Source organism: Mesorhizobium sp. LEGMi-168a (assembly GCF_058312955.1).
The window spans coordinates 55,713-153,461 of record NZ_JBZEGV010000016.1 but is presented as its reverse complement, the minus strand read 5'-3'; the positions used below and the strand labels follow the sequence as shown (position 1 = coordinate 153,461).

Annotated in this window: 103 protein-coding genes and 1 pseudogene (1 of these 104 cut by a window edge); 54 read left to right on the top strand and 50 right to left on the bottom strand. The window is 63.7% G+C overall.

The window, feature by feature from the left end:
• Positions 1 to 215 precede the first annotated feature (215 nt).
• The 7 genes and pseudogenes from AC4FWB_RS21090 to AC4FWB_RS21060 form a co-directional block, all read right to left on the bottom strand.
• The gene (locus AC4FWB_RS21090) at positions 216 to 1,316 is read right to left on the bottom strand and encodes a hypothetical protein (protein ID WP_491028182.1); all 1,101 of its coding nucleotides are present in this window, start codon (positions 1,314 to 1,316) and stop codon (positions 216 to 218) included.
• 471 nt (positions 1,317 to 1,787) lie between these two features.
• Positions 1,788 to 2,220 (bottom strand): annotated as a pseudogene (locus AC4FWB_RS21085) (cupin domain-containing protein).
• 238 nt (positions 2,221 to 2,458) lie between these two features.
• Positions 2,459 to 3,022, bottom strand: a complete 564-nt coding sequence (locus AC4FWB_RS21080) for a DUF4142 domain-containing protein (RefSeq protein ID WP_491028181.1) — start codon at positions 3,020 to 3,022, stop codon at positions 2,459 to 2,461.
• Between the two features lie 91 nt (positions 3,023 to 3,113).
• Positions 3,114 to 3,869 carry a DUF899 family protein gene (locus tag AC4FWB_RS21075; RefSeq protein ID WP_491028180.1) on the bottom strand — a complete coding sequence of 252 codons (756 nt, stop codon included), beginning with the start codon at positions 3,867 to 3,869 and terminating at the stop codon, positions 3,114 to 3,116.
• A gap of 224 nt (positions 3,870 to 4,093) precedes the next feature.
• On the bottom strand, positions 4,094 to 4,918 hold the full coding sequence (locus tag AC4FWB_RS21070) for a carbohydrate ABC transporter permease (protein WP_491028179.1): 825 nt from the start codon (positions 4,916 to 4,918) through the stop codon (positions 4,094 to 4,096).
• The gene (locus tag AC4FWB_RS21065) at positions 4,918 to 5,832 is read right to left on the bottom strand and encodes a carbohydrate ABC transporter permease (protein WP_491028189.1); all 915 of its coding nucleotides are present in this window, start codon (positions 5,830 to 5,832) and stop codon (positions 4,918 to 4,920) included. The genes AC4FWB_RS21070 and AC4FWB_RS21065 overlap by 1 nt, the downstream gene beginning before the upstream one ends.
• A gap of 95 nt (positions 5,833 to 5,927) precedes the next feature.
• Entirely contained in the window at positions 5,928 to 7,196 is a 1,269-nt protein-coding gene (locus tag AC4FWB_RS21060; protein WP_491028178.1) for an ABC transporter substrate-binding protein, read from the bottom strand.
• On the opposite strand from AC4FWB_RS21060, the gene AC4FWB_RS21055 reads away from it, so the two are divergent.
• Positions 7,195 to 7,335, top strand: a complete 141-nt coding sequence (locus tag AC4FWB_RS21055; protein ID WP_491028177.1) for a hypothetical protein — start codon at positions 7,195 to 7,197, stop codon at positions 7,333 to 7,335. The genes AC4FWB_RS21060 and AC4FWB_RS21055 overlap by 2 nt on opposite strands.
• A gap of 268 nt (positions 7,336 to 7,603) precedes the next feature.
• Here AC4FWB_RS21055 and AC4FWB_RS21050 read toward each other — a convergent pair whose 3' ends face one another.
• Both AC4FWB_RS21050 and AC4FWB_RS21045 read right to left on the bottom strand, forming a co-directional pair.
• Positions 7,604 to 8,101, bottom strand: a complete 498-nt coding sequence (locus AC4FWB_RS21050; protein WP_491028176.1) for a GNAT family N-acetyltransferase — start codon at positions 8,099 to 8,101, stop codon at positions 7,604 to 7,606.
• Positions 8,102 to 8,155: 54 nt separating this feature from the next.
• Positions 8,156 to 9,136, bottom strand: a complete 981-nt coding sequence (locus AC4FWB_RS21045) for a transglycosylase SLT domain-containing protein (protein ID WP_491028175.1) — start codon at positions 9,134 to 9,136, stop codon at positions 8,156 to 8,158.
• 176 nt (positions 9,137 to 9,312) lie between these two features.
• Here AC4FWB_RS21045 and AC4FWB_RS21040 point away from each other — a divergent pair, with 176 nt between their 5' ends.
• Positions 9,313 to 9,882, top strand: a complete 570-nt coding sequence (locus AC4FWB_RS21040; RefSeq protein WP_491028174.1) for a methylated-DNA--[protein]-cysteine S-methyltransferase — start codon at positions 9,313 to 9,315, stop codon at positions 9,880 to 9,882.
• Positions 9,883 to 9,906: 24 nt separating this feature from the next.
• Here the strand turns inward: AC4FWB_RS21040 and AC4FWB_RS21035 are convergent, their stop codons facing one another.
• On the bottom strand, positions 9,907 to 10,236 hold the full coding sequence (locus AC4FWB_RS21035; protein WP_491028173.1) for a hypothetical protein: 330 nt from the start codon (positions 10,234 to 10,236) through the stop codon (positions 9,907 to 9,909).
• Between AC4FWB_RS21035 and AC4FWB_RS21030 the strand changes: the two genes are divergently transcribed.
• Positions 10,235 to 10,492: a hypothetical protein gene (locus tag AC4FWB_RS21030; protein WP_491028172.1), complete on the top strand. Its 258-nt coding sequence runs from the start codon at positions 10,235 to 10,237 to the stop codon at positions 10,490 to 10,492. The genes AC4FWB_RS21035 and AC4FWB_RS21030 overlap by 2 nt on opposite strands.
• Positions 10,493 to 10,504: 12 nt before the next feature.
• Positions 10,505 to 10,717 carry a cold-shock protein gene (locus AC4FWB_RS21025; RefSeq protein WP_140821395.1) on the top strand — a complete coding sequence of 71 codons (213 nt, stop codon included), beginning with the start codon at positions 10,505 to 10,507 and terminating at the stop codon, positions 10,715 to 10,717.
• Positions 10,718 to 11,172: 455 nt separating this feature from the next.
• On the opposite strand, the gene AC4FWB_RS21020 is transcribed toward AC4FWB_RS21025, so the two are convergent.
• The 3 genes from AC4FWB_RS21020 to AC4FWB_RS21010 all read right to left on the bottom strand — a co-directional run bounded on the left by AC4FWB_RS21020 (position 11,173) and on the right by AC4FWB_RS21010 (position 13,629).
• Positions 11,173 to 11,781 (bottom strand): glutathione S-transferase family protein, encoded by a 609-nt coding sequence (locus AC4FWB_RS21020; RefSeq protein ID WP_491028171.1) that lies wholly within the window; start codon positions 11,779 to 11,781, stop codon positions 11,173 to 11,175.
• A gap of 88 nt (positions 11,782 to 11,869) precedes the next feature.
• Positions 11,870 to 12,730, bottom strand: coding sequence for an EAL domain-containing protein (locus AC4FWB_RS21015; RefSeq protein ID WP_491028170.1), 861 nt, complete (start codon positions 12,728 to 12,730; stop codon positions 11,870 to 11,872).
• Positions 12,727 to 13,629 (bottom strand): EAL domain-containing protein, encoded by a 903-nt coding sequence (locus tag AC4FWB_RS21010; RefSeq protein WP_491028169.1) that lies wholly within the window; start codon positions 13,627 to 13,629, stop codon positions 12,727 to 12,729. Before AC4FWB_RS21010 ends, AC4FWB_RS21015 begins: the two co-directional genes overlap by 4 nt.
• 205 nt (positions 13,630 to 13,834) lie before the next feature.
• Between AC4FWB_RS21010 and AC4FWB_RS21005 the strand changes: the two genes are divergently transcribed.
• Positions 13,835 to 15,037, top strand: a complete 1,203-nt coding sequence (locus AC4FWB_RS21005) for a pyridoxal phosphate-dependent aminotransferase (protein ID WP_491028168.1) — start codon at positions 13,835 to 13,837, stop codon at positions 15,035 to 15,037.
• A 64-nt stretch (positions 15,038 to 15,101) separates the two neighbouring features.
• On the opposite strand, the gene AC4FWB_RS21000 is transcribed toward AC4FWB_RS21005, so the two are convergent.
• Positions 15,102 to 15,497, bottom strand: coding sequence for a (R)-mandelonitrile lyase (locus tag AC4FWB_RS21000; RefSeq protein WP_491028167.1), 396 nt, complete (start codon positions 15,495 to 15,497; stop codon positions 15,102 to 15,104).
• Between the two features lie 306 nt (positions 15,498 to 15,803).
• On the opposite strand from AC4FWB_RS21000, the gene AC4FWB_RS20995 reads away from it, so the two are divergent.
• The 3 genes from AC4FWB_RS20995 to AC4FWB_RS20985 all read left to right on the top strand — a co-directional run bounded on the left by AC4FWB_RS20995 (position 15,804) and on the right by AC4FWB_RS20985 (position 20,733).
• Positions 15,804 to 17,333 (top strand): putative bifunctional diguanylate cyclase/phosphodiesterase, encoded by a 1,530-nt coding sequence (locus AC4FWB_RS20995; RefSeq protein ID WP_491028166.1) that lies wholly within the window; start codon positions 15,804 to 15,806, stop codon positions 17,331 to 17,333.
• A 184-nt stretch (positions 17,334 to 17,517) separates the two neighbouring features.
• Positions 17,518 to 19,569, top strand: a complete 2,052-nt coding sequence (locus tag AC4FWB_RS20990; protein WP_491028165.1) for an elongation factor G — start codon at positions 17,518 to 17,520, stop codon at positions 19,567 to 19,569.
• A 666-nt stretch (positions 19,570 to 20,235) separates the two neighbouring features.
• A complete protein-coding gene (locus AC4FWB_RS20985) occupies positions 20,236 to 20,733 on the top strand; it encodes a methyltransferase family protein (protein WP_491028164.1) in 498 nt (165 codons plus the stop codon).
• A gap of 18 nt (positions 20,734 to 20,751) precedes the next feature.
• Here the strand turns inward: AC4FWB_RS20985 and AC4FWB_RS20980 are convergent, their stop codons facing one another.
• Together AC4FWB_RS20980 and trxB are read right to left on the bottom strand one after the other, a co-directional pair.
• On the bottom strand, positions 20,752 to 21,648 hold the full coding sequence (locus AC4FWB_RS20980) for a LysR family transcriptional regulator (RefSeq protein ID WP_192256131.1): 897 nt from the start codon (positions 21,646 to 21,648) through the stop codon (positions 20,752 to 20,754).
• Positions 21,649 to 21,720: 72 nt separating this feature from the next.
• Positions 21,721 to 22,695, bottom strand: a complete 975-nt coding sequence (gene trxB, locus AC4FWB_RS20975; RefSeq protein WP_491028163.1) for a thioredoxin-disulfide reductase — start codon at positions 22,693 to 22,695, stop codon at positions 21,721 to 21,723.
• A 222-nt stretch (positions 22,696 to 22,917) separates the two neighbouring features.
• On the opposite strand from trxB, the gene AC4FWB_RS20970 reads away from it, so the two are divergent.
• Complete coding sequence (locus tag AC4FWB_RS20970) at positions 22,918 to 23,394, top strand: Lrp/AsnC family transcriptional regulator (protein WP_126088098.1); 477 nt, start codon at positions 22,918 to 22,920, stop codon at positions 23,392 to 23,394.
• Positions 23,395 to 23,462: 68 nt separating this feature from the next.
• Here the strand turns inward: AC4FWB_RS20970 and AC4FWB_RS20965 are convergent, their stop codons facing one another.
• The 4 genes from AC4FWB_RS20965 to AC4FWB_RS20950 form a co-directional block, all read right to left on the bottom strand.
• The gene (locus AC4FWB_RS20965; protein ID WP_491028162.1) at positions 23,463 to 24,095 is read right to left on the bottom strand and encodes a D-glycero-alpha-D-manno-heptose-1,7-bisphosphate 7-phosphatase; all 633 of its coding nucleotides are present in this window, start codon (positions 24,093 to 24,095) and stop codon (positions 23,463 to 23,465) included.
• The gene (locus tag AC4FWB_RS20960) at positions 24,088 to 24,660 is read right to left on the bottom strand and encodes a D-sedoheptulose-7-phosphate isomerase (protein ID WP_491028161.1); all 573 of its coding nucleotides are present in this window, start codon (positions 24,658 to 24,660) and stop codon (positions 24,088 to 24,090) included. Before AC4FWB_RS20960 ends, AC4FWB_RS20965 begins: the two co-directional genes overlap by 8 nt.
• Before the next feature lie 7 nt (positions 24,661 to 24,667).
• The gene (gene rfaE1, locus AC4FWB_RS20955; RefSeq protein ID WP_491028160.1) at positions 24,668 to 26,155 is read right to left on the bottom strand and encodes a D-glycero-beta-D-manno-heptose-7-phosphate kinase; all 1,488 of its coding nucleotides are present in this window, start codon (positions 26,153 to 26,155) and stop codon (positions 24,668 to 24,670) included.
• Between the two features lie 152 nt (positions 26,156 to 26,307).
• On the bottom strand, positions 26,308 to 26,940 hold the full coding sequence (locus AC4FWB_RS20950; RefSeq protein WP_491028159.1) for a LysE family translocator: 633 nt from the start codon (positions 26,938 to 26,940) through the stop codon (positions 26,308 to 26,310).
• A gap of 191 nt (positions 26,941 to 27,131) precedes the next feature.
• Here AC4FWB_RS20950 and rfaD point away from each other — a divergent pair, with 191 nt between their 5' ends.
• The 3 genes from rfaD to waaC are packed head-to-tail and all read left to right on the top strand — an operon-like array spanning position 27,132 to position 30,033.
• Positions 27,132 to 28,082: an ADP-glyceromanno-heptose 6-epimerase gene (rfaD, locus tag AC4FWB_RS20945; RefSeq protein WP_491028158.1), complete on the top strand. Its 951-nt coding sequence runs from the start codon at positions 27,132 to 27,134 to the stop codon at positions 28,080 to 28,082.
• Positions 28,055 to 29,062: a lipopolysaccharide heptosyltransferase II gene (gene waaF, locus AC4FWB_RS20940; RefSeq protein ID WP_491028157.1), complete on the top strand. Its 1,008-nt coding sequence runs from the start codon at positions 28,055 to 28,057 to the stop codon at positions 29,060 to 29,062. Before rfaD ends, waaF begins: the two co-directional genes overlap by 28 nt.
• Positions 29,059 to 30,033, top strand: coding sequence for a lipopolysaccharide heptosyltransferase I (gene waaC / locus AC4FWB_RS20935; RefSeq protein WP_491028156.1), 975 nt, complete (start codon positions 29,059 to 29,061; stop codon positions 30,031 to 30,033). The genes waaF and waaC overlap by 4 nt, the downstream gene beginning before the upstream one ends.
• Positions 30,034 to 30,138: 105 nt before the next feature.
• Here waaC and greA read toward each other — a convergent pair whose 3' ends face one another.
• Together greA and AC4FWB_RS20925 are read right to left on the bottom strand one after the other, a co-directional pair.
• Positions 30,139 to 30,612, bottom strand: a complete 474-nt coding sequence (gene greA, locus AC4FWB_RS20930; protein WP_491028155.1) for a transcription elongation factor GreA — start codon at positions 30,610 to 30,612, stop codon at positions 30,139 to 30,141.
• A gap of 272 nt (positions 30,613 to 30,884) precedes the next feature.
• Positions 30,885 to 31,439, bottom strand: a complete 555-nt coding sequence (locus AC4FWB_RS20925; RefSeq protein WP_491028154.1) for a tetratricopeptide repeat protein — start codon at positions 31,437 to 31,439, stop codon at positions 30,885 to 30,887.
• 181 nt (positions 31,440 to 31,620) lie between these two features.
• Here AC4FWB_RS20925 and AC4FWB_RS20920 point away from each other — a divergent pair, with 181 nt between their 5' ends.
• The 4 genes from AC4FWB_RS20920 (at position 31,621) to AC4FWB_RS20905 (ending at position 35,035) form a co-directional block, all read left to right on the top strand.
• A complete protein-coding gene (locus AC4FWB_RS20920; protein WP_491028153.1) occupies positions 31,621 to 32,046 on the top strand; it encodes a DUF3775 domain-containing protein in 426 nt (141 codons plus the stop codon).
• A 193-nt stretch (positions 32,047 to 32,239) separates the two neighbouring features.
• Positions 32,240 to 33,262, top strand: a complete 1,023-nt coding sequence (locus tag AC4FWB_RS20915; RefSeq protein WP_491028188.1) for an extensin-like domain-containing protein — start codon at positions 32,240 to 32,242, stop codon at positions 33,260 to 33,262.
• A 168-nt stretch (positions 33,263 to 33,430) separates the two neighbouring features.
• Positions 33,431 to 34,255, top strand: a complete 825-nt coding sequence (locus AC4FWB_RS20910) for an extensin-like domain-containing protein (protein ID WP_491028152.1) — start codon at positions 33,431 to 33,433, stop codon at positions 34,253 to 34,255.
• A 72-nt stretch (positions 34,256 to 34,327) separates the two neighbouring features.
• A complete protein-coding gene (locus AC4FWB_RS20905; RefSeq protein ID WP_491028151.1) occupies positions 34,328 to 35,035 on the top strand; it encodes an LssY C-terminal domain-containing protein in 708 nt (235 codons plus the stop codon).
• 21 nt (positions 35,036 to 35,056) lie between these two features.
• Here AC4FWB_RS20905 and AC4FWB_RS20900 read toward each other — a convergent pair whose 3' ends face one another.
• Positions 35,057 to 36,079, bottom strand: a complete 1,023-nt coding sequence (locus AC4FWB_RS20900) for a zinc-dependent alcohol dehydrogenase family protein (protein WP_491028150.1) — start codon at positions 36,077 to 36,079, stop codon at positions 35,057 to 35,059.
• A gap of 122 nt (positions 36,080 to 36,201) precedes the next feature.
• On the opposite strand from AC4FWB_RS20900, the gene AC4FWB_RS20895 reads away from it, so the two are divergent.
• The gene (locus AC4FWB_RS20895) at positions 36,202 to 37,116 is read left to right on the top strand and encodes a LysR family transcriptional regulator (protein ID WP_491028149.1); all 915 of its coding nucleotides are present in this window, start codon (positions 36,202 to 36,204) and stop codon (positions 37,114 to 37,116) included.
• A 90-nt stretch (positions 37,117 to 37,206) separates the two neighbouring features.
• Positions 37,207 to 38,520: a hemolysin family protein gene (locus AC4FWB_RS20890; protein WP_491028148.1), complete on the top strand. Its 1,314-nt coding sequence runs from the start codon at positions 37,207 to 37,209 to the stop codon at positions 38,518 to 38,520.
• 6 nt (positions 38,521 to 38,526) lie between these two features.
• Here AC4FWB_RS20890 and AC4FWB_RS20885 read toward each other — a convergent pair whose 3' ends face one another.
• Positions 38,527 to 39,507, bottom strand: coding sequence for a quinone oxidoreductase family protein (locus AC4FWB_RS20885; protein ID WP_491028147.1), 981 nt, complete (start codon positions 39,505 to 39,507; stop codon positions 38,527 to 38,529).
• Between the two features lie 97 nt (positions 39,508 to 39,604).
• Between AC4FWB_RS20885 and AC4FWB_RS20880 the strand changes: the two genes are divergently transcribed.
• Positions 39,605 to 39,997: a winged helix-turn-helix transcriptional regulator gene (locus AC4FWB_RS20880; protein WP_491028146.1), complete on the top strand. Its 393-nt coding sequence runs from the start codon at positions 39,605 to 39,607 to the stop codon at positions 39,995 to 39,997.
• 65 nt (positions 39,998 to 40,062) lie between these two features.
• Here the strand turns inward: AC4FWB_RS20880 and AC4FWB_RS20875 are convergent, their stop codons facing one another.
• Entirely contained in the window at positions 40,063 to 40,668 is a 606-nt protein-coding gene (locus AC4FWB_RS20875; RefSeq protein ID WP_059186859.1) for an NADPH-dependent FMN reductase, read from the bottom strand.
• 90 nt (positions 40,669 to 40,758) lie between these two features.
• Here AC4FWB_RS20875 and AC4FWB_RS20870 point away from each other — a divergent pair, with 90 nt between their 5' ends.
• Complete coding sequence (locus AC4FWB_RS20870) at positions 40,759 to 41,127, top strand: winged helix-turn-helix transcriptional regulator (protein WP_491028145.1); 369 nt, start codon at positions 40,759 to 40,761, stop codon at positions 41,125 to 41,127.
• A gap of 221 nt (positions 41,128 to 41,348) precedes the next feature.
• Here the strand turns inward: AC4FWB_RS20870 and AC4FWB_RS20865 are convergent, their stop codons facing one another.
• From AC4FWB_RS20865 to AC4FWB_RS20855, 3 genes are all read right to left on the bottom strand, one after another.
• Positions 41,349 to 41,498: a hypothetical protein gene (locus tag AC4FWB_RS20865; RefSeq protein ID WP_491028144.1), complete on the bottom strand. Its 150-nt coding sequence runs from the start codon at positions 41,496 to 41,498 to the stop codon at positions 41,349 to 41,351.
• Positions 41,499 to 41,613: 115 nt separating this feature from the next.
• Positions 41,614 to 42,009, bottom strand: a complete 396-nt coding sequence (locus AC4FWB_RS20860; protein ID WP_491028143.1) for an acyl-CoA thioesterase — start codon at positions 42,007 to 42,009, stop codon at positions 41,614 to 41,616.
• Positions 42,010 to 42,120: 111 nt separating this feature from the next.
• A complete protein-coding gene (locus tag AC4FWB_RS20855) occupies positions 42,121 to 43,062 on the bottom strand; it encodes a phosphoribosylaminoimidazolesuccinocarboxamide synthase (RefSeq protein ID WP_491028142.1) in 942 nt (313 codons plus the stop codon).
• A gap of 203 nt (positions 43,063 to 43,265) precedes the next feature.
• On the opposite strand from AC4FWB_RS20855, the gene AC4FWB_RS20850 reads away from it, so the two are divergent.
• From AC4FWB_RS20850 to AC4FWB_RS20840, 3 genes are read left to right on the top strand one after another with little or no spacing between them, the layout of a single operon-like run.
• Positions 43,266 to 44,882 carry a GMC family oxidoreductase gene (locus tag AC4FWB_RS20850; protein ID WP_491028141.1) on the top strand — a complete coding sequence of 539 codons (1,617 nt, stop codon included), beginning with the start codon at positions 43,266 to 43,268 and terminating at the stop codon, positions 44,880 to 44,882.
• Entirely contained in the window at positions 44,879 to 46,093 is a 1,215-nt protein-coding gene (locus AC4FWB_RS20845; RefSeq protein WP_491028140.1) for a mandelate racemase/muconate lactonizing enzyme family protein, read from the top strand. Before AC4FWB_RS20850 ends, AC4FWB_RS20845 begins: the two co-directional genes overlap by 4 nt.
• Positions 46,090 to 47,013 carry an NAD(P)-dependent oxidoreductase gene (locus AC4FWB_RS20840; RefSeq protein ID WP_491028139.1) on the top strand — a complete coding sequence of 308 codons (924 nt, stop codon included), beginning with the start codon at positions 46,090 to 46,092 and terminating at the stop codon, positions 47,011 to 47,013. The genes AC4FWB_RS20845 and AC4FWB_RS20840 overlap by 4 nt, the downstream gene beginning before the upstream one ends.
• Before the next feature lie 70 nt (positions 47,014 to 47,083).
• On the opposite strand, the gene AC4FWB_RS20835 is transcribed toward AC4FWB_RS20840, so the two are convergent.
• Entirely contained in the window at positions 47,084 to 48,022 is a 939-nt protein-coding gene (locus AC4FWB_RS20835; RefSeq protein ID WP_491028138.1) for a diacylglycerol/lipid kinase family protein, read from the bottom strand.
• 855 nt (positions 48,023 to 48,877) lie between these two features.
• Between AC4FWB_RS20835 and AC4FWB_RS20830 the strand changes: the two genes are divergently transcribed.
• Positions 48,878 to 49,399 (top strand): hypothetical protein, encoded by a 522-nt coding sequence (locus AC4FWB_RS20830; RefSeq protein ID WP_491028137.1) that lies wholly within the window; start codon positions 48,878 to 48,880, stop codon positions 49,397 to 49,399.
• Between the two features lie 213 nt (positions 49,400 to 49,612).
• On the opposite strand, the gene AC4FWB_RS20825 is transcribed toward AC4FWB_RS20830, so the two are convergent.
• A complete protein-coding gene (locus tag AC4FWB_RS20825; RefSeq protein WP_491028136.1) occupies positions 49,613 to 50,233 on the bottom strand; it encodes a hypothetical protein in 621 nt (206 codons plus the stop codon).
• A 178-nt stretch (positions 50,234 to 50,411) separates the two neighbouring features.
• Here AC4FWB_RS20825 and AC4FWB_RS20820 point away from each other — a divergent pair, with 178 nt between their 5' ends.
• Positions 50,412 to 50,903, top strand: a complete 492-nt coding sequence (locus AC4FWB_RS20820) for a YegJ family protein (protein WP_491028135.1) — start codon at positions 50,412 to 50,414, stop codon at positions 50,901 to 50,903.
• 3 nt (positions 50,904 to 50,906) lie between these two features.
• Here AC4FWB_RS20820 and AC4FWB_RS20815 read toward each other — a convergent pair whose 3' ends face one another.
• Together AC4FWB_RS20815 and AC4FWB_RS20810 are read right to left on the bottom strand one after the other, a co-directional pair.
• A complete protein-coding gene (locus AC4FWB_RS20815) occupies positions 50,907 to 51,878 on the bottom strand; it encodes a hypothetical protein (protein ID WP_491028134.1) in 972 nt (323 codons plus the stop codon).
• Positions 51,879 to 51,959: 81 nt separating this feature from the next.
• On the bottom strand, positions 51,960 to 53,003 hold the full coding sequence (locus tag AC4FWB_RS20810; RefSeq protein WP_491028133.1) for a CapA family protein: 1,044 nt from the start codon (positions 53,001 to 53,003) through the stop codon (positions 51,960 to 51,962).
• Between the two features lie 168 nt (positions 53,004 to 53,171).
• On the opposite strand from AC4FWB_RS20810, the gene AC4FWB_RS20805 reads away from it, so the two are divergent.
• Positions 53,172 to 54,425 carry a hypothetical protein gene (locus AC4FWB_RS20805; RefSeq protein WP_491028132.1) on the top strand — a complete coding sequence of 418 codons (1,254 nt, stop codon included), beginning with the start codon at positions 53,172 to 53,174 and terminating at the stop codon, positions 54,423 to 54,425.
• A 9-nt stretch (positions 54,426 to 54,434) separates the two neighbouring features.
• On the opposite strand, the gene AC4FWB_RS20800 is transcribed toward AC4FWB_RS20805, so the two are convergent.
• The gene (locus tag AC4FWB_RS20800; protein ID WP_491028131.1) at positions 54,435 to 55,658 is read right to left on the bottom strand and encodes a clavaminate synthase family protein; all 1,224 of its coding nucleotides are present in this window, start codon (positions 55,656 to 55,658) and stop codon (positions 54,435 to 54,437) included.
• A 101-nt stretch (positions 55,659 to 55,759) separates the two neighbouring features.
• Between AC4FWB_RS20800 and AC4FWB_RS20795 the strand changes: the two genes are divergently transcribed.
• The 6 genes from AC4FWB_RS20795 (at position 55,760) to AC4FWB_RS20770 (ending at position 63,349) form a co-directional block, all read left to right on the top strand.
• Positions 55,760 to 56,689, top strand: a complete 930-nt coding sequence (locus tag AC4FWB_RS20795; protein WP_491028130.1) for a LysR substrate-binding domain-containing protein — start codon at positions 55,760 to 55,762, stop codon at positions 56,687 to 56,689.
• Between the two features lie 113 nt (positions 56,690 to 56,802).
• The gene (uvrB, locus tag AC4FWB_RS20790; RefSeq protein ID WP_491028129.1) at positions 56,803 to 59,985 is read left to right on the top strand and encodes an excinuclease ABC subunit UvrB; all 3,183 of its coding nucleotides are present in this window, start codon (positions 56,803 to 56,805) and stop codon (positions 59,983 to 59,985) included.
• A 392-nt stretch (positions 59,986 to 60,377) separates the two neighbouring features.
• The gene (locus AC4FWB_RS20785; protein WP_491028128.1) at positions 60,378 to 61,904 is read left to right on the top strand and encodes an ABC-F family ATP-binding cassette domain-containing protein; all 1,527 of its coding nucleotides are present in this window, start codon (positions 60,378 to 60,380) and stop codon (positions 61,902 to 61,904) included.
• 140 nt (positions 61,905 to 62,044) lie between these two features.
• Positions 62,045 to 62,227 carry a hypothetical protein gene (locus AC4FWB_RS20780; protein WP_491028127.1) on the top strand — a complete coding sequence of 61 codons (183 nt, stop codon included), beginning with the start codon at positions 62,045 to 62,047 and terminating at the stop codon, positions 62,225 to 62,227.
• 158 nt (positions 62,228 to 62,385) lie between these two features.
• Positions 62,386 to 62,802: a VOC family protein gene (locus tag AC4FWB_RS20775; protein ID WP_491028126.1), complete on the top strand. Its 417-nt coding sequence runs from the start codon at positions 62,386 to 62,388 to the stop codon at positions 62,800 to 62,802.
• A 193-nt stretch (positions 62,803 to 62,995) separates the two neighbouring features.
• On the top strand, positions 62,996 to 63,349 hold the full coding sequence (locus tag AC4FWB_RS20770) for a DUF1428 domain-containing protein (RefSeq protein WP_491028125.1): 354 nt from the start codon (positions 62,996 to 62,998) through the stop codon (positions 63,347 to 63,349).
• A gap of 13 nt (positions 63,350 to 63,362) precedes the next feature.
• On the opposite strand, the gene AC4FWB_RS20765 is transcribed toward AC4FWB_RS20770, so the two are convergent.
• Positions 63,363 to 64,997: a tetratricopeptide repeat-containing sulfotransferase family protein gene (locus tag AC4FWB_RS20765; RefSeq protein ID WP_491028124.1), complete on the bottom strand. Its 1,635-nt coding sequence runs from the start codon at positions 64,995 to 64,997 to the stop codon at positions 63,363 to 63,365.
• Between the two features lie 188 nt (positions 64,998 to 65,185).
• A complete protein-coding gene (locus AC4FWB_RS20760) occupies positions 65,186 to 65,593 on the bottom strand; it encodes a Kazal-type serine protease inhibitor domain-containing protein (protein WP_491028122.1) in 408 nt (135 codons plus the stop codon).
• A 534-nt stretch (positions 65,594 to 66,127) separates the two neighbouring features.
• Here AC4FWB_RS20760 and AC4FWB_RS20755 point away from each other — a divergent pair.
• The 3 genes from AC4FWB_RS20755 to AC4FWB_RS20745 all read left to right on the top strand — a co-directional run bounded on the left by AC4FWB_RS20755 (position 66,128) and on the right by AC4FWB_RS20745 (position 67,395).
• Positions 66,128 to 66,340 carry a cold-shock protein gene (locus tag AC4FWB_RS20755; protein ID WP_006202520.1) on the top strand — a complete coding sequence of 71 codons (213 nt, stop codon included), beginning with the start codon at positions 66,128 to 66,130 and terminating at the stop codon, positions 66,338 to 66,340.
• Between the two features lie 238 nt (positions 66,341 to 66,578).
• Positions 66,579 to 66,791 carry a cold-shock protein gene (locus tag AC4FWB_RS20750; RefSeq protein WP_006202521.1) on the top strand — a complete coding sequence of 71 codons (213 nt, stop codon included), beginning with the start codon at positions 66,579 to 66,581 and terminating at the stop codon, positions 66,789 to 66,791.
• Between the two features lie 193 nt (positions 66,792 to 66,984).
• On the top strand, positions 66,985 to 67,395 hold the full coding sequence (locus AC4FWB_RS20745) for a BA14K family protein (RefSeq protein ID WP_491028121.1): 411 nt from the start codon (positions 66,985 to 66,987) through the stop codon (positions 67,393 to 67,395).
• Positions 67,396 to 67,463: 68 nt separating this feature from the next.
• Here AC4FWB_RS20745 and AC4FWB_RS20740 read toward each other — a convergent pair whose 3' ends face one another.
• The 3 genes from AC4FWB_RS20740 to AC4FWB_RS20730 all read right to left on the bottom strand — a co-directional run bounded on the left by AC4FWB_RS20740 (position 67,464) and on the right by AC4FWB_RS20730 (position 69,638).
• Positions 67,464 to 68,105, bottom strand: a complete 642-nt coding sequence (locus AC4FWB_RS20740; RefSeq protein ID WP_491028120.1) for an MBL fold metallo-hydrolase — start codon at positions 68,103 to 68,105, stop codon at positions 67,464 to 67,466.
• A 175-nt stretch (positions 68,106 to 68,280) separates the two neighbouring features.
• Positions 68,281 to 68,598 carry a hypothetical protein gene (locus AC4FWB_RS20735; RefSeq protein WP_491028119.1) on the bottom strand — a complete coding sequence of 106 codons (318 nt, stop codon included), beginning with the start codon at positions 68,596 to 68,598 and terminating at the stop codon, positions 68,281 to 68,283.
• Between the two features lie 146 nt (positions 68,599 to 68,744).
• Complete coding sequence (locus tag AC4FWB_RS20730) at positions 68,745 to 69,638, bottom strand: branched-chain amino acid aminotransferase (RefSeq protein ID WP_491028118.1); 894 nt, start codon at positions 69,636 to 69,638, stop codon at positions 68,745 to 68,747.
• Positions 69,639 to 69,899: 261 nt separating this feature from the next.
• Here AC4FWB_RS20730 and AC4FWB_RS20725 point away from each other — a divergent pair, with 261 nt between their 5' ends.
• Genes AC4FWB_RS20725 through AC4FWB_RS20715 form a run of 3 tightly spaced genes read left to right on the top strand, consistent with a single transcriptional unit; the run spans position 69,900 to position 72,606 of the window.
• Positions 69,900 to 70,433 (top strand): MarR family winged helix-turn-helix transcriptional regulator, encoded by a 534-nt coding sequence (locus AC4FWB_RS20725; protein ID WP_491028117.1) that lies wholly within the window; start codon positions 69,900 to 69,902, stop codon positions 70,431 to 70,433.
• Positions 70,420 to 71,139, top strand: coding sequence for a response regulator (locus tag AC4FWB_RS20720; RefSeq protein ID WP_059188911.1), 720 nt, complete (start codon positions 70,420 to 70,422; stop codon positions 71,137 to 71,139). The genes AC4FWB_RS20725 and AC4FWB_RS20720 overlap by 14 nt, the downstream gene beginning before the upstream one ends.
• 51 nt (positions 71,140 to 71,190) lie before the next feature.
• Positions 71,191 to 72,606: an ATP-binding protein gene (locus AC4FWB_RS20715; RefSeq protein WP_491028116.1), complete on the top strand. Its 1,416-nt coding sequence runs from the start codon at positions 71,191 to 71,193 to the stop codon at positions 72,604 to 72,606.
• Positions 72,607 to 72,644: 38 nt separating this feature from the next.
• On the opposite strand, the gene AC4FWB_RS20710 is transcribed toward AC4FWB_RS20715, so the two are convergent.
• Positions 72,645 to 73,103: an Lrp/AsnC family transcriptional regulator gene (locus AC4FWB_RS20710; RefSeq protein ID WP_491028115.1), complete on the bottom strand. Its 459-nt coding sequence runs from the start codon at positions 73,101 to 73,103 to the stop codon at positions 72,645 to 72,647.
• Positions 73,104 to 73,289: 186 nt separating this feature from the next.
• On the opposite strand from AC4FWB_RS20710, the gene AC4FWB_RS20705 reads away from it, so the two are divergent.
• From AC4FWB_RS20705 to AC4FWB_RS20685, 5 genes are all read left to right on the top strand, one after another.
• Positions 73,290 to 74,147, top strand: a complete 858-nt coding sequence (locus AC4FWB_RS20705; protein ID WP_491028114.1) for a DMT family transporter — start codon at positions 73,290 to 73,292, stop codon at positions 74,145 to 74,147.
• The gene (locus tag AC4FWB_RS20700; protein ID WP_491028113.1) at positions 74,147 to 75,361 is read left to right on the top strand and encodes an amino acid aminotransferase; all 1,215 of its coding nucleotides are present in this window, start codon (positions 74,147 to 74,149) and stop codon (positions 75,359 to 75,361) included. Before AC4FWB_RS20705 ends, AC4FWB_RS20700 begins: the two co-directional genes overlap by 1 nt.
• 197 nt (positions 75,362 to 75,558) lie before the next feature.
• Entirely contained in the window at positions 75,559 to 75,723 is a 165-nt protein-coding gene (locus AC4FWB_RS20695) for a hypothetical protein (RefSeq protein WP_491028112.1), read from the top strand.
• Entirely contained in the window at positions 75,711 to 76,733 is a 1,023-nt protein-coding gene (locus AC4FWB_RS20690; protein ID WP_491028111.1) for a glycosyltransferase family 4 protein, read from the top strand. Before AC4FWB_RS20695 ends, AC4FWB_RS20690 begins: the two co-directional genes overlap by 13 nt.
• Positions 76,734 to 76,930: 197 nt before the next feature.
• Positions 76,931 to 77,863 (top strand): hypothetical protein, encoded by a 933-nt coding sequence (locus AC4FWB_RS20685; RefSeq protein WP_491028110.1) that lies wholly within the window; start codon positions 76,931 to 76,933, stop codon positions 77,861 to 77,863.
• Positions 77,864 to 78,018: 155 nt separating this feature from the next.
• On the opposite strand, the gene AC4FWB_RS20680 is transcribed toward AC4FWB_RS20685, so the two are convergent.
• From AC4FWB_RS20680 to AC4FWB_RS20670, 3 genes are all read right to left on the bottom strand, one after another.
• Positions 78,019 to 78,378, bottom strand: coding sequence for a tRNA-binding protein (locus AC4FWB_RS20680; protein ID WP_491028109.1), 360 nt, complete (start codon positions 78,376 to 78,378; stop codon positions 78,019 to 78,021).
• An 18-nt stretch (positions 78,379 to 78,396) separates the two neighbouring features.
• Positions 78,397 to 78,897: a type III secretion system chaperone family protein gene (locus tag AC4FWB_RS20675; RefSeq protein ID WP_040989643.1), complete on the bottom strand. Its 501-nt coding sequence runs from the start codon at positions 78,895 to 78,897 to the stop codon at positions 78,397 to 78,399.
• A gap of 315 nt (positions 78,898 to 79,212) precedes the next feature.
• On the bottom strand, positions 79,213 to 79,515 hold the full coding sequence (locus AC4FWB_RS20670) for an accessory factor UbiK family protein (RefSeq protein WP_491028108.1): 303 nt from the start codon (positions 79,513 to 79,515) through the stop codon (positions 79,213 to 79,215).
• Between the two features lie 133 nt (positions 79,516 to 79,648).
• On the opposite strand from AC4FWB_RS20670, the gene lgt reads away from it, so the two are divergent.
• The 6 genes from lgt (at position 79,649) to AC4FWB_RS20640 (ending at position 85,397) form a co-directional block, all read left to right on the top strand.
• Entirely contained in the window at positions 79,649 to 80,503 is an 855-nt protein-coding gene (gene lgt, locus AC4FWB_RS20665) for a prolipoprotein diacylglyceryl transferase (protein WP_491028107.1), read from the top strand.
• Positions 80,500 to 81,567, top strand: a complete 1,068-nt coding sequence (locus tag AC4FWB_RS20660; protein ID WP_491028106.1) for a class I SAM-dependent methyltransferase — start codon at positions 80,500 to 80,502, stop codon at positions 81,565 to 81,567. The genes lgt and AC4FWB_RS20660 overlap by 4 nt, the downstream gene beginning before the upstream one ends.
• Before the next feature lie 126 nt (positions 81,568 to 81,693).
• Complete coding sequence (pgeF, locus tag AC4FWB_RS20655; RefSeq protein ID WP_491028105.1) at positions 81,694 to 82,482, top strand: peptidoglycan editing factor PgeF; 789 nt, start codon at positions 81,694 to 81,696, stop codon at positions 82,480 to 82,482.
• The gene (locus tag AC4FWB_RS20650; RefSeq protein ID WP_491028104.1) at positions 82,482 to 83,633 is read left to right on the top strand and encodes a M24 family metallopeptidase; all 1,152 of its coding nucleotides are present in this window, start codon (positions 82,482 to 82,484) and stop codon (positions 83,631 to 83,633) included. The genes pgeF and AC4FWB_RS20650 overlap by 1 nt, the downstream gene beginning before the upstream one ends.
• Before the next feature lie 54 nt (positions 83,634 to 83,687).
• A complete protein-coding gene (locus AC4FWB_RS20645; RefSeq protein ID WP_491028103.1) occupies positions 83,688 to 84,296 on the top strand; it encodes a hypothetical protein in 609 nt (202 codons plus the stop codon).
• 165 nt (positions 84,297 to 84,461) lie between these two features.
• Positions 84,462 to 85,397, top strand: a complete 936-nt coding sequence (locus AC4FWB_RS20640) for a ribose-phosphate pyrophosphokinase (RefSeq protein WP_059188918.1) — start codon at positions 84,462 to 84,464, stop codon at positions 85,395 to 85,397.
• Here the strand turns inward: AC4FWB_RS20640 and AC4FWB_RS20635 are convergent.
• Complete coding sequence (locus tag AC4FWB_RS20635; protein WP_491028102.1) at positions 85,394 to 86,278, bottom strand: AraC family transcriptional regulator; 885 nt, start codon at positions 86,276 to 86,278, stop codon at positions 85,394 to 85,396. The two genes, AC4FWB_RS20640 and AC4FWB_RS20635, sit on opposite strands and share 4 nt — an antisense overlap.
• A gap of 113 nt (positions 86,279 to 86,391) precedes the next feature.
• Between AC4FWB_RS20635 and AC4FWB_RS20630 the strand changes: the two genes are divergently transcribed.
• On the top strand, positions 86,392 to 87,621 hold the full coding sequence (locus AC4FWB_RS20630) for an MFS transporter (RefSeq protein ID WP_491028101.1): 1,230 nt from the start codon (positions 86,392 to 86,394) through the stop codon (positions 87,619 to 87,621).
• A gap of 79 nt (positions 87,622 to 87,700) precedes the next feature.
• Here the strand turns inward: AC4FWB_RS20630 and AC4FWB_RS20625 are convergent, their stop codons facing one another.
• Positions 87,701 to 88,558, bottom strand: coding sequence for an alpha/beta fold hydrolase (locus AC4FWB_RS20625; RefSeq protein WP_491028100.1), 858 nt, complete (start codon positions 88,556 to 88,558; stop codon positions 87,701 to 87,703).
• A gap of 148 nt (positions 88,559 to 88,706) precedes the next feature.
• Between AC4FWB_RS20625 and AC4FWB_RS20620 the strand changes: the two genes are divergently transcribed.
• Positions 88,707 to 89,150, top strand: coding sequence for a MarR family winged helix-turn-helix transcriptional regulator (locus AC4FWB_RS20620; RefSeq protein ID WP_491028099.1), 444 nt, complete (start codon positions 88,707 to 88,709; stop codon positions 89,148 to 89,150).
• 16 nt (positions 89,151 to 89,166) lie between these two features.
• Here AC4FWB_RS20620 and AC4FWB_RS20615 read toward each other — a convergent pair whose 3' ends face one another.
• The 6 genes from AC4FWB_RS20615 to AC4FWB_RS20590 form a co-directional block, all read right to left on the bottom strand.
• Positions 89,167 to 89,928 (bottom strand): ABC transporter ATP-binding protein, encoded by a 762-nt coding sequence (locus AC4FWB_RS20615; protein WP_491028098.1) that lies wholly within the window; start codon positions 89,926 to 89,928, stop codon positions 89,167 to 89,169.
• A gap of 17 nt (positions 89,929 to 89,945) precedes the next feature.
• Positions 89,946 to 90,944 (bottom strand): ABC transporter substrate-binding protein, encoded by a 999-nt coding sequence (locus AC4FWB_RS20610; protein WP_491028097.1) that lies wholly within the window; start codon positions 90,942 to 90,944, stop codon positions 89,946 to 89,948.
• A 48-nt stretch (positions 90,945 to 90,992) separates the two neighbouring features.
• Entirely contained in the window at positions 90,993 to 91,841 is an 849-nt protein-coding gene (locus tag AC4FWB_RS20605; RefSeq protein WP_491028096.1) for an ABC transporter permease, read from the bottom strand.
• A 24-nt stretch (positions 91,842 to 91,865) separates the two neighbouring features.
• Entirely contained in the window at positions 91,866 to 93,230 is a 1,365-nt protein-coding gene (locus AC4FWB_RS20600; RefSeq protein WP_491028095.1) for an LLM class flavin-dependent oxidoreductase, read from the bottom strand.
• Positions 93,231 to 93,265: 35 nt separating this feature from the next.
• A complete protein-coding gene (gene msuE / locus AC4FWB_RS20595) occupies positions 93,266 to 93,823 on the bottom strand; it encodes an FMN reductase (RefSeq protein ID WP_491028094.1) in 558 nt (185 codons plus the stop codon).
• A gap of 253 nt (positions 93,824 to 94,076) precedes the next feature.
• Positions 94,077 to 94,730 (bottom strand): glutathione S-transferase family protein, encoded by a 654-nt coding sequence (locus AC4FWB_RS20590; RefSeq protein ID WP_491028093.1) that lies wholly within the window; start codon positions 94,728 to 94,730, stop codon positions 94,077 to 94,079.
• Between the two features lie 233 nt (positions 94,731 to 94,963).
• Here AC4FWB_RS20590 and AC4FWB_RS20585 point away from each other — a divergent pair, with 233 nt between their 5' ends.
• The 3 genes in view from AC4FWB_RS20585 to AC4FWB_RS20575 are tightly spaced (at most 13 nt apart) and all read left to right on the top strand, a layout consistent with a single transcriptional unit that may run on beyond the window.
• Entirely contained in the window at positions 94,964 to 96,130 is a 1,167-nt protein-coding gene (locus AC4FWB_RS20585; RefSeq protein WP_491028092.1) for an acetyl-CoA acetyltransferase, read from the top strand.
• 6 nt (positions 96,131 to 96,136) lie between these two features.
• Positions 96,137 to 97,714, top strand: coding sequence for an AMP-binding protein (locus AC4FWB_RS20580; protein ID WP_491028091.1), 1,578 nt, complete (start codon positions 96,137 to 96,139; stop codon positions 97,712 to 97,714).
• A gap of 13 nt (positions 97,715 to 97,727) precedes the next feature.
• Positions 97,728 to 97,749 carry the 5' portion of a VOC family protein gene (locus tag AC4FWB_RS20575; RefSeq protein ID WP_491028090.1) on the top strand. The gene runs 362 nt beyond the window's last position, so the window shows 22 of its 384 coding nt (coding positions 1-22); its start codon is at positions 97,728 to 97,730; the stop codon falls past the right edge of the window.

Here is a 97,749-nt window from a genome sequence, read left to right as displayed (position 1 = left end):
ACCCGGATGGCGGCAAGTGGCGAGGCTGGTTCTGCTGTCATGGCAATCCCCTTCAGAGTGGTTGGTAGCAAACCGACTCTGATCTCACACAAGCCGCTGTCCACTACTCATCATGGGATCTTGTGGGAGAAGGTGGATCGGCGCGCAGCGCCGAGACGGATGAGGGGTGTTCCAGCTTGGTGCCAACTCTTCGCAGAAATGCAACCACGTTTATTTTATTTCGTACCGGTCTTCGACATCAATTTCGGATTGTCAATTTCACGATTTTTGGCTGCCCATTCTATACAATAAATCAAGCACAGGCGCGCTAATTGTTCGGCGCGTGCAGAATTGTTGCTCCAATCTGTTCCAATTCTGTCATTGTTACCGTGAATCGTACGGCTTCGTCCGTAGCCATAGATAGCCGACACTGCGTTCTTTAATGTTGTTCCGTCTGAAAAAACACGAGCGTCACCTTTTAAGCCAAGGCGAGCCTCGAACAAGCTCAGAATTCCATTCTCCCTATCGCCACACGCAAGGGCGTCCATCGTCGCCGCAAATTTTACAATAGCGATGAGCGGCGAGCGATCTCGACAACCTTCATGAAACCAAACGAACGCATGGAAAAGGGAGCGCATGAGATTTGGCCGCAACACATCTGCGAGCGACAGACTGTAGTTTATTAGTTCTTCAATAACCGAAAAATAGTTCCTATTTTTATCTATCAGCGCATCCCATTTTTCTCGATTGAAATCACCATCGACCGTCAAGTGAAGCTTCGTTCGGCTCGTAAGGATATTTTTTTCATGGAACGCCACCGCAACTTGGGAATGAACCGCCCGATCGTAGCATAAGTTAAAGCCATCGAGTCTTTTCGAGGGCGTCTGCCACAGCAGCGCGATTGACGTGAGGGCCAGTCGGGCAGCAATAAGTGCCTTCTCACGCCCTAACCCCAAGCTGTATCCATCCGTTGTCACACTGCAGACGTACGGGCAATCGCCGATAGCATCGAGGATATCCTGTTCGCCCATACTCTCGAAGCTAGGTTTTCGAGCTCTTAGCTTAACTCCAGACCAAACCTTTTCGACGCGCCGATGAGTAATAAGGCTCACATTGCCTTCGGCCGTCTTTCTCCTTAGCCATTCTGCGCGCGCCTCGAAACGCACGGAGCCCACCACGAAAACCGGAACAGACAACCTGCTGAACAGTGTGCAACCAAAGCAGTGCTCTTGGCGCAATTGTTCACTATTGATGGACTGTTCGATGAAATCTCTAACGCTAGAGAGCGTTATATTCGCGTTTTCAGAAACATCGTGGTCCAGATCTATTGCCGCCAAGGCCGGTCCGAACAATCGAGCGTAGCTCAGAGTTTCCCACACGCTTGCTTAATTCGCGATCACTCGTATGTATTTGAAGCGACACTAAATCGATTAGATTATCTATCTTTTTCGAAACGTAGAGCGTCCGTTCTCCATCTACGGCAATCATTCGCGGAAACGGAAAATCATCATCCTCCCTCCAAGGAGGCAGAGCTGCGCTCTGAAGTCGTGTCAACTCTACAATGATATCGGAAATCAGCTGTCTTAGTTTCATGACACCCCCGCTAGTGATTCCAATGCGACGCACGTTCAGCTTAGTTGCAAAGCGTTATGCTCGTCCGACGGAAAGTGGTCGAGCGAAGCGAGTTCGGAATGGTGTTGGAAGAAATGAGGCGTTGGCGATCCGTCCAACACTCCCTCATCCGTCGCCTTCGGCGACACCTTCTCCCACAAGGGGAGAAGGGGGAGCTTTCTTCACCCCTGCCCCGCTTACGCCGTCCCATTCTTGTGCAAAAACCGCCCATCTGAACTCGGGCTCATCATGTCGATGTCGGAGCAGGTGATGACATCGTTCGGGTTGCGCGAGCCGACCTCAAGGTAGCGCGCCGTCACCGATGAGCGGTTGATCATGTGCAGTTGCCGCTGTTCTTGGCGAAGGTCGCGCAGTCGCTGAGCAGCGTTTCGCCGCCGTCCTCGATCAGCGTCAGCTCGCCCTCCAGCACAGCTCGTCCTCATGGCTGTGCCAGTGGCGCTGGCTCGACCAGCCGCCCGGCGGGAGCGTCATCAGGTTGGCGCCGAAATCCTTCAGCCCGCCGGCGTCGCCAAGGCGGCGACGGGTGCGCTCGGCGCAGGGCCGGTCGAAGGGCGCGGGTTAGCCGGAGCCTTTGCGGAGGAGGACGGATGATAGGTCGATTTTGGGCATGAGTGCTGCTCGTTTGTTCGTGGGCCGGTGCGCTCCCCCTTCTCCCCTTGTGGGAGAAGGTGGCCGAGCGAAGCTCGGTCGGATGAGGGGTGTTCCAGCTTGGCGATGCGCCTGTTTACAACCGTCCCATAAATGCGGAGAAGACGCACAATCGCAGTTGTCTCATTTCTTCCAACACCCCTCATCCGTCGCCTTCGGCGACACCTTCTCCCACAAGGGGAGAAGGGGGAGCTTCACCTCACCCCTGATGCGCCACCGCCAGCTCCTTCACATGCTTCTCGTGCATCTTCAGCGTGGGCAGCGTCTTCTTGGCGAATTCCTTCATCGCCGGGTCGTCGCCCGACTTGGCATAGGTGCTGAACAGCGCGACCGCGTCCTTGTGCGCGTCCAGTTGCATCCGGATGTATTTCTGGTCGAAATCCTTGCCGCTCGCGCTCTTCAATTCGCCGATCAAATGCTGCTCCTTCGGCTGCAGCGTGAGGCCGGCGGGCTTGATCGAGGCGGTCGTCTGGCCCTGGCTCATCGCCGCCTTCAAATCCTCTCCGGCCTTGGTGTGGTCAGCGATTATTTGGGCGGCGAAGGCCTTGACGTCGTCCGACGATGATTTCTCCTCCGCCAGCTTGCTCGACTGGATCTCGAACGCGTTGGCGTTGGGCACGGTGGTGACGAAGGTCTGGGTGTCGACCTTGTTCTCGGTCACCATGGGGCCGACCGCATCCGGGTTGGCATCGTCCGACTGGGCAAGGGCGGCCGGCGCGCCGGCAAGCAGCGCGACGGCGGCCAGGGGCAGAAGCGTTCTCATCTGAAGTCTCCGATCCGGAACAGCCCCTCGGACATCCAACGCGGCACCGGCGTCGGGGTTGCGTCGGCTCGCCGGTGCCGTCCGCCTGCCCTCAGTGGCAGGATGCTTCCGCGGCGCGTCCGGAATATTGCAGCTGCTCGTGCCAGTCCGGGCGGCCTTCCGGGGTGAAGTCCATCAGGTTCCACAGGATCTCGCAGGTGCCGATGGCGCGCGGATCCTGGCCGGGCTCCGGCGGCGCGAAGCCAAGCTCCGACGACCAGAAATGGCGGATACCGTCATCATCGCGGCGGAACACCGAAAGCAGCGGTATCTGCGCGCCGTCGGCGGTTTCGGAATTGTAGTCGCGCTTGAAGCTGTTGCCGGCCGACGAGACCAGCCGCATGTTCTTCCAGCCGCGGTCGCGGCCGAGCGCCGTCAGATTGTCGAGCGCGGTCTTGGCCACCACGGCGAAGTTGAAGCCCGCCGCCTCCAGATGGCCGACGGCGCCGTCGAACTGGTCGAGCAGCGCGGTGCAGGACGGGCATGGCTGGTCCTGCCTGGCGAGCCTCGCGGTCTCGCCGCTCGTCGCCACCTCGCGCGTTTCCTGCGGATGGCGCGGGAACATCATCTGGTAGAGGATCAGCGAGTCCTTGCCCGGCTGAAACAGGTCCGAGAGGCTGACCCGCGTCACCCTCCCCTCGCCGTCCAGCCCGTCGAAGACATAGTCGCGCGGCACCAGCCCGCCCGGCGGCAGGCTGCGCCTGGCCACGGCCACGGCTTCCATGGCGCGGCGCAGCTCGATTTCCTTCTGCAGCAGTTTTTCGCGGGCGGCGCGATATTTGGCGGATTCGTTGGGAAAGGTGATCATGGCTTTCTCCTTGGCCGTCGCGCCGGCGTCCCGGCGCGGGTTGCACTACGACCGAAGGACGTATCGTCCCGGCTGCTTCCGACATTTTTGCGCGTGCCGCCGCCGCTTTCTTTCTGTCGCGTCTAGAACGGTTCACCGTTTCACAGAAACGGCAAACCGCTCTATCTCTTTGTTTTGACGCAATTCCGGACGGAAAACCGTTTCACACTTTTCCTGGAATTGCTCTAGCCTTTGACGCCGCCGGCCGTCAGCCCGGAAACGATCTTGCGCTGGAAGATCAGCACCAGCACCACCAGCGGCACGGTGACGATCACCGACGCGGCCATGATGTTGCCCCAGGGGATCTCGAACTGCGAGGTGCCGGAAAGCAGCGCGATCGCCACCGGCACGGTGCGCTGCGCATTGTTGGAGGTGAAGGTCAGCGCAAACAGGAACTCGTTCCACGCGCCGATGAAGGCGAGCATTCCCGTCGTCGCCAGCGCCGGCCACATCAGCGGCAGGAAGACGCGGGTGATGATGATCCACGGCGTCGCGCCATCGAGGATCGCCGCTTCCTCGATCTCGACCGGCAGGTCGCGCACGAAAGTGGTGAGCACCCAGACGGTGAACGGCAGCGTGAAGATCATGTAGGAGAAGATCAGCGCGATGAGCGAATTGTAGAGGCCGGCCCAGCGGATCATCTCGAACAGGCCGGCCAGCACCGCCACCTGCGGGAACATCGACACCGACAGGATGCCAAGCATCAGCGCCGAGCGGCCGCGAAAACGGATGCGCGCCAGCGAATAGGCGGCGGTGACGCCAAGCAGCAGCGAGATCAAAACGACGGCGCCCGAGACGACCAGCGAGTTCACGAGGTTGCGCAGGAAGGTGCCTTCGGTGAGCACGGTCCGGTAGTTGGCGAGGCTGATCGTCCGCGGCCAGAGGCTGGCCTCGAAGAGCTCTGTCCCCGATTTCAGGCTGGTGACGATGGCGTAGTAAAACGGGAAGACCGCGATGAAGACGATTCCCGCCACCAGCAGATAGAGGGCCGCGCGTTTCAGCATTGCCATCAGCGTCCTCCATCCAGGCTTATCCGGGCGATCCGGATATAGGAAATGGTGAGCAGCGCCAGGATCAGGAACAGCAGCGTCGAGGCGGCCGAGCCATAGGCGAACTTGTCGAACTCGAACAGGTTCTCGCGCGCGAACACCGACATCGACTTGGTCTGCACGTTGTTGGGCGTCAGCACATAGATCAGGTCGAAGATGCGCAGCGCATCGAGCGCGCGGAAGATCACCGCCACCATCACCGCCGGGCGGATCAGCGGCAGGGTCACGCGCCAGAAGATCTGCCACGGATTGGCGCCGTCGAGCCTGGCGACCTCGATGATCTCGCGCGGCAGCATCTGCAGCGCCGCGAGGATCAACAGCGCCATGAACGGCGTCGTCTTCCAGATGTCGACGATCAGCACCGCGACCATCGCCGTGTCGGCGCTGGCGGTCCAGGCGATCTTGGCATGGATCAGGCCGAGATTGAGCAGCACGACGTTGATGATGCCGAACTGGTCGTTGAGCATCCACTGCCACATCTTGGCCGAGACGATCGTCGGGATCGCCCAGGGAATGAGGATCGCCGCCCTGACGATACCGCGGCCCCGGAACTCGGCGTTGAGCACCAGCGCGACGATCATGCCGAGGATGGTCTCGCAGATCACCGAGACAGCCGCGAATCGCACCGTGTTCCACACAGCCCGCCACCAGACCGGGTCGACGAGCAGCCCGTCATAGAGCGTGCGGCCGCTCGGCATGCTCAGCATCGAGAAATAATTGGCGAAGCCGACCCATTGGCGAGCGTCGAGGTCCGACAGCGAGGCGTCGGTGAAGCTGAAATAGACGGTCCGGATAAGCGGCCAGCCGGCGACGGCGGCAAGCACCAGAAGCATCGGCGTGAGGAACAGCCAGGCCGAGCGCACGCGCTGCGCCATCAGCCGCGAGCTCGGCCGCCGGGCGATGGCTGTTTCAGGCGCTCGTTCTGCTTTGCCGCCGCGGATGCCCGAGCCAGCTTCTGCCGGCGTCGCGGTCACCAGCCGCTGCCCTTCAGCTTGGTCAGCGTCACTTCGAGGTCGGCGAGATTGTCGGTGGCGCTGCCTTCGCCTGACAAGGTCTTGTGCACGGCGGTCCAGAACTGGCTCGAGGCCTCGTTGTACTTGATCTTCACCGCCGCCGAGGGCCGCGGCGCCGCGTCGAGGAAGACTTCTTTCCAGCGCGGGATGATCGGCTGCTCCTTGGCGATGTCGGCATCGTCATAGAGCGTCTGGATGGTCGGCAGGTTGGAGGTTCTCAGCGTCCTATACTTCTGCATCTCGGGCGAAGCGATGAACTTGACCATGTCGATCGCCGCGTCCGGGTTTTTCGAATATTTGGAGACCGCAAGGTTCCAGCCGCCGAGCGTCGCGACCGGGCGCGCGCCCTCGCCCGTGCCGGCCGGCAGCGGCGCCACGTCGAACTTGCCCTTGATCGGCGCGTCCGAGCCGTTGCCGAGCGCATAGGCGTAGGGCCAGTTGCGCATGAAGACCGCATTGCCGGTCTGCCAGACGCCGCGCGATTCCTCTTCCTGGTAGGCGAGCACGCCCGGCGGCGAGATGGTGCCGATCCATCCCTTGACCATATCGAGCGCGGCCGCCGCCTTTGGATTGTTGATGGAGACGGTGCCGTCCGGCTCGATGATCTGACCGCCGCCATTCGACATCACCCATTCGAGCGCGTCGCAGGTCAGCCCCTCATAGGCGTTGCCCTGGAAGACGAGGCCCCACATGTCCTTGTTGCCGGCGGCCCGTTCTTTGTCCATGACGAGCTTCGCGGTATCGGCCAGCTCCTTCCAGGTGGTCGGCACCTTGGCGCCGTATTTGTCGAGGAGGTCCTTGCGGTAATAGAGCGCCGGCGCGTCGGTGAAGATCGGCAGCGCCACCAGCTTGCCGTCGACCGTCTGCGACTGGATGATCGACGGGAAATGCTTGGCCACGACATCCTTGGTCGCCGCTGTCAGGTCGACGAGCTGACTGGCGAGCTGCGGCGCCCAGATCACGTCGGTCTGGTAGACGTCGATGTCGGTGTTTCCGGCGGCGAGCCACAGCTTGTACTGGCCGAACTGGTCGGTCGTCGACGGCGGCATGACGACGATGTTGACCTTGTTGCCGCTCTGCTTCTCATACTGGTCGAGTATCTCGCGCAGCACCTTGATGCCGCTGCCGGTGTCTCCCGAGACGATCGACAGGTCGACGGCTCGCGCTGGGGCCACCGCCAGCATGGTGGCGGCCGCGAGCGCAAGAAAGGCGTGGAAAGACTTCATGGCGGTGGACCTCCCTTTGGAGCCGGCGACGGAGACTGCGCGCGTCGATCAGATGCCCACCCAGCATTTGAATGCGGAGCGCCGCCTTGGGTTCCAATATGAGCCATTCGGCATGGACCAGCGGCGCGCCGGTTCCTGACCGAAGCGCGCAAGAGTGCAATCTGGTTGGATGGGTGAGCGGAGTTCAAGCCAAAGCGGGCGGGCTCCGAAACCCGCCGCCCCGGAGCCCGCCTTGGAGTGGCTGACGCATGCCGGCACAGCCTCCTCCGACGCCTTGCCAGCGTCGATCCGCCGATCGGCCGCCCGGCACCACGACGCATTAGCATGTCCTAACGTCAGCTTGTGTGAAGCGGTTCACAATGCCGCCGCGCATTCGGTCGCGAAACGTTCAGCAGATGTGGAAGTAGCTAGCCTTCCCAGGCGACCGGGATCATGCCGAGCCGCTCATAAAGCCTGAAGGCGGCGGTGTTCTTCACCGTGTTGGTCTTGAGGTCGACATTGGCGGCGCCCTTGTCGCGGAAGGTCAGGAAGACATGCCGCATCAGCGCCTCGCCGATCCCGAGCCCTCTCGAGTCCGGATGAACGGCAAGATCCTTGACGAAGCCGGACGTCCAGCAGAGCGCCGCGCCTGCCAGCAGCCCCTTGCCGTCGATCACGAGGAAACAGAGGTCTGGGTCGAACTCGGCATCAGCGGAGATACGCTCCCACCATTCGTCGAACGGGCCGTCAGCGCCATCGTCGAACACCTCTTCCAATAGCGCATGCAGCGCCTGCGCATCCCTGTGCTCGAACGGGCGCATGACGAAACCTTCCGGCCAATGCGGCGCGGTCAGCGTGTCGTCGAGAAGCTTACGAAGGCGGACATCGTTGGGCGCAGGCGGGCGCGGACCTGGATTTTCATGCATGTCCCTGCCCTAAAGCATCTGTGCCTTCTTGGGCGGCCCGTACCGGCCGGACGCTCAGGCGCCAGGCTGCAGGCGGCGGCGGTCCGCGCCGAGGCCCGTCGCCTCGAGCAGGCCCTTGCGCTTGGCGTCGTAGTAATAGCCGGTCTGGTAGAGCGTGTCGGCCCGCTTGGCGTTGCCGCCAGAGACCAGCCAGGCGCCGCGCAGATATTTGACCGCGTATTTGAGATTGGTCTCGGCGTCGAAGAGGCCGCTCGCCGGCCCGTCATAGCCCATGCCGCGCGCCGTCGCGTGCTTGATCTGCATAAGCCCCCAGTGACCGTGATTGTAGGCTTTCGGGTTGAAGGTGCTCTCGCGATTGACGACATGGCGCACCAGATCGACCGGCACCTCGTAGATTACCGAATATTTCTCGATCAGCCGCTCGATCTCGGCGCGTGGCCCGGTAGCATGTGCTTCGGGCTGGCCCGGCTGGGCAAGCAGCGCCGGGTTCTGCGGCACCACATAGGCGGCCTGCTGGACGCCGGGCATCGGCGCCACCTTTGCCGACTGGCCGGTGACCGGCATGGCAACGCCGGCAGTCTGGTAGACGGCCGCCTGTTTGAGCGAACCGGGGCCGGTCGGCGACCCGCCGGCCATCAGCACCGGCGGCGGCGGAAACTGGCCGGCGACGGGCGTCGAGCCGGCGAACGCGGCAGGCTGTGCAGGCGGCGGAAGTGCAGCACCTGGCTGCGCCGGTGGCGGCAAAAGCGCGTCATGCGTCGCGGGCGCTCCAGACGCGGTCGCCCCAGGCGTCGTCGCCAGCGCCACGGCATCGCCGGTCAGCGCCGCCGTCTGCACCTGCGCGAGGCCGGAAGGCTCCGGCAGCACGGCCACCGTTTCGGGCAGCGCGACGGTCGGTGTGTCGTCCTCGACGGCCGGCGTCGAGGCCGCCGCGAGCGCGGGCGTGGCCTTCATCTGCGAGGTCGAGGTGCAACCGCTGAGGCCGGCAGCGGCAACGAGCACGCCGATCGCGGTGAGGATGATTTTCGCTGCCAAGCCCTGCAGGTCCGATTGTCGGTTGTTAAAAAGTCCTTACACCAGCGATTCTTCGTCGGCAATCAGCGGCCCTAAGCAGTTTTCGGGTGGCGGGACTCGGTGCGAACTGCAATATTGTTCCCTATCTGTACTGTTCATGTACCCGTTTTTCGCAGTTTTGCGGAAAGGAGCGCACCATGGAAAACGCATCACCGATCACGGCCGGCCACGCAGTGTTAGAAACAGTGATCGGCTTCATGGGCATTGCCTGGAGCGAAAAGGGCCTGATCCGGCTCTGCCTGCCCGAACGCAGCCGCGAAGCGGTCGAGCGCCGGCTGTTTCGCCATGCCGGTGTTTCAAGCTCCACCGAGCAGCCGAAATGGGTGGTCGAATTGATCGCCTCGATCAAGGCCTATGCGGCCGGGGAGGATGTCGATTTCTCCGGCGTGCCGGTCGATCTGGACGGCGTCGACGACTTCCGCCTCGCCATCTATGACGCCGCGCGCCGGCTCGGTTTCGGCGAGACCACCACCTATGGCGAATTGGCCAAGCGCGCCGGCCATGCCGGCCTCGCCCGCGAAACCGGTGCCGCGCTCGGCGCCAATCCGGTCCCGCTGGTCATTCCTTGCCACCGCATCCTCGCCGCGGGCGGCAAGATCGGTGGCTTCTCGGCTCCCGGTGGCTCGGCCACCAAGGAGAAGATGCTGGCCATGGAAGGCGTGCGCGTCGGCCCGCCGCCGGCCGCGCAGGCATCATTCGGCTTCTGACAGGCTCGCCGAACGTCGGCTGTTCTAGTCTTGCGGGAAGAGGCGGCGCCGGAAATGCCGCTCGAAGTCCGGCCGCTTGCAGACATAGACGGGACAGGACCTGGTGTCGGCGCTCGGCACATAGGCCCGGCTTCTCACCTCGCCCATGTTGCAGAAGCGCTCGTCGCGCACATAGCGGTCATAGAGCGGCAGTCCCGGCACGCGCGTCGACTGGTAGCGCAGGATGACGGCGCCCTGCCTGGCGATCGTCGCCTGCACGCGATCGCAGCTCATGCGTGTCGGGTCATAGCGCGAGACAGCCTGCGCCTCGGCGGCCACCAGCACCAGGCAGGCGGCAAGCAGAATTCTCTTCATGATCCTCTCCCTCAACAGCGAGCGTCTCTTTTCCACCACAACGCGCGCCTGGCCGCAAAACTTCCACGGTCGCGCGTTAAGCGCGGTCGCGGCGCGCATCGGCAACTCCATCTTGTTTTCGTCCGCGAACCATACTATATCCGGCGCATTGAATTTGGCCGATCGATCGGGCCTCGCGATCTTCGCGTTTGCTGACGTCTCCAAAATTTCGATACCACCGGCCGGGCTTTGGTCCGGTCAAACGAAGCAAATGTGAAGGGTATTTTACATGGCAACTGGTACGGTCAAGTGGTTCAACGCCACCAAGGGCTACGGCTTCATCCAGCCCGACAATGGCGGCGCGGACGTTTTCGTCCACATCTCCGCCGTCGAGCGCGCTGGCATGACCAGCCTCGTTGAAGGCCAGAAGATCAACTTCGAGATCGAGCAGGACCGCCGCACCGGCAAGTCCGCTGCAGGATCTCTGAGCAAGGCAGCCTGATTTTTGCGATGGCGCGCGCCGGACGAAGGTTCGGGGCGCGCGGCAAGTCACGGATGTACTGACGGTCGCGCGATAAGCGCGCCGGAGCGGAAGACCCGACAAGCTGGAACAGCAGATAGCTGCCAGCCCGGACCAGACGCTCGCAATCAGGCTACCGGCATAGGAAGGCGGGCATTGCCCGCCTTTTTTGTTGCCTGGATTTTGGCGAAGCCGGCGAAGCTGCTTCCTTCTCCCCGTCTCTATACGGGGAGAAGTGCCCGGCAGGGCGATGAGGGGCAGCGCGACGGATCGGGATAAGCTTTGTTTGCTCCGCTGGAATCCAGATAGCAAATCAACGCGAGAGGCCGGCGCCGCCCCTCATCTGGCTGCCGCCATCTTCTCCCCGTATAGAGACGGGGAGAAGGACGCCATCGCCGAAGCTTTCGCCAATCGCTGACGTCGCGCGAAAGAATTCCTCAAGACTGCCACTCGATCGGCACGTGCCCCTTGTCCGCCTCCACCCGCTTCAGCCAATCCACGACAGCCGGATAGGCGTCGAGCTGGAAGCCCCCCTTCTCGGCGGTGTGGGTGTAGGCATAGAGCGCGATGTCGGCGACGCTGTAGGCGCTGCCGGCGAAGAAGGCGTTCTGCTCCAGATGCTTGTTCATCACGCCGAGCGCCTTGTTGCCGCGCTCCAGCGTCTGCGCCAGCCGCTCCGGCGTGGCGTCCTTCGCCCTCTCCGGAAAGGTGAGCAGCGCCTTGCGCACCGCGATATAGGGCTCGTGGCTGTATTGCTCGAAGAACAGCCACTGATAGGCCAGCGCCCGCTCATATCTGTCGGCCGGCAGGAAGCGCGTACCTTCGGCGAGATAGAGCAGGATGGCGTTGGATTCGGCGATGCGCCGGCCATCGTCGAGCTCGAGCAGCGGCACCATCGCGTTCGGGTTCTTGGCGACATAGTCGGCCTTGCGCGTCTCGCCGGTATGCGAGCTTACTTCGACACGGGTGAAGGGAATGCCGAGTTTTGCCATCAACAGACGCGGCTTGTAGCAATTGCCACTGTCGATCATGTCATAAAGTATCATGGCCCCTCTCTTCATGCGTTGAGCGATCGAGAAGCCTCTAACGCGCCTGCGCGGGTCTCATCCAGTCATTTGTTTTTGGGTGAAAGCATCAGCGGCGCTGATGCAAAGGCACGACCTTGTTGTCCATGCCGAGCAGCGCGTCGATCGAGAGCGGCTCTTCGTTGAAGATCGTGCCGGCGAGCGCCGGGCGGGCGAGGTGATATCCTTGCAGGAAGTCGACGCCGCCGTCCAGCGCGACCCGCAGATGCGTGGCCTGCTCGATGCCCTCGACCAGCACCTTGGCGCCGCGGTCGTGCAGCATCGAGACCAGCGGCCGGAAGAACCGTTCGGCGGCGGCATGACGGCAGAACTCGGCGAACCAGCCGCCATCGATCTTGACGATGTCGGGCGACAGCAGGCCGATGCGCGCCTCGGTCGAATGTCCGGTGCCGAAATCGTCTATGGCGATGCGGATGCCGTCACGCCTCATCTCGCGCACGAGACAGGCGAGCACATGGTCATCGGCCGCCTGCTCGGTGATCTCGCAGACCAGCATGGCCGGCCCGAGGCCGAAATCGCCGAGATGCCTGGTCATAAGGCGGATCTCGGCCAGCGCCCGCCCGAGGTGATCGTTGATCATCGGGTCGTAGTTGAAGAACAGCGTGAGGCCATCGACGCCGATGTTGCGGTAGTTGCCGAGATGCAGCATCCGGCACATCGTCTCGACGAACAGCCGGTCCGGTGCCGCGACGCTGTCGAAGAAAACCTGTGGCGAGACGGGCGTTGCGACGCGGCGCGGCTCGATCAGCGCTTCGACGGCGACTACCTTGAGCGTCCTGCCCCGCGGCGCGAAGATCGGCTGATAGGCACTCCACAGCCTGAACTCGCCATAGACGCCGAACTGGATGCCGATCTCGTCGGCGAAGATCGCCTCGGCGACGTTGCGCCGCCTGTCGGACCGCGCGATCATGGCGTCACCTTGCGCCCAAACACTCTCGCCGGCCGAGCCGGCGCCACCACTGGAGCGGGATTGGTGGCGACCGTGGGCTTGCTCTCTTCAGTCGCGGGCACCTGCGCCCCCTTGCCGAAGACGCGAAAACTGGTCGGCGCCAGTTCCGGCCGGGCGAGTACGTAGCCCTGCACCATCGAGGCCCCTGACTTCTCGGCGAGATCGAGCTGCCAACCTTCCTCGATGCCTTCGAAGACGGTGCGGATGCCTTGCGCTTCAAAACTCTTCACCATCGTGGTGAGCAGCGCGAAGCCGGCGCCCGATTCCATGAGCTGTGTGATCCAATGAGCGTCGAACTTGACGATGTCCGGCCGCAATTCCTTGATGCGGTTGATGTCGGATTGGTCGGCGCCGTAATCGTCGACCGCGATGCGGAAGCCGTTGGCGCGTAGCGCTTCGACAAAGCTGTAGAGCGTCTCCTGCGAAGCCGACTTCTGCTCGGTGACCTCGCAGACGATGCGGCGCGGATCGATGCCGGCCTCGTGCAGCACCAGGCGCATGTCGCGCAGCGCCTTGTCGGCAATGACGCGGTCGGTGAACACCGACGGATCGAAATTGACGAAGATGGATGCCTCTTCCGGCAGACAGGCGCCGGCGTTGAGCAGATGCAGCGTCCTGGTCAGCGCCTCGATATGCAGCCGGTCGCCCGCAGGGCAAGTGCCGAAAAAAGTTCCCGGCGATTGCGGCTCGCCGTCACGGAACGGCCGGATCAGGCCCTCGAAGGCGACGACCGAAAGCTTGCCTTCGTTGAAAGCGAAGATCGGCTGGAAGGCGCTTTGCAGCGTGTAGATGCCCCAGACACCGGTGGAGGTGCCGTCATCATGACGGATGATATGGGCAAGCCCGATGCTGCGCGACAAAGGTCCCTCGCTCCGCCATGTAAGCGGAATTCAATCAGCCATCCTGCCAGCCAAGGGTTTACCGGTCGTTGATGAATTTATAGTTGCCGCTCACGCCACCTTGACCTCTGGATCATCCGACAATGCTTGCGCTTGGGCCGGCGATGCGACATGAGAGGCGCCGCGGCCGCTCCTGGCCGCGCCATTCTGTTGGAGACGCTCTGTCATGGCCTTTCTTGCCGACGCCCTTTCCCGCGTGAAGCCTTCCGCGACCATCGCGGTGACGCAGAAAGCGCGCGAGCTGAAAAATGCCGGCCGTGACGTCATCGGCCTCGGCGCCGGCGAGCCGGACTTCGACACGCCCGACAACATCAAGAACGCGGCGATCGACGCGATCCGTCGCGGCGAGACCAAATATCCGCCGGTTTCCGGCATCGCGCCGCTGCGCGAGGCGATAGCCAAGAAGTTCAAGCGCGAGAACAATCTCGACTACCGGCCGGAGCAGACCATCGTCGGCACCGGCGGCAAGCAGATCCTGTTCAACGCCTTCATGGCGACGCTGAACCCCGGCGACGAGGTCATCATCCCGCGCCCCTATTGGGTGAGCTACCCCGAAATGGTGGCGATCTGCGGCGGCACGTCCGTTTTTGCCGACACCTCGATCGACAACGGCTTCAAGCTGACGCCGGAAGTGCTGGAAAAGGCGATCACGCCGAAGACGAAATGGCTGCTGATGAACTCGCCGTCCAACCCGTCTGGCGCCGCCTACACGGAGGCCGAGCTGCGCGCGCTGGCCGACGTGCTGCTCGAGCATCCGCATGTCTGGACGCTGACAGACGACATGTACGAGCACCTGACCTATGGCGATTTCGTCTTCAAGACCATCGCCGAAGTCGAGCCGAGCCTCTACGAGCGCACGCTGACCATGAACGGCGTGTCGAAAGCCTATGCCATGACCGGCTGGCGCATCGGCTACGCCGCCGGGCCGGTGGCGCTGATCAAGGCGATGGACATGATCCAGGGCCAGCAGACCTCGGGCGCCTGCACCATCGCCCAATGGGCTTCCGTCGAGGCGCTCAACGGCCCGCAGGATTTCATCGCGAAGAACAAGGCGATCTTCCAGGGGCGGCGCGACCTCGTCGTGTCGATGCTCAACCAGGCGCGCGGCATCACCTGTCCGTCGCCGGAAGGCGCCTTCTATGTCTATCCGTCCTGCGCTGAGCTGATCGGCAAGAAGACCAAGGCCGGCAAGGTCATCGACAGCGACGAGGCCTTCTGCTCGGAGCTGCTCGACGCCGAGGGCGTCGCGGTGGTGTTCGGCTCGGCATTCGGCCTCGGCCCGAACTTCCGCATCTCCTACGCCACCTCAGAGGCGCTGCTGGAGGAAGCCTGCACCCGCATCCAGCGCTTCACCGCATCGCTGACCTGAGCGGCAGCACAGCCCAGTTAGAGACAAAAACCCGGCTTCGCGCCGGGTTTTTGTTAGGCGCTTGTCAGCCGCCATACTGCTCGTCGGAGACTGCCTCAAGCCAATCGGCATGGACGCCGTCCAGCGCCTCCTGCATGGCGACATGCGTCATCGTGGTTTTCGGCCCGGCGCCGTGCCAGTGCTTTTCGCCGGGCGCGAAGGAGATGACGTCGCCCGCCCTGATCGCCTCGATCGGCCCGCCCCATGTCTGCGCAAGCCCGGCGCCAGCCGTGACATAGAGCGTCTGGCCGAGCGGATGCGTGTGCCAATGGGTACGGGCGCCCGGTTCGAAGCTGACCAGCGTCGCCCTAAGCCGCGCCGGCGCCTCCTTCTCGATGATCGGCGTCTGCAGCACCTTGCCGGTGAAATACTTTTCGGGCGCGATGATCGTCGGCACGCTGCCGCACGCAATGATCTTCATTGTCAAATCCTCAATCGTTGACGAACCGCAAACCGCGAGCGCGGCATCTCGCACCCAGTTTCATCCCGGCACGGGGCCAGTGCAACCGACCTTTCCGAATGCCGATGGCGACGGCATCGAAGCATGCTTGGTGCCGCTCCAAGTCATTTTGTTAGCTGTTTAAAATACTGTCATAAATTGTTGCTTTTTAACCATAAAATTAGGCGCCAAGCCAAGCAACGGGGAATGGAGCAAGGCAACCGCCACGCTCAATGTCTTTTTAACGGCTCGGCTCTAGCCATGGCTCTGTGCTGTGGGGGCGCGGACATGAGCATCTTGGCTACCATCAAGGATCATAGCGGCAGGATTTACCGCGGCATCCAGGCGCTGCTTGTGGCGAGCATCGCCGCCACCGGACTTGCCGCCTTCGGCCTGACCGAAGACGCCTCCCGCGCCACGGCCCTCGCTATGTCGGTCACAGCGACCAGCCTGGCGCTCCTGGTGCTGATGTATATGCGATCGAGCGTCGTGCAGCGCCTGCAATCGGCGGCCGACGCTGAAGCTGAGAAGCACCGCTTTCTCAGCATCGACGCAATGACAGGCGCCATGACACGCCGCTATTTCCTCGAAGCGTTGAGCGACAGGCTGGGCACCTTGCGCAACCGGCGGCAGGCGAGCCTTCTGTTGATCGACCTCGACCATTTCAAGCAGCTCAACGACACCTTCGGCCACCAGTTCGGCGACCTTGCCCTGGCGCATCTGGTCAAGGAGGCGGAACGCATCTTTACCGACGGCATTATCGGGCGGCTGGGCGGCGACGAGTTCGGCGTCATCGTCCCGCATGGCAACGCGGCTGCCCTCAACAAGGATGCGCGCCGGCTGCTCGACGCGATGCGGGCCGGAAAGCGGCATGAAGGCAAGATCATTCCGCTGTCGATCTCGTTGGGGCTTGCGCTTGCGCCGCTGCACGCCTCCAACCCGACGGAATTGATGCTGCTTGCCGACCTCGCGCTCTATGAAAGCAAGGCGGCAGGCCGGGGCCGTGTCACGGTCTTCGACGAGGAGATGCTGTCGGACAAGCGTTATCGCCGCCTCGTGGAGCGTGAATTGCGCGCCGCCGTCTATCTTGGCGAGCTGGAGCTCCACTATCAGCCGATCGTGGGCCCGGAGGGCTCCATCGACGCGCTCGAGGGCCTGATCCGCTGGCGCCATCCGGTCCGCGGCCTGATATCGCCGGCCGAGTTCATTCCGATCGCCGAGCGCTCGACCTTGATCGACATGATCGGCGAATGGGTCTTCAAGCGCGCCTGCGCCGATATCGGCCACTTTCCGGGGCGGCGCATCTCGGTCAACGTCTCCGGCGAGCAGTTGAAGCGCGACGAGATCGTGACGATGTGCGAGCGGATTTTGCGTGAGACCGGCAGGTCGGCATCCGGGTTCATCATCGAGATCACCGAAACGGTGGCGACCGCCGCGACGCCGGAAATCCTCAGGCGCCTGGAAGCCTTGCGCGGGCTTGGCTTCCACATCGCGCTCGACGATTTCGGCACCGGTCACTGCGGCTTCAACTATCTGAAGACCCTGCCCATCGACAGCGTGAAGATCGACCGCTCCTACATCCGAAGCCTCGCCCACGATCAGGTCGCGCAGATCTTTGTTTCCGCGCTTGCCCAGATCGCGCGTATCCAGGACATCACCATCGTCGCCGAAGGCGTGGAGACGGCGGAGGAGTTCACTCTTGCCCGCACCGCCGGCTGCAGCCGCTTCCAGGGTTACTTCTTCGGCAAGCCGGCGCCTCGCGACAAGACGAGCGTGCTCTGTGCAGCCGAGGGCGAGCCGCTGGCCCTTAGCGCTTGACAAGATGGGCGCCTGACAAGATGGGCGCCTGACAAACCGAAGCCGGCGCATTTCCTATTTTTCTTGCCCTCTCCGCGAACCCGTGTGACGATGGCCTTGGGCAGGTGGTGAGCAACAACCCCGCCCGCGACGGCCGAACAGGCCGGCCGCCGCTCCCAGGGAAACGCCTGAGTGGAGGTCAGCCATGGGTACTCGCGCCGGAGGACGACGCACGGGACCGAAATGCATTGCCATAGTCGGTCCCTTCGCAAGCGGTAAGACGACACTTCTTGAAGCAATCCTCGCCCGCACGGGCGCCATTCCCCGCCAGAATCCCGTCTCATCGGGCAACACCGTTTCCGATCACTCGCCGGAGGCCCGCGCCCACGCCATGAGCGTCGAGGCGACCTTTGCCACCACGGAGTTCATGGGCGAGCAGTTGACCTTCGTCGACTGCCCCGGCTCCATCGAATTCGCCTTCGAGGCAGAGCCGGTGCTTGCGGCCTGCGATGTCGCCGTCGTCGTTGCCGAAGCGGATGAAAAGAAGATACCCGCGCTCCAGCTCATCATGCGCAAGCTCGACGATCTCGGCGTGCCGCGCATCCTGTTCCTCAACAAGGTGGACAAGGCGATCGCCGGCGTGCGCGAGACGCTGAAGATGCTGCAGCCGGCAAGCTCGGTCCCGTTGCTGTTGCGCCAGATCCCTCTGCGCAAGGACGGCGTCGTCATCGGCTCGATCGATCTGGCGCTGGAGCGCGCCTATGTCTACCGCGAATACGCCGAAAGCCAGGTCGCCGAGATCCCCAACGACGACAAGGCGCGCGAGCTCGAAGCGCGCTTCTCGATGCTGGAGACGTTGGCCGACCATGACGACCAGCTGATGGAACAGCTCCTGGAAGAGATCGAGCCGCCGAAGGATGCGATCTTCGACGACCTTGCCGCGGACCTGCGCGCCGGTACGGTGACGCCGGTGCTGATCGGCACGGCGGAGAAAGGCAATGGCGCGCTGCGCCTGTTGAAGACGATCCGCCACGATGCGCCGGATGTCGAGGCGACCCGCAAGCGCCTGGGTGTGCCGGACGGCAACCAGACGGTCGTGCAGGTGATGAAGACCATCCACACTGCGCACGGCGGCAAGCTGTCGGTGTCGCGCGTGCTTTCCGGCCAATTGGCCGATGCGGCCGAGCTTTCCCTCTCCAACGGCGACACGACGAAGGTCTCCGGCATCTACAAGATGCTGGGCAAGGATCAGCTGAAGCTGCCGTTAGCCAGCGCTGGCGACACCGTCGCGCTCGGCAAGCTCGACAGCGTCAGGACCGGCCAGACGCTGAGCTCGGCCAAGGGCGGCATCAAGCCGCTGTTCACGCTGGAGCCACCGCAGCCGGTGTTTGCCTTCGCGCTACGCCCCAAGGAACGCAAGGACGAGGTCAAGATGTCGGCGGCGATCCAGAGGCTTGCCGAGGAAGACCCGTCGCTCAACCTGCACCACAACCAGGACTCCGCGGAAACCGTGTTGTCGGGGCATGGCGAAATGCACCTGCGCGTCGTGCGCGAGCGCCTGGAGGGCAAGAACCAGATCCCGATCGAAGGCCATTCGCCGGCGGTGCCTTATCGCGAAACGATCCGCAAATCCGCGCAGCAGCGCGGCCGCCACAAGAAGCAGTCAGGCGGCCACGGCCAATTCGGCGACGTGGTGATCGAGATCAAGCCGCTGCCGCGCGGCTCGGGCTTCCAGTTCACCGATACCATCACCGGCGGTGTCGTGCCCAAGACCTACATCCAGTCGGTGGAGACGGGCATCCGTGACTATCTGAAGACCGGTCCACTCGGCTTCCCCGTGGTGGATGTCGCCGTCAACCTGTCGGACGGCTCCTACCATGCCGTCGATTCCTCCGACATGGCCTTCCAGATGGCGGCAAAGCTGGCGATGAAAGAAGGCATGGCGGCCTGTTCGCCGGTTCTGCTGGAGCCGATCATGAAGGTCGAAATCGTCACGCCATCCGATGCAACCTCGAAGATCATCGCGTTGATCCCGCAGCGGCGCGGCCAGATCCTTGGCTATGACGCGCGGCCCGACTGGCCCGGCTGGGACGTGGTCGAGGCGACCATGCCTCAGGCCGAGATCGGCGACCTGATCATCGAGTTGCGTTCGGCGACGGCGGGCGTCGCCAGCTACAAGGCCGGCTTCGACCATATGGCCGAACTGACGGGGCGCCTGGCCGACGAGGCGATGAACGCCAACGGCAAGGCTGCATGACCGATTTTGGTTGAAGACATGAAAACGGCGCCCGGATCGTCCGGACGCCGTTTCTATTGCGGACCGTCTTCCTGGGAGGCAACGGCAGGTCCGCCGCATCAGGAAATGGTTCGGACGCGGTAGCTGCCTGAGCCCGGCCTGTCCGAGTGATGCCCCCATCTCTCGAACGGACCAACCGCGTCCTATCATCTACTTAATCGATAGAGTGCGTCCGCGACATGTTACCCGATGTTACATGTCACTGTTACGTGGCTTTCGCTCACACATTTCCGGCCTCGCGGTGATCTCGGCGCAACAAAAAAGCCGGATCAATAAAGATCCGGCTGAGTTTGATTGGAAGTGCCGATTAGGGCTAACCTCCAGAGGGGAACACTCGAGGGCGCTAATGGGAGGAGAACGCGCCCTGGAGATGAACTATATATGTGCTCATCATGCCCAAGAAACAAGCATCTATTTTGCAACGCACGCATGCAAAAAGACGCAGGCTGTGGTCCAACCCGTCCCAGGAACCGATAGGACCAGAAAAAATCGCCGAATCGTGTGCCTTTTCAGCGTGAAAGCGATTGCTGATATGCAAATCAGGTCCGATTCTGCCCGTAAAATACGTGAAATCAAAATGATGCAGATTCGGGCAGGTTGCGTTTACTTTTGCGGCAGGAGGGACTGATGCGAACTTTTTCGGCAATCGCCGGCAGCGCGCTATTCCTCGTTGCAGCACCCGGCGTGGTCGCAGGGGCGATACCTTGGCTATTGACCGACCATTATCGCATGCCGCCGTCCACCGTGCCCGGTTTCGTGCCCGTAGGCTGGATCTTTGTGGTCGGGGCGGCAGGGATCCTGCTTCATGCCTTCGCCCGCTTCGCCCTGGAAGGACTTGGCACGCCTGCTCCCGTGGCTCCGACAGAGAAATTGGTCGTCGGCGGCATCTATCGCCACGTGCGCAACCCCATGTATGTCGCGGTGCTGTCGATCATCTTCGGCCAGGTGCTCATCTTTTCGAGCGGAGTCGTGTTCGTCTATGGCCTGATTGCCGCGGCGGCGATGATCTCGTTCGTCAAGGTCTACGAAGAGCCGACGCTCGCCCGCCGCTATGGCGCTGAATACGAAACCTACCGCCGCGCCGTTCCCGGTTGGCTGCCGCGGCTGACACCGTGGCGAGGGTAGGCCACAAACGAGCTAGGCCTAATAAGACCAGCTACGCGCCTTGGCGATGATGAAATCGCGGAACACATGCAGCTTGGCCTGGTTCTTCATCGCGTCCGGATAGGCGAAATAGGTATCGAAGGACGGCACCTCGGTCTCGGGCAGCAACTGGACCAGGTTCGAGTCCTTGTTGATGACGTAGTCGGGCAGCATGGCGATACCGGCACCGCCCTGGACCGCGCGCTTGATCGACAGGATGTCGTTGATCTGCAGCGTCGGCACCCTTTGCCCGCCCTCGAAATCGCCGACCGTCTCCAGCCAGTTCAGTTCCGACAGATGCGAGGGCACCGGCACGCCGAAGGTGACGATCCGGTGGTTCCTCAGCTCGGCGATCGACGCGGGCTTGCCGAACTTCGCCACGTAGGAGGGCGCGGCGTAGAGATGGAAATGCACGGTGAACAGCCGGCGCTGGATGAGATCCGGCTGCTGAGGCTGCCTGAGGCGAATGGCGCAGTCGGCCTGGCGCATGGTGAGGTCGAGCTCCTCATTGGCGAGGATCAGCTGCAGGCTGATCTCGGGATAGAGCTCGATGAATTCCTGCACGCGCTCGGTCAGCCAGCCGGCGCCCAAGCCCACCGTGGTCGTCACCCTCAGCACGCCGGAGGGACGGTCCTTGGTCTCGGTGAGCCGCGACTTGATCGTCTCCAGCTTCATCAGCACGTCATGCGCCGTGCGGAACAGCATCTCGCCCTGCTCCGTCAGCACGAGGCCGCGCGCGTGGCGATGGAACAGCGCCACGCCGACGTCATGCTCCAGCGCGCTGACCTGCCGCGAGATCGCCGATTGCGACAGATGCAGCGTCTCGGCGGCGTGGGTGAACGACCCAGCCTCCGCCGCAGCGTGAAACACGCGTAGCTTGTCCCAGTCCAGCGCCATGATTCCCCTCGTGTTGCCTTTGGCGTCTGAATGAAAAATCAGGCTTTTAAACGGCGTTCTTCAGCCGGTCGATTATTCCGCCGCTTCGCGGTGAACTTCGATCCCCGCGAGATATTTTTCCGCTTCGAGCGCGGCCATGCAGCCGAGCCCCGCCGCCGTCACCGCCTGCCGGTAGATGTCGTCGGTGACGTCGCCGGCGGCGAACACGCCGGGCACGTCGGTGCGGGTCGAATCGGGCGCCGTCCACAGATAGCCGTTCGGCTTCTGCTTGAGCTTGCCGGCGAAGAGTTCGACCGCCGGCGCGTGGCCGATCGCGACGAAGACGCCATCGACCTTCAGCCGCGACACCTCTCCGGTCGCCACGTTGCGCAGCTTCAAGCCCTCGACCGAAGGCGGCATCGGCGCCTTGCCCGGCTGCCCGGTGATCTCGTCGACGACCGTGTCCCAGATGACGCGGATGTTGTCCTTCTTGAACAGCCGCTCGCGCAGGATGCGCTCGGCGCGGAAATCGCTGCGCCGGTGAATGACGGTGACGCTCTTGGCGAGGTTAGCGAGATAGAGCGCCTCCTCGACCGCCGAATTGCCGCCGCCGACCACCGCGACATCCTTGCCGCGATAGAAGAAGCCGTCACAGGTGGCGCAGGCCGAGACGCCGAAGCCCATGAAGGTCTGCTCCGAGGGGATGCCCAGCCACTTGGCCTGAGCGCCGGTGGCGATGATCAAGGCGTCCGCTGTGTAGACGGTGCCGGAATCGCCGGTGGCGCGGAACGGCCGCACATTGAGGTCGACCTCGGTGATGATGTCGTTGACGACGTCGGAGCCGACATGCTCGGCCTGCTTGAGCATTTGCTCCATCAGCCAGGGACCCTGGATCGGATCGGCAAAGCCCGGATAGTTCTCGACATCGGTGGTGATCATCAGCTGGCCGCCCTGCTGCAGGCCGGCGACAAGCATCGGCTTCAGCATGGCGCGGGCGGCATAGATCGCCGCCGTATAGCCGGCCGGGCCGGAGCCGATGATGAGAACGGGCGCATGTTTGGTGTTCATGAAAAAAGTCCCCTGCGGCTCGAGGCCGTGGTTTGTCGGCGGTAATGTAAGTGTTGCCCGCCAAGCCAGCAAGGCAGCTTGGCCTTCGTCCCCGGAAAGCTGCATAGCACGGCATATTGGGCCATATCGCGGCCCGAAAGCAGAAAAATCATCGCAAAGGGATGGCCTCCTGCGCGAAACCAAATTACAAAATCGCGAAAGATTCTTGCGCGAAAGCCAATCATGCCGCTCAAAGCCGATCTCGACGCCATCGACTGGAAGATCCTGCGCGAGCTGCAGAACGACGGCCGCATGACCAATGTTGAGCTGTCCAACCGGGTCGGCATCTCGGCGCCGCCTTGCCTGCGCCGGGTCAGGCGGCTGGAAGAGGCCGGCATCATCCGCGGCTACCGCGCGCTGCTCAACGCGCCGGCGCTCGGCATGGACGTCGTGGCCTTCTGCCTGATCGGCCTGCACCATCAGGCCGATGCCGAGCTGAAAACCTTTGCCGAGCGCACGCGCGGCTGGCCGATCGTGCGCGACGCCTGGATGGTCTCCGGCGAGTCCGATTTCCTGCTCCACTGCGTGGCAAGCGACCTCGGCACCTTCCAGACCTTCGTCATCGAGGAGCTCGCCTCGGCCCCCAATGTCGACACTGTGCGCACCGCGTTGACCATCCGCCGCGTCAAGGACGAAGGGCTGGTAGCGTTTCCAGCTTAATGCGCCAGCTTCCGATGAATCCGCTGGAAAAACAGCGGGTTGACGCTCAATTTTGAATCAATCTGGAATCAGAGCGACCGTATCGCGGTGAGCAGACCCGCTAGGTCATGCGCATCTCGCAGTGGCAAAACTGAAAGCTCACCCGTCGTTGTGGCTTCGCCATCGACAAGCCAGCCGCGCTCGAGGCCGGCGCGCAGGCCTGCTTCCATGTCCGCAGGCTTGTCGCCGACGATCAGCGATCGCTTGAGATCGAGGCCAAGGCGGCGTCCTCCTTCGAGCAGCATGCCCGGATTGGGCTTGCGCATCGGATGATCGGCAATTGCCAGTGGACCCGAACCCGCTTCGTGATAGGCACAGGCAAGCATCATGTCGACACTGGCTTTGTTCTCGGCCAGCAGGTCGAGCACCCGCTGGTTGACGCGGGCGAAGACATCCCAGTCAAAATAGCCGCGCGCGATGCCGGACTGGTTGGTGACCACGACGACCGGCACACCGGCCCGGTTGGCGGCCTCGATCGCCGGCAGCATCTGAGGCCTAAGCACAATGTCGGCCGGATCACTGGGATAGTCGGTATCGACATTGATGGTGCCGTCGCGGTCGAGGAACAGCGCCGGCAGACCCGTCGGAAAAGTCCTTGCTCCAATCCGCTCGACCCACAGGCCGGGTTCGGCGAGCGGAAAGGCTCTTTCGCCGTCAGCCATTGCTGAGACGCGCTTCCACCGCCTCGCAAAGATGGTGGTAGAGGCAGAGGTGCCCCTGCTGGATGATCGGCGTCGAGGTCGACGGCACGTTGAGCAGGATGTCGGTCAGCGGCTTCAGCTTGCCGCCGGTGTCGCCGGTCAGGCTGATCACCGTCATGCCCATGGCCTGCGCCTGCTCGGCGGCGGCAAGGATGCTCGGCGAGTTGCCGCTGGTCGAGATGGCGAGCAGCACCGCGCCTTCCGATCCATGCGCCTCGACCTGACGCGAGAACACGGTGTCGAAGCCGTAGTCGTTGCCCCAGGCAGTCAGTACCGCCGCGTTGGCGGGCAGCGCGATGACATTGTAGGCCTTGCGCTCTTTGAGGAACCGGCCGACCAGTTCGCCGGCAATATGGATGGCATCGCTCGCCGAGCCGCCATTGCCGCAGATCAGCAGCGCCTTGCCCTGCGACAGCGCCGTCACGACCGTGCTCACCGCGCGTTCCATCTCGCCGGTGAGGTCGCGCTCGACCATCGCCGTGATCGCCGCCGCGGAGCGGACCAGATAATCGTTCAGCTCGGACATGAAACCCTCAATTCGTGCCGGCACGCAGCTTGCCGATGGTGTTGGTCGTGCTCTTGCCGGCAACGAGATCGACCAGCACGACGCGCCCGCCTGCCTTCTGGACCACGTCGGCGCCGACCACGGTCTCTATCGTGTAGTCCGCGCCCTTGACCAGGATGTCGGGCTTGAGCGCTTCGATGAGCGCCAGCGGCGTGTCCTCCTCGAAGACGACGACGGCGTCGACCGAGGCAAGGGCGGCGAGCACGCAGGCGCGGTCATGCTGGTCGTTGACCGGACGTCCTGGGCCTTTCAGCCTTCGCACCGAGGCATCGCTGTTGAGGCCGAGCACCAGCCGGTCGCACTGACTGCGCGCGGCGTGCAGCAGGCTGACATGGCCGGCATGCAGGATGTCGAAGCAGCCATTGGTGAAACCCACCGTCAGCCCCTCCTCCTTCCAGGCCGCCACCATCCTGGCCGCCGCATTGGCGTCCAGAATGGCATCCTGGTGGACGACAGGCCCATGCGAACGGAACAGCGCGCCGGAGAGCTCCTCGATGGTCAGCCGCGCCGTGCCGCGCTTGCCGACCACGACGCCGCCGGCGGCATTGGCGATTGTAGCAGCCTGCACGCGGTCGGCGCCGGCGGCCAGGGAGAGCGCGAAGGTAGCGATGACCGTGTCGCCTGCGCCGGAGACGTCGAACACCTCGCGCGCCTGCGTGGAGATGTGACGCGCATCCTCCGCGGTAACGACGCTCATGCCCTTTTCGCTGCGGGTGGCGACGATGAACTCGAAGTCATGCGCGGCGATCAGGTCGCGCGCCGCGGCCACGATCTCGTCGTCGCCGAACACCTTGCGTCCAGCCGCCTCGCCGAGTTCCTTGCGGTTGGGTGTGACGGCGGTCGCCCCGGCATAGCGCGCATAGTCGCGGCCCTTCGGATCGACCAGCACCGGCTTTCCGGCATCGCGGCAGATCGCGATCAGCTCGGCCGCCACACCGTCGAGCAGGATGCCCTTGCCGTAGTCGGACAGGATGACGATATCGGCGCGCGCAAGCGCGGCCTGGAAGTGGTCGAGAAGCGCAGCACGCTCGCTGCGGGCCAGCGGCTTGATCTCTTCCTCGTCGAACCGCAGCACTTGCTGGTTGAGCGCGCTGAAGCGGCTCTTCGATGAGGTCATGCGGCCTTGCCGCTGCGCCAGGCCGTCGGTATCGGCGCCGAGCTCACCAATCATGCGCATGAGATTGTCGCCAGCCTTATCGGCGCCGATCACCGACACGGGAATTGCGGCCGCGCCCAGCGAGACGATGTTGGAGACGACGTTGCCGGCGCCGCCCATGGCCAGCATCTCGCCCCGCCCATGCAGCACCGGGATCGGCGCTTCTGGCGAGATCCGCTCGATGACGCCGCTGACGAAGCGGTCGAGGATGAAATCGCCGACCACCAGCACGGTGACGTCGCCGAAGCGGGCGATGGCGCGATGCAGGGGCTCTGGGGAAGGCAGATGGTGCTTGATCATCTCACTGGCACGCGCCTGAAGGGTGGTTCTTGATCAGGGTTGCAGCACCGGAAAATCCGGCGCCCTTCGTTCTTCGCGATGCCGATATACCGCAATTCGGGCCAGCGCAACGGCAGGCTTGAAGCGGGTCGCGGCCAGAGCGGGCAGTCGAATCAGGCCTTCTGCAAGGCGACATGGACGCCGAGGCCGACAAGCACTGCGCCACCCGCGCGCTGCATCCAGCGCTGCGCGCGGCCAGAGCGACGCAGTCGCGCGACCATCGCCCCGGCCAGGAAAACGCAGAGGATGTCGGCCGAGGAGAACATCAGGTTGACGATTGTTCCCAGCACAGCGAACTGCAGCCAAACCGGGAAGACTGCCGAGGCATCGATGAATTGCGGCAGGAACGCCATGAAGAAGATCGCCGTCTTGGGATTGAGCACCTCGACCGTGATGCTTTCAAAAAAGGCGCGGCGGGCCGACTTCCGCTCGATCGTGGGCAGCGTTCCGTTTCCTTTTGTCCTGGCGCGGAACATCGAGACGCCCAGCCAGATCAGGTAGAGCGCGCCGACGAGTTTGACGGCCATATAAAGCGGCGGCACGGCGTGGAACAAGACGGACAGACCGGTCGCGGCGGCAAGGACATGCACGTAACCGCCGAGGTGGATGCCGAGCGTCGCGGTCAGGCCGGACCAGCGGCCGCGGGCCATGGTCTGGGCCGCGGCGTAGAGCATGGCCGGGCCGGGAATATAGGCAAAGATCGCCGTGGTTACGAAAAAGGCGACAAGCAGTTCGGTCGACGGCATTGCCTTGCTCCTGTTGCGATCCCCAGTTCATCGCTGCGACCGCGCCCGATGGGCGACGCGTGGCGACGAAGCCTAAGCATTGCGGCGTCACTGTGGCCAACGGCTCCGGTGAAACCTTGGGCCGCTTTATCGACACTCCCGCCCACCTCCCCTATAAGGGCCGGAATCGATAAGCGAAACCAGAGGCCTTCATGATCATCGTCACGGGCGGCGCCGGCATGATCGGCTCCAACATCGTCGCCGCGCTCAATGCCGAGGGCCACGACGACATCGTCGTCGTCGACGATCTCACCGACGGCCACAAGATCGCCAACCTGGCCGACCTCCACATCGCCGACTATCTCGACAAGGACGAATTTCTGGCCCGGCTCGAGGATGGCGGGCTCGGCCGCATCGAGGCCGTCTTTCATCAGGGCGCCTGCTCGACCACCACCGAATGGAACGGCAAGTTCATGATGGAGGTGAACTATGCCTATTCGAAGCGGCTTCTGCATGCCTGTCTCGCGCTGCGCGTGCCCTTCCTCTATGCCTCCTCGGCCTCGGTCTATGGCGGCGGCAGCGAGTTCCGCGAGGAGCCGGAATTCGAGCGGCCGCTCAACGTCTACGCCTATTCGAAGAAGCTCTTCGACGACTATGTCCGCCGCAACGTCTTCGACACCGATCACTCGCAGGTTGCCGGCCTGCGCTATTTCAACGTCTACGGGCCGCGCGAGGCCCACAAAGGCGCCATGGCCTCGGTCGCCTTCCACCTGTTCAACCAGGTCGAGCGAGGTGAAAATCCCAAGCTGTTCGGTGCTTGTGGCGACTTCGGCCCGGGCGAGCAAAGCCGCGACTTCATCCATGTCGGCGATGTCGCCGAGGTCAATCTATGGCTGTGGAAGCGCGGCTTGAGCGGCATCTTCAACTGCGGCACCGGCCGCGCCCAGCCGTTTCGCGCCATCGCCGAGACGGTGATCGAAACGCTCGGCAAGGGTGAGATCGAGTTCATCCCCTTCCCCGAGCATCTCAAGGGCAGCTACCAGAGTTTTACGCAGGCCGATATGTCCCGCTTGCGCGCGGCCGGCTACAATGGGCAATTCCGCACCGTCGAAACCGGCGTCAGAGATTATGTCGAATGGCTGAAAGCCCAACGATCCTCGTGATCGGCCCACGCTGGGTGGGCGACATGGTCATGGCCCAGTGCCTGTTCGCGGCGCTGAAGGAAAAGCATCTGAACGCCGCGATCGACGTGCTGGCGCCCGCCTGGGCGGCGCCCCTGGTCAAGCGCATGCCCGAAATACGCTGCCAGATCGATTTCCCGCTGATGCCGGGCGCGCTCGAATTCCGCAGCCGCAGGCGCTTTGGCCGCCTGCTGCGCGGCCGCTATGATATGGCCTATGTGCTGCCGGGTAGCTGGAAATCGGCGCTGATCCCGTTCTTTGCCCGCATTCCGTGCCGCGTCGGCAATCTGAGGGAAATGCGCTACGGCCTTTTGACCGACATCGTTCCTTTGCCCGACGCCCTCAAACGGCGCACGGCGCGCGCCTATTTCGGCCTTGCCCGCGGCGGCACGTTTCGCGCGCCGAAGCTTACTGTCGACGTAGCCAACCAGGCCGATCTGCTGGCGCGGTTCGGATTGCACGCAAAGGAATTCGTCGCCTTGATGCCGGGCGCCGAATTCGGCCCGGCAAAACGCTGGCCGAGCGAACACTATGCCGAGCTCGCCCGAGGGATGATGGCAAAGGGCCTCGGTGTCGCCTTGCTGGGCTCGAAGAACGACGCCGAGGTGACCGGCGAGATCGCAAGGCTGGCACCAGGTACCATCGATCTTGCCGGCCGGACGAAGCTTGAGGACGCCATCGACCTGATCGCCGCAGCGAAGCTCGCGGTGTCGAACGACAGCGGGCTGATGCATGTCGCGGCCGCCGTCGGCACGCCGATCGTCGCCGTCTACGGCTCGACCTCGCCCGAGAACACGCCGCCGCTGACCGATCGCTCGGAACTGATCTGGCTGCATCTTTCCTGCTCGCCCTGCCACAGCAAGGTCTGCCCGCTCGGCCATCTCAACTGCCTGAAAACGCTCGACGTCGCGCGGGTGGCTGCCGCGGCCGACCGGTTGCTTGAGGTTCCGGCGGCCGCATGAAGGTGCTGATCGTCAAGACATCGTCGATGGGTGATGTCATCCATACGTTCCCGGCTGTCGAGGATGCGCTGCGCAATTGCCCGGACATAAGCTTCGACTGGTGCGTGGAAGAGGCCTTCGCCGGCATCGTCGCCTTGCATCCGGCGATAAAGTCCATCCACAAGGTGGCGATCCGGCGCTGGCGCAAGAAACCGTTTGACGGCGACACATGGCGCGAAATGACTGGCCTCCGCCACGCGCTGCGCGGCGCTCGTTATGACCTGGTCATCGATGCCCAAGGCCTGCTGAAGTCGGCCGTGGTCGCCAGACAGGCCGGCGCACCGATCGCCGGCTTTGACCGTTCGAGCGCCCGCGAGCCCTCGGCGACGCTGTTTTACGATCGCAAATACACGGTGCCGCGCGAACTGCACGCCATCGAGCGCACACGGCGGCTGTTCGGGCAGGCCTTGGGCTATCAGCCGGATCTTACGATACTCGACTCCGGCATCGTGCCGCCGGTGAGCGGCCTTCCTATCCCTGGAGACAAGCTCGCTTTCCTGCTGCACGGCACCAGCCGCGAGGACAAGAAATGGCCGGTCGAGGACTGGATCGAGACCGCGCGCCAATTGGTGTCCAGGCAATTCACCCCCGTGGTCACCTGGTCGAACGAAGCGGAAAAGGATGTGGCGGAAGCGATCGCCAGCGCCGTGCCGAAAACGGTGCTGATCCAGAAATCACCGCTCGCAGCGATCGCCGCGATCCTTGGCCGGTCGACGCTGGTGATCGGCGCCGATACCGGCCTCACACACCTTAGCAGCGCCTTCGGCCTGCCGACCGTCGCCATCTTCCTGGCAACGGAGCCGGGCCTGACCGGCCCGCGCGGACCGTTCTCCTCGACCTTGCTTGCGCCCGCTGGCGGCAAGGTCACGCCTGTTGAAGTGATGGCTGAGGCGGAGCGGTTGCTGGCGCTTCGATCAGAAGCGCCAGCCTAGAGCAATTCCAGGAAAAGTGCGGCGCGGTTTTCCGTCCGGAATTGCGTAAAAACAAGTATTTAGAGTGGGTCAGCGATTCCGTGAAACGCTGAACCGCTCTAGGCCCTAGATAAACTGAACCCGGACGATCTCGTAGCCGCGGGCGCCGCCGGGGGCGTTGACCTCGATGGCGTCGCCGACCTCCTTGCCGATGAGCGCGCGCGCGATCGGCGAGGAGATCGAGATACGGCCCGACTTCACGTCCGCTTCCTGGTCGCCGACGATCTGATAGGTCTTCTTTTCCTCGGTATCCTCGTCGACCAGCACGACGGTCGCGCCGAACTTCACCTTGTCGCCGCTGAGCTTCGTGACGTCGATCACCTCGGCGCGCGCGATCAGGTCCTCGAGCTCGTTGACGCGGCCCTCATTGTGACTCTGCGCCTCTTTGGCGGCGTGGTATTCGGCATTTTCAGACAGGTCGCCATGCGAGCGGGCTTCGGAGATCGCCTCGATGATGCGTGGACGCTCTTCCTGCTGGCGCCAGCGCAGCTCTTCCTTCAATGACGCGAACCCCTCGCCTGTCATCGGAACCTTGATCATGATGCCTGACCTTTCCTGCCGCCACCCCCGCTTTTCGGGAGCAGCCTTGTCAACGGGTACAAAAAGAAAACGGTCCGGCAGCCTCGGGCTAACGGAACCGTCTCACCACAATTTCCCCGAATATAGCGATCTTCGCGCGATTTTCACGTCCAAAAATTGAAGTTCGGCAAAATGATCACTGCTTTCGCTTGATCGCCTGGCGGTGAATGCGGCAGCAGCAAGAAACAGGCTGCGAATGCTCGCAGCCGGTTTTGAGAGGCCGGTGGTCGAAATCAGCTCCTCAGGAAATGATCGATCTGCTCTGACAGCATGCCGTATTCGCGCGAGCCCTTGCCGGTCCGCTTCTCGATCTCGATCAACTGCTGCTGCGCGCCGGCAAGATCGCCGATTTGCAGATGCGCCTCACCGAGATATTCGCGCACCAGCGTGTAGTTCGGGTCGATGCGCAGCGCTTCCTCGTAGTAGCCGAGGCCGACCGTGACGCGGCCGGAATGGCGATGCGAATAGCCGAGATAGTTGAGGATGCGCGGATCCTGCTTGTTGGCGGCGAGCGTCAGCACCGAGATCGCCTCGTCATAGCGCCCGGCCATCGCCAGATCGTGGCCGGCTTCGTAAATGCTGTCGTCATCCAGCATGCCATATTGCGGCACGACGCATTTCTTCTTCTTCTTATCCCAGACCTCGCCCTTCTTGCACTGGGTCGTCTGGCCGCCGCTGCCGCCTCCGGAGTTGCCTCCACCACCCCCTTCGCCGGCCGTGAAAGCGGGCGCCGCGAACAGCGGCAGGGCAGCAACAGCCATGACCTGGATAAGTAAACGTCTGCGCATCGAAGCCTCCGTGAGCGTGACAATGGCAGATTAACGCCGCCTTGATGCGGTTTCATCCCGAAAAGCCAGCGGCAGTCGAACTATTTGAACGCCTGGGCGCATCCCCACTCCTTGCGAACGGACGTGACGCGGGCCGTAAATCCGCTATCATCGGTCGAGCGCTTTACGTGGAGAAAGGCCCGTGCAGCAACGCCTCGAACAGGAATGGGAGCTTTCCATCGACCCGGACACGGTGCGCCTGTTCATCCTCAAGGCCAAGGCGCTGAGTGCCGCCGTCAACGAGGATTACGACGACGGCGCCGAGCACGAGGTCGAGTTCGATGGCGACAGGCGCGACAGCCATCATCATGACGGCCTGGCAGAGGAAGCCTCGGAAGACCTCACCGAGGAAGAATTCCGCGAGCTGATCAACGATCTCAATGTCGATGAAGCGGCCGAGCTCGTGGCGCTGGCCTGGATCGGTCGTGGCGACTACGACGCTTCCGAATGGATCGACGCGGTGGCCGCGGCGCGCGAGCGCGCCAACAAGCGCACTGCCAAATACCTGCTCGGCCTGCCGCAACTCGCCGACTGGCTGGAGGACGGCCTGGAGGCGATCGGCGCGTAACGGGCCGGTAATCGTTTTTGATCGCAACGCTACCACCTCCGAGGCAACCTTGCCTTGTCGGCGCCGTTTCCGGCCGATGGCAACGCTGAGCTTTTCCGGATTTTGCAGACTGGCGCTGCCCTTGGCGGCGGCGGCCTTTATGATTACGCCGGCCGATGCCAAGCATCGTTATAGGCAGCCGCTGACACCGCGTGTGGAGCAGCCCTTGACGCAGCGGGCCGATCAGCCCCTGAGGCCGAGGAGTAAGCACCGCGTGAGGCCACGGGGCAAACGGCATATCATGCCAACGCAGACGCAACAGCAAACGCAGGACCAGCCGACCTCACCCGCCGATGTTCCGGTGCCAGAGCCACGTCCGACGGAAGCGCCAAAGGCCGACGCAACAACGATGAAAGAGCAGAAGGCTACAGGTCCAAAGCCCGCTGACGCATCCAACCGGCTCAATCAAGAAAAGTCTCGTCCCGAGCCTTCGGCCCCCGGGCCGTCAACCGAAATGGAAAACGAACCTGAGCCACCGGCCGCGGTGCCGATTCCGACACAAAGACCCGACACCGCGGAACCGGAGGTTGAACCGCCCGCTGTCGCACCGAAGCCACCGGAAAAACCGGTTGATACCGACGACAACAAGATGATGCCCGATCCGCGGTCCGCTGAACTGCCCGCCGACAAGATGCCGCAAGAGGAAGTAGCCTGTCGCGAGCGGCTGAAGGCGCTCGGCGTCGAATTCGAGGAGCACAAGGCTGAGCACGATGCCAAGATCGGCTGCTCGATCCCCTACCCCATCATACTGAAAACGCTTGGAAAATCGATCAGTATCGGTTCCGGCACCGAGCTCAACTGCCGGATGGCCGAGGCTGCAGCGCGCTTTGCCGCGGATGTCGTCCGGCCGGCCGTGAAGGCCGAATTCGGCGCCGATCTCAAGGTGATCAACCAGGCATCTGCCTATGTCTGCCGCCCGCGCCACGGCGGCGGCAAGCTGTCGGAACACGCCTTCGGCAACGCGCTGGACATCGCTTCCTTCACCCTGTCGGACGGCAGGACGATCGGCATCGGCCCCGCGCCGCCGGAGAAGGACGGAAAATTCCTGAATAAGGTGCGCGAAGCCGCCTGCGGACCGTTCAAGACTGTGCTAGGCCCCGGCAGCGATCCCGACCATGCGCTGCACTTGCACTTCGACCTGGAGCCGCGCCGCAACGGCGGGACTTTCTGCCAGTGAGCCTGCCCCGGACAAGATCAAGTTCAGGCGGAATAAAGAACAATGCCGCAATTCGGCCCCAGGCGTGAACACCGGCGCTGATCTTTCCTTTACTGTTGCCGATTAACCTTGTGCCATCGGGAGCATGATCCCAATTGGGATCAGCTCTTGGGGACAGGATGCCTTTCGATGGCCGGAAGATTTGGCGCCACGCTTTCAATGGCGCGGCAGAACAACCGTGCGCGTATTGTTGCCGTGAGGCTGGCCACGGGGCTCGCCATTGCGACGCTATCGGCCTGCAACACCGGCGATGTCTTCTCGCTCCAGCCTGCCGTCGATGTCGGCAGCCAGACCGCCGCCGTGCCGGAGGCGCCGCAATATTCCGGCATGCAGCGGCTCGTCCCGTCCAATCCCTATATGACCTCGGCCGCCTATCCGCGCATGGATGAGCCGATGTCGCCGGTCGAGCAGATGCCGGCCAGCGAGATCGACTGCCGCAACGAGTTGAAACGCATGGGCGTCGTCTACACCGACATCCAGCCGATCCATGAAGGCCAGTGCGGCATCGATTTTCCGGTGAAGGTTTCGGCCATCGGCAGCGTCGAGATGAAGCCGGCAGCGACGCTCACCTGCAACATGGCAGCGACCTTCGCCGCCTGGACCAGGAACGAGCTGGTGCCGGCCGCGCGCTGGCGCTATTTCTCCGGCGTTAAGACCATCCACCAAGGCTCGAGCTACTCCTGCCGCAACATCGCCGGCGAAGGTGTCCTGTCGGAACACGGCAAAGGCAACGCGCTCGATGTCATGAGCATCGAGCTCAACAATGGCGACGACATCGATGTCCGCAAGCCCGGCCTGTTCGCTTTCCGCACCCGCGGCTTCTTGAACAACGTGCGCGCCGACGGCTGCCAGTATTTCAACACGGTGCTCGGACCGGGCTACAATTACGACCACCGCAACCACTTCCACTTCGACGTCAAAAACCGCAGGAACGGATATCGCGCCTGCCGCTGAGCGGCACAGCCTGCTGCCCAATCCACGCGACACCGCATAGAGTGGCCGCGAATAGGTTCGGAGTGGTCTCTCTTGGGTGAGCGAAGCCTCAGGCGGCGCGCGGCGATCTGGCTGGCTGCGTTCTGCGCCTTCTATCTGGCGTTCGCCTATCTCGCCGCGCCGGAATTCTGGACATGGCGGGAGCGCGGTTTCCGCACGCAGCGCTTCGAGATGGTGACCCACACGCCGCAGGGCATTCCGGGCGACCCGATCAATGTCGGCCTTGTCGGCACCCAGAAGGAAGTGGTCCACACCTTTGCCGTCGCCGGCTGGGACACGGCCGAAGTCGTCACGCTGAGGACCGCGATCGATATCGGCGAAAGCGTTCTGTTTTCCCGTCCCTATCCCGATGCGCCGATGAGCCGCTTGCTGTTCGAAGGCCGCGCCCAGGATCTTGCCTTCGAAAAGCCGGTCGGCGACAGCGCCGACCGGCGCCATCATGTCCGCTTCTGGCAGACAAACACGGTCGGCGACGACGGCCGCCCGCTCTGGCTGGGCGCCGCGAGCTTCGACCGAGGCGTCGGCCTCAGCCACGACACCGGCGCCATCACTCATCATATCGGCCCCGACATCGACGCCGAGCGCAACTTCCTGATCGGCGATCTCAGCACCTCAGGCATGCTGACCTCGACCAGCGAGATACCGGGGATCGGCGCCACGAAAAGCGGCAGGAATGGCGGCGGCGATCCTTATTTCACCGACGGCATGGCGACGATCGGCGTTTTGGAGACACTGCCGTGAAGAGGGTGACGCCGGTGCGGATCATGTCGCGGTGATGACGATCTTGCCGAACGGCCCTTTCTCCAAGTGCCCAAACGCCTGCGGCACGTCGTCGAAGCCATAGACCTTGTCGATGACCGGCTTGATGCCGAGCGCTTCGATCGCCCGGTTCATGCGCTCGAAGCTGCGGCGGTGGCCAATGGAGATGCCTTGCACGACGATGCGGTTGCGCATCAACGGCAGAACCGGAAAGCTGATCTCCGTCGCGCCGAGCAGGCCGATGATCGAAAGCCGGCCATCGGCGGCAAGCGCGTTGAGCGACCGTCGCGCATTGTCGCCGCCGACCATCTCCAGGATGTGGTTCACGCCCAAGCCGTCCGTCAGGTCGCGGGCTGCCTTGTCCCAGGCCGGCTGCGTGCGATAGTTGATCACCTGCCAGGCGCCGAGATCCTTGGCGCGCCCGAGCTTCTCGTCGCTGCTCGAGGTGACGATGGCGCGCAGGCCGAATGCCGCGGCGAACTGCAGCGCAAACAGCGAGACGCCGCCTGTGCCCTGGATCAGGATGGTCTGGCCCGGCACAGGCCTCGTCGCTTCGGCCATCGCGAACCAGGCCGTCAGCGCCGCGATCGGCAGCGTCGCCGCCTCGATATCGCTGAGCGATGGCGGCGCGAGCACGGCGGCGTCTTCGCCGAAGACGACATGCTCGGAAAGCATGCCCGAGAGCGAGGAGCCCAGCGTGTGCTTATGGAGCACCGGCGGCGCATCGCCGTCCGGCCAGTCGGCAATCACCTGGCCGAGCACGCGCTGCCCGATCTGGAACCGGCTGACCGCGCTGCCGACGGCAACGATCTCGCCCACGGCATCGGAAGTGGGCACGAAAGGAAGCGAAAGATCGGGGATCAGCACGCCATCCACGATCAGCTTGTCCTTGTAGTTCAGCGAAATCGCTTTGGTACGCACCAGAAGCTCATGCGGGCCTGGCTCGGGGATCTTGCCTCTCACCAGGTTCAGGTTCGGCAAGCCGAACCCCGTCATCTGCCAGGACCTGTTGCCGTCGGTGCCCATGTGTCGCGCTCCTTGATTGATGGCTGCGCGAGACATCTATGCGATCCGACTATGGAAAATAATGCCGCAATGCGGGATATTCTGCGACAGATTGAAGATGAAAAATCTACAATAGGTGCATCATGGATTCGACTGACCTGCAAGGTATCGTCGCATTCGTTCATGCTGTTGAGGCCGGCAGCTTCACCGGCGCTGGCGAACGGCTGCATGTGACGAAGTCCGCCATCGGCAAGTCGGTCGCGCAGTTGGAACAGCGCCTCGGCGTCCGCCTGCTCAACCGCACCACCCGCAGCCTCAGCCCCACCAGCGAAGGCACGAGCTATTACGAAGCCTGCGTGCGGGCCTTGGCGGAAATCGAGGCCGGGCAGGCGCTGCTCGCCTCACGCCGGCATATCCCTTCGGGCCGGCTCCGCGTCGACGTGCCGCTTGCCTTCGGCCGCAGATGCGTCGCCCCCGTGCTGTTCGGCATCTCCAGCCGGTTCCCGGACCTGGCGATCGAGATCTCCTTCAACGACCGGCGCGTCGACCTGATCGAGGAAGGCATCGACCTTGCCGTCCGCATGGGCGATCTCGACGACAGCCTGTCGCTCGCGGCGCGCCGCATCTACGCCCAACGCTCGGCAATCTGCGCCGCTCCCGACTATCTCGAAAGGCGTGGCAGGCCGCGATCCCTCGACGATCTCGTCCATCACAGCGTCATCGGCTATGGACGCGAGGGCGTCGTTCGTCCCTGGACCGTAAGGAACGCCGACGGCCATCTGACGACTTTCGTCCCCAAGGCCAGGCTTGTCCTCGGCCACGGCGAACCGATGCTCGATGCAGCCCTTGCCGGCTGCGGCATTGCCTTTCTGCCGACCTGGCTGGCGGCTGAGAGCCTGGGGCGCGGCGAGCTTGAAATGGTCTTGTCCGACTGTCTGGTCGAAAACATCGTCGTGCACGCCGTCTGGCCGGTGACGCGGGCGCTGACGCCAAAGGTGCGGGTCGTCATCGACGCGCTCGTCGAACATTTTTCGACACCACCCTGGGATGCCGCTTGAACAACCCGCCTGTCATGGTCCGAAATTGTCATGCTCCAAAAATAACGGCGGACTATTTTCGAATGCACTGCGGCAATGCTATTGACGCCCATGCTTTATGTTGAAATCGCCGTCGTGGCCGTCCTCATCCTGGTGAACGGCCTTCTGGCTATGTCGGAGCTCGCCATCGTCTCGTCGCGGCCTGCCCGCCTCAAGGCGATGATCGACCGCAACATCAGGGGGGCCGGCCGCGCGCTGGCGCTGGGCTCCAACCCCGGCAAGTTCCTGTCGTCGGTGCAGATCGGCATCACCCTGGTCGGCATCCTGTCCGGCGCCTTTTCCGGCGCCACTCTCGGCGAGCGATTGGCGCACTACCTGGCCTCGACCGGCATCCGCGAGAATATTGCCGACCCCGCGGGCGTCGGCATCGTCGTCGCGATCATCACCTATGCCTCGCTGATCGTCGGCGAGCTCGTGCCGAAGCAGATCGCGCTTAGGGATCCGGAGCGCGTCGCCGTCCGGGCAGCGCCCGCCATGACCATCCTCGCAACCGTCTCGGCGCCGCTCGTCATCCTGCTCGACATTTCCGGCCGCACCGTTCTGTGGCTGCTCGGCCAGACCGGCGAGGCGGAGGAAAAAGTCACCGACGAGGAGATCAAGATGCTGGTCGCCGAGGCCGAGCATCACGGCACGATCGAATCCGACGAGCGGCGCATGATCGCCGGCGTCATGCGCCTCGGCGATCGCGCCGTGCGCGCCGTGATGACGCCGCGCACCGAGGTCGACTGGATCAACCTGCAATCCGACGAGGCGGCCATCCGACGCCTCTTGATGGAGACCCAGCATTCGCGCCTGCCCGCCGCCGACGGCAATGTCGATGCCATGGTCGGCGTCGTCCAGACACGCGACGTGCTGTCGGCGATCCTCGGCAGCAAGGTGCTGGAGCCGCGCCAGCATGTGCGCGCGGCCCCCATCGTGCACGACCAGGCCGACGCGCTCGACGTGTTGGCGAAGCTGAAGGAATCGGACGTGCCGATGGCGCTCGTCCATGACGAATACGGCCATTTCGAAGGCATCGTCACGCCGGCCGACATCTTGGAAGCGATCACCGGCGTCTTCCGCTCCGACCTCGAGGCCGGCGAGGAAGAAAACGCCGTCAAGCGCGAGGACGGCTCATGGCTGCTTGCCGGCTATATGCAGGCCGACGAGATGGCCGAGGTGCTGGGCATCGACCTGCCCGAGAACCGCGACTATGAGACTGTGGCCGGCTATGTGCTGTCGCATCTGCACCACCTTCCCACAACCGGCGAATGCGTCGACGCGCAAGGCTGGCGCTTCGAAGTGGTCGACCTCGACGGCCGCCGCATCGACAAGCTGATCGCCACCCGCCTGCCCGACGGCCATCGCCCGATCGCGCGGCGGTAGTTCGCGCTACGGCAGCAGCACGACCTTGCCGGTCGAACGGCGTTCCTCGAGCAGTCGATGCGCCTCGGCGGCCTGGTCGAGCGGGAAGCGCCCGCCGATCGCCACCCGCAACCGGCTGTTCGCAGCCGGTTCGAAAAGCTCGGACAGGCTCGACTTAAGCTTTTCACGAGTCAAAAGCGGTAGCAGCGCAAATCCCTTGAGCGACTGGTTTCGGCCGACCATCGCTTCCAGGTCGGAGGCGGATAGCGCAAACCGGCCGAGCGCTGCGAAGACGAGCTCGCCGCCGGGGGTTAGAGCCGAAAGACCCGCCGCCGTCGCCGCGCCGCCCACCGTATCGTAGATCGTGTCGGCGCCGGCGCCGCCGGCCGCCCTGCGGACCTGCGCCGGCCATTCTGCCTCACCGGAGTCGATCGCCACATCGGCGCCCAGCAACGAAGCGAAATCGAGCTTCGCCTTGCCGCCGGCCAGCGCAATGACGCGACGGGCGCCCTGCCCTCCTGCAAGTTGGACAAGCAGCGAACCGACCCCGCCGGCGGCGGCCGGAACCAGCACGGTTTTATTCGCGGGCGGGCTTTGCTTAAGCAGATGGAAGGCCGTCAGCCCTTGCACCATCAGGGCCGTAGCGTCCTCGAAAGAAAGCGCATCCGGCAACGGCACAACCAGGCTGGCGTCGATCGTCACATACTCGGCATAGCCGCCGAAAGGTCGGTCGGAGAAAAACAGCGGCGCGGCGACGCGGCTTCCCAGCAGCCGCGGCTCCACACCCTCGCCGACCGCCTCGATGATGCCGGCGGCCTCGACGCCGGGAAACATCGGCAGGCTTGGCGTGACCGCATAGCGATCCGCACGCATCAGCACCTCGAAGAAATTGATACCAGCGGCCTTAACCCTGATCAGGACCTCGCCGGCTCCTGCGACAGGCGTCGGGACATCGACGACTTCCAGCACTTCGGGACCACCGAAGCGGCTGAACTGAATGGCTTTCATGGCGGGCTCCGATCGCTATGGCATCGGCGCCGCTTTGCCACTATTTGCGCTGTCGCTTCTACACACAGATTTGTCCCCTGCTCACCAGGAGGTGACCATGGCCCGAGCCATAAAGAGACTGCCGATGCTGCCGGCGGAGCGTGCCCTGAAGGTGATCTCGGGCCGCTGGAAAGCGGTGATCCTCTACTATCTGTTCGATGGCCCTCGCCGGCTCTCAGCGCTGAAGGCGCTGATGCCCGGCATTACGCAAAAGGTGCTGATCGAGCAGTTGCGCGAGATGGAGGAGCATGGGCTGGTCAGCCGCGAGATCTTCGCCGAGGTCCCGGCCCGCGTCGAATATTCCGCGACGCCGCTCGGTCTCAGCCTCGAGCCGATCCTTTTGGCGCTTTGCCAATGGGGTCAGCATCACGCCGACGAGCTGAACGAGCGGGGACGCCTTGCCGACTGCATCATCAGGCCAAGGCAGATCGCGCAGGCTCCCGCAAATTGAAAGGGGCGGCGCAAGCGCCGCCCCTAAGGAACGTGATCTCGGCAGGGTGATCCTGCCGCGACGGCTCAAGCCGCCTTGGCTTCAGCGTCAATCGCATCGGCAGCGCGAGCCGCCTTCAGCACCTTCGCCCACCAAGCAACGTCATTGACCAGAGCGGCCGCCGCCTGGTTCAGATGCTCGATGTCCTCGAGTTTCTTTTCGCCCTGGCGAACCGCAAGGAAATCGCCCCAGGCGATGTGGACAGCCGACTTGACCGGCGCCATCTGCAGCTCGACGGCATGCAGCCGGAGCTGTTCGACGGCGCGCGAGCCGCCGACGCTGCCGTAGCCGACAAAACCGGCCGGCTTCTTGTTCCATTCATTGGCGGCGTAGTCGATCGCGTTCTTCAGCACCGCGGTCGGGCCGTGATTGTACTCAGCGGCGGTGAAGATGAAGCCATCGAACTCGGCGACCTTCTTCTGCCAGCGCTGCGCCACTTCGTTCTGCGACGGCGCCCAGGCGGAGGAAGCAACCTCGTCGAAGAAGGGCAGCGGGAAATCGCGCAGATCGACGACTTCGACGTCGATGTCGGCATGCGTCTTGGCGATCTTGGCGATCCACTGCGTCGGCACGTCGGCGAAGCGGGCGGCGCGCGTCGAACCGACGACAATGGCGATCTTGGGTTTGGACATTGGGCTCTCCTTGCGGGGGGAATTCTGGTATCGATTGGATACCGGCGCTATATGTGATACTGACAATTTGGAGCGCAAGGAGGCACATTTTTGTTACCGAGGCACCCGTTCAGCACCGAGGACTGCCGCGCCGTGTCGGAAATCCTGCAGCGGGTCGGCGACAAATGGACCGTTCTGGTGGTTGGCAAGCTCGGTGGCGGACCGCTCCGCTTCAACGAATTGCGCGCCGCCGTCGGCGGCATTTCACAAAAGATGCTGACCACCACCTTGCGCGGCCTGGAGCGTGACGGCTTCGTTACGCGCAAGGTCTTTCCGACCATTCCGCCGCGCGTCGATTACGAGCTGACCGAGCTCGGCCACGAGCTGCTGGTGCCGGTCGGTGCGCTTGGCGATTGGGCACGAAAGAACACCGAACGGGTCAAAGCGGCGCGCGCCAAATTCGACGACCTGCACGCCTGAACCCCTTGGGAAGCAAGGGGTTCAGGGTTTCGCTGCAGGGGAATGTAACCTGCTTGTGACCTAACTGCCGGCGGCCTCTGAATGACCTCCCGACGTCTCCGATTTAGGGCTTGATACCGACCAGGCGGCAAGGCCTGATGACGAGGGTCGTGTTCCGACGACAGCCGTTCAGGCGCTTGGCGCGATGCGATCGCATCGGGCAGAATTGCAGATCTCGCACATCACGCCCGGCTCCCTGAACCTTCATTGCCATGCAACTGGGCGATGCGCGGAAGATCTTTTTTGACCTCGGCATAGGCCGTTATGCCGAGCAGACAGACCAGGGCGACGAGGGCTGCCACCAGCCAGCCGTTCAGCATGTGTTGACGCATTGTCTTTCCTCCAACACCCGCAGAATTGAGCGCGAAGGCAACCATTGGATGTCGCGAAGCACATTGCTCGCGCAGGCGATGTTACAAATGACCCTGGATTGGAGAATCGCCTTCGTCAGCTTTCGGCCGGAACCGGCTTCGGTTTGCCCTCGCCGTCGAGCGCCACCATGACGAAATCGGCATGGGTGACCTTCTCCATCAGGTCGGAGAGATAGCGCTGGGCCCACGCTTCGACCTTGAGCGTCATCGAGGTGCGGCCGACGCGCTCGACATGGGTGTAGATGCACAGCGTGTCGCCGATCTTCATCGGCTTGGCGAAGGACATCTCCTTCACCGCGGCAGTCACCACGCGGCCCTTGGCGCGCTCGGCGGCGCGAATGCCGCAGGCAAGGTCCATCTGCGCCATCACCCAGCCGCCGAAGATGTCGCCAGCGGCATTGGCGTCGGACGGCATGGCCAGCGTCCTCAGCGTGAGATCGCCGAGCGGCTTTCCGTCCGTGTAATGCACCATGCCGCAATCCCCTCCAGATCGGTCACCCCGATCCGTAGCGTCGCGGCACCGAGAGGTCAACGCGCGACCGCACGATGCCACAGTCGGCACCCGAGAAAGGCTCCTTGACCGCTAGAAGTAACGCTCGAGATTCGAGCGAATGCGGTCCAGAACGGTATCCCCGGAAATGTCAGGAACAAATTCCCCGCCCGTGATGGCCTCATAAGCCTGCGCATAGATCCGCGAGGCCTGTTCGACGATCTCGTCGGGGATCGTCGGAATTGGGTCCCTGTAGGGATCGCACCGGGCCGACACCCACGATCTGATGAAATCCTTGTCGAAGCTCTCCGGCCGCGCGCCGCTTGCCAGAGCCTGTTCGTAGCTCCCGGCGATCCAGAAGCGGCTGCTGTCGGGCGTATGGATTTCGTCGGCAAGGATGATCGCCCCGCTCTTGTCGGTGCCGAATTCATACTTCGTGTCGGAGAGGATGAGGCCGCGCTCGGCGGCGCGCGCCTGGCCGCGGGCGAAAAGCTGCAAGGCATAGCCCGACACGATGTCCCACTGTGCCTGCGTGAGAAGCCCGTGCTCGATGATCTGCGCCTTGGACAGAGGCTCGTCATGGCCGCCATCCGAAGCCTTGCTCGTCGGCGTGATGATCGGCTCGGCCAGTTTTTCGTTGTCACGCAGACCGTCCGGCAGGACCATGCCATACATGGCCCGCTCGCCTCGCCGGTAGCGGGTCAATATCGAAGTGCTAGTGGTCCCCGCCAGATAGCCGCGCACGACGATCTCGACCGGCAGGATATCGAGCCGCGTGCCAACGACGACATTTGGATCAGGATATTCGAGGACGTGGTTGGGACAAATATCGGCGGTTTCTTCGAACCAGTAGCGGGCCGTCTGGGTAAGAATCTCGCCCTTAAATGGGATCGATGCCAGGATCCTGTCGAAGGCGCTGATACGGTCGGTGGCGATGATGATGCGCCTGCCGTCCGGCAGGTCGTAATTTTCTCTGACTTTGCCCCGGTAGTGTCCCGGCAGTTCGGGAATGAAAGCATCCGACAGGATACGCATGTGATGTCCCGCCTTCCGCAGATTGGCCGATGCCTTCGCATAGGCTGTCGACCCCATGCATTTCAAGCGCGATTGTCGGGATTCCCCGCAACTCGACAATCTATCGCAGTCGCTTTTTTCACAACCGATGCCGGAAGGCCCGGCGACTTGGCGGACCCGCCGCGCCTACGTTGGTGCCATATTTCAGGGACCGCCCGCGTATCATGCAGACTTATGACTTTATCGTCGTCGGCTCCGGCTCGGCCGGCTCGGTTGTTGCCGAAAGGCTCTCCGCCTCGGGCCGCTATTCGGTCCTGGTGCTGGAGGCCGGCGGGACCGATCGGCGGTTCTATGTCCAGATGCCGCTTGGCTACGGCAAGACCTTCTTCGATCCGGCCGTCAACTGGAACTACAAGGCGGAGCCCGACCCGGGTCTTGCCGGCAACGCCGACCACTGGCCGCGCGGCAAGCTGCTCGGCGGCTCGAGCTCGATCAACGCCATGGTCTACATCCGGGGCGCGCGCGAGGATTTCGATGCCTGGGCCGCCGCCGGCAATCCGGGCTGGAGCTACGACGAGCTGCTGCCCGCCTTCAAGGCGCTGGAGGACAATGAAGCCGGCGCCGACCAATGGCGTGGCGTCGGCGGTCCCTTGCACATCACCGATTGTTCGAGCGCCGTCCACCCGCTGACCAAGCGCTACCTCGCGGCCGCTCAGCAGGCCGGCCTGCCGTTCAACCCGGATTTCAACGGCGCCACCCAGGAAGGCGTTGGCGTCTACCAGATCACCACCAGGAACGGTCGCCGCATGTCCGCGGCGCGGGCCTTCCTGCGCCCGGCGATGAAGCGCGGCAACGTCCGCGTCGAGACCGACGCGCTGGCGACAAAAATCCTGTTCGACGGCAGGCGCGCCGTCGGCGTCGAGTATCAGCAGAACGGCGAGACCAAGACCGCGCGCGCCGGCCGCGAGGTCATCCTGTCGAGTGGCTCCGTCAACTCGCCGCAATTGCTGCAGCTCTCCGGCGTCGGCCCGTCCGCGCTTCTTGGCGGTCTCGACATCCCGGTCGTCCACGCCAACGACAATGTCGGAGCGAACCTGCAGGACCATGTCGGCATCAACTACACCTTCAAGGGCAGGCTGCCGACGCTCAACCAGATCCTGCGTCCGTGGTGGGGCAAGCTGTTGGTCGGCATGCAATACGTCCTGACGCGCTCGGGTCCGTTGTCGCTGTCGATGAACAATGCAGGCGGCTTCTTCCGCACCGATCCGTCGATGGCGCGGCCGAACATGCAGCTCTATTTCCAGGCCTTCTCGACGGTCATCCCGAAGAGCGGCGAGCGCCCGATCCTGACGCCCGACCCGTGGCCGGGCTTTTCCATCGGCCTTTCCAACTGCCGCCCGTCGAGCCGCGGCGAGATCATGATCCGCTCGAAGAATCCGCGCGATTATCCGAGGATCACGGCGAACGCCTATTCCACCAACGCCGATGTCGACGAGATGCTGGCGGCGGTAAAATTCGTACGCAAGATCGCCGCGATGCCGGCCATGGCCGACATCATCGAGGAAGAGGTTTTGCCTGGCCCTTCAATCACTTCCGACGCGGATCTGATTCAGGATTTCAGGAAGCGCTCGGGCACCGTCTATCACCCGGTTTCCACCTGCCGCATGGGGCCTGACGCCTCGCGCGCCGTTGTCGACCCGCGGCTTCGGGTGCACGGGATCGAGGGCCTGCGCGTCATCGACGCGTCGATCTTTCCCGACAACATCACGGGCAACACCAACGCCGCCTCGATCCTCACCGGATGGAAAGGCGCCGAGCTGGTTCTGGAGGATCAGAAATGAAAGTCACCGACGTCAAGACATGGGTTGTCGGCAACCCGCCGCCCGGCATCGGCGGCAAATATTTCATCTTCGTCAAGCTCACCACCGATGGTGGCGTGGTCGGCTACGGTGAGGCTTACAATGCCACCTTCTCGGCGCACGTCACCGCCAGGATGATCGAGGACATGGCCGAGCGCTACCTGATCGGCCGCGATCCGCACGATGTCGAGAACCTCTTCCGCCGCGCCTATTCCTCCGGCTTCACCCAGCGTCCCGATGTCTCCGGCATGGGCTGCTTCTCGGCGCTTGAAATGGCCTGTTGGGACATCATCGGCAAGGAAGCGAACAAGCCGGTCTACAAGCTGCTCGGCGGCCAGGTGCATGAGACGCTGCGCTCCTACACCTACCTCTACCCTCACACCGGCAGCGTCCATTCGGAAGATGCGCCGAGCGGCAGGAACGTCTACAACGACCCCGAGATGGCAGCCGCCTGCGCGCTCGAATATGTCGAGCAAGGTTTTAATGCCGTCAAGCTCGATCCGGCCGGCCCCTACACAGCCTTCGACGGCCACCAGCCGCGGCTGCTCGACATCGACGTTTCCGCCAGCATGATCAAGGCGATCCGTGAGGCGGTCGGCAGCCGCGCCGACATCCTGTTCGGCACGCACGGCCAGTTCACCGCCTCCGGCGCGCTGCGGCTCGCGCGCGCCATCGAGCCCTACGATCCGCTGTGGTTCGAGGAGCCGGTGCCGCCAGACATGCCGGAAGTCATGGCGCAGGTCGCCCGCGCGACCTCGATCCCGATCGCCACCGGCGAGCGGCTGACGACGAAATCCGAGTTCGCACGCGTCATCGAGAACCGCGCCGCGACCATCCTGCAGCCGGACCTCGGCCGCTCCGGCGGCATTCTCGAAACCAAGAAGATCGCCGCCATGGCCGAGGCCTATCACATCCAGGTCGCGCCGCACTGCTATTGCGGGCCGATCGTCGGCGCCGCCAACATCCAGCTTGCGGTGACGCTGCCCAACTTCCTCATTCTGGAATCGCTGAAGCAGTGGGACGGTTTTCACGCCACGCTGCTCAAGAAGAAGATCGAATGGCAGGACGGCAACGTCATCCCGTCGAAGGAGCCCGGCCTCGGCGTCGAGCTCAACGAGGACGTCTGCGACGCGCATCCCTATAGCGGTAAGGAGCTGCATCTGCAGATGATGCAGACGCCGCTGATGCCGTGAGCGCGCGCCTCGCCTACGCCTTCATCGGCCTCGGCCATCTCGGCGGCAACCTTGCCGCCAGCCTGCTGCGCAACGGCTTTGCCGTCACTGTCTTTGATCGCGATCCGGCGGCGATCGAGCGGCTTGTTGGGCTCGGGGCCACAGCGGCGACGAGCCCGGCCGAAGCCGCCGCCCACGCCGGCAGTGCGATCACTTGCCTGCCCTCGCCGACAGTCAGTGAGGCGGTGCTGACCGGCCCTGACGGATTGTTGGACGGGCTGCCTGCCGGCGGCACCTGGATCGAGATGTCGACCAATGGCCGCGACGAGATCCTGCGGCTCGCTGCAATCGCTTCAGCAAAGGGCGTCGAGACGCTGGAATGTCCGGTCACCGGCGGCGTGCATCTGGCCGCGGTTGGAAAGATAACAGCGCTGGTCGGCGGCGACGCCGCGCTCTACGAGCAGCATCGCCGTGCGATCGAGGCGATGTGCGCAAAGTCGTTTCTGATGGGACCGGTCGGCTCGGCGGCGGTGATCAAGGTCATCACCAACATGCTGGCCTTCATTCATCTGGTCGCCGCCGGCGAGGCGCTGATGCTGGCGAAGCGAGGCGGGCTCGACCTCGCCCAGGCCTACCATGCCACCGTCGCCTCCTCCGGCAACAGCTTCGTCCACGAGACCGAAAGCCAGCTCGTCTTGAATGGCTCCTACGACATCGGCTTCACCATGGACCTGGCGCTGAAGGATCTCGGCTTCGCGCTTGCCATGAGCAAGGATTTCGGCGTGCCGCTCGATCTCGCCGCCCGCGTCAACGCGCTCTTCGAGCGGGGCAAGGAAGTCTATGGCGGTGGCGCTTGGTCGACGCAGATCGTCAAGCTGCTCGAGGATGCTGTCGGAGCCGAGCTTCGCGCGCCGGGCTTCCCGGCCAAACTTGAAACATGACCGGCAAAATTTAGCCTGCCATTTCAATCGTCTGACAGCGCTTGCGGAATCAACCCCTAAGGCAGTTGATTCAACATCTCAGCGTCAGCGCGCCGGGCAGGATTTCGAAAGTCGCCGGAATCCTACCCGGCGACTCGCCGTCTATGTCGACCAGCGCGGCATTCTTCTCCACATCGCCCAGCGGCTCGACCAGCACCTTGCGTCCGCGCAGGATGGTGATCGCCGGATGGTTGCGGTGACGTCCACCATAGAGCAGCCGGATGTCCCAGATCAGCCCAAGCTTGTTCTGCGCCCGCACGATGACGATATCGAACTGACCGTCGGAGAGTTCGGCGTCGGGCGCGATCATCATGCCGCCGCCGAAGAACTTTCCGTTGGCGACGGCCACCAGCGCCATGCGGGCCTCGATCGGATCGCCGTCGTCTATGGTGATCCTGACCTCCTGGAAGCGGTAGCGGAGGAACTCCAGCACCGTGCGCCAGAAGAACAGCGCCTTGACCGAGACCTGGCCCTTGCGCTTGTCGGAATTGACCGCGCGATCGGTGGCGCCTGACAGGCCGAGGCTGGCGATGTTGATGAAGTGACGGCTGGCCAGCGCGCCGTGGTCGTCGATATAGCAGATGCGCCCGGCGTCGACCTTGCGCGCGCCGGCGCCGGCCATGCGCGCCAGCGCCTCCTCGATATCGTCCGGCAGGCCCAGCCCTCGCGCGAAATCGATGCCGGTGCCGCAGGGCAAAAGTCCGAGCTCACTCGTTCGGCCGGTCTCGAATTCCGCCTGCAGCAACCCATCCGCCACCTCGCTGGCCGTGCCGTCGCCGCCGGCGGCGATCACCAGGTCGCAGCCATCGGCGGCGAGGTCGATCGCCAGCCGCTCGGCATCGCCGCTGGTTTGCGTCTCGCGCAGATCGAATTCACCGAAGTGCTTCTTGAGCGATCTGGCTATCTCGGGCCAATGACGCTTCAGCTTGCCGCCTCCCGCAATCGGATTGAGAACCACCCCGACCTTCAATCCGACCTCCCCCGAGGCATGTCGCCCAAAGGCGTACGACGGTTTTGGATAGCGACATACATCCGCCAAAGAGCCTGGAGCAGATGCCCGCATCCTTTGCCGGCATTGAAACGCCGGCCGGTCGGCGGGGCAAGGGCTCCATCCTCCGAGGGGCCGCGAAAATGCGGGGCAGGCTGTCTAAGGGGTTCGGGCCGCAAATTCCGGGACTTGTCGCGTCGGTCCCCGATAATCCCGCTATCCACAGGTCGGCGTCTATTCCGCAAAGCCCTTACCCGGCGTACATTGAACCCATCTCAGGCGGCTACCGAACGCCTCGCCGAAAGGCAAAGCGCAAGGCGGATTTCCTGAGGCCCGTACGGCCCGAAACGAGAGCAGGTTCGCCTGTTGGAGGGACGGATGTCGGCGGGGCCGCGGAAAGCGTGCGAACGCCAACGGCGGACCGATGCTGCCATGAAGGCCGGTGAAAACCTTCGATGGCACGCTGGGCGAAGCCCGCAAGGGTGGAGATCGGCGTGGTCCGGAACGGGCGCTGCCCCTCGGGTGGCGACTGGCAGGACCGTCAAAATCAAGGCCGGCCTGGCGCGACGACTTTACGGAAGTTGCTGCCGCGACTGGTTCCTGATCTGACAGGGAGGCGCTGGGAGAAATCCCAGCGCCGACTGTCTTTTTGGGCCGTCGTCCACCCGGCTTTTGCTGCGCCCCCTCAGCGCCTGCCACTGATGCTTTCCCGCCACAGTCGCAAGCCAAGCAATCTTCCGTAACGCGCGGTCATGCACAATTCACAATCGCGGCCAAATCCCGCCTTGTTCCCCGGCGATTGATCAGCCTGGGGAACGAATTCGAAGGGACAAGACCGTGATCAAGACCGCCCTTGTCGCCATGACCATCGTCGGCTGCGACTGCGACGCCAAGCTCTGCGAATATATCGGCGAGACGCCCGCCAAATGGGCGACGATCGCCGACTGCGAGGCGGCGATGAAGAGCCAGATGCTGCATCAGCGCAACTTCAACTATCCGCTGGTGTCCGGCATCTGCCGCACCAAGGGTTCGGCATCGACCTCGGAGCTCGCCGCGAAAGCGTCGGGGCCGGAGCTGAAGCCGCCGAACCGCGTCGTCGAAACCATCACGCCATTGCCGCCGGAGCTCAGCCATCGCCCGAGCGTCCCGGTCGGCGCGACGGTGACGGCCAGCGAGACGGAAGCCGCGCGGCCAGTCGCCTTCGAGGCTGCGGTCGACGGGGGCAGCGCCGTGCTCTACCGCACCAAGGCCGGCTATGCCGTGGTCAAGACCGACCTCGGCCGCGCGGCTGACGCGACCGTGGACATGGCGAAGCGGTCGGCGAACTGGCTGGCGGGACTGGTGCCGAGCGGGCTGTAATCCAATCTCAGGCGTGTTGAGATTCAGGTCAGGCCGAGTCGAAAATGGCGGCTTCCGAGAACCGGAGCGGAGCGTGCTTTGGGTATGTGAGCACCGGCCTACGCCGGCCGTAGCCTTAACCGCACAGCGACTCATGAGTGCTTCGGCCGGCGAAGGCCGGAAGCGCAGGAAGCCGTCATTTGCAGGCCGGCCTCACCTGAATATCAACACGCCTTACAGCTTGACCTTCAGGGTCTCCCAGAACTTGTCGATCATCGGTTGCTCTGCTGCAGCGTCCTGATCGCCGATGCGCGTGATGAACAGCAGCCCCTGATCGGCAAGGCCGAAGCCGACGATCTCGAAATCGGCCTTGTCGGTGCGCGTCTTCACGGTGGCCTTGATGCCGGTCAGTTGCTTGCCGTCGGCGAGCTTGCGGGTCGTCGGTTCCTGCGTCAGCGTTCCGCCCGCCTGAACCGTTTCCTTCGTCATCTCCTGCAGCATCAACTGGTTGAGCGATACCGGGTTCATCTTGCCGTATTCCTGCACCACGACGATGGTGCCGAGGGCTGAGGCCGCCAGGTACTGCGTTATGCTGTCGCCGAGGTCGGTCTTGGTGACGGAGATACTGCTCGGATGCACGAAGGAAAAAGTGCCGCCCGAGAAGGTGGCGAAGTCGTTGCGGTCGAGCCTTACCTTGGCCGTCCTGCCGCCGGGCAAGGTCACGTTTGCATCTTCGCCGGGATCGATATCGACCGCCACGCCGTCGATCGTCAGCTTGAAGGCTTTCAGATCCTCGGCACGGGCAAGCCCGACGCAAAGCACGATCGCGGCGAACGTCGCGGGCACCAATCTCATTCGCATGTCCGTCCCTCCAACCGATCACTGAACACTTCGCACTACGCGAAGCCGAAGTTGCTCTGCTCACCACCTATCATTCGCTTATGACGGATAACGTGACCACTCTGAAGGCGCCGATTGATAATGACGGCGCGTTGCGGGAAAGTAATTGTCTATCTGGAGTTTGGGGGGCTTCATGACCTTTGCTGTTCGCACCGCACTATGCCTGCTGCTGGCGCTCGTTCCTCTGCAGGTTCGAGCGCAGGATACCGATCAGGGCGACAAGACGGTGATGGTTGCCCCTGACGATGCCGATATGGCGGCGGCGATCGCAAAGGCACGATCCAGCCTGGATGACTTCCTGGCATTGTCCGACGCTCCGCCAGCTGGAACCGACAAGTTCAAGTTGAAGGTGATGATCGTCGACGGAAATGCGACGGAGCATTTCTGGGTCATCCCGTTCAGGCGGACCGACACCGGCTTTGTCGGCATATTGGCGAACGAGCCGGAAATCGTCCGCAACGTCGTCCTCGGCCAGAACATCGAGTTCACCAGGGACGACATTTCCGACTGGGGCTACACCAGGAACGGCCGCCAGGTCGGCAGCTTCACGGTCTGCGTGATGTTCAAGAAGATGTCGAAGGAGGAAGCCGACTACATGCGCGCCCAGTATGGCTTCGACTGCTGAGCTCTATCCGGCAGCTTCGTCCTTCGCCCCGATCTTGCGAACCAGCGCCGCCGTTGCCAGCATCGCGCCGAGATCGGTGATCATTGGCGCGACATGCATGTTGTAGTCGATCGGTACGGAGATATCTGGCAGCTCGAAGAAGTTCTTCGAGCGTGGCATCAGGAGAAAACCGTCGCTGCCGCTCAGCGCCACACGGGCCTGATCGTAAGGCCATGTCTCGCCGAGCCAGGTCAGCGCCTGCGCCAGTCGCCCGGTGACCAGCGGCCGCGCCGCCTCGACGTTGTCGGTGCGGAATTCATAAGCGGCGTCGAGTTCGGCGACGCCGGATGACAGCTCCTGCATCTTGCTGGCGAACATGCCGCGGAAGAAATGCACCATTTTGTTGGCCTTGCGCGCCGCCACCAGCGTGCCCGGGAAAGGCTCGATGGTTTCGAAGGCGACGATGACGCCCTTGAAAGCGGTCGTCTCGCTCTTGCCGGAGCCTTCCCAGAGTTTCGCCTCGTAAAGCTCGAACGGAAAATCCTCGTAGCGCCCCGAGATGACGTCGTCGAAGCCCTGCCGGCTGAAAGCGCCGACGGTTTCGCGGGGCATCCTGTCGAAGGAGTTAGGCCGCGCCCCATGCTGGTAGCGCACATCGCGCACGAAGCTGAAGATCAGCGGCAGAAGTGTGTCGCGGAAGGATTGCTGCAGCCGGGTCGCCGGTCTCAGCGCCCGGAAGTAGAGCAGCACCGCAACGACGAAGCCGCCGAGATAAAGGAAGACATGCGGCGTCGAGAGCCACTGCTCGTTGGGATCAGCGGCACTGTTGAACAGCCAGGCGACGAGCCCGACAAAGATGATTACCAGGCCGACAAACAGCGGCACCCGCCAGCGGACCTGTTTCTGGGCCGACGCCCGCTTCGCCTCATAGGCCTCGATGCCGCGCCTGATGCCGGCGATATCGGCCTCGCTCGGCATGAAATCCGCTGCTTCCATGGCCACCCCCGGCCGCCGTTATGACACGCCCATGATAGCGGCTTTTGCGCCAAAGTCGCCAGCGGTCACAACGATCGGCGCTCAGCCCTCTTGGCCCGGGAAAATCGCGCCCAGGCGACCCGCGACCCGCTGTCTCATCACCCCATCCAGGGCTTCCACCGGCACCAGCCGCTCATGGCCGCCTTTGGCGAGGCGCATGAAGAAATGCAGCCGACAGGAGACGATCGCGCCGCGTGTGGCGGCATCGGCGCTCACATCGACGACGAGGATCGAGCCGATACGGCCGGGCCATGGCTGCCTTGCAAAGGCCGTGCCGAGGAAATCGCCCAAGCCATAGGCGACGAGCGTGTCGCCTATGCGCTCGACCGGCTGCACGACATGGGCATGATGGCCTGCGATCAACCCGACGCCATGGCCCGCCAGCCGCCGCGCCAGCGCCCGCGTCGCTGGCCTCGGAAAATGCCGGAACTCCCAGTCCCAATGCGGCACGGCGCACAAGAGATCGACGCCTGCGCTGCGCGGCCATTCGGCAGGATCGCTGTCCATGGAGACCCGTGCTCGAAACTCGATTTCATCGGCGTTGCGCCAAAGCGTGAAGGCGGCGAAGCCGATCGTCAACGGCCCGGCAGTATGTCGCTGGACCCGCCCGCCGGCAGCGGTGCCGATTGTGCGAATGCCGAGCCGCTTCAGTGCCGCGACCGTCTCCCCAAAACCGGCGACACCCTGGTCGAGCACATGGTTGTTGGCGAGCGACAACACGAGCTTGTCGCGAGTGATGCCGACAGCCGCCAGCGCGCCGGCCAAAAAACGCTCGGTCATCGCGTGATGCGTGCCGAGCCGCGTGCCCACAACGGCGCTCGGCCGCTCGACGATCGGGCTTTCGCAATTGCCGACCACGAGATCGGCGGAGGCAAGCAACGCCGCAAGCGCCGGGTCGCATTCGGGCGCCGCGCGATTGGCGACGGCCGAAATGTCGCCGACGAAGGCAAGCCGCACCGTTTGCGCCGGCGGCGGATCGATCAGCGTCGCCGCGGGCGCCGCGAAACCATTCCTGTCGCCGCCAAGCGACGGTTTCAGGAAACGCGGCAGCCACGACAGTTTGTAGGAGAGCGGATAGTTCGACACGCCATGCCCATTCGTTTGCCCTGTGTGTAGCCCGTTCCTCGGACCGATTGAAGCCGATCCCAGAGGCCCCGCGGCCGGTGGACCGCCACGTGCAAATCCACCCCGGCCACGCAGGCGCCGCCGGTCAAACCGGTGTATGGTCGTTGCACCGTGAGTGGGAGGATGACGATGACGCGCATTGCCGGCCTGATGGCTGCCGCCTTGTTTCTTTGCCTGCCGATCTCTTCGACCGCGGCGGAAACGCCGGCCGCCGCCAAAACCCTGTTCGAGGCGAAAACCGTTTCGGAGCGGAACACCGCTTTGTCGAACTTGGAGGCAGCGGCCAAAGACCCGGCATCGGCCTACGCCGCCGGCGCCGGCGAATTCTTCACCGCCCTGGAAATCCTGGCCAACGGTCTGCATCGCCACGGTTTCGAGAGCCCGCAATCCTTCATGCTGCCGCTGATGCGCCTGCCCGTGCCGGACAATCCCGATCCCGAGCCGCTGACCTACGAACAATTCCGCGCCATCCTGGTCGCCTTCCGTGACCGGCTGGAGAAATCCGCCGCCACGCTGGGCTCCGTGCCCGCCGATGCCGATATCGGCATGGTGGTCGACCTCACCCGTGCCGGCATCGATCTCAATGAGGATGGCAATCTCGCGCCGGACGAAAGCATCGCCGCGATCATGGCCTCGCTCTCCCGCGGCAGCGTCGACGCAAACGATGCCGCCCCTTCCCTCACCTTCCGCTTCGACCGCGCCGACGGCTACTGGCTGCAAGGTTACGCCGAATTCCTGATGGCGCAGGCCGATTTCTGGCTGGCGCATGATTTCAAGACCATGTTCGACGGTTCCTTCCACATGCTGTTCCCGCGGGCGAAACTGCCGCTGCAGGACACGCTGGTGCCGCCGGACGGCGGCATGAGCGGCAGCATCTTCGCCTCCGAATGGCGCTTCGCCGACTTCATCTCACTCGTGCATCTCGTCAACTGGCCGGTGATAGAGCCGGAGCGCCGGCAAGCCGCGCGGCGTCACCTATTGGAGATGATCCGGCTTTCGCGCGAGGACTGGAAGGCGATCCGCGCCGAGACGGACAACGACCGCGAATGGCTGCCGGGGCCGCAGCAGAAGGGCGTCAACCCGCTCACCGGCCTCGAGGTCGGCGAGGAGCAGGTGCAGGCATGGCTGGCCGCGCTTGATATGGCCGAGGACCTTCTCGAAGGCCGTGTGCTGCTGCCGCATTTCCGCATCGCCGGCAAGGGCATCAACATGAAGCGCTTCTTCGATGAGCCGAAACCCTTCGACCTCGTGCTGTCGATCACAGGACCGGCGATCGCACCTTACCTTGAGAGTGGAAAAATTCTCACCAGCGACGATTTCGACCAGATCCAGCGCGAGTTCGGCGGCGCCGGATTCTTGACTTTCGCGCTGTGGTTCAATTGATGCCGCGGGTTAAAATATCGCTCCCTGGTAGAGCACCGTCTCCGCCTCGTCAGGCGCGAAGCGGCGCGCCAAGGTGCGGAAGGCACTGTGCACGCCATCGCGGTCGAGGTTGCAGCTCCGAAGATGGCGGATGGCCAGCGTTGGGTCGAAGGCCGTGCGGCCGTGCAGGACGCGCTGATTGTCGAACACCAGAACCTCGCCCGGCTCCAATTGATGCTGGAACTGGTTTTGCGGATCGCAGATCAGCCGCGTCAGTTCTGCAAGCGCCTCGATCAATCCGTCAATCTCATCGACGGTGCCGGTCTGCGGTGCCAGACAGCGATCGTTGTAGCGCATGCCGGTGACGGCGCCGCGCGCATCGAGGCTGAGGACATGCGCCTCGGCGCTGAAGAACACCTCCCCGGCATGCTCGCGATGGAAGGTCACGCCACGCCTGGTCAGCAGGTCGAAGAGCTCCGGCGTGTTCCTGCGCATCACTTCGGCGACGTGAAAACCGTCAACCATCAGCGAGGTGCCGCCGCTGCCGGCGCCGGTCCTGATGGCGTGGAAGAAGATAAAGCCCGGCGGCGAATAGCGGAACGGCTCGTCGGTGTGCGGGATCTGCGCCCGAGCGGTTTCGCCAGCCACCCTGGCGTCCGGCCGTGAGATCAGGTCGAACACCTTGCCGTAGCTGGTTTCGCGCACGGGACCATAGCGGCCGGCGACACGCAGTGTCGCCTCCGGCTCGGCTGGAACGCCGGTCAGCATGGCGATGCCATGATCGCGCAAGGCGCGCAGCGAGTGGAAAAGCGCCTCGTCGTCCTCGACCACCGCGTCAAAAGCGAAGCGGCCGAGCCGCGTCGCGAGATCGCTGCTCCACAGCACCGGCTGGAAGCGTGGCGCGCCAAGGTCTCCGGCCTGCTCGATATGAGCAGCCAGAAAGCCCGCAGCGAAGCGCGAGAGATGGCCGTCCCGCCAGACCACATCGGTCTCGCCAACAGACGAAATTTCGATCGAAGCCGCGCGGACATCGGCGGGAACGTCGGCCGGCGTCAACCAGCGCTTCCCGGAGGCGGTGTCGCCGCATATCCCGCATTCGCAGGCAAGCCGCAGCCAGCGCATCGACAGCCGGCCGGCGCTGCCGTCATCGAATTCAACCGCGATGTGCGTCCCCTCGTTGCGCATCGAGCGCACCGATCGTGCCCTCCCAGGAGACCGATCGGCGGCGACCGACTGCTTTGGCGCGTCGAGCATGGCGCTGGATTCCCTGTTGAGTTGACTTCAACAAGCTAGGTCAGCATCGGCCATGCTTTCAAATGAGTTTGCTTTCGCGAGTTTTGAGGTAATCTCAATCCATGACGCTGCTTCGCGAGCTTCCGTTATCGGCTCTACGGGCGCTGGCCGCCGCCGCGCGCACCGGCAGCCTGACGCGCGCGGCCGAGGAACTCGGCGTCACGCCGGGCGCGGTCGGCCATCAGTTGCGGCAACTGGAGGATCGGCTGGGCGTCAAGCTGGTCAGGCGCGAAGGCAACGGCATCGTGCTCACCCGCGCCGCCGAGGCGGCGCTGCCCGATATCGACCGAGGCTTCGACGCTTTAGCCTCCGGCCTGCGGCGGCTGCGCTTCGAACGCCGCGCTGAAACATTCACCATTTCGGCCGACCCCTCCTTCGCCTCGCTCTGGCTGGCGCCGCGCCTCGATCGCGTCCGCGCCGCCCTTGGCAGGCTCGACGTCCGCATCGTCGCTTCCGTGGCACTGGACTCGATGCTGGAGGAAGGGGTCGATCTCGCCATCAGCTATCGCAACGGTTCGGCGAAGAATCTCGCCTCGATCGATCTCTTCACCGAGCGTGTGATCCCGGCCTGCGCCCCGGCGCTGGTGCGAAAGCGCCCATGGCCGGACGCCGCCGAGACGCTCGACAGCCTGCCGCTGCTGCACATCGACCAGACCATGGGCGACGATGTCTACCCGAGGTGGCGCGACTGGTTCGCGGCGGCCGGCCGGCAACGCAAAAACCTCGACCAAGGGCCTCGCTTCGCCCTGACCATAGTGGCGGCGCAGGCCGCGATTGCAGGGCTGGGCGCGCTGCTCGCCAGCGAACTGGTGCTGCGGCGGCATCTGGAACCAGGCCAGCTGATCGAGATCGCCCGCGACGTGCCGGCCCTGACCATCAGGCGTCGCCTCGTCTGGCCAACGCACGCCCCAAAGGCCCGCCGCGCAGCCGCCATCGCCGCGCAACTGGCAGAGGTAGCGGCCCCGGAAATCGACGGCGCCCTGCCACGTTAGCCTGTGGGCAGTGACGCCGCTCCTGACAGCCTTCTGTCAGCAGCGTCCGCAGGGCGCACCCACCCTTTCACTCCGCTCTTTCCATTTCGGCCGAGTCCTCCCATATTCGGGCCATGGCCAAACGCACCGACAAGAAAACGCCCTCGCCGGCGCAAGAGGGCGCGCCGAAACGGCGCAGCCCGCTGACCGAATTCCTCGACGCTGCCGAGCCGCTCGAACCCGGCGGCTTTGCCGAGGCGCCGCAGGGCGAGTTCTCCGGCGCGCCGCTGACCGGATCGATCTCCGATTGGGCCGGGCAGATCGAGCGCGAGGCGGAAAAGCAGCCGAAGGCAAAGGCGCCGAAGAAGATCCCCGAGCGCTCGTCCGCGCCCGGACGCACGGCGCGCGGCACCTCGATGGGCGGCGCGGCGTCGGCGAAGGAACGCGCGGCCGCCGGCCTCAACCCCGTCGCCGGCCTCGACATCAGTCTGGAGGACGCCGACTCGGTGTCATCGAGTGGTGTCACCGCCACGGTGGCGGCGCTGTCGGCGCTGATCGAATCCGGCAACCCGCTGCACAAGGACGGTCAACTCTGGACGCCACACCGCCCTGCGCGGCCGGAAAAGTCGGAAGGCGGCATCGCCATCAAGATGGTGTCGGATTTCGAGCCGGCCGGCGACCAGCCGACGGCGATCAAGGACCTTGTCGAAGGTGTCGACCAGAGCGACCGCACCCAAGTGCTGCTCGGCGTCACCGGCTCGGGCAAGACCTTCACCATGGCCAAGGTGATCGAGGAGACGCAGCGCCCTGCTTTGATCCTGGCGCCCAACAAGACGCTGGCCGCGCAGCTCTACGCCGAGTTCAAGAAATTCTTCCCGGAAAACGCGGTCGAGTATTTCGTCTCCTATTACGACTATTACCAGCCGGAAGCCTACGTCCCGCGCACCGACACCTATATCGAGAAGGAATCCTCGATCAACGAGCAGATCGACCGCATGCGCCACTCGGCGACGCGCTCGCTGCTGGAGCGCGACGATGTCATCATCGTTGCCTCGGTCTCGTGCATCTACGGTATCGGCTCGGTCGAGACCTATACGGCGATGACCTTCCAGATGCAGGTCGGCGACCGGCTCGACCAGCGCGCGTTGCTCGCCGACCTCGTCGCCCAGCAATACAAGCGTCAGGACGTCAACTTCGTGCGCGGCTCCTTCCGCGTGCGCGGCGACACGATCGAGATCTTCCCTGCCCACCTCGAGGACCGCGCCTGGCGCATCTCGATGTTCGGCGACGAGATCGAGGCGATCACCGAATTCGATCCGCTGACCGGCCAGAAGACCGGCGAACTGAAAAGCGTCAAGATCTACGCCAACTCGCACTATGTGACGCCGCGCCCGACTCTGAATCAGGCCATCAAGTCGATCAAGGAAGAGCTGCAATACCGCTTGCAAGAGCTTGAAAAGGCAGGACGTCTTCTGGAGGCGCAGCGGCTCGAGCAGCGCACCCGCTTCGACCTGGAGATGCTGGAGGCGACCGGTTCCTGCGCCGGCATCGAGAACTATTCGCGCTATCTCACCGGCCGCCAGCCGGGCGAGCCGCCTCCGACCTTGTTCGAATATGTGCCGGACAATGCGCTGATCTTCATCGACGAGAGCCACGTCACCGTGCCGCAGATCGGCGGCATGTATCGCGGCGACTTCCGCCGCAAGGCGACGCTGGCGGAGTATGGTTTCCGCCTGCCCTCCTGCATGGACAACCGGCCGCTGCGCTTCGAGGAATGGGACGCCATGCGGCCGCTGTCGGTCGCGGTTTCGGCGACGCCGGGCGGCTGGGAATTGGAGCAGTCCGGCGGCGTCTTTGCCGAGCAGGTCATCCGCCCGACCGGCCTGATCGACCCGCCGGTCGAGGTGCGTCCGGCCAAAAGCCAGGTCGACGATGTCGTCGGCGAGATCCGCGAGACGACCAGGCTGGGCTACCGCACGCTGGTCACGGTGCTGACCAAGCGCATGGCCGAGGACCTCACCGAATACCTGCATGAGAACGGCATCCGCGTCCGTTACATGCATTCCGACATCGACACGCTTGAGCGCATCGAGATCCTGCGCGACCTGCGACTCGGTGCCTTCGACGTGCTGGTCGGCATCAACCTTTTGCGCGAAGGGCTCGACATTCCCGAATGCGGCTTCGTCGCCATCCTCGACGCCGACAAGGAAGGTTTCTTGCGCTCGGAAACCTCGCTGATCCAGACCATCGGCCGCGCCGCCCGCAATGTCGACGGCAAGGTCATCCTTTACGCCGACCAGGTCACCGGCTCGATGGAACGGGCGATGGCGGAAACCAACCGCCGCCGCGAGAAGCAGATGGAGTGGAACGCGGCCAACGGCATCACGCCGGAATCGGTCAAGTCGCGCATCGCCGACATCCTTGACTCGGTCTACGAGAAGGACCACGTGCGCGCCGACATCTCGCAGTTCACCGACGATGCCGGTGCCATGATCGGCAACAATCTCAAAACCCATCTCGAGGCGCTGGACAAGCAGATGCGCGACGCCGCCGCCAATCTCGACTTCGAGAAGGCCGCCCGCATCCGCGACGAGATCAAGCGGCTGCGCGAGATGGAGCTTGCCATTTCCGACGACCCGCTGGCGCGCGAGGTGGAAAGCCAAAGTCCCGCCTCGGGCCGAGAAAAGGGCAAGCACAACAAGGGCGTGGCCAGACATCGAACGGCCGAGGAACAGGAGCGTTTCCGCAAGCTCGATGAAGCGCGTGCCGCCGAAGAGGCGGCCAGGGCCGCCCGGCCCAATATGTTCCGCAAGCCGCATCTCGACGAGATGGGCGCCGACGGCGCCGTGCCGGTGAAGAGGCCGCTGTTCGCCAAACCCTCGATCGACGACATGGGTCCGGGCACCGACATGACGACCCCGGCCGGCGCGGTATCGCGTTCGCTGTTCAAGAAGCAGTCGGCCTCCGAGGCGCACGGTTCCGATTTCGGCATTCCCGGCGATCGCACCAAGCCTCTGTTCCGGAAGAACTCGCTCGACGAGATGACGGTGCGCCGCACCGAAAAGCCGGTCGAGGGTAAGAAGCCGGCGAAGCCACAGCCAATCTCCCCCCAAGTGGGGGAGATGTCCGGTCCACCCTCCGCAGCTGCAGCGCAGCTGCTGCGGAGGACGGGCAGGACAGAGGGGGGCGCGAAGGAACGCGACGATCCCGACAAACCCGTTGTCCGTCAGCGCTCCGGCATCGGCTCCTATGAGGATCCAGCCGACGAGCGCCGCCAAAAGCGCCGGCCGAGCAAGACCGGACGGCCGGGGCACTGATTTCTGGAAAAGCTACACTAGGACACCGTTGAGATGCCGGCGGGACAGCGCCCCCCTCTGTCCTGCCGGACATCTCCCCACAAGGGGGGAGATTGGCAGCTTCGGCGTCCCGCTCGCTCCTGCTCTTGCCATCCGCCTCACCTCTGTTGTAGCCATACCCTCCAAACTCGAACGTCAGAAAAGGAGGGCTGCGTGTCTATCGATCACCACCGTCAGCGCGGCCCTGTCTGTGCCCTGCGAGCTTGCTTGCAGGGCTGACCAGGACGGTCCGGGATTTCCCCGCTTCGATTTTTGGTCTGCCCTTCGTGGTGCCGCTGAGCCTGGTCTGATGGCCTGTCGGCGCACCGTCAAAGTGCATTGAGCCGGACTCCGGCAAGACCAGAGATATCGACATGGCCCTGATCAGCCTCAAATCCCTCGGCGTCACTATGAGTGCGCCGCTCTTTTCCAGCCTCGACCTCACCATCGGCGCCGGCGACCGGCTCGGCATCGTCGCGGCCAATGGCCGCGGCAAATCCACCTTGCTCAAATGCGTGGCGGGCGAGTTCGAACCCACCACTGGCGACATCACCCGGTCTCGCGGCCTGCGCGTCGGCCATGTCGAGCAATCCGTTCCCGATCCCCTGCTCGACCGCCGCTTCCATCAGGCGGTCGCCGATGCCTTGCCGCCCGAGCAGCGCGACAGCGAGCTCTGGCGCGTCGACGTCGTTCTCGACTCGCTCGACGTACCCGAGGACATGCGCGGCCGGCAGATGCGGGCCTTGAGCGGCGGCTGGCAGCGGCTGGCGCTGATCGCCCGCGTCTGGGTCACCGATCCCGACGTGCTTCTGCTCGACGAGCCGACCAACCATCTCGATCTCGCCAAGATCGGCCATCTCGAGACATGGCTCAACACGCTGCCGCGCGAGGTGCCGGTGATCATCGCCAGCCACGACCGCGCCTTTCTCGACGCCACCACCAACCGCACGCTGTTCCTGCGCCCGGAGGAATCGCCGGTGTTCTCGCTGCCCTATTCGCGCGCCAGGCAAGCGCTCGACGAGGTCGACGCCTCGACGGCGCGCAAGTTCGAGCGCGACATGAAGGTCGCGCAGCAGCTGCGCCGGCAGGCCGCCAAGCTCAACAACATCGGCATCAATTCCGGCAGCGACCTGCTGACGGTGAAGACCAAGCAGCTCAAGGGACGGGCGGAGAAACTTGAGGATGCAGCCGTGGCCGCCCATCGCGAGCGCTCGGCCGGCGCGATCAGGCTGGCGAACCGTGGCACTCACGCCAAGGTGCTGATCACGCTGGACGAGGCGACAGTGGAAACACCCGACGGCACGCTGCTGTTCAGGACCGGCAAGCGCCATATCTGCCAGGACGACCGCATCGTGCTGCTCGGCCGCAATGGCGTCGGCAAGTCGCGCTTCATTTCGATGATCCGAGCCGCCATCGCCGACCCCGGCACGGTTGGGAACATCAAGGTGACGCCATCGACCGTGCTTGGCTACAGCGACCAGTCGCTGTCAGGCATCGGCGTCGACGAGACGCCACTGGCGATGGTCTCGCGCCGCTTCGAGGTCGGCGAGCAGCGCGCTCGTTCGCTTCTTGCCGGCGCCGGCGTCGCCATCGAGATGCAGGAGAAAAAGATCGGCGCGTTGTCCGGCGGGCAGCGCTCGAGGCTGATGATGCTGGTATTGCAGCTCATCAACCCCAACTTCTATCTCCTCGACGAGCCGACCAACCATCTCGACATCGACGGCCAGGAAGCGCTGGAGGACGAGTTGCTGAACCATCAGGCGAGCTGCCTGCTTGCCTCGCACGACCGTTCCTTCATCCGCGCGATCGGCAACCGCTTCTGGCTGATCGAGAAGCGGCGTCTGACCGAAGTCGACGGTCCGGAAGAGTTCTTCCGCTCGGTCGCCGAGACGGAGAGCTGAGCGCACTGCAAAGGCCGGCCTCATACGGGCTGGCTTTCCGGCGCACAAAAAAATTCAGCCGATCTGTCGGATCGCCGCAGCACCCTTCGTCCTTGAGATGCCGACACGATGATGCCGGCATCAACCAGGGAGAGTTCATCATGTCGATCTTGTCATCCATCGGCCGCGTCGCAACCCAATATGCAGCTGCGCGCGCCCGCTACCGCAGCGAGCGCATCCTGCTTTCGCTGCCGGCCGAGTTGCGCAAGGACATCGGTTTTCCGGAAATTCTCGACACGCGGAACAGCCGTCGCACGGCCACCTTCTCGAGCAAGGTCATTTGAAAGTGGCCGACCGACCAGTGCGACGGTCACGCTTCGCCGGTTCCCCGGCCTGTCCGGACCCGGCCATCTAAAAATTTCTGCGACCCGTGTAGGATTGCGGTCGCCTCGTCCGTCTTTTGATCGCAAGGCCCAATGAGCCCGTGAAGAGGAACACGCAAATGAACGACCAGACCCCACCCCGCGCCCAAGTGCTTGGCGGACTGACCCCGTATCTGCAGGTCGACGGCGCCATCAAGGCGGCGGAGTTCTACAAGAAGGCTTTCGGGGCCGAGGAAGTCTTTGCCTATCCGCCGGACGACAAGGGCCGCACCATGCATATCCATCTCTATGTCAACGGCTCGACGCTGATGCTGGGCGACGCCTATCCCGAGCACGGCTATCCGCATCAGGCGGCGCAGGGCTACACGCTGCAGCTCCATCTCGGCAGTGATGACATCGATGCCTGGTGGCAGCGCGCGGTGGACGCCAGCTGCGAGGTCGTCACGCCGCTCCAGGTGATGTTCTGGGGCGACCGCTGGGGCCAGGTGAAGGATCCCTTCGGCGTCGCCTGGGCGATGAACGCGCCGGTGAAGTGAATTTGACTCCGCCTACCTCTCCCCTTGTGGGAGAGGTCGGATTGCCCCGAATTGCCCTTCGCAATTCGGCTGGCAATCCGGGTGAGGGGTAAGCGGCGCCAAGCTGGAACACCCCTCATCCGTCTCGGCGCTGCGCGCCGATCCACCTTTTCCCACAAGGGAGAAGGGGACCCCACAAAAAAGGAAAACCACCATGTCCTACGTCGATGGCTTCGTGCTCGCTGTGCCGAAGGCAAATCTCGAAGACTACAAGAAAATGGCCACACAGGCCGGCGCCATCTGGAAGGAGTACGGCGCGCTCGCCTATGTCGAATGCATCGGCGACGACGTGCCCTATGGCGAGATCACCTCGTTCCCGCGCGCCGTCCAGGCCAAGGATGACGAAGTCGTCGTCTTCGCCTGGGTCGTCTATGAAAACAGGCAGAGCCGCGACGCCGTCATGGCCAAGATCATGGCCGACGAACGTCTCAAGATGGACTGGCCGAAAATGCCCTTCGACGGCAAGCGCATGATCTTCGGCGGCTTCCAGCCGTTCATCGAGCTATAGGCGCCGGGCAACCTCAGGCCAGCCGATTGAGCAGCGGCTTCAGCCTGTCCCCATAGCGCTTCCACAGATCGACCGAGCCTTGATACATCGGCTGGCGCACCTGCGCCGCCGATGCCGTGCGCACCGGCCGGTCGGTCTCGTGGAACGACAGCACCTTGTCGTCCCAGGGCAGGCCGAGATGCGCCATCAGCGCCCTTGTCTGCCCTTCCTGGTCGGCGACGAAATCCTCATAGCGCACATCGTGGACGACGCCGGGCAGCACCTTGTGCCAATGCGCCATGATGTCCGTGTAGAGGTTATGGAAATCGGCGAGCTCGCCGAGATCGTAGCCGTAACGGTGACTGTCGCCGCGGAAATGCACCTTGAAGATCGACAGGCACGTGGCCGCCGCGTCGCGCGCGCAATGCACGATCTTCGCCCTAGGCAGCATCATGTGGAGGAAGCCGACCAGAAGGAAGTTGCCCGGCATCTTGTCGGTGACATGGCGGAAGCCCGGATAGCGGCTGTGCAGCATGTCGAGATAGGCCTGCCCCGCCTCGGCGAAGGCCTTGTCCGGCATCTCGGCAATCCCCCAGGGAAAGCCGCCCGGCATGCTCATCGGAAACTGCTTGCCGACCGCCGTCTTCAGGATGCTAAGCTCGCCCGCGCCAAAGACCTGAGGATGGCTGGCGATGATCTGCTCGACCAGCGTCGTGCCGGAGCGCGGCATGCCGACGACGAAGATCGGCGTGTCGTCGGAAACGTCGCTCGGCCGGTGCTTTTCGAAGAAGGCCTTGTCGAAGACCGCCTTCATCGCCTCGAACTCGTCGCGCGTCTTCACCGGATCGTAGTCGATGCCCTTGCGGCGGATCGCATTGCCCTCGGCGAAATAGTCGAAGGCGCGGCCATAGTCCTTCAGATCGTCATTGGCCTTGCCGAGGCCGAAGGAAAGCTGCATGCGCGCAAGGCTGTCCTGCGGCGCCTTGGCGTGCTCCGCTTCCATGCCGGCGAGCTCCGGGTCGCGCTCGGACTGGCGCTTGACCTGTGTCAGCAAAAGCCAGGCTTTCGCCATGGCGGGAGCGATGGTCACCGCCTGGCGGGCAAGATCGGCGGCCTCGGTGAGCTTGCCCTTCTCCATCATGGCGACGCCGAGCCCATAGAGCAGCTCCGCGTCCTTGGGCCGGATCGACAGCGACTCGCGGAAGAGCGCAATCGCCTCGTCCAGCCGCCCGGCCTCCTGCAGCGTTTCGGCAAGGCCGATGCGGGCGCGGACATGAAACGGATTGCGGCCGATCGTGCCGCGATAGATCTCCTCGGCGCCCTCGAACTGGCCGAGCTGCTTCAGCGACGAGCCGAGATTGTCGCGCGCGGCAAGCTGGTCCGGCCGGATCTCCACCGCACCGCGGAAGAAATCGGCGGCGGCGGCGACGCGACCGAGATCGCGCATCACCGTGCCCATATTGTTGAGGAAATCGGCATTCCTGGGCTGCAGCGTCACCGACTGCTCGATGAGGTCGAGCCCTTCCTCGCTGCGGCCGGTCTGATGCAGGAGAAGGCCGAGGAAATGAAGCGCAGCGGCATGGTTCGGCTGCTGCCCCAGCACCTGGCGGTAAAGCGACTCCGCTTCCTGGCGGCGCCCCGCCTGGTGCAGTTGCAGCGCCCGCTGCACATAGGGATCGAGCGGGCTCGCCGATCCTGGCTTGCCGCCCGCGTTTGCCGCTCTTCTCTGATCTCTGTTAATGGGGAACCTGCCGTGTTTGTCCGCCCGCCGGACCTAAGCCAAGCGGGCGGGAGATGCAAGTGTGTGGCTGGCGCTCCGGCGGATTGCCCTCAATACGGAGCGCAAACGCAGCCCCGCTAGCAAGGCCCATCGCCGATGATGCGATAGTCCGCCGCGCGGGCTTCGCATGCGTTCGGAAAGGTGCGAAGCGCGCCATGGCGCCTGGCGCAGACCGGCGCGTATTCGCGCGTGCAGAAGGTCGGCTCGCCACCTCCACCGCCACCACCGCCACCATCCCGGCATGGACCGTCGCGCACGATGCGATACCCAGCCCTCTCTGCTTGGCACGCGTTGGCGAAGGTCTGGCGATCGCCGCCGCGCCGTGCGCAGACCGGTTCATATTGCATGGTGCAGAGTTGCGGACGCGGCCTTGGCGGGCGTGGACGCGGTCCCTCGTCGACCACGACGGTGCAGGCCGCCAGCAACGCCGACAGAAGCAGCGCGACAAAGCCCTGCTGCGAAACGATTGCCGCAAGAAATCGCATGGGTCCCTCCCCGGTCCTCGTTCAGGCGCAACCGCGCCAACTCGCGCAATCCTCGACATTTCGGCGTCGAACGCAACCCCGGCTTGTGGATTGCCCCGGGCGGAAAATCTAAACGACATGCGTCAAAACAAAGACTTAGAGCGCGTCGCCTGAATCCGTTTCGACGCGACGCGCTTTATTGCCGACTGGCTTCCGCGCTGGCCCATGCCTGGCTCTTTTCTGGCCGATGACCAGTCATGGCGCCGGGTCTATCGATGGCCCCTGCGTTGGACGCGCCGAGGGCCGCCCGCGGCGCCGTCTTGCAACCATCACATTTCCGTGTAATAAATTTCGGGTTCGGGCATTTACGACCCGGAGAGCGGCACGTTTTGGAACGACCTTTCCCCGATAGTGTGAATCTCTGACGGCCCCGTTTTTCGGCGGGGGCCTTGACCATGCGCGAATGCATGACTGCCGAAGCAAGCACCGGGACTAGCCCAGACACGAGACAGCGGGCGAGCCCACGAGACTGATACGGGTGAAGGAGTTTCCCCCATGGCCCAGACCGGCACCGTAAAGTTCTTCAACGCCACCAAAGGCTTCGGCTTCATCACGCCTGACGGCGGCGCCAAGGACGTGTTCGTCCACATTTCCGCGATCGAGGCCTCCGGCCTGCGCACGCTCGTCGACGGTCAGAAGGTTACCTTCGACGTCGAGCCGGACCGCATGGGCAAAGGCCCGAAGGCGGTCAACCTGCGCGCGGCCTGAGCGGGCAACGCTGCCTGTCTTCCGCTGATGAATGGCGCGGCAGGATCATGAATTGGCTTCGCAGGAAGCTTGAGTTTTCGAGGGCGCGACGGGACCGTTGCGCCCTTTTTTGTCCGGCAAATGGCTGGATTGGCAGGCGAAAACTTTCTCTTGCCGATAGCGCTAAAATAAAGGACAAATTTCCTCTCGGGCAGTTTGCCGGCCCGAGACTGACATGATGGGATCAAAGGAGCTTCCCATGCCGCAGACCGGCACCGTCAAATTCTTCAACCATGCCAAGGGCTTCGGCTTCATCACGCCCGACGATGGCGCGAAGGATGTCTTCGTCCATATTTCGGCCGTGCAGGCGTCGGGCCTTCCCGGTCTTGAGGATGGGCAGAAAGTGACATTCGACACCGAGCCGGACAAGCGCGGCAAGGGTCCGAAGGCCGTCAATCTGTCTATCGGCTAAGCCGGCTCAAGACAGATCCGACGGAGGCTGAGCAGGCGGGACGCTCCCGCAGAGCTCGGAATTTTGTTCGAGCCGCGAAATCGTTCGCCCAATTCCGTTCAGCCTCCGTTCAGCCACGGTCTCCTATTAACCTTTGCTAAAGCCGATCCGCATCCCCTGAAAAATACGCGGACCGGCGCGAAGGAGACCGAAAATGAACCGATTTCTCAAGACCGCCATTCTGACCGCGGGCATCGCCGCGACGACGCTGGCCACCTTCTCGGCGGCCAATGCTGACGACTGGCGCTGGCACCGTCATCATCATAATGGCGGCGATGCTCTCGCCGCCGGCGTGGTCGGCCTTGCGGCAGGTGCGCTGATCGGCAGCGCGCTCAGCAACCCCGGGCCGAGGTACTATGACCCCGCCTATGATGACGGCTACTATGTCGACCGGCCCGTTCGCCGTTATTACGCGCAGCCGCGTGTCGTCTATGCCGACCGCTATGCCGAGCCGTGGACGCGCGACTGGTACGAGTACTGCTCCGACCGTTACCGCACCTTCAACTCGCGTACCGGCACATTCACCGGCAACGATGGCGAGCAGCATTTCTGCGTCGCCAACTGACAAAGCCAGAGTTCCCTGCCCCAAGCAAAGCGCCGCCCATCAGCGGCGCTTTTCTTTTGCGGAGAAAGTCAGGCTAAGAAGGGATTGGTCCGCCGCTCCTCACCGAAGCGGCCGCCCGGACCGTGGCCGCAGATGAAGCCGACATCGTCGCCGAGCGGCAGGAGCTTGTTCTTTATCGAGGCGATCAGCGCGGCGTGATCGCCGCCCGGCAGATCGGTGCGGCCGATCGAGCCGCGGAACAGCACGTCGCCGACATGGGCGAACTTGGCCGCGCGGTTGTAGTAGACGACATGACCCGGCGCGTGACCCGGGCAATGCAGCACCTCGAACACATGCTCGCCGAATGAGACCGTCTCGCCTTCGATGAGAAACCGGTCCGGCACGCAATTGCGTACGGGATCCGTGAGCCCGAAACGCCTGGCCTGGTTCTCGAGGTTGGCAAGCAGCGGTCGATCGGCCTCATGCGGGCCGATGATGTCGATGCCGAGCGCATTCTTCAGCTCCATCGCGCCGCCGGCATGGTCGATATGGCCATGGGTGATCCAGATCGCCTCCGCCGTGATCGCATTGTCCTTGAGCACCGCCAGTATCTTGTCGACATCGCCGCCGGGATCGACGACGACACCCTTCCTGTCGTCCATGTCGAACAGGATGGCGCAGTTCTGCTGGAAGGGCGTGACCGGCACGATGCCGGCATTGAGCTGACCCATGGCTTTCCTTTTGAAGTGTCACCCTGATGTAGACAGGTGAACGAGCGGCGTCCACCATCCAGCAGGAACGAACGACCCTCTAAAAAACAAATGGGCGGCCGTGGCCGCCGGCAAATGCTTGAAAAGAAATGGGCGGCCGTAGCCGCCCATGCGCAGGCCCGCGAAGAAAAAAGGCCTATTTCTTCATCGCGCCCATGACCGCGCCGATGATGGCGGTCAGGATGGCGCCGCCGCCGGCACCGCCGACGATGTTCTGAATGTTGAGCGCGCTGCCCAGTCCGCCCGCTGCTGCCGCGGCCGCCGCCGGATCGACCGTGCCGCCGCCGAGCAGGCTGCCGAGAATCGCCGCGCCGCCGACGCCGCCGATAGCGCCGCCGAGGATCTTGGGAAGTTGGCCCAGTGCCGCCTGTTTCAGCGCCGCGCCGACTGCCTGACCGCCGATGACACCCGTGATCACCTGAATAACGATCGCAACGAGTGTGTTCGTATCCATGTACCTAGTCCCTCCATAGCCGCCAGCCTCCTCGGGCCGACGCCATCATGAGACGCCGAATTGTTCGAAAGTCAAATGCGCGAGCGCTTAAATAAAAGGGGCGGCCCGAAAACCGCCCCTGTTGCACAAAAAAGCTGTGACTATCGCTATTCTGCGGCGATGGCGTGCTTTGGTTGCACTGCAGCAGAATAGTCGTCCATCAACGTCTTGGCGATCTCGCCAACCTCGAATCGGTACGGGCCGATCTCCGAAACCGGGGTGACTTCCGCGGCCGTGCCGGTGAGGAAGCACTGCTCGAAGCCTTCGAGCTCCTCAGGCATGATGGCGCGCTCGATCACCTCGAGACCACGATCCTTGGCCAGGCCGATCACGGTGCGGCGGGTGATGCCGTCGAGGAAGCAGTCGGGCGTCGGCGTGTGGATCTTGCCGTCCTTGACGAAGAAGATGTTGGCGCCGGTGGCTTCCGCCACCTGGCCACGCCAGTCGAGCATCATGGCGTCGGCATAGCCCTTGGCCTCGGCGGCGTGCTTGGAGAGCGTGCAGATCATGTAGAGGCCGGCGGCCTTGGATTTGGACGGCTCGGTGCGCGGGTCCGGGCGGCGCCATTCGGCGATGTCGAGACGAATGCCCTTCAGCTTCTGCGCCGGGTCGAAATAGCTCGGCCATTGCCATATGGCGATGGCGCAGTTGATGCGGTTGTTCTGCGCCGAGACGCCCATCTGCTCGCTGCCGCGCCAGGCGATCGGGCGCACATAGGCGTCCTGGAAGCCCTGCTTCTTCAAAAGCGTACGGCAGGCCTCGTCGATCTCGGCGACCGAATAGGGAATCTTGAAGCCGAGCAGGCGCGCCGATTCATGCAGGCGCTCATTGTGCTCGGTCAGTTTGAAGATCTGGCCGCCATAGGCGCGCTCGCCTTCGAAGACGGCGCTGGCATAGTGCAGGCCGTGGGTCAGCACGTGGATCTTGGCGTCGGCCCATTTGACGAACTCGCCGTTCATCCAGATGAAGCCGTCCAGTTGATCGAAGGGAACGGATGCCATGGAAACCTCCCGCGGGCGGGCGCCCGCAAATCGTTATGTCATATAGCGTTTCGCGTCAGCCGCGCCACAGGTCCGAAACGCCGGCCGGTGCTTGGAAACGTAGGCGGATATTCAATCCATAGCAAACTCAGGAAGTTCCGGAAAAACCGCTTTCGCTTGCCTTTTCGTTCGCAATCCGCCGAAAAGCTTGTCAAAAATTATCATTGCCGGGAAATTACGTCAACAGTACTGACATAATCCCCGCCTTCGCATGGAGAAATGATGACGGATCGAAGCCCCGCAGCCGGAAAACCGATCAGAACGGCGATCACCGACGAGGACGGCATCGATTTTGCCATCATCGAATTGTTTTTCTTCGCTTATCGCGACTTCACCTCCGATCCGGACCAGATCCTCGCCGATTACGGCTTCGGCCGCGCCCATCACCGCGTGCTGCATTTCGTCAATCGCAGGCCCGGGCTGACGGTCGCCGAGTTGCTCGACGTGCTGAAGATCACCAAGCAGAGCCTGGCGCGGGTGTTGAAGCAGTTGATCGACACCGACCATATCGTCCAGTTGCAGGGCCCTCGCGACCGCCGTCAGCGCGAGCTCTATCCGACCGCCAAGGGCCGCGCGCTGGCGCTGGCGCTGGCACGGCCACAGTCGCGCCGCATCCGTGCTGCATTGGAGGATTCTGGGACCACCGAACGCTCCTCGATCGAAAGATTCCTGGAGGCGATGGTCAATCCGGAACTAAGAGCGCAGATCAACATTGTGCCTGCGCAAACATCGGGGAAGAAAAATGGAGACCACTGAGAAGGTTGATCATCCGGCAGCGCCCGGCGATGATGCGCCGCATCTGCTGGTGGTCGATGACGACACCCGCATCCGCAATCTACTCAAGCAATACCTGTCCGAGAACGGCTTTCGCGTCACCGTCGCCGGAAATTCCGGCGAGGCCCGGCGCAAGCTCGCGGGCCTCGACTTCGACCTGCTCGTGCTCGACGTCATGATGCCTGGCGAAACCGGCGTCGACCTGACCAAGGCGCTGCGGGCCGAGAAGAACGTGCCGATCCTGATGCTGACGGCGCTGTCGGAAACTGACAGCCGCATCACCGGGTTGGAAGCCGGCGCCGACGACTATCTGCCGAAGCCCTTCGACCCGCGCGAGCTGATCCTGCGCATCAACAACATTCTGCGCCGCGGCGGGCCGGCGGCGACGCCGAAGGTCGAGCAGCTCGTCTTCGGCCCCTACACGTTCCAGATCGCCAAGCGCGAACTGAAGCGTGGCGGCGAGGCGCTGAAGCTGACCGACCGCGAGCAGGAGATCCTGGCGATCTTCGCCGCGCGGGCAGGCGAAACCATACCGCGGCACGAGCTCGTCGGCGACGAATCGGATGTCGGCGAGCGCACGATCGATGTCCAGATCAACCGGCTGCGCCGCAAGATCGAGCGCGATCCGTCCAATCCGGTGTGGCTGCAGACCGTGCGCGGTATTGGGTATCGGCTCAGCGTGGAATAACATCCTCTCGACGGCCTTTTGCTGAACGGCCATCGACGAGCGGAAGGGCGAATGGCGACCACGCAACTGGAACATCCGAAAGGAGGCGGTCCCGGCGATTTCGCGATGCGGACGCTGAAGGCGATGCCGCGCGCCTGGAACCGGTTCTGGCGCCTGGTTGCGCTCTACATGCCGAAGCGGCTTTATGCGCGCTCGCTCATCATCGTCATCGCGCCTATGATCCTCCTGCAGTCGGTCGTCGCCTTCGTCTTCATGGAGCGCCACTGGCAGACGGTGACCCAACGCCTGTCGCAGGCGACCATCGCCGACATCGCCGCCATCATCGACATGATGGAGACCTATCCGCACGACGCCGACTACGCCAATATCATCCGCATTGCCCAGGACCGTATGCAGCTGAAAGTGGATCTGCTGCCGCCCGATCCGCTGCCGCCGCCAGGGCCGAAGCCGTTCTTCTCGATCCTCGACACGGCCCTGTCGTCGGAGATCACCAGGCAGATCAACCGCCCCTTCTGGATCGACACGGTCGGCAATTCCAACATCGTCGAGGTCCGCGTCCAGCTTGAAGGCAAGGTCTTGCGCGTCTTCGTGCGCCGCAGCCAGGCCTATGCCTCCAACACCCACATCTTCCTGATCTGGATGGTCGGCACCTCGCTGGTGCTTTTGATGATCGCCATCCCCTTCCTGCGCAACCAGATCAGGCCGATCCTCACCCTTGCCGAAGCCGCCGAAAGCTTCGGCAAGGGGCGGCCGATGCCGCGCGATTTTCGCCCGCGCGGTGCGGAGGAAGTTCGCCGCGCCGGCTTCGCCTTCATCCAGATGCGCGAGCGCATCGAGCGTCAGATCGAACAGCGCACCGCCATGCTGACCGGCGTCAGCCATGATCTTCGAACCATTCTTACCCGCTTCAAGCTGCAGCTGGCGCTGGCCGGCGGCAAGGCCGAGACCAAGGCGGCGCTGAACCAGGATATCGACGACATGCAGTCGATGCTGGAAGGCTATCTCTCCTTTGCCCGCGGCGAGGCCGCTGAAGACACAGGCCGCTTCGATCTCGAGACCTATTTCCAGAAGCTGGGCGAGGAGGCGCAACTGCGAAAGGCCAAGCTGTCCACAGCCTTGACGGGTGATCCGGGCGTGCATGTGAGGCCCAAAGCCTTCGCCCGGCTATTGTCCAACGTCATCGGCAATGCTTTCCGCTACGCCAAGACGGTGGAGGTCCATGCCAACCACAGTGGCGGTTCGCTGACTGTCACCATTGATGACGACGGTCCGGGCATTCCGCCCGACAAGCGGGAAGAGGTGTTCAAACCGTTCCTGCGGCTCGACGCGGCGCGCAACCTCGATGCCAGCGGTACCGGCCTTGGCCTGTCGATCGCCCGCGATATCGCCCGCAGCCATGGCGGCGACATCACGCTTGAAGACAGCCCGCTCGGCGGCTTGCGCGCCGTGATCAAGGTTCCCGCCTAAAGCATGCGGCATGGCGCAGGGCGGGCGCGGAGGAAGGCTCAGCCCAGCCGGGGAAACACTGTCGATCGCTTGACGCTGCCATAGGCGAAGCTGGTGTCGATCGAAGCAACGCCCGGGATGGGATGGATGCGGTCGCGGATAAACCGCTCGTAGTCCTTGAGGCTTTCGACAACCACGCGCAGCAGGTAGTCCGCGCTGCCGGTCATCACATAGCAGTCCAGCACGGAGTCGATCGCCTGAATGGCCTTCTCGAAGGCGGCCGTCGTTTTGTCGCTGTGAATCTGGAGCTTGATGCGGACGAATGCCATCACCGGCAGGCCATAGGCTTCCTCGTCGACGATGGCCGTGTAGCCGCGAATAACCTTCGAATCCTCCAACAGGCGAAGCCGCCTGAGGCATGGGGAGGGAGAGAGGTTCACGGCCTCGGACAGTTCTTGGTTACTGATGCGTCCGTTCGCCTGGAGCGCGGCGATGATCTGTCGGTCTTTCTGATCCATCAGCCCCTCGGTTGGCAGAAACTGCCAGTCTTGCCTTGATATGCGCGATTCTTTGGCAGGAAATGCCCTCAAGTCTACCCGATAATACTAGCCGAATGATACTTCGAGGTCAAAATGCAGTCGGCTGCCGCAATTCCTGTCCCGCAACGAAGAACACCCTTCGCCGACGACAGGGCGACAGGCTGGATGGCGCTCGTCGTAACGGTGTTGATATGGGCCTCCTTCGCTCTCTCTATCCGCGCTATCGGAGCGACGTCATTGACCTCGGCTGATGTCGCGCTGATCCGTTTTCTCGTTCCGGCGCTGGCGATGCTGCCCTTCCTGCCCTCGCGCGTGGCCACACTGCGAACCATCCGCGCGACCCATCACGCGATGGTCGCCGCCGGCGCCGGCCTGCCCTTCTTCCTGCTAGCGGCGGCGGGCGGTAGGCTGACCTCGGCGGCCCATGTCAGCGCGCTGATCGCCGGAACGGTGCCGCTGTCGGTCGCGATCCTTGGCTTCATCCTCTACCGCGAACGCCTGAGCGCATCGCGCTCCGGCGCGCTCGCCGTCATCGTCGGCGGCATTCTGCTTCTGGTGGCCGGGCTGGACGCGTTCCGTTTCGACATGGTGGGCGGTGTCGCCCTGCTGCTGGCGGCGAGCCTGCTCTGGGGACTTTACACGCTGGGGCTTCGTCACGCCAAGATCGACCCGCTCGCCTGCGTCATGCTGGTGACCTATCCATCGCTCGCCGTGCTGGGCCTCCTAATGGCGATCGGGGTTCTGGACAGCCAGTTGAGTCAGGCCCGTTTCAGCGAACTGGCTCCGTTCGCCCTCGTTCAGGGCGTGGGGGTAGGCTTCGTTTCCGTGCTGGCCTATGCAGTGGCCGTGCGGCGGCTGGGCGCGATGCGCTGCGCGACGGTCGGCGCGTTGGCTCCGGTACTTGCCGCGCTGCTGGCCATTCCCGTGCTTGGCGAAACGCCGAGCCTGCTGTCGCTCACCGGCGTGGCGGTCGTGACTGCCGGCGTGCTTCTGTCCAACCGTCCGGCCAGTGAGGCCCGGTGATGCTGCTTCGTTTTCCCGAGGCCGCGCGCGACCCACTTTGGGCGCTGACGGCGGCGTTCAACGCGGATACGCGCCCGTTCAAACTCGATCTGGGCCTCGGTGTCTTTCGCGACGAAAACGGCGCCACCCCGGTTCTGAACGCGGTCCACGAGGTCGAGGAAAGGCTGGCGGCGGAAGCGCCATCCAAGACCTATCGCTCGCTCTCCGGCAACGCCGCCTTCAACGCGGGCATGACACGGCTTCTGCTTGGCGAGGGAGAGCCTGCCAAAAGAGCGGTCACGCTGCAGACCGTGGGCGGAACGGGGGCGCTGCGCGTGCTGGCCGACCTGGTTGCGACGGCCAATCCCTCTGCTACCGTCTGGCTATCCGATCCGGGCTATGTGAACCATCGCCCAATCATGCGCGCGGCGGGCTTGGCTGTCGCAAACTATCCCTGGACCGAACGAAACGGTGCCGTCGACCTCGATCCCCTGATCGCGGCGCTAGAGAAGGTAAAGGCCGGCGACATCCTGCTTGTCCAGGGCTGTTGCCACAATCCGACCGGACTGGACCTCGATGCCGAGGGGTGGGCAGCGGTCGCCAATCTATGCGTCCGGCGCGGCCTGATCCCACTTGTCGACATGGCCTATCAGGGGCTGGGTGAGGGTTTGGAACAGGACGCATTCGGACTGCGCCATCTCGCCGCGCGGCTGGAGATAGTGCTGGCGGCATCGAGCTGTTCGAAGAACATGGGGCTCTACTGCGAGCGCACCGGCGCGGCCACGTTTATCTCCGCTGACCCCGCGAGCCTCTCGGCCGCTTTTGCAACGATGCAGGCCATCGCGCGCCGCAACTATTCGATGCCGCCGGAGCACGGCGCCGCCATCGCCGCCGCGCTCATGCACGAGCCGCAACTGTGGCACCGGGAACTTGCCGCGATGCGCCAACGCATCCTCGGGGTGAGGAGGACGCTCGCCGATGCTCTCCGCAACCTCGACGCGCCGACACCTCTGCTTTCGGTCGAACGGCACAAGGGCATGTTCTCTATGCTGCCGGTGGATCCCTCGACCATGACGCGCCTGCGCGAGGAGTTTGCCGTCTACGGCACCTCCGAAGGCCGCATCAACGTCGCGGGCCTGACCGCAGCGGGGGTGGATCATCTCGCCAAATCACTTGTCAATGCCGTGGCGCGGTCGTCGTCAGCGTTGCCACTGCCCGAGCGTGCCATAAGCTGACCTTTCGCGTGAACTATTGGCGAAGCAATCTTCGACAACATCTGCTCGAACCGATGTGCGAAGCTGCGGGCTAGCCGGTGCGTGATCTCGCACCGGAGGTCGGCGCAGCAAAAAGCGGGGCCAGCCTCCGGACAGGATTACGCCGATCAAATTGCGGGCTTCATGCGCCCGTCATGAAATCATGGTCAAGAGCGCCCATGAAGCGCGCGACCTTTATCGATTCGAGCCTGCCGCCCCGCTTCGATCCGGTCGTGCCTGGAAGGGTGCGCTGGAGCGAAGCGCGAGCTGCCGCCCGGTTGCCGTTCCGCCACCGCGCCGGCGCGCTCGAGAACCTCTCCAAGGGATCGTCATGCGCATCCTGATGGTCACCGATGCATGGCGGCCGCAGGTCAACGGCGTGGTCCACACGCTGGAGCGGCTTACCGAAACGCTGAAATCCTTCGACGTGCAGGTCGATTTCCTGACGCCGAACATCTTCCGCACCTTGCCGCTGCCGACCTATCCGGACATTCGGCTCGCATTGACAACCCCCGGCCACGTCACGCGCCTGATCGAGGACCGCAAGGCCGACCATATCCACATCGTCACCGAAGGACCGCTCGGCGTCATGGCGCGCCGCTATTGCCGCAGAGCTGGCCGCCCCTTCACCACCAGCTACCACACGCGCTTTCCCGAATATCTCAGCGCCCGCCTCCCGGTGCCGGAGAGCTGGGCCTACAACTGGCTGCGCGACTTCCACAATTCCGGGCAGGGCACGCTTGTCGCCACGCAGTCGCTGGCGGACGATCTTGCTTCGCGCGGCTTCAACAAGCTGCGGCCCTGGACGCGCGGCGTCGACATCGATCATTTCCGGCCGGACAAGCGCAAGGACACGAGCTTTCCTCGCCCCGTCTTCCTTTGCGTCGGCCGCGTCGCGATCGAAAAGAACCTGACCGCCTTCCTCGACCTCGACCTTCCCGGCAGCAAGGTGATCGTCGGCGAAGGGCCGGAACTGGCAAAGCTCAAGGCCCGCTATCCGAACGCGCATTTCCTCGGCCATCGCCCGAACGACGAACTCGCGGAGATCTATGCATCGGCCGACGTCTTCGTCTTTCCGAGCCGCACCGACACCTTCGGCAACGTCATCATCGAAGCTTTGGCCAGCGGTACGCCGGTGGCCGCCTATCCGGTGACGGGGCCGATCGACATCGTCGGCGACGGCGTCGGCGGGGCCGTATCCGAGGATCTGCGCGAGGCCGCACTTGCCGCGCTTCACGTCGACCGCAGCGAAGCACGCCAGCGCGCCATGCGCTACAGCTGGAAGGCCTGCGCCGAAATGTTCCTCGACGTGGTCGAGGAAGCATTGGGGATGCCGCGCAAGCTCGCAGCTTGATAGAGTCGGCGCGTAGGATGTAGTGGAATTCAGGTCCATCCATTTGGACAAGTCTTGCGCGTGAAGTTGCTTAGAGGCATTGGGAGATCGTGCGCCGGCGCTTTAATCTCCGTGAGCACGCTCCTTGCGAGAGCTTGTGCGACAGTTCCTTGCGGTGCATTATTCTGCGTGTGTAGTTCGCTGCGGGATTGACGCCGATGTCAACGCTGGACGAGTTGCCTGCCGTATCGCGGAAGCGTCGCATCCTGCGCATCGGCAAGACCGTTGCGAAAGTGTTCGGCTATTGCCGCGCGAATGCCTGGCCACTCTTCGTGGCCGCCTGGTTTCCCTGCTTTCTGACGACGCTCTGTCTGACGGCGCTTGCTCTTATTCTTTTTGCCGATCCGGGGCAGGCGCCCGCCTGGCTTCTATCGCGGGGCTTCGACCCCAGGACTTGGCTTTCCGCGATTGTTGCCGCGCCGTTCTCGGCGATGGTCTTTGCGTTCGTTCTGGACCGCATGGCAAACGCGCCCGATCCCGGCCGTGTCGTTGTTCGGCGCGGCATTGAAAGTGTCAAACGCTTCGCTATCCCGGGAATACGCTTTGAGCTCGGCCGGCGGATTCTTTTGGCTGCGTTGCTTCTCGCGGCCATCCAGCTTCTTTGCGGCTTTGCGGTCGCCAGCGAACACAGACTGGTTGTTGCCGGCCTGATGGCCACACGTGACCTACCGCTCAACCCTGAGGACGTCGCGCCTTGGGTGTCGGCGATGGGAGTCTTCAACCTGTTGGCGGGTGGTTTCGTACTTGTCTGGACGTATCTCTTTGTCGGCGATTTTCTCTGGACGGGATCGTTTGATCCAATCGGGTGCTGGCGTGCGCTCGACGGCAATCATCTGCGTCTCGTCGCCATAATGTTCATCGTTTTCGCAACCGTTGCCACGCTCAAATATGGGCTGGCCCTGGCCGCAGGCTTGCTCCTATTTCCCGCGGACGCGCCGCCTTCCTTCTTGACCCTTATGCTTATGCATTTCGGACTCGCCTGGCCGTTCGACGTCCTCCATCTCATACTCTCAGCCGCAACGGTCGGAACCATTCTCGGCGCGTTTCGGCCACCAGCTATCGCATCAATCCGGACTGCTGCGGCGCAATAAGCGGACGCGCTTTAGGGTGTGTTGAGATTCAGGTCAGGCCGAGCCGAGAACGGTGGTTTCCGAGAACCGGAGCGGAGCGTACTTAAAGTACGTGAGCACCGGAAGCGCAGGAAACCATCGCTTGCAGGCCGGCATCACCTGAATATCAACGCAGCCTAGAACAACCGCCCGCCGTTCGGCACCTTGCGCTCGATGGCGCCAAGCACCACGGCGCCTTCCTCATCGGGAAAGCCCAACGTCAGCACTTCCGACATGAACGGGCCGATCTGGCGCGGCGGGAAATTCACCACCGCGAAGACCTGCCGGCCGACCAGTGTCTCCGGCGCGTAGTATTTGGTGATCTGCGCCGATGACTTCTTCACCCCGATCGCCGGGCCGAAATCGATCTTCAGCTTGAACGCCGGCTTGCGCGCCTCCGGAAACGGCTCAGCCTCGATGATCGTGCCGGCGCGGATGTCGACACGATCGAAATCGGCAAAGCTGATCTCGGGCTTGCGCTCGCTGCTGGAACTCATCGGCGGTGTCGGCTTGGTTCAGGCGTTTCCGTGGGTCTCAAAGAGCACGCTGGACAGCGCGTCCTTGGCCGATGTACCCGACCAGACGACGAACTGGAAAGCCTGGAAATAGCATTCGCAGGCCTCTAACGCCGAGGACAGCAGCACCTCGACCTGCTGGCTCGAAGGCTCGACTCCGCCGGCAAGCAGCAGCGACTGCCGGAACATGATCGCGCCCTCCTGCTCCCACAGATCGAAATGGCCGAACAGCATCTGCTCGTTGATCAGCGACAACAGCCGCATCACTTCGAGCGCGCGCGTCTCCGGCACCTTGATGTCGAAGGCGCAGGCCAGATGCAGCGCCTCGAAATCCTCCATCCAGGAGAAGGAGACGTGATAGTCGGTCCAACTGCCGGCCACTGAAATCGAAATCTCGTCGTCGCCGGCGCGCTCGAAGGACCAGTCGTTGTTGTGGGCCACCTGCTCGATGACATCCACGGGGTGGATTTCGCGGGAGAATTCGAGTTCGAGGAGTTCCATGAATGCTTCCTGTGTTCAGGGGAGCGCCTCACGCTCCGCGGGGCACACACGACGAACAATCTTGTCTAGAACTCGGACGGCCAGGGCTTTCCAAACGCAAAGACCCCAACCGGACCCCACCGCCCGGCGCATGATCCCTGCTTCGAATCATGCAACAAATTCAGTCTATTGATCGGGAGTCGCGTGAACAGCCCAATTTTTCGCACTGCGTCATTCGCATGTGGAAAGGCGCTGTCAAAAAGATTCATGCAATGCCGGTAAGCGATTCACGGCAAAGCGATTTTTTCGGATCGCGCTTTGTGGAAAAGTTTACGATTATTTTTTTGATCTGGGCTTCGCCGCAGCCGCCGGTGCGGCCTGCCCGGTCAATTCGGCGAGCTTCGCCTCGAGCGCTTCGACGCGCGACGCAAGCTGGATGTTGTCTTCCCTGGCCTTGACCGCCATCTCGCGCGCGGCCTCGAACTCCTCGCGCTGCACCACATCCATGGAATTGAGCAGGCGCTCGGCCTGGCTGCGAAAGGCTGTCTCCATCTCACGCCGAACGCCCTGGGCGGCTCCCGCTGCGTCCGTCATCAGCTTGGCGAACTCATCGAGAATGCGGTTCGGTCCGTTCGACATGGCATATCCTCGCTTGCTGATTTTGACGTAGTGGCGCGCGACGCGGAATGCAAGCGAAGCCTTGCCTTGACCCCGCCAAAACCCTGCCGCATGGTCCGCGCCCGATAGACGAGCGCAACCCGGGAGACCCAGTTTGAGCGAATATTTCCTGCTGCCGCTGGCCTCCCTGCCCTTCCCCAACATCGATCCGGTCATAGTCCATATCGGACCGCTGGCGGTGCATTGGTATGGCGTCGGCTATATCGTCGGCATCCTCTTTGCCTGGTGGTACGCCAAGCGGCTCGTCACCAATACCCGCCTGTGGCCGGACGGCAAGCTGCCGATGAAGCCCGAGGACCTCGACGATTTCATCGTCTGGGCGGCGATCGGCGTGGTGCTCGGCGGGCGCACCGGCTACGTGCTGTTCTACGACCTGCCGCGTTACATCGCGCATCCGCTCGACATTTTTGCAGTCTGGCAGGGCGGCATGTCGTTTCATGGCGGGCTGCTCGGCGTCATCCTTGCCATGACGCTCTTCTCTCTCAAGCGCAGCATCCACACCTGGACGCTGTTCGACGTGGTCGCGGCCGGCGTGCCGGTCGGCCTCGGGCTGGTGCGCGTCGCCAACTTCATCAATTCGGAACTCTGGGGCAGGCCTTCGGACGTGCCCTGGGCGATCGAGTTCCCCAATGGCGGCCCGTTCACCCGGCACCCCAGCCAGCTCTATGAGGCGCTGCTCGAAGGCCTCGTGCTGTTCCTGGTGCTGCGCTTCCTCACCCACTCGCGGCTGAAACTCGGGACACCGCGCTTCGTCGGCGGCGCCTTCATCTGCGGCTATGGCCTGTCGCGCATCTTCGTCGAGTTCTTCCGCGAGCCCGACCAGCAGCTCGGCTATCTGCTCGGCACCAACTGGCTGACCATGGGCATGATCCTTTCCACACCGATGGTGCTCGCCGGCATCTGGGCCATGGTCACCGCAAAGCCGCTGACGCAGCACCAACCGGCATGACCGAGCTGAAGGAGCGCATCGTCGACCTGATCGGCGCCGTGGGGCCGATCCCGGTCAGCGAGTATATGGCGCTCTGTCTGTTCGATCCGGAGCACGGCTACTATACGACGCGCGAGCCCTTCGGCGCTGCCGGCGACTTCGTCACCGCGCCGGAGATCAGCCAGATGTTCGGCGAGCTTGTCGCCGTCTGGCTTTACCAGGCCTGGCAGCGCGCCGGCCGGCCGCTCCCCGCCACCTTCGCCGAAATAGGCCCCGGCCGCGGCACGCTGATGAAGGACATGCTGCGCACCTGGTCGCGGCTCGACCCCGCGCTTGCCGCCGGCGCGTCCTTTGCCATGATCGAGACCAGTTCACGCCTGGTCGAAGTCCAGAAAGAGACGCTTGCCGGCCAAAGCGCAACCGTGAGTTGGCACGAGAGTATAGACACGCTACCGCAACAGCCGCTCTTCATCGTCGGCAACGAGCTGTTCGACGCGGTGCCGATCCGCCAGTTCGTCTATGTCGGCGCCGGTTGGCGCGAGCGCATGGTCGGCCTCGACGATGCCGACAATCTCCATTTCTTCGCCGGCGCCGGTTCCGTCGACCCGGCGTTGCTGCCGACTGGCACGGCAGAGGCGCCGCAAGGCGCGATCGCCGAAGTGGCGCCGGCCCGCGCGGCACTGATGTCGGCGATTGCCGAGCGCGTCGCCGGCCATGGCGGCGCTGGCCTGTTCATCGACTACGGCCATCTTGTGCCCGGCCTCGGCGACACATTTCAGGCCGTGCGCAGGCACGATCACGAAGACGTGCTGGCCAATCCCGGCGAGGCAGACCTCACCGCTCATGTGGACTTCGCGGCCCTGGCCGCAGGCGCCCGCGCGCACGGCCTCGACGTGGAACTGACCACGCAGGGCGAATTTCTGCTCGGCATGGGGCTGCTCGAGCGCGCCGGAGCACTGGGTGCCAAGGCCGATGACGGCGAGCGTCAGGTGATTTCCGACGCGGTCGAACGCCTTGCCGGCCCCGATGCGATGGGCGAGCTGTTCAAGGTGATGAAGATCCTGCCCGCGGCGAAAACCGGCTGACATTGGCAGGCAACCCGTGCAAGCTAGTCCGGCCAATTTGCCGGACTTCTCCCACTCGCCCGAACTTCACCCCTTTGCCCGAACTTCACCTTGACGAAATCGCCCGCGCAGACAACAAACCCATCCATGCTGAATCAGACCAGACCCGATCCAGTACGCTCGCCCCTTCTGGAGAAGGCGCAAGGCATCCGTCACGGTTACTTCACCCGCATCGGCGGCGTCTCCAGCGGCATCTACCAGGGCCTCAACATCGGCACCGGCTCCAGTGACGATCAAACGCTGGTGGCCGAGAACCGTCGGCGCGTCGCCGACTGGATGGGCGTGCCGGCGGATCATCTCCTCACCGCGCACCAGGTCCATTCCCCCGACGTCGTCATCGCCAGGGAGCCTTTCGCGGGCCCTCGCCCGAAGGCCGACGCCGTCGTCACCGACCGGCCAGGCATTGCTGTCGGCGCCTCGACGGCAGATTGCGGGCCGGTCCTGTTCGCCGACGCCGAGGCCCGTGTCATCGGCGCGGCCCATGCCGGCTGGAAAGGCGCTTTCACCGGCGTGCTCGAAAACACTGTTGCCGCGATGGAAGGTCTCGGCGCCCGCCGCGATCGCATCGTCGCCGTGCTCGGCCCTTCCATCGGTCCCGACAATTACGAGGTCGGGCCCGAATTCGTCGCCCGATTCGTCGAAGCCGATGCCGGCAATCAACGCTATTTCACGCCGTCCGCCACTCCCGGCCACTCGATGTTCGACCTCAACCAATATACGGTCGACCGGTTGCGAAGCGCCGGCGTGACCGCCGAGGGCCTCGGCCGCTGCACTTACGCGGAAGAAGATCTTTTCTATTCCTATCGGCGCACCACCCACCGCAAGGAAGCGGATTACGGGCGCCAGGTTTCGGCAATCGTTCTGGAGAAAGAATAATGGCGCTGCATTTCGAACGTTCGGAATTCGACGCTCGGCGTGACCGGCTGCTGATCGAGATGGCCGAGAAGAAGCTCGACGCCGTGCTCCTGTTCGCGCAGGAGAGCATGTACTGGCTGACCGGCTACGACACATTCGGATTCTGCTTCTTCCAGTGCCTGGTGGTGAAGGCCGACGGCTCGATGGTGCTGCTCACCCGCTCAGCCGATCTGAGGCAAGCGCGCCACACCTCGACCATCGACAACATCGAGCTGTGGACCGATCGCGATGGCGCCAATCCCGCGATCGACCTGCGCAACCTGCTCAACGACCTCGATCTGCTCGGCGCTCGCATCGGCGTCGAATACGACACCCATGGGCTGACCGCCTATAATGGCCGCCGCGTGGATGAGCAGTTACAGACCTTCGGCCAGATCGCCGATGCCTCCGGCATCGTCGGCCGGCTGCGCCTCTTCAAGAGCCCAGCCGAGATCGCCAAGGCTGAAAAGGCCGCCAACCTCGCCGACGATGCGCTCGACGCGGCGCTGCCGCTGATCAAGCAAGGCGGCGACGAGGCCCTCATCCTTGCCGCCATGCAGGGAGCGATTTTCGCCGGCGGCGGCGACTATCCCGCCAACGAATTCATCATCGGCTCCGGCGCCGACGCCCTGCTCTGCCGCTACAAGGCCGGGCGCCGCAAGCTCACCAAGAACGACCAGCTGACGCTCGAATGGGCGGGCGTCTTCCATCACTATCACGCAGCGATGATGCGCACGGTTTTGACCGGCAAGGTATCGAAGCGCCACCAGGAACTGTTCGATGCTTCACGCGCCGCGCTGCTTGCCGTCGAGAAGGCGATGACGCCGGGTAACACCTTCGGCGACGTCTTCGACGCACATGCCCGCACGCTCGAAGCGCATAATCTCACCAAGCACCGGCTGAACGCCTGCGGCTATTCGCTCGGCGCCCGCTTCACGCCGTCCTGGATGGACATGCCGATGTTCTACCAGGGCAATCCGGAGCCGATCGCGCCCAACATGACGCTGTTCGCGCATATGATCATCATGGACTCGGAGACCGAGACGGCGATGACGCTTGGCCGTACCTACCTCACCACGGAATCGGCGCCGAAGCCGCTCTCCCGCCATGATCTCGACTTGATCGTGCAGTGAATCCATAATGGTTGGTTCACGCGGGGGCGTTCGCCACCAGGGAGTTTCGGGCAAATGAGACGATCGCAGGTGACGACCGTGTCATTGCTCGCGGCGCTGGCGCTCACCGCTTGCACCAATGCGAAGGACGTGCTGGAGCCCTCCGCGATCACTCCGCCGGCGGGCTCGGCGCAGCCCTCACCGGCCGCCCAGGGCACATCGGCCACCACCACATCTCCGACGACGACATCGCCAGCCCCCGCACCGGCACCTTCGACGCCCGCCACGCCGGCTCAGACCGCCGCTATCGCCAAGACCCGGCTGCAGGTGGCGCCGATCGTCGGCGCCTCCGTGGAGGCCGCAGCACCGCTGACGGCGGAACTGCAGGCGCGCGCCCGGCAGCGCGGCGTCACGCTTGTCGGCAGCACCGACCAGACGGCAACGCACGTGCTGAAGGGCTATTTTTCGACGATGACCGAAGGCAAGGACACCACCGTCATCTATGTCTGGGACGTCTACGACCCGTCGGGCAACCGCCTGCATCGCATCAACGGCCAGCAGAAGGCGCCTTCCGCCGGCAGCAGCGAGGGCTGGCCGGCGGTGGCGCCGGCGACCATGCAGGCGATCGCCGATCAGACCATCGACCAGTTCACCGCCTGGCTCGGCAGCGGTGGCGCCGGCTAGGGCGACCTGTTGTGTTGCCGGCTTGCGATGCCGACGGCCTTTGTTGCGCCTTGTCGAAGGATTCCCGATCACGAGGCTTGCAATACCGGCGCGGGCCGCTAAAAGCCCGCATAAAAGGCTCATGAGAGTCTGTCCGGTGTCTCTATCCTTCGCCAGGAACGGTGCATGAAGCTTTTCGCGGGCAATTCCAACAGGGTGCTGGCCGAAGCGGTCGCTCGCTATCTGAACATCCCGCTGGGTAAGGCCAGCGTCAGGCGCTTCGCCGATCAGGAGATCTTCGTCGAGATCCAGGAAAACGTGCGCGGCGAGGATGTCTTCATCCTGCAGTCGACGTCCTATCCGACCAACGACCATCTGATGGAACTGCTCATCATGATGGACGCCTTCATGCGCTCCTCGGCCAGGCGCATCACGGCGGTCATTCCCTATTTCGGCTACGCCAGGCAGGATCGCCGCGCCTCCGGCCGCACGCCGATCTCGGCCAAGCTCGTCGCCAACATGATCACCCGCGCCGGCGCCGACCGTGTGTTGACGCTCGACCTGCATGCCGGCCAGATCCAGGGCTTCTTCGACATCCCGACCGACAATCTGTTCTCGGTGCCGGTGATGGCCCGCGACGTGAAGGCGAAATACAAGCAGCTCGGCAATGTCGTCGTCGTGTCGCCCGACATCGGCGGCGTGGTGCGGGCGCGCGCGCTGGCAAAACGCTTCGATGCGCAGCTCGCCATCGTCGACAAGCGCCGCGAGCGCCCCGGCGAATCCGAAGTCATGAACATCATCGGCGCCGTCGCCGGCAAGGACTGCCTCTTGATCGACGACATCGTCGATTCCGGCGGCACGCTCTGCAACGCGGCGGAGGCGCTGCTTGCCAATGGCGCGACCAGCGTCACAGCTTACATCACCCACGGCGTGCTCTCGGGCGGCGCCGTTGCCCGCATCGCCGGTTCGAAACTGCAGGAGCTGGTGATCACCGATTCCATCCAGCCGAGCCAGGCCGTGCTCGATGCGCCCAACATCCGCGTCATCTCGATCGCCGACCTGATGGGCGAGGCGATCTCGCGCACCGCTACCGAGGAATCGGTCTCGAGCCTTTTCGATTAAGCCGCGGCGCTGCTGGCCTGCGTCGAACCGGTCAGCCGCTTCATCCCCTCGCCCGCCTCCCTCGCTCCGCGCATATAGCCGCGCGGCGATGTCCCAAGCATGCGCTTGAACATGGTGATGAAGGCCGGCACGCTGTCATAGCCGAGATCGAGCGCCACTCTGGTGATCGGCTCGCCGTCGGCAAGCCTGGGCAGCGCCGCGAACAGGCAGGCCTGCTGGCGCCAGGTCGACAGCGACAGCCCGGTCTGGCGGTGGAAGGCGCGGGTGAACGAGCGCCGGCTCATGCCTGCTGCATCCGCCCATTCATCGATCGTCGCATGCGGCGAAGGCGCGGCCACGAAGCGCCGGCAGAGCGCCGCAAGCTTCGGGTCCGATGGGAAAGGCAGGCCGAGCGGCCGTTCCGGCAGGTTCGGGATCTCGTGCAGCAAGAGCCCCATGATCAGCCCCGCGCGCCCTTCGAGCTCGCCGCCCTGCGGCAGCTTCTCCGATTCGACGATCAGGCTATGCATCAGTTCGGTGATGCCGACGACGCGCAAGCCCTCCGGCAGTCCGGCAATGGCATCCGGCACGACATAGACCGAGCGCATCGAGACATCGCCCAGCATCTCGACGGAGTGCTCGATACCGGCCGGTATCCACATCGCATGGTCCGGCGGCACCATCCAGCGTCCGTGCTTGGTCGTCACCAGCACGACGCCGACCAGCGCATGCAGCAGCTGGCTGCGGTTGTGGCGATGCTGGGGCACACGATAGCCGTCCGGATATTCGGTCGGCAGCGCGACCGCCGGCCCGACCGCCTCTTCCAGCCACTGCCAGCGGCTTTCGTGCAGCCGGCCAAGCTCGGCGGCATCGCCCCTGAAGATTTCCCGGCCATGCGGCATCGGATGTGGCCCACTTGCGAAACTATTGGACCAAACCACGAAAGAAGTCGCCTGACAAGCATTCTATAAGGCTGCCTGCGGTTCGCCGCCAAAAAGACCACGGAGCATTTGCCTTGACCGATACGACTGCCACCGCCGTCGCTAGTCCAGCGCCGGCCAGCCACCCCTCGGCGCAAGCGACGGCCTTCACCGTCATTCTTGCGGTGAGCTTCTGCCACTGCGTCAACGACATCATGCAGTCGCTGCTTTCGGCTATCTATCCGCTGCTCAAGGACAATTACGGTCTCGATTTCTGGCAGATCGGCCTTTTGACCTTCACCTTCCAGGTGACGGCCTCGCTGCTGCAGCCGGTGATCGGCATGGTCACCGACAAGCGGCCGATGCCCTATTCCTTGCCTTGGGGCATGGCCTCGTCGCTGGTCGGGCTGGTGGTGCTCGCTCATGCCGGCCATTACTTGCTGCTCCTGATCGGCGCCTCGCTGATCGGCATCGGCTCGGCGATCTTCCATCCGGAGTCCTCGCGCATCGCCCGCTTCGCCTCCGGCGGCCGCTTCGGCCTGGCCCAGTCGCTGTTCCAGGTCGGCGGCAATTTCGGCCAGGCGATGGGCCCGCTGCTCGCCGCCTTCATCGTCGTGCCGTTCGGCCAGACCAGCATTTCCTGGTTCGCCGTCGGCTCGCTGATCGGCATCGTCGTTCTGTGGCAGGTCGGCGGCTGGTACAGCCGGCTGCGCGCCTCGATGGCCACCCGCAAGCAGGCGGCCCACGTCTCCCCCTTCCCGCGCAAGAGGGTCATGTGGGCGTTGGCGGTGCTGACGCTGCTGGTGCTGACCAAGAACGCCTATATCGCCTCGCTCTCCAGCTACTACACCTTCTACGCCATCCATAAGTTCGGCGTTTCGGTGCAGATGAGCCAAGTGATGCTGTTCCTGTTCCTCGGCGCCTCGGCGCTCGGCATCCTGCTCGGCGGCCCGTTCGGCGACCGCTACGGACAGAAGGCGATGATCTGGTTCTCGATCGTCGGCGTGCTGCCGTTCACGCTGGCGCTCCCCTACGCCAATCTGGAATGGACGATGGTGCTCACCGTGCTGATCGGCCTCATCCTGTCGTCGGCCTTCTCCAACATCGTCGTTTTCGCGCAGGAACTGGTCCCCGGCCGCGTCGGCATGATCGCCGGCATCTTCTTCGGCTTCGCTTTCGGCATGGGCGGCATCGCCGCCGCGGTGCTCGGCGTCATCGCCGACATGAAGGGCATCGACTTCGTCTACCAGATCTGCTCGTACCTGCCCTTCCTCGGCCTGCTGACGGTGTTCCTGCCGAACATGAAGGAAGCTCGGAAGGCCTGAACCGGCCACTTCGAACGAGCCCCAAAGATCAAAGCACCCGCCTGATGGCGGGTGCTTTTCTGTTTTCGGCGCTGCGAACTCAGGCCTTGAAGAAAGCCAGGAGGTCGGCGTTGATCAAGTCCGCATGGGTCGTGGCCATGCCGTGCGGCAAGCCCTTGTAGACCTTGAGCTCACCCTTCTTGAGCAGCTTGATCGAAAGCAGCGCCGAATCCGCGATCGGAACGATCTGGTCGTCGTCGCCATGCATGACCAGCACCGGCACGTCGATCTTCTTCAGGTCCTCGGTGAAGTCGGTTTCCGAGAAGGCCTTGATGCAGTCGTAATGCGCCTTGGCGCCGCCCATCATGCCCTGACGCCACCAATTGTCGACGACGCCTTCCGACACGGTCGCGCCCGGCCGATTGAAGCCGTAGAACGGACCGGCCGGAACGTCGCGGAAGAACTGGGCGCGGTTGGCCGTCAGCGCCGAGCGGAAGCCGTCGAACACCTCGATCGGCAGGCCGCCGGGATTGGCCGCGGTCTTGAGCATGATCGGCGGCACCGCGCCGATCAGCACCGCCTTGGCGACGCGCCCGCCGGAACCGTATTGCGCGACGTAGCGCGCCACTTCACCGCCACCGGTCGAATGGCCGACATGGATGGCATCCTTGAGGTCCAGATGCGAAACAAGGGCCGCCACATCGGCGGCGTAGGTGTCCATCTCGTTGCCGGTGTCCGTCTGGCTGGAACGGCCGTGGCCGCGGCGGTCATGCGCGATGACGCGGTAGCCCTTGGAGAGGAAGAACAGCATCTGGGCATCCCAGTCGTCGCTGCTCAGCGGCCAGCCGTGATGGAAGACGATCGGTTGACCGGTCCCCCAGTCCTTGTAGAAGATCTGCGTTCCGTCCTTGGTGGTGATCGTGCCGCTGCCCGAGCCCGACTTGGTCTGCGAGGTCATCTCAATCTCCTTCGGTTAATACCACGATAAACAATATCGCGATAACTACATTCTTAGCGAAGCGCCACGCCCTTGTCCATAAGAAATATGTATCGCGATATCATTTTTCGTGGTACACAATGATGCTCAGTCGGCAAAGGAATGCGCCGTGCCTCTCTCGTTGGACAATCAGCTCTGCTTCACGCTCTATGCCACCAGCATGGCGATCAACCGTACCTACAAGCCAATGCTGGACGAGATGGGGATCACCTATCCGCAATATCTCGTGCTCAATGCGCTGGGAGAGGCAGATGGCATGTCGGTGGGCAGCATCGCGCACCGGCTCGCCCTGGAATCGAGCACGATCACGCCGCTGGTGAAGCGAATGGAACAGGCTGGCCTCGTCACCCGCCGGCGCAGCCAGACTGACGAGCGCCAGGTGCAGGTCGACCTGACCCCCAGCGGACGAGCCCTGCTCGTCCAGTGCAATTGCCTGAACGAGACGCTGATCGAGCGCTCAGGCATGAAGCTGGCTGAACTCGATGCCCTGAATCGGCAAATCCAAAAATTGCGCGATGCGCTCAGCGGCGACCAGGTGGTCGACGCCGCCTAAGGTGGATCAGCACACCTTAGTGGAGGCCGAATTCGCGCAGCAACTCCTCGCGGTAGCGCACGAAGCGGCTTTCGCTGCGGTCGCGCGGGCGCGGCAGGTCGACGTCGATCAGCCTTGCCGCGCCGCCCTTCTCCTTGGGCAGGATCAGCACCCGGTCGGCGAGATAGATCGCCTCCTCCAGGTCGTGGGTGACCACCACCATGGTGACGTTCTCCTCGCTCCAGATACGCGCCAGTTCTTCCTGCATTGAGATCTTGGTCATGGCGTCGAGAGCACCGAGCGGCTCGTCGAGCAGCAGGATTTCGGGCTGCACCGTCAGCGCCCGCGCGATACCGACACGCTGCGCCATGCCACCGGAAAGCTGCCTCGGATAGGCATCGGCGAACTCGGCCAGGCCGACCAGCGCGATGTAGAAGCGCGCCCGCTTTTCAGCGTGCGCCTTGGGCACGCCGCGCACTTCCAGGCCGAAGGCGACATTGCCGAGCACGGTCAACCAGGGCAGCAGCCGCGGCTCCTGGAAGATCACCGCCCGCTCCGCGCCGACGCCCTCGATCTCGCTGCCGTCGATCGCAACGGCGCCGCCATCGGCCCGCTCCAGCCCGGCCAGGATGCGCAGCAGCGTTGTTTTGCCGGAGCCGCTGGCGCCGACGATGACCAGGCATTCGCCGGAGCGAATGTCGAGGTTGAGCGAGCGCAGCACCGCAAGCTGGCGCCCGCCGAGGCTGAAGGATTTCGACAGGTCGCGTATCGTGACCTCGCCGCCGCGTACGGTAGCCATGGCGTGGGTCTCCGTGCTCAGTTGGTTTTGGTTTCGCCCGGGCGGTAGAGGATGTCGGCTGCCTTGAGCTTGCCCTTCGGCAGACGGCCGTCCCGCTCGAGAATGTTCACCCAGAAGTCGACGTCGCGGTCGGTCACCGCCGCCTTTTCGCGCAGGCCGAAGCCGGTCCAGTAACGTGCCAGATCGCCATTTTCGCCGCGTTTGTTGAGGACGTCGGCGAGCAGCTTGCGCGCATCGTCGGGATTTTGCCGCGACCAGTCGGCGGCACGCGCGGACTGCTCGACGAAGTTGCGGGCGGCGTCGGGATTGGCGGCGATGAAATCGCGCCGCAGCACGATGAAACCGCCGGCGATCTCGCCGAGCACATCGGTGTCGTTGAAGACGCCGCGCACGCCGCCATTGCTGACCAGCTGGCCGGCGAAGGTCGCCTGCCAGTAGCCGAGGCCGGCGACATCGACCTGATGCGAGCGCAGCGTCTGCTCAAGCTGCGGCCCGGGCACCACGACCAGCTTGGCCGCGTCCGGCGGCAGGCCGATGCCGTGCAGCGCCTCGCGCACCGTATAGTCGAGATGGGCGCCCAGCGTGTTGACCGAGATCGTCTTGCCGGCAATGTCGGCGATCGATTTGATCGGGCTGTCTTCCAGAACATAGAAGACGCTCTTGACGTCCTTGTTGATGCCGTTGCTCGGGTAAGCGGCGACGAAATCGTTGCCGCCGGCGATCGAGTTGATCACGGCTGGCGTTGCGGCCGAACCCAAATCGACACTGCCGGAAGCAAGCGCGAACAACGATTCCGGGCCACCACTGGAATAGCCGACATTTTCGAGCTCGATGCCAAGGCCTTTGAAATAGCCGAGCTCGGCGGCGAGCTCATGCGGGGAGATGCTGCCGCGACTGGCGAGATAGCGGATTTTGACGGAAGCCGCTTGCGAGCGTGCGATCGAAGGCAGGCCTACGGCAAGGATGCCGGCGGCAAGCGGAGCACGCAGGAGAAGCGAACGGCGTGTGATGGTCATGGTCCGGCCTTTCATGGTTTCAGGGATGAGACGTGAAAGATTGGCTGCTTAGCCGACGGTGCTGCTCCAGCGGCAGAGCCGCCGCTGCAGGCTGACCAGCGCCTGGTTGGCGATCAGGCCGAGCGCGGCAAGGATGACGATCGCCGCGAACATCAGCGGGATCTGGAAGTTGTACTGCGCATTCATCACCTGGAAGCCGATGCCCTTGTTGGCGCCGATCATCTCCGAGGCGATCAGCAGCAGCAGCGCAGTAGTGGCCCCTAACCTCAAGCCGACGAAGATCGAGGGCACGGCTCCAGGCAGCACCACACGGCGGAAAATGGTGAGCCGCCGGGCGCCATAGACGCGCGCCATTTCGAGCAGCTTCGGGTCGACCTCCTTGACGCCACTGATCGTGTTGAGAAGCAGCGGGAACAGCGTCGCCCAGAAGATGACGAAAACCTTGGAGGCCTCGCCCAACCCCAAAAGCAGGATGAACACCGGATAGAGCGCCAGCGCCGAGGTTTGGCGGAACAGCTGCAGGATCGGATCGAGCGCGGTTTCCACGGCCCGCACCTGGCCCATCACGAGGCCGAGTGGGATAGCGACGACGACCGCCGCCGCGAAAGCGAGACCGGCGCGCTGCAGGCTGATGGCGATATCGCCAAGCAGGCTGCCGCCGGCCAGCCCCTTCCACAGTGCTGCGACAATCGTGTCGATCGGCGGCAGCACCGCCGCGTTGACCCAGCCGCTGCTTGCCGCAACCTGCCAAAGCGCCAGGAAGCCGAGCAGCACGCCATAGCGTGACAGAATCCGCGCCGAAGTCCGGCCGGCCAGCCGCAAGGCCTCCGTCCCGAAGCCATTGCCGCCGTCACGTCTGCGGATACCGATTGGACGTTCGATGTGCTGCAAAGTCATCGTTTTGCCTCTCGCTTCAGGGGATCACTCGGCGGCGAGCACGGTCGCGCGCGCGGCCGTCCACGGGTTCTCCGGCCGCCTGAGGCCGAGGTTTTCGCGCAGCGTCCTGCCTTCATAGGCGGTGCGGAACAGGCCGCGGCGCTGCAGTTCGGGGATCACCAGGTCGACGAAATCGTCGAGCGCGCCGGGCAGCCACGGCGGCAGGATGTTGAAGCCGTCGGCGGCTTCGCTGGTGAACCATTCCTCCAGCTGGTCGGCGACCTGCGTGGCGCTGCCGATCACCGTGTAATGGCCGCGCGCGGTCGCGACCCATTGATAGAGCTGGCGGATCGTAAAATTGTGCTCGTCGGCGATCTGGCGGATCAGCGCCTGCCGGCTCTTCATGCCTTCGGTCTCCCTGCTCGGCGGCAACGGGCCGTCGAGCGGGTAGTCCCTGAGGTCGAGCGTCTGGCCGGCAAGCGCGTTGAGCAGCGCCACGCCGTCTTCCGGCAGGATCAGGTCGTTCAGTTGCCGGTATTTGGCGCGGGCTTCCTCTTCCGTGCGGCCGACGAAGGGCGCCACGCCCGGCATGATCAGCACCTGCGCCGGATCGCGGCCGGCCGCCGCCACGCGCGCCTTGATGTCGCGGTAGAATTCCTGCGCCGATGCGAGATTCTGGTGCGCGGTGAAGATCACTTCGGCCGAGGCCGCCGCAAGCCCGCGCCCGTCCTCGGATTGCCCCGCCTGCACCACCACCGGATGCCCTTGCACCGGACGCGGCACGTTGAGCGGCCCCTTGACGCTGAAATGCTCGCCCTTGTGGTTGATGTCGTGCAGCCTGTCCTTGTCGTAGAAGCGACCGGTCTTCTTGTCGCGGATGAAGGCATCGTCTTCCCAGCTGTCCCACAGCGCCTTGACCGTCTCGACATGCTCATGCGCCCGCGCGTAGCGCTCGGCGTGGTTGGGCTGGACGTCGCGATTGAAGTTGCGCGCCGTGTCGTCGCCCGCCGAAGTCACGACGTTCCAGCCGGCCCGGCCGTTCGACAAAAGGTCGAGCGAAGCGAATTTGCGGGCGACCGTGTAAGGCTCCTCATAGGTCGTCGAAGCAGTCGCGATGAAGCCGATATGGGTGGTGAACGGCGCCAGCGCCGCGAACAGTGTCACCGGCTCGAACCCGGCGATCTTGGCATTGCCGCCCTCACGGGCGCCGAGGCCCACCGTTAGATTGTCGGCGAGGAAATAGGCGTCGAACAAACCGCGCTCGGCGGTCAGCGCCAGCTTTTTATGAAACTCGAAATTGGTCGCGCCGTCGGCCGGTGAGTCCGGATGGCGCCAGGCCGCGACATGCTGGCCGCCGCCGGGCAGAAAGGCGCCGAGCTTGATCTGTCTGGACTTGCTGGGGCTGGTCATGGCTGATCCTTCGGTTCGATGCGATTGCTTCGGAGTCAGGCGGCGAGGCCGACGCTGCGGCTGGCGCCGGCGACGTTGACAGCCTCGGCGACGGCCTGACGGGCGCGGGCATGGATCGCTTCCGACACCAGCACGCCGTCGGCAAAATCCTTGTCGGAGGCGTAGATCGCGGTCGGCATGGTCAGCGCTTCAAAGAAGCCGAACAGCGGCCGCAGCTGGTGCTCGACGATCAGCGAATGACGCTCGACGCCGCCGGTCGCCGCCAGAACGACCGGTTTTCCACGCAGGGAGGACGGATCAAGCAGATCGAACAGGTGCTTGAAAAGGCCGGTATAACTGCCTTTGAAAGTCGGCGATCCCGCCACCAGCACATCGGCGTTGACCAGCTGTTCGATAACGCCGCGGGCGGTCGGGTCGAGATCACCAAGCCGCCGTGCCGGCGGAAACGATGGACCAAGGTCCTCGATGTCGAAGACCGCCGCGGTCGCGCCGATCCGGCCGGCGACCTCGCCGGCAATGTGGCTGATGAACGCCTTGGTCTTCGACGGGCGGGTCAGGTTGCCGGATATCCCCACCACCAGCTTCTTCGTCATTTTCAGGCTCTCCTCGCGGGTACTTCTTCATTAAGACTACCGATTTTATAGAATTAAATGAGCGAGAAGATTTCAAAACGAGCTTGGTGGAGGGATTGAGTTTGCGTCCTTTCGCCGTTGGTTGGTTCAGTGGATGCGGAGTTCCGGTCCGCGTCCCATCGCCCAGGCTGGCGCGGTTATCGGCCATTTTCCGCTATGGATCGGCGGATCCCCGTAGCGGCCATCCTTCAAAAGAACCCGTTCAGATCGACGCTCAATCCGGAAGGGCTTCGCTGTTGACCTGCGGCAGCGGCGGCGCCTCCAGCCCCTGGAACGGGTCGCGCCATGCATCGATCGCCTCGAGCCGGCCGTACCAGCGGCTCACGGATGGGTAGTCCTCGAGCGGCAACCTGGCGGCATCGTTGAACGCGAGAAACGTCGCCATGCGAAAGTCGGCATAGGAGACGGAATTGCCAACCAGCCACTCCCTTTCCGAAAGCACCACATCGAGGATGGCGGCCGATGTGTGGAATACTCTAAGCCCCTCCTCGACCAGGGCCTTGTCGATCGGCCCCAGCCCCCAACGCTGCTTGGTGCCGCGCTCGAAATGCACCATGTCGCAGCCGCGGGCAAAATTCTCCTTGCCCCAGCTCAGCCAGCGGATCATCTCTGGTTCGTCGTCACCGCTGCGCCAGAAATCGGAACGCACGTCGCGCGATAACCGGCAGGCAACGGCGTCGGCTTCCCACAGGCTCCATCCCGAGCCTACCAGGATAGGTAACGTCAAATTGGGGTTCAGCGCGCGATAGCGCTCGGCCTGACCCGGCGCCATGGGCGACGCGAATTCGTACGCGACCTCCGCCTTGAGATAGCGCGCCGTCGCGACTGCGAGGCGAGGATTGGGGTTGCGGCTGAACAGAAGTTTCATGTCGATCTTTCACGCTTTTCGAATATCCGCCGTAGGACGATTGAGACCGGCCCGATACTACATCACCGAAACCAACCGGACCTAAGCAAGGCCTTCAAATCGTGCGGTGGCTCGCGCCGCTGACATGGCCCAAGCTACCGGATCAACGCCCTTAAGCGCGATAATGATTAATTGTTGACAATTAATCATTATCGCGCGATACCCCCTGAAGTTCCAAGTCGAGAGCGTTTGAAATGTTGGCTTGCATCGTTGGTTGGTCGCATTCGAAATTTGGCAGGCTGGACGCCGGCCTTGAAGAATTGATCGCCGGCGCGGCAGCCGATGCCATTGTCGACGCCGGCCTGTCGCCCGATGCGATTGACGAGATATTCATCGGCACCTTCAATCCAGGCCTGGTCGACCAAGATTTTCCATCTTCGCTACTGCTGAACAGCACTCCGGACCTCCGCTTTAAACCGGCGACCAGGCTCGAAAATGCCTGCGCTACCGGCTCGGCCGCGGCTTATCAGGCGGCGCGTGCTGTGGCGTCTGGGCAGGCGCGTTTCGCTCTGGTGATCGGCGTTGAGAAGATGACGGCGCTGGATAGCGCCGCGGTCGGTCGGGCGCTGCTGAAGGCGAGCTATGTCGAGGAAACCAGATCGATCGAGAGCGGCTTCGCCGGCGTCTTCGGCCAGATTGCTTCTTCCTACTTCCAGCGGTTCGGCGACCAGTCCGATGCGCTGGCCAGGATCGCGGCCAAGAACCACCGCAACGCCGTCGCCAATCCGCTGGCGCACATGCGCCAGGATCTCGGCTTCGACTTCTGCCGCACGGAATCTGAGCGAAACCCCGCCGTGGCCGGCCCGCTCAAGCGCACCGACTGCGCGCTGATTTCGGATGGTGCCGCGGCATTGGTGATGACGGATGCCGCAACCGGGTTGCGCATGAGGAAGGCCGTCGCAATGCGCGCCATGCGCCAGACGAGCGACTATCTGCAACTGTCTCGCAGGGCGGACCTCACGGCCTTCGAAGGTGCCGCGCGTGCCTGGTCGGGGGCGATGGGCGATGCCGGCCTGACCAACCGCGACCTCGATTTCATCGAGTTGCACGACTGCTTCACAATCTCGGAACTGATCCAGTACGAGGCGTTGGGAATTGCGCCACGTGGCCAAGGCGCCCGCGCGATCAAGGACGGGATGACGGAAATGGACGGTGGACTTCCCGTCAACCCATCCGGCGGACTGAAGGCCAGGGGCCATCCGGTCGGTGCCACCGGGGTCTCCATGCTGGTCAACGCCGCCATGCAACTGACCGGCAGCGCCGGCGACATGCAAGTCAAGTATGCGGCGCTGGGCGGCGTCTTCAACATGGGCGGTGTCTCCGTTGCCAACTACGCCACTATTCTCGAACCGCTCAGGTGAAGCGCTATGTCGACCTTCAACATAGGCCATCTCCTGACGCAGAATGCGCGGCGCTTCGGCGAGCACCCCGGCATCGTCGCGGCGGAGCGGATATATACCTGGTCGGAGGTCGACCGGCGGGTCAATCAACTCGCCAATGCGCTGGTCAAGTCAGGCATTCGGCCGGGCGACCGTATTCTTGTCCATGCGCGCAACAGTCATCGCGCCTTCGAAGTCAAATGGGCATGTTTTAAGCTTGGGGCGGTGTGGGTTCCGGTTAATTTCCGCCTGACACCGGTCGACGTCGCCTTCATGGCCGGGCACGCCTGCGCGCGGGCGATTGTCTTTGACATCGAATTCGCAGCGCATTGCAAGGCAATGCGGGCAGAACTGGAACCGGCGCCACTATCCATCTGCCTGGACAGCGCACCTGAGGGCAGCCTTGTCTACGAACGACTCCTCGAAGACGGCGAAGAAAGCTTTGTCGAGGCGGATGTGGAACGCGATCAGCCAGCCTGGTTCTTCTACACATCGGGCACCACGGGGCGTCCGAAGGCGGCGGTGCTGACGCATGGCCAGCTTGCCTTTGTCGTTGCGAGCCATCTGGCCGACATGTTCCCAGGAACCAGCGAGAACGACACTTCGCTGGTCATGACGCCGTTGTCGCACGGCGCCGGCGTCCATGCGCTTGCGTATGTGGCGCGAGGAGCGCCACAGATCATCCTCGGCGGCACTTCGCTTGATCCGGAAACGGTCTGGCAAACGGTCGCGCGGCACAGCGTGACGAATTTCTTCGCCGTTCCAACGCTGCTCAAGACCCTAGTCGAGCATCCCTCGGTCGATCACCACGACCACAGTTCGCTGCGTTATGTGAATTATGGCGGCGCGCCGATGTTTCGCGCCGACCAGGCTCTCGCCCTTGGCAAGCTCGGCAACGTCCTGGTCCAGCACTACGGGCTTGGCGAATTCACCGCGAACATCACCGTACTGTCACCCGGCCAGCACAATTCGGCCGGGGCCGGCTTGCCGGACCAGGCCGTGGGCACCTGCGGCGTCCCACGCACCGGCGTAGAGGTGGCGATCCTCGACACGAACGGCCGGCGCCTTGCCTGCGGAGAAACGGGGGAGATTTGCGCGCGTGGCCAGGCGGCCTTTCTCGGCTACCACAATGACGCTGAAGCCACGGCAAAGGTCTTCCGGCATGGCTGGTTCCACACCGGGGATCTCGGCTTCCTCGATGAGCGCGGCTTTCTGTACATAACCGGTCGTGCGTCCGACATGTATATTTCCGGCGGCTTGAACGTCTATCCCCGTGAAATCGAGGAAGCGATCCTTGGCGACGAGCGCATTAGCGAAGTGGCGGTGGTCGGCATGCCGCATCCAAGATGGGGAGAATGCGGCGTCGCGGTAGTGGTGCCGAACGCAGGCTGCGAGATCACCTCGGACGACGTCATCGACGGCCTCCATGGCCGCATCGCCAGGTACAAGATACCCAGGGAAGTGGTGTTCTGGCCGGAATTGCCGAAATCGGCCTATGGCAAAGTGCTGAAGCGGGAGATCATAACGCGGCTAACGCGAGGGCCTGCTCATGGATGTGCGGCCTGAGGAAGGGACGACGATGAAGATCGACGGCTTGGATC

Excerpts from the sequence above, each read along its gene's own strand:
- AC4FWB_RS20600 (WP_491028095.1), bottom strand. The coding sequence starts at position 93,230 with ATGACCAGCCCCAGCAAGTCCAGACAGATCAAGCTCGGCGCCTTTCTG.
- AC4FWB_RS20815 (WP_491028134.1), bottom strand. The coding sequence starts at position 51,878 with ATGGAAGCAGCGGATTTCATGCCGAGCGAGGCCGATATCGCCGGCATC.
- AC4FWB_RS21005 (WP_491028168.1), top strand. The coding sequence starts at position 13,835 with ATGGCCTTTCTTGCCGACGCCCTTTCCCGCGTGAAGCCTTCCGCGACC.
- msuE (WP_491028094.1), bottom strand. The coding sequence starts at position 93,823 with ATGACGAAGAAGCTGGTGGTGGGGATATCCGGCAACCTGACCCGCCCG.
- AC4FWB_RS20990 (WP_491028165.1), top strand. The coding sequence starts at position 17,518 with ATGGGTACTCGCGCCGGAGGACGACGCACGGGACCGAAATGCATTGCC.
- AC4FWB_RS20745 (WP_491028121.1), top strand. The coding sequence starts at position 66,985 with ATGAACCGATTTCTCAAGACCGCCATTCTGACCGCGGGCATCGCCGCG.
- AC4FWB_RS20910 (WP_491028152.1), top strand. The coding sequence starts at position 33,431 with ATGGCCGGAAGATTTGGCGCCACGCTTTCAATGGCGCGGCAGAACAAC.
- AC4FWB_RS21025 (WP_140821395.1), top strand. The coding sequence starts at position 10,505 with ATGGCAACTGGTACGGTCAAGTGGTTCAACGCCACCAAGGGCTACGGC.
- AC4FWB_RS20965 (WP_491028162.1), bottom strand. The coding sequence starts at position 24,095 with ATGGCTGACGGCGAAAGAGCCTTTCCGCTCGCCGAACCCGGCCTGTGG.
- rfaD (WP_491028158.1), top strand. The coding sequence starts at position 27,132 with ATGATCATCGTCACGGGCGGCGCCGGCATGATCGGCTCCAACATCGTC.
- AC4FWB_RS21030 (WP_491028172.1), top strand. The coding sequence starts at position 10,235 with ATGATCCTCTCCCTCAACAGCGAGCGTCTCTTTTCCACCACAACGCGC.
- AC4FWB_RS20860 (WP_491028143.1), bottom strand. The coding sequence starts at position 42,009 with ATGGTGCATTACACGGACGGAAAGCCGCTCGGCGATCTCACGCTGAGG.
- AC4FWB_RS20820 (WP_491028135.1), top strand. The coding sequence starts at position 50,412 with ATGACCTTTGCTGTTCGCACCGCACTATGCCTGCTGCTGGCGCTCGTT.
- AC4FWB_RS20645 (WP_491028103.1), top strand. The coding sequence starts at position 83,688 with ATGAGACGATCGCAGGTGACGACCGTGTCATTGCTCGCGGCGCTGGCG.
- pgeF (WP_491028105.1), top strand. The coding sequence starts at position 81,694 with ATGCTGAATCAGACCAGACCCGATCCAGTACGCTCGCCCCTTCTGGAG.
- AC4FWB_RS20775 (WP_491028126.1), top strand. The coding sequence starts at position 62,386 with ATGAACGACCAGACCCCACCCCGCGCCCAAGTGCTTGGCGGACTGACC.
- AC4FWB_RS21040 (WP_491028174.1), top strand. The coding sequence starts at position 9,313 with ATGGAAAACGCATCACCGATCACGGCCGGCCACGCAGTGTTAGAAACA.
- AC4FWB_RS21015 (WP_491028170.1), bottom strand. The coding sequence starts at position 12,730 with ATGATCGCGCGGTCCGACAGGCGGCGCAACGTCGCCGAGGCGATCTTC.
- AC4FWB_RS20720 (WP_059188911.1), top strand. The coding sequence starts at position 70,420 with ATGGAGACCACTGAGAAGGTTGATCATCCGGCAGCGCCCGGCGATGAT.
- AC4FWB_RS20730 (WP_491028118.1), bottom strand. The coding sequence starts at position 69,638 with ATGGCATCCGTTCCCTTCGATCAACTGGACGGCTTCATCTGGATGAAC.
- waaC (WP_491028156.1), top strand. The coding sequence starts at position 29,059 with ATGAAGGTGCTGATCGTCAAGACATCGTCGATGGGTGATGTCATCCAT.
- AC4FWB_RS20675 (WP_040989643.1), bottom strand. The coding sequence starts at position 78,897 with ATGGAACTCCTCGAACTCGAATTCTCCCGCGAAATCCACCCCGTGGAT.
- AC4FWB_RS20710 (WP_491028115.1), bottom strand. The coding sequence starts at position 73,103 with ATGGATCAGAAAGACCGACAGATCATCGCCGCGCTCCAGGCGAACGGA.
- AC4FWB_RS20585 (WP_491028092.1), top strand. The coding sequence starts at position 94,964 with ATGTTGGCTTGCATCGTTGGTTGGTCGCATTCGAAATTTGGCAGGCTG.
- AC4FWB_RS20735 (WP_491028119.1), bottom strand. The coding sequence starts at position 68,598 with ATGGATACGAACACACTCGTTGCGATCGTTATTCAGGTGATCACGGGT.
- AC4FWB_RS20845 (WP_491028140.1), top strand. The coding sequence starts at position 44,879 with ATGAAAGTCACCGACGTCAAGACATGGGTTGTCGGCAACCCGCCGCCC.
- AC4FWB_RS20885 (WP_491028147.1), bottom strand. The coding sequence starts at position 39,507 with ATGAAAGCCATTCAGTTCAGCCGCTTCGGTGGTCCCGAAGTGCTGGAA.
- AC4FWB_RS20985 (WP_491028164.1), top strand. The coding sequence starts at position 20,236 with ATGCGAACTTTTTCGGCAATCGCCGGCAGCGCGCTATTCCTCGTTGCA.
- AC4FWB_RS20670 (WP_491028108.1), bottom strand. The coding sequence starts at position 79,515 with ATGTCGAACGGACCGAACCGCATTCTCGATGAGTTCGCCAAGCTGATG.
- trxB (WP_491028163.1), bottom strand. The coding sequence starts at position 22,695 with ATGAACACCAAACATGCGCCCGTTCTCATCATCGGCTCCGGCCCGGCC.
- AC4FWB_RS20605 (WP_491028096.1), bottom strand. The coding sequence starts at position 91,841 with ATGACTTTGCAGCACATCGAACGTCCAATCGGTATCCGCAGACGTGAC.
- AC4FWB_RS20900 (WP_491028150.1), bottom strand. The coding sequence starts at position 36,079 with ATGGGCACCGACGGCAACAGGTCCTGGCAGATGACGGGGTTCGGCTTG.
- AC4FWB_RS20855 (WP_491028142.1), bottom strand. The coding sequence starts at position 43,062 with ATGCGTATCCTGTCGGATGCTTTCATTCCCGAACTGCCGGGACACTAC.
- AC4FWB_RS20760 (WP_491028122.1), bottom strand. The coding sequence starts at position 65,593 with ATGCGATTTCTTGCGGCAATCGTTTCGCAGCAGGGCTTTGTCGCGCTG.
- AC4FWB_RS20750 (WP_006202521.1), top strand. The coding sequence starts at position 66,579 with ATGCCGCAGACCGGCACCGTCAAATTCTTCAACCATGCCAAGGGCTTC.
- AC4FWB_RS20960 (WP_491028161.1), bottom strand. The coding sequence starts at position 24,660 with ATGTCCGAGCTGAACGATTATCTGGTCCGCTCCGCGGCGGCGATCACG.
- AC4FWB_RS20695 (WP_491028112.1), top strand. The coding sequence starts at position 75,559 with ATGAAGCGCGCGACCTTTATCGATTCGAGCCTGCCGCCCCGCTTCGAT.
- AC4FWB_RS20700 (WP_491028113.1), top strand. The coding sequence starts at position 74,147 with ATGCTGCTTCGTTTTCCCGAGGCCGCGCGCGACCCACTTTGGGCGCTG.
- AC4FWB_RS20950 (WP_491028159.1), bottom strand. The coding sequence starts at position 26,940 with ATGCCGTCGACCGAACTGCTTGTCGCCTTTTTCGTAACCACGGCGATC.
- rfaE1 (WP_491028160.1), bottom strand. The coding sequence starts at position 26,155 with ATGATCAAGCACCATCTGCCTTCCCCAGAGCCCCTGCATCGCGCCATC.
- AC4FWB_RS20805 (WP_491028132.1), top strand. The coding sequence starts at position 53,172 with ATGACGCGCATTGCCGGCCTGATGGCTGCCGCCTTGTTTCTTTGCCTG.
- AC4FWB_RS21000 (WP_491028167.1), bottom strand. The coding sequence starts at position 15,497 with ATGAAGATCATTGCGTGCGGCAGCGTGCCGACGATCATCGCGCCCGAA.
- AC4FWB_RS20850 (WP_491028141.1), top strand. The coding sequence starts at position 43,266 with ATGCAGACTTATGACTTTATCGTCGTCGGCTCCGGCTCGGCCGGCTCG.
- uvrB (WP_491028129.1), top strand. The coding sequence starts at position 56,803 with ATGGCCAAACGCACCGACAAGAAAACGCCCTCGCCGGCGCAAGAGGGC.
- AC4FWB_RS21060 (WP_491028178.1), bottom strand. The coding sequence starts at position 7,196 with ATGAAGTCTTTCCACGCCTTTCTTGCGCTCGCGGCCGCCACCATGCTG.
- AC4FWB_RS20995 (WP_491028166.1), top strand. The coding sequence starts at position 15,804 with ATGAGCATCTTGGCTACCATCAAGGATCATAGCGGCAGGATTTACCGC.
- AC4FWB_RS20680 (WP_491028109.1), bottom strand. The coding sequence starts at position 78,378 with ATGAGTTCCAGCAGCGAGCGCAAGCCCGAGATCAGCTTTGCCGATTTC.
- AC4FWB_RS21065 (WP_491028189.1), bottom strand. The coding sequence starts at position 5,832 with ATGGCGCAGCGCGTGCGCTCGGCCTGGCTGTTCCTCACGCCGATGCTT.
- AC4FWB_RS20660 (WP_491028106.1), top strand. The coding sequence starts at position 80,500 with ATGACCGAGCTGAAGGAGCGCATCGTCGACCTGATCGGCGCCGTGGGG.
- AC4FWB_RS20925 (WP_491028154.1), bottom strand. The coding sequence starts at position 31,439 with ATGCGCAGACGTTTACTTATCCAGGTCATGGCTGTTGCTGCCCTGCCG.
- AC4FWB_RS20590 (WP_491028093.1), bottom strand. The coding sequence starts at position 94,730 with ATGAAACTTCTGTTCAGCCGCAACCCCAATCCTCGCCTCGCAGTCGCG.
- AC4FWB_RS20875 (WP_059186859.1), bottom strand. The coding sequence starts at position 40,668 with ATGTCCAAACCCAAGATCGCCATTGTCGTCGGTTCGACGCGCGCCGCC.
- greA (WP_491028155.1), bottom strand. The coding sequence starts at position 30,612 with ATGATCAAGGTTCCGATGACAGGCGAGGGGTTCGCGTCATTGAAGGAA.
- AC4FWB_RS20635 (WP_491028102.1), bottom strand. The coding sequence starts at position 86,278 with ATGCCGCATGGCCGGGAAATCTTCAGGGGCGATGCCGCCGAGCTTGGC.
- waaF (WP_491028157.1), top strand. The coding sequence starts at position 28,055 with ATGGCTGAAAGCCCAACGATCCTCGTGATCGGCCCACGCTGGGTGGGC.
- AC4FWB_RS20785 (WP_491028128.1), top strand. The coding sequence starts at position 60,378 with ATGGCCCTGATCAGCCTCAAATCCCTCGGCGTCACTATGAGTGCGCCG.
- AC4FWB_RS21080 (WP_491028181.1), bottom strand. The coding sequence starts at position 3,022 with ATGAGAACGCTTCTGCCCCTGGCCGCCGTCGCGCTGCTTGCCGGCGCG.
- AC4FWB_RS20640 (WP_059188918.1), top strand. The coding sequence starts at position 84,462 with ATGAAGCTTTTCGCGGGCAATTCCAACAGGGTGCTGGCCGAAGCGGTC.
- AC4FWB_RS20705 (WP_491028114.1), top strand. The coding sequence starts at position 73,290 with ATGGCGCTCGTCGTAACGGTGTTGATATGGGCCTCCTTCGCTCTCTCT.
- AC4FWB_RS20685 (WP_491028110.1), top strand. The coding sequence starts at position 76,931 with ATGTCAACGCTGGACGAGTTGCCTGCCGTATCGCGGAAGCGTCGCATC.
- AC4FWB_RS20895 (WP_491028149.1), top strand. The coding sequence starts at position 36,202 with ATGGATTCGACTGACCTGCAAGGTATCGTCGCATTCGTTCATGCTGTT.
- AC4FWB_RS20780 (WP_491028127.1), top strand. The coding sequence starts at position 62,045 with ATGTCGATCTTGTCATCCATCGGCCGCGTCGCAACCCAATATGCAGCT.
- AC4FWB_RS20970 (WP_126088098.1), top strand. The coding sequence starts at position 22,918 with ATGCCGCTCAAAGCCGATCTCGACGCCATCGACTGGAAGATCCTGCGC.
- AC4FWB_RS20980 (WP_192256131.1), bottom strand. The coding sequence starts at position 21,648 with ATGGCGCTGGACTGGGACAAGCTACGCGTGTTTCACGCTGCGGCGGAG.
- AC4FWB_RS21035 (WP_491028173.1), bottom strand. The coding sequence starts at position 10,236 with ATGAAGAGAATTCTGCTTGCCGCCTGCCTGGTGCTGGTGGCCGCCGAG.
- AC4FWB_RS20580 (WP_491028091.1), top strand. The coding sequence starts at position 96,137 with ATGTCGACCTTCAACATAGGCCATCTCCTGACGCAGAATGCGCGGCGC.
- AC4FWB_RS20740 (WP_491028120.1), bottom strand. The coding sequence starts at position 68,105 with ATGGGTCAGCTCAATGCCGGCATCGTGCCGGTCACGCCCTTCCAGCAG.
- AC4FWB_RS20690 (WP_491028111.1), top strand. The coding sequence starts at position 75,711 with ATGCGCATCCTGATGGTCACCGATGCATGGCGGCCGCAGGTCAACGGC.
- AC4FWB_RS20725 (WP_491028117.1), top strand. The coding sequence starts at position 69,900 with ATGACGGATCGAAGCCCCGCAGCCGGAAAACCGATCAGAACGGCGATC.
- AC4FWB_RS20800 (WP_491028131.1), bottom strand. The coding sequence starts at position 55,658 with ATGCTCGACGCGCCAAAGCAGTCGGTCGCCGCCGATCGGTCTCCTGGG.
- AC4FWB_RS20615 (WP_491028098.1), bottom strand. The coding sequence starts at position 89,928 with ATGGCTACCGTACGCGGCGGCGAGGTCACGATACGCGACCTGTCGAAA.
- AC4FWB_RS20865 (WP_491028144.1), bottom strand. The coding sequence starts at position 41,498 with ATGCGTCAACACATGCTGAACGGCTGGCTGGTGGCAGCCCTCGTCGCC.
- AC4FWB_RS21055 (WP_491028177.1), top strand. The coding sequence starts at position 7,195 with ATGGCGGTGGACCTCCCTTTGGAGCCGGCGACGGAGACTGCGCGCGTC.
- AC4FWB_RS20795 (WP_491028130.1), top strand. The coding sequence starts at position 55,760 with ATGACGCTGCTTCGCGAGCTTCCGTTATCGGCTCTACGGGCGCTGGCC.
- AC4FWB_RS20715 (WP_491028116.1), top strand. The coding sequence starts at position 71,191 with ATGGCGACCACGCAACTGGAACATCCGAAAGGAGGCGGTCCCGGCGAT.
- AC4FWB_RS20625 (WP_491028100.1), bottom strand. The coding sequence starts at position 88,558 with ATGACCTCGCAGACCAAGTCGGGCTCGGGCAGCGGCACGATCACCACC.
- AC4FWB_RS20770 (WP_491028125.1), top strand. The coding sequence starts at position 62,996 with ATGTCCTACGTCGATGGCTTCGTGCTCGCTGTGCCGAAGGCAAATCTC.
- AC4FWB_RS20610 (WP_491028097.1), bottom strand. The coding sequence starts at position 90,944 with ATGACCATCACACGCCGTTCGCTTCTCCTGCGTGCTCCGCTTGCCGCC.
- AC4FWB_RS20880 (WP_491028146.1), top strand. The coding sequence starts at position 39,605 with ATGGCCCGAGCCATAAAGAGACTGCCGATGCTGCCGGCGGAGCGTGCC.
- AC4FWB_RS21050 (WP_491028176.1), bottom strand. The coding sequence starts at position 8,101 with ATGCATGAAAATCCAGGTCCGCGCCCGCCTGCGCCCAACGATGTCCGC.
- AC4FWB_RS20755 (WP_006202520.1), top strand. The coding sequence starts at position 66,128 with ATGGCCCAGACCGGCACCGTAAAGTTCTTCAACGCCACCAAAGGCTTC.
- AC4FWB_RS20650 (WP_491028104.1), top strand. The coding sequence starts at position 82,482 with ATGGCGCTGCATTTCGAACGTTCGGAATTCGACGCTCGGCGTGACCGG.
- AC4FWB_RS20890 (WP_491028148.1), top strand. The coding sequence starts at position 37,207 with ATGCTTTATGTTGAAATCGCCGTCGTGGCCGTCCTCATCCTGGTGAAC.
- AC4FWB_RS21070 (WP_491028179.1), bottom strand. The coding sequence starts at position 4,918 with ATGGCAATGCTGAAACGCGCGGCCCTCTATCTGCTGGTGGCGGGAATC.
- AC4FWB_RS21020 (WP_491028171.1), bottom strand. The coding sequence starts at position 11,781 with ATGATACTTTATGACATGATCGACAGTGGCAATTGCTACAAGCCGCGT.
- AC4FWB_RS21075 (WP_491028180.1), bottom strand. The coding sequence starts at position 3,869 with ATGATCACCTTTCCCAACGAATCCGCCAAATATCGCGCCGCCCGCGAA.
- AC4FWB_RS20825 (WP_491028136.1), bottom strand. The coding sequence starts at position 50,233 with ATGAGATTGGTGCCCGCGACGTTCGCCGCGATCGTGCTTTGCGTCGGG.